General features: G+C 58.4%; 111 protein-coding genes, 1 tRNA gene and 3 pseudogenes (1 of these 115 running past the window's edge). 48 read left to right on the forward strand and 67 right to left on the reverse strand.

Translation table 11 applies throughout. The features are described from left to right. Positions 1-582: 582 nt before the first annotated feature. Both KGA96_RS15030 and ptrR read right to left on the reverse strand, forming a co-directional pair. Positions 583-2,787, reverse strand: coding sequence for an OsmC domain/YcaO domain-containing protein (locus KGA96_RS15030; RefSeq protein ID WP_223513425.1), 2,205 nt, complete (start codon positions 2,785-2,787; stop codon positions 583-585). Positions 2,788-2,864: 77 nt separating this feature from the next. Then, positions 2,865-3,743 (reverse strand): putrescine utilization regulator PtrR, encoded by an 879-nt coding sequence (ptrR, locus tag KGA96_RS15035; protein ID WP_046042975.1) that lies wholly within the window; start codon positions 3,741-3,743, stop codon positions 2,865-2,867. A gap of 100 nt (positions 3,744-3,843) precedes the next feature. On the opposite strand from ptrR, the gene KGA96_RS15040 reads away from it, so the two are divergent. Both KGA96_RS15040 and KGA96_RS15045 read left to right on the forward strand, forming a co-directional pair. Beyond that, a complete protein-coding gene (locus tag KGA96_RS15040) occupies positions 3,844-5,235 on the forward strand; it encodes an aldehyde dehydrogenase family protein (protein ID WP_223513426.1) in 1,392 nt (463 codons plus the stop codon). Positions 5,236-6,389: 1,154 nt separating this feature from the next. Further along, on the forward strand, positions 6,390-6,731 hold the full coding sequence (locus KGA96_RS15045) for a hypothetical protein (RefSeq protein ID WP_046042973.1): 342 nt from the start codon (positions 6,390-6,392) through the stop codon (positions 6,729-6,731). Here the strand turns inward: KGA96_RS15045 and KGA96_RS15050 are convergent. After that, positions 6,722-6,889, reverse strand: coding sequence for a hypothetical protein (locus tag KGA96_RS15050; RefSeq protein ID WP_185754845.1), 168 nt, complete (start codon positions 6,887-6,889; stop codon positions 6,722-6,724). The two genes, KGA96_RS15045 and KGA96_RS15050, sit on opposite strands and share 10 nt — an antisense overlap. Positions 6,890-7,308: 419 nt before the next feature. On the opposite strand from KGA96_RS15050, the gene KGA96_RS15055 reads away from it, so the two are divergent. From KGA96_RS15055 to KGA96_RS29905, 5 genes and pseudogenes are all read left to right on the forward strand, one after another. Continuing rightward, the gene (locus KGA96_RS15055) at positions 7,309-7,518 is read left to right on the forward strand and encodes a hypothetical protein (RefSeq protein ID WP_223464779.1); all 210 of its coding nucleotides are present in this window, start codon (positions 7,309-7,311) and stop codon (positions 7,516-7,518) included. A 466-nt stretch (positions 7,519-7,984) separates the two neighbouring features. Next, positions 7,985-9,325: an MFS transporter gene (locus tag KGA96_RS15060; protein ID WP_046042970.1), complete on the forward strand. Its 1,341-nt coding sequence runs from the start codon at positions 7,985-7,987 to the stop codon at positions 9,323-9,325. A 349-nt stretch (positions 9,326-9,674) separates the two neighbouring features. Further along, positions 9,675-10,940, forward strand: coding sequence for an OprD family porin (locus KGA96_RS15065; RefSeq protein ID WP_223513427.1), 1,266 nt, complete (start codon positions 9,675-9,677; stop codon positions 10,938-10,940). Positions 10,941-11,053: 113 nt separating this feature from the next. Beyond that, a pseudogene (locus tag KGA96_RS29900) lies at positions 11,054-12,085 on the forward strand (cache domain-containing protein); the annotation flags it as partial. Positions 12,086-12,178: 93 nt separating this feature from the next. After that, the gene (locus KGA96_RS29905) at positions 12,179-12,943 is read left to right on the forward strand and encodes a methyl-accepting chemotaxis protein (protein WP_411741589.1); all 765 of its coding nucleotides are present in this window, start codon (positions 12,179-12,181) and stop codon (positions 12,941-12,943) included. Between the two features lie 64 nt (positions 12,944-13,007). On the opposite strand, the gene KGA96_RS15075 is transcribed toward KGA96_RS29905, so the two are convergent. Next, positions 13,008-14,201 (reverse strand): XdhC family protein, encoded by a 1,194-nt coding sequence (locus KGA96_RS15075; protein ID WP_223513429.1) that lies wholly within the window; start codon positions 14,199-14,201, stop codon positions 13,008-13,010. 316 nt (positions 14,202-14,517) lie between these two features. On the opposite strand from KGA96_RS15075, the gene KGA96_RS15080 reads away from it, so the two are divergent. Continuing rightward, complete coding sequence (locus KGA96_RS15080; protein ID WP_223464786.1) at positions 14,518-15,168, forward strand: TetR/AcrR family transcriptional regulator; 651 nt, start codon at positions 14,518-14,520, stop codon at positions 15,166-15,168. Between the two features lie 8 nt (positions 15,169-15,176). On the opposite strand, the gene KGA96_RS15085 is transcribed toward KGA96_RS15080, so the two are convergent. The 4 genes from KGA96_RS15085 to KGA96_RS15100 all read right to left on the reverse strand — a co-directional run bounded on the left by KGA96_RS15085 (position 15,177) and on the right by KGA96_RS15100 (position 21,125). Beyond that, complete coding sequence (locus tag KGA96_RS15085) at positions 15,177-18,746, reverse strand: molybdopterin cofactor-binding domain-containing protein (protein WP_046043582.1); 3,570 nt, start codon at positions 18,744-18,746, stop codon at positions 15,177-15,179. Positions 18,747-18,760: 14 nt separating this feature from the next. Continuing rightward, positions 18,761-19,249, reverse strand: coding sequence for a (2Fe-2S)-binding protein (locus tag KGA96_RS15090; RefSeq protein WP_046043577.1), 489 nt, complete (start codon positions 19,247-19,249; stop codon positions 18,761-18,763). Between the two features lie 254 nt (positions 19,250-19,503). Further along, a complete protein-coding gene (locus KGA96_RS15095) occupies positions 19,504-19,968 on the reverse strand; it encodes a MarR family winged helix-turn-helix transcriptional regulator (RefSeq protein WP_046043576.1) in 465 nt (154 codons plus the stop codon). Positions 19,969-20,072: 104 nt separating this feature from the next. Then, positions 20,073-21,125 (reverse strand): 2,5-dihydroxypyridine 5,6-dioxygenase, encoded by a 1,053-nt coding sequence (locus tag KGA96_RS15100; protein WP_046043574.1) that lies wholly within the window; start codon positions 21,123-21,125, stop codon positions 20,073-20,075. A gap of 346 nt (positions 21,126-21,471) precedes the next feature. Here KGA96_RS15100 and KGA96_RS15105 point away from each other — a divergent pair, with 346 nt between their 5' ends. From KGA96_RS15105 to KGA96_RS15130, 6 genes are all read left to right on the forward strand, one after another. Next, the gene (locus KGA96_RS15105) at positions 21,472-22,620 is read left to right on the forward strand and encodes an FAD-dependent monooxygenase (RefSeq protein WP_046043572.1); all 1,149 of its coding nucleotides are present in this window, start codon (positions 21,472-21,474) and stop codon (positions 22,618-22,620) included. After that, the gene (locus KGA96_RS15110; protein ID WP_223513430.1) at positions 22,617-23,435 is read left to right on the forward strand and encodes an alpha/beta fold hydrolase; all 819 of its coding nucleotides are present in this window, start codon (positions 22,617-22,619) and stop codon (positions 23,433-23,435) included. The genes KGA96_RS15105 and KGA96_RS15110 overlap by 4 nt, the downstream gene beginning before the upstream one ends. 30 nt (positions 23,436-23,465) lie before the next feature. Beyond that, positions 23,466-24,221 carry an Asp/Glu racemase gene (locus tag KGA96_RS15115; RefSeq protein ID WP_046043570.1) on the forward strand — a complete coding sequence of 252 codons (756 nt, stop codon included), beginning with the start codon at positions 23,466-23,468 and terminating at the stop codon, positions 24,219-24,221. A 9-nt stretch (positions 24,222-24,230) separates the two neighbouring features. Then, positions 24,231-24,863, forward strand: coding sequence for an N-carbamoylsarcosine amidohydrolase (locus KGA96_RS15120; protein WP_046043569.1), 633 nt, complete (start codon positions 24,231-24,233; stop codon positions 24,861-24,863). Positions 24,864-25,140: 277 nt separating this feature from the next. After that, positions 25,141-26,457, forward strand: coding sequence for an MFS transporter (locus KGA96_RS15125; protein WP_046043567.1), 1,317 nt, complete (start codon positions 25,141-25,143; stop codon positions 26,455-26,457). A 206-nt stretch (positions 26,458-26,663) separates the two neighbouring features. Further along, the gene (locus KGA96_RS15130) at positions 26,664-27,956 is read left to right on the forward strand and encodes an OprD family porin (protein ID WP_185754866.1); all 1,293 of its coding nucleotides are present in this window, start codon (positions 26,664-26,666) and stop codon (positions 27,954-27,956) included. Positions 27,957-28,157: 201 nt separating this feature from the next. Here the strand turns inward: KGA96_RS15130 and KGA96_RS15135 are convergent, their stop codons facing one another. Genes KGA96_RS15135 through KGA96_RS15155 form a run of 5 tightly spaced genes read right to left on the reverse strand, consistent with a single transcriptional unit; the run spans position 28,158 to position 35,399 of the window. Beyond that, on the reverse strand, positions 28,158-29,351 hold the full coding sequence (locus KGA96_RS15135) for an XdhC family protein (RefSeq protein WP_223513431.1): 1,194 nt from the start codon (positions 29,349-29,351) through the stop codon (positions 28,158-28,160). 21 nt (positions 29,352-29,372) lie between these two features. Further along, positions 29,373-30,986, reverse strand: a complete 1,614-nt coding sequence (locus KGA96_RS15140) for an MFS transporter (protein WP_046037983.1) — start codon at positions 30,984-30,986, stop codon at positions 29,373-29,375. Continuing rightward, complete coding sequence (locus tag KGA96_RS15145) at positions 30,983-32,179, reverse strand: xanthine dehydrogenase family Fe-S subunit (RefSeq protein ID WP_046037984.1); 1,197 nt, start codon at positions 32,177-32,179, stop codon at positions 30,983-30,985. The genes KGA96_RS15140 and KGA96_RS15145 overlap by 4 nt, the downstream gene beginning before the upstream one ends. Further along, the gene (locus KGA96_RS15150) at positions 32,176-33,018 is read right to left on the reverse strand and encodes an FAD binding domain-containing protein (RefSeq protein ID WP_046037986.1); all 843 of its coding nucleotides are present in this window, start codon (positions 33,016-33,018) and stop codon (positions 32,176-32,178) included. The genes KGA96_RS15145 and KGA96_RS15150 overlap by 4 nt, the downstream gene beginning before the upstream one ends. Beyond that, a complete protein-coding gene (locus tag KGA96_RS15155) occupies positions 33,015-35,399 on the reverse strand; it encodes a xanthine dehydrogenase family protein molybdopterin-binding subunit (RefSeq protein ID WP_223464790.1) in 2,385 nt (794 codons plus the stop codon). Before KGA96_RS15155 ends, KGA96_RS15150 begins: the two co-directional genes overlap by 4 nt. Before the next feature lie 349 nt (positions 35,400-35,748). Here KGA96_RS15155 and KGA96_RS15160 point away from each other — a divergent pair, with 349 nt between their 5' ends. The 4 genes from KGA96_RS15160 to KGA96_RS15175 are packed head-to-tail and all read left to right on the forward strand — an operon-like array spanning position 35,749 to position 39,178. Further along, positions 35,749-36,057: a non-heme iron oxygenase ferredoxin subunit gene (locus tag KGA96_RS15160; RefSeq protein WP_223464791.1), complete on the forward strand. Its 309-nt coding sequence runs from the start codon at positions 35,749-35,751 to the stop codon at positions 36,055-36,057. A gap of 4 nt (positions 36,058-36,061) precedes the next feature. Then, on the forward strand, positions 36,062-37,354 hold the full coding sequence (locus KGA96_RS15165; RefSeq protein WP_046037993.1) for an NAD(P)/FAD-dependent oxidoreductase: 1,293 nt from the start codon (positions 36,062-36,064) through the stop codon (positions 37,352-37,354). Further along, positions 37,347-38,636, forward strand: coding sequence for an aromatic ring-hydroxylating dioxygenase subunit alpha (locus KGA96_RS15170; RefSeq protein ID WP_046037995.1), 1,290 nt, complete (start codon positions 37,347-37,349; stop codon positions 38,634-38,636). Before KGA96_RS15165 ends, KGA96_RS15170 begins: the two co-directional genes overlap by 8 nt. Further along, positions 38,636-39,178 carry an aromatic-ring-hydroxylating dioxygenase subunit beta gene (locus tag KGA96_RS15175; RefSeq protein ID WP_046037997.1) on the forward strand — a complete coding sequence of 181 codons (543 nt, stop codon included), beginning with the start codon at positions 38,636-38,638 and terminating at the stop codon, positions 39,176-39,178. Before KGA96_RS15170 ends, KGA96_RS15175 begins: the two co-directional genes overlap by 1 nt. A gap of 131 nt (positions 39,179-39,309) precedes the next feature. Here the strand turns inward: KGA96_RS15175 and KGA96_RS15180 are convergent, their stop codons facing one another. The 6 genes from KGA96_RS15180 to KGA96_RS15205 form a co-directional block, all read right to left on the reverse strand. Then, positions 39,310-39,813, reverse strand: coding sequence for a MarR family winged helix-turn-helix transcriptional regulator (locus tag KGA96_RS15180; RefSeq protein WP_046037999.1), 504 nt, complete (start codon positions 39,811-39,813; stop codon positions 39,310-39,312). 131 nt (positions 39,814-39,944) lie between these two features. Next, positions 39,945-40,562: an N-carbamoylsarcosine amidohydrolase gene (locus KGA96_RS15185; RefSeq protein ID WP_046038000.1), complete on the reverse strand. Its 618-nt coding sequence runs from the start codon at positions 40,560-40,562 to the stop codon at positions 39,945-39,947. Beyond that, positions 40,559-41,605, reverse strand: coding sequence for a 2,5-dihydroxypyridine 5,6-dioxygenase (locus tag KGA96_RS15190; protein ID WP_223464797.1), 1,047 nt, complete (start codon positions 41,603-41,605; stop codon positions 40,559-40,561). Before KGA96_RS15190 ends, KGA96_RS15185 begins: the two co-directional genes overlap by 4 nt. Before the next feature lie 2 nt (positions 41,606-41,607). Then, the gene (locus tag KGA96_RS15195) at positions 41,608-42,447 is read right to left on the reverse strand and encodes an alpha/beta fold hydrolase (protein ID WP_046038002.1); all 840 of its coding nucleotides are present in this window, start codon (positions 42,445-42,447) and stop codon (positions 41,608-41,610) included. Between the two features lie 9 nt (positions 42,448-42,456). Continuing rightward, positions 42,457-43,209, reverse strand: coding sequence for an Asp/Glu racemase (locus KGA96_RS15200; RefSeq protein ID WP_046038003.1), 753 nt, complete (start codon positions 43,207-43,209; stop codon positions 42,457-42,459). Positions 43,210-43,262: 53 nt separating this feature from the next. After that, a complete protein-coding gene (locus KGA96_RS15205; RefSeq protein ID WP_223464798.1) occupies positions 43,263-44,186 on the reverse strand; it encodes an amidohydrolase family protein in 924 nt (307 codons plus the stop codon). A 412-nt stretch (positions 44,187-44,598) separates the two neighbouring features. Here KGA96_RS15205 and KGA96_RS15210 point away from each other — a divergent pair. Next, positions 44,599-45,352, forward strand: a pseudogene (locus KGA96_RS15210) (tyrosine-type recombinase/integrase); the annotation flags it as partial. 172 nt (positions 45,353-45,524) lie between these two features. Here the strand turns inward: KGA96_RS15210 and KGA96_RS15215 are convergent. Further along, on the reverse strand, positions 45,525-45,677 hold the full coding sequence (locus tag KGA96_RS15215) for a hypothetical protein (RefSeq protein WP_311132821.1): 153 nt from the start codon (positions 45,675-45,677) through the stop codon (positions 45,525-45,527). A 40-nt stretch (positions 45,678-45,717) separates the two neighbouring features. Then, positions 45,718-46,416: a DNA-binding transcriptional regulator CsiR gene (gene csiR, locus KGA96_RS15220; RefSeq protein ID WP_046038007.1), complete on the reverse strand. Its 699-nt coding sequence runs from the start codon at positions 46,414-46,416 to the stop codon at positions 45,718-45,720. A gap of 192 nt (positions 46,417-46,608) precedes the next feature. Here csiR and glaH point away from each other — a divergent pair, with 192 nt between their 5' ends. From glaH to gabD, 3 genes are all read left to right on the forward strand, one after another. Next, positions 46,609-47,586, forward strand: a complete 978-nt coding sequence (gene glaH, locus KGA96_RS15225) for a glutarate dioxygenase GlaH (protein WP_046038008.1) — start codon at positions 46,609-46,611, stop codon at positions 47,584-47,586. An 89-nt stretch (positions 47,587-47,675) separates the two neighbouring features. Then, positions 47,676-48,947, forward strand: coding sequence for an L-2-hydroxyglutarate oxidase (lhgO, locus tag KGA96_RS15230; RefSeq protein ID WP_223513562.1), 1,272 nt, complete (start codon positions 47,676-47,678; stop codon positions 48,945-48,947). 27 nt (positions 48,948-48,974) lie between these two features. Next, on the forward strand, positions 48,975-50,423 hold the full coding sequence (gene gabD, locus KGA96_RS15235) for an NADP-dependent succinate-semialdehyde dehydrogenase (protein ID WP_223513434.1): 1,449 nt from the start codon (positions 48,975-48,977) through the stop codon (positions 50,421-50,423). Between the two features lie 67 nt (positions 50,424-50,490). Here the strand turns inward: gabD and KGA96_RS15240 are convergent, their stop codons facing one another. From KGA96_RS15240 to KGA96_RS15250, 3 genes are all read right to left on the reverse strand, one after another. Next, positions 50,491-51,159, reverse strand: a complete 669-nt coding sequence (locus KGA96_RS15240) for a TetR/AcrR family transcriptional regulator (protein WP_046038010.1) — start codon at positions 51,157-51,159, stop codon at positions 50,491-50,493. An 82-nt stretch (positions 51,160-51,241) separates the two neighbouring features. Continuing rightward, on the reverse strand, positions 51,242-51,679 hold the full coding sequence (locus KGA96_RS15245; RefSeq protein ID WP_046038011.1) for an acyl-CoA thioesterase: 438 nt from the start codon (positions 51,677-51,679) through the stop codon (positions 51,242-51,244). Then, positions 51,676-52,827 (reverse strand): iron-containing alcohol dehydrogenase, encoded by a 1,152-nt coding sequence (locus tag KGA96_RS15250; protein ID WP_223513438.1) that lies wholly within the window; start codon positions 52,825-52,827, stop codon positions 51,676-51,678. The genes KGA96_RS15245 and KGA96_RS15250 overlap by 4 nt, the downstream gene beginning before the upstream one ends. 368 nt (positions 52,828-53,195) lie before the next feature. Here KGA96_RS15250 and KGA96_RS15255 point away from each other — a divergent pair, with 368 nt between their 5' ends. Genes KGA96_RS15255 through KGA96_RS15265 form a run of 3 tightly spaced genes read left to right on the forward strand, consistent with a single transcriptional unit; the run spans position 53,196 to position 57,215 of the window. Next, a complete protein-coding gene (locus KGA96_RS15255; protein WP_046038013.1) occupies positions 53,196-54,635 on the forward strand; it encodes a hypothetical protein in 1,440 nt (479 codons plus the stop codon). A 4-nt stretch (positions 54,636-54,639) separates the two neighbouring features. After that, entirely contained in the window at positions 54,640-56,097 is a 1,458-nt protein-coding gene (locus tag KGA96_RS15260) for an acyl-CoA reductase (RefSeq protein WP_046038015.1), read from the forward strand. A 59-nt stretch (positions 56,098-56,156) separates the two neighbouring features. Further along, a complete protein-coding gene (locus KGA96_RS15265) occupies positions 56,157-57,215 on the forward strand; it encodes an NAD(P)-dependent alcohol dehydrogenase (protein ID WP_046038017.1) in 1,059 nt (352 codons plus the stop codon). 99 nt (positions 57,216-57,314) lie between these two features. Here the strand turns inward: KGA96_RS15265 and KGA96_RS15270 are convergent, their stop codons facing one another. The 9 genes from KGA96_RS15270 to KGA96_RS15310 all read right to left on the reverse strand — a co-directional run bounded on the left by KGA96_RS15270 (position 57,315) and on the right by KGA96_RS15310 (position 71,882). After that, a complete protein-coding gene (locus KGA96_RS15270) occupies positions 57,315-58,502 on the reverse strand; it encodes an acetyl-CoA C-acyltransferase (protein WP_046038019.1) in 1,188 nt (395 codons plus the stop codon). Between the two features lie 57 nt (positions 58,503-58,559). Further along, positions 58,560-60,671, reverse strand: coding sequence for a 3-hydroxyacyl-CoA dehydrogenase NAD-binding domain-containing protein (locus KGA96_RS15275; RefSeq protein ID WP_046038020.1), 2,112 nt, complete (start codon positions 60,669-60,671; stop codon positions 58,560-58,562). Between the two features lie 54 nt (positions 60,672-60,725). Further along, positions 60,726-62,369 (reverse strand): fatty acid--CoA ligase, encoded by a 1,644-nt coding sequence (locus tag KGA96_RS15280; protein WP_223513441.1) that lies wholly within the window; start codon positions 62,367-62,369, stop codon positions 60,726-60,728. A 17-nt stretch (positions 62,370-62,386) separates the two neighbouring features. After that, on the reverse strand, positions 62,387-64,165 hold the full coding sequence (locus tag KGA96_RS15285; protein WP_046038022.1) for an acyl-CoA dehydrogenase C-terminal domain-containing protein: 1,779 nt from the start codon (positions 64,163-64,165) through the stop codon (positions 62,387-62,389). Then, positions 64,158-66,722, reverse strand: coding sequence for an efflux RND transporter permease subunit (locus KGA96_RS15290; RefSeq protein ID WP_046038023.1), 2,565 nt, complete (start codon positions 66,720-66,722; stop codon positions 64,158-64,160). Before KGA96_RS15290 ends, KGA96_RS15285 begins: the two co-directional genes overlap by 8 nt. Before the next feature lie 16 nt (positions 66,723-66,738). Then, the gene (locus KGA96_RS15295; protein ID WP_223513444.1) at positions 66,739-67,839 is read right to left on the reverse strand and encodes a WD40/YVTN/BNR-like repeat-containing protein; all 1,101 of its coding nucleotides are present in this window, start codon (positions 67,837-67,839) and stop codon (positions 66,739-66,741) included. A gap of 111 nt (positions 67,840-67,950) precedes the next feature. Next, positions 67,951-69,306 (reverse strand): DUF1329 domain-containing protein, encoded by a 1,356-nt coding sequence (locus tag KGA96_RS15300; protein ID WP_046038025.1) that lies wholly within the window; start codon positions 69,304-69,306, stop codon positions 67,951-67,953. A 39-nt stretch (positions 69,307-69,345) separates the two neighbouring features. Then, the gene (locus KGA96_RS15305; protein WP_046038026.1) at positions 69,346-71,217 is read right to left on the reverse strand and encodes a DUF1302 domain-containing protein; all 1,872 of its coding nucleotides are present in this window, start codon (positions 71,215-71,217) and stop codon (positions 69,346-69,348) included. A 110-nt stretch (positions 71,218-71,327) separates the two neighbouring features. Beyond that, positions 71,328-71,882: an RBBP9/YdeN family alpha/beta hydrolase gene (locus tag KGA96_RS15310; RefSeq protein WP_223513446.1), complete on the reverse strand. Its 555-nt coding sequence runs from the start codon at positions 71,880-71,882 to the stop codon at positions 71,328-71,330. A gap of 258 nt (positions 71,883-72,140) precedes the next feature. Here KGA96_RS15310 and KGA96_RS15315 point away from each other — a divergent pair, with 258 nt between their 5' ends. Next, on the forward strand, positions 72,141-73,160 hold the full coding sequence (locus KGA96_RS15315) for an AraC family transcriptional regulator (protein ID WP_046038057.1): 1,020 nt from the start codon (positions 72,141-72,143) through the stop codon (positions 73,158-73,160). 129 nt (positions 73,161-73,289) lie between these two features. Here KGA96_RS15315 and KGA96_RS15320 read toward each other — a convergent pair whose 3' ends face one another. The 11 genes and pseudogenes from KGA96_RS15320 to KGA96_RS15370 form a co-directional block, all read right to left on the reverse strand. Continuing rightward, positions 73,290-74,300, reverse strand: a complete 1,011-nt coding sequence (locus KGA96_RS15320; protein WP_223464806.1) for a YeiH family protein — start codon at positions 74,298-74,300, stop codon at positions 73,290-73,292. Continuing rightward, positions 74,297-74,623, reverse strand: coding sequence for a Rieske (2Fe-2S) protein (locus KGA96_RS15325; RefSeq protein WP_046038033.1), 327 nt, complete (start codon positions 74,621-74,623; stop codon positions 74,297-74,299). Before KGA96_RS15325 ends, KGA96_RS15320 begins: the two co-directional genes overlap by 4 nt. Continuing rightward, positions 74,620-75,282 (reverse strand): DsbA family oxidoreductase, encoded by a 663-nt coding sequence (locus KGA96_RS15330; RefSeq protein WP_046038034.1) that lies wholly within the window; start codon positions 75,280-75,282, stop codon positions 74,620-74,622. The genes KGA96_RS15325 and KGA96_RS15330 overlap by 4 nt, the downstream gene beginning before the upstream one ends. Next, a complete protein-coding gene (locus KGA96_RS15335) occupies positions 75,279-76,610 on the reverse strand; it encodes an MFS transporter (protein WP_223513449.1) in 1,332 nt (443 codons plus the stop codon). Before KGA96_RS15335 ends, KGA96_RS15330 begins: the two co-directional genes overlap by 4 nt. Positions 76,611-76,718: 108 nt before the next feature. Beyond that, positions 76,719-77,771: a 3-keto-5-aminohexanoate cleavage protein gene (locus KGA96_RS15340; RefSeq protein WP_046038036.1), complete on the reverse strand. Its 1,053-nt coding sequence runs from the start codon at positions 77,769-77,771 to the stop codon at positions 76,719-76,721. A 78-nt stretch (positions 77,772-77,849) separates the two neighbouring features. Beyond that, positions 77,850-78,698, reverse strand: a complete 849-nt coding sequence (locus KGA96_RS15345; protein WP_223513451.1) for a TauD/TfdA dioxygenase family protein — start codon at positions 78,696-78,698, stop codon at positions 77,850-77,852. A gap of 14 nt (positions 78,699-78,712) precedes the next feature. Beyond that, positions 78,713-79,693: a quinone oxidoreductase family protein gene (locus tag KGA96_RS15350; RefSeq protein WP_046038039.1), complete on the reverse strand. Its 981-nt coding sequence runs from the start codon at positions 79,691-79,693 to the stop codon at positions 78,713-78,715. Between the two features lie 249 nt (positions 79,694-79,942). Continuing rightward, a complete protein-coding gene (gene dsdC, locus KGA96_RS15355) occupies positions 79,943-80,911 on the reverse strand; it encodes a DNA-binding transcriptional regulator DsdC (protein WP_223513454.1) in 969 nt (322 codons plus the stop codon). A 161-nt stretch (positions 80,912-81,072) separates the two neighbouring features. Continuing rightward, positions 81,073-82,425 carry a D-serine ammonia-lyase gene (dsdA, locus tag KGA96_RS15360; protein WP_223464807.1) on the reverse strand — a complete coding sequence of 451 codons (1,353 nt, stop codon included), beginning with the start codon at positions 82,423-82,425 and terminating at the stop codon, positions 81,073-81,075. A 43-nt stretch (positions 82,426-82,468) separates the two neighbouring features. Further along, complete coding sequence (locus KGA96_RS15365; RefSeq protein ID WP_223464813.1) at positions 82,469-83,809, reverse strand: gluconate:H+ symporter; 1,341 nt, start codon at positions 83,807-83,809, stop codon at positions 82,469-82,471. 204 nt (positions 83,810-84,013) lie between these two features. Continuing rightward, positions 84,014-84,334 (reverse strand): annotated as a pseudogene (locus KGA96_RS15370) (transposase); the annotation flags it as partial. A 574-nt stretch (positions 84,335-84,908) separates the two neighbouring features. Here KGA96_RS15370 and KGA96_RS15375 point away from each other — a divergent pair. From KGA96_RS15375 to KGA96_RS15420, 10 genes are all read left to right on the forward strand, one after another. Further along, entirely contained in the window at positions 84,909-85,520 is a 612-nt protein-coding gene (locus tag KGA96_RS15375; protein ID WP_046038046.1) for a hypothetical protein, read from the forward strand. A gap of 54 nt (positions 85,521-85,574) precedes the next feature. Next, on the forward strand, positions 85,575-86,042 hold the full coding sequence (locus tag KGA96_RS15380) for a hypothetical protein (protein WP_185754734.1): 468 nt from the start codon (positions 85,575-85,577) through the stop codon (positions 86,040-86,042). Positions 86,043-86,157: 115 nt separating this feature from the next. Next, positions 86,158-86,349, forward strand: coding sequence for a hypothetical protein (locus tag KGA96_RS15385; protein WP_223464815.1), 192 nt, complete (start codon positions 86,158-86,160; stop codon positions 86,347-86,349). Between the two features lie 47 nt (positions 86,350-86,396). Further along, complete coding sequence (locus KGA96_RS15390) at positions 86,397-86,801, forward strand: hypothetical protein (RefSeq protein WP_223513457.1); 405 nt, start codon at positions 86,397-86,399, stop codon at positions 86,799-86,801. Between the two features lie 240 nt (positions 86,802-87,041). Beyond that, positions 87,042-87,455 carry a hypothetical protein gene (locus KGA96_RS29750; protein ID WP_223464817.1) on the forward strand — a complete coding sequence of 138 codons (414 nt, stop codon included), beginning with the start codon at positions 87,042-87,044 and terminating at the stop codon, positions 87,453-87,455. Then, positions 87,386-88,504, forward strand: a complete 1,119-nt coding sequence (locus KGA96_RS15400; RefSeq protein WP_223513564.1) for a tyrosine-type recombinase/integrase — start codon at positions 87,386-87,388, stop codon at positions 88,502-88,504. Before KGA96_RS29750 ends, KGA96_RS15400 begins: the two co-directional genes overlap by 70 nt. A 248-nt stretch (positions 88,505-88,752) precedes the next feature. Next, the gene (locus tag KGA96_RS15405) at positions 88,753-88,941 is read left to right on the forward strand and encodes a hypothetical protein (RefSeq protein ID WP_046038048.1); all 189 of its coding nucleotides are present in this window, start codon (positions 88,753-88,755) and stop codon (positions 88,939-88,941) included. A 68-nt stretch (positions 88,942-89,009) separates the two neighbouring features. After that, the gene (locus KGA96_RS15410; RefSeq protein ID WP_046038049.1) at positions 89,010-89,243 is read left to right on the forward strand and encodes a hypothetical protein; all 234 of its coding nucleotides are present in this window, start codon (positions 89,010-89,012) and stop codon (positions 89,241-89,243) included. Positions 89,244-89,918: 675 nt separating this feature from the next. Beyond that, the gene (locus KGA96_RS15415; RefSeq protein ID WP_172435756.1) at positions 89,919-90,077 is read left to right on the forward strand and encodes a hypothetical protein; all 159 of its coding nucleotides are present in this window, start codon (positions 89,919-89,921) and stop codon (positions 90,075-90,077) included. A 353-nt stretch (positions 90,078-90,430) separates the two neighbouring features. Further along, positions 90,431-90,796 carry a hypothetical protein gene (locus KGA96_RS15420; protein ID WP_223513460.1) on the forward strand — a complete coding sequence of 122 codons (366 nt, stop codon included), beginning with the start codon at positions 90,431-90,433 and terminating at the stop codon, positions 90,794-90,796. A 30-nt stretch (positions 90,797-90,826) separates the two neighbouring features. Here the strand turns inward: KGA96_RS15420 and KGA96_RS15425 are convergent, their stop codons facing one another. After that, complete coding sequence (locus tag KGA96_RS15425) at positions 90,827-91,591, reverse strand: hypothetical protein (protein ID WP_223513463.1); 765 nt, start codon at positions 91,589-91,591, stop codon at positions 90,827-90,829. A 108-nt stretch (positions 91,592-91,699) separates the two neighbouring features. Between KGA96_RS15425 and KGA96_RS15430 the strand changes: the two genes are divergently transcribed. Beyond that, entirely contained in the window at positions 91,700-92,050 is a 351-nt protein-coding gene (locus KGA96_RS15430) for a hypothetical protein (RefSeq protein WP_223513466.1), read from the forward strand. 254 nt (positions 92,051-92,304) lie between these two features. Here the strand turns inward: KGA96_RS15430 and KGA96_RS15435 are convergent, their stop codons facing one another. Then, on the reverse strand, positions 92,305-92,544 hold the full coding sequence (locus tag KGA96_RS15435) for a hypothetical protein (protein WP_223513469.1): 240 nt from the start codon (positions 92,542-92,544) through the stop codon (positions 92,305-92,307). A gap of 93 nt (positions 92,545-92,637) precedes the next feature. Between KGA96_RS15435 and KGA96_RS15440 the strand changes: the two genes are divergently transcribed. Then, positions 92,638-93,198: a hypothetical protein gene (locus tag KGA96_RS15440; RefSeq protein ID WP_223513472.1), complete on the forward strand. Its 561-nt coding sequence runs from the start codon at positions 92,638-92,640 to the stop codon at positions 93,196-93,198. 25 nt (positions 93,199-93,223) lie between these two features. Here KGA96_RS15440 and KGA96_RS15445 read toward each other — a convergent pair whose 3' ends face one another. The 3 genes from KGA96_RS15445 to KGA96_RS15455 all read right to left on the reverse strand — a co-directional run bounded on the left by KGA96_RS15445 (position 93,224) and on the right by KGA96_RS15455 (position 95,157). After that, complete coding sequence (locus tag KGA96_RS15445; protein ID WP_223513475.1) at positions 93,224-93,490, reverse strand: hypothetical protein; 267 nt, start codon at positions 93,488-93,490, stop codon at positions 93,224-93,226. Between the two features lie 98 nt (positions 93,491-93,588). After that, entirely contained in the window at positions 93,589-94,278 is a 690-nt protein-coding gene (locus tag KGA96_RS15450; RefSeq protein WP_223513487.1) for a hypothetical protein, read from the reverse strand. Between the two features lie 237 nt (positions 94,279-94,515). Beyond that, positions 94,516-95,157 (reverse strand): hypothetical protein, encoded by a 642-nt coding sequence (locus KGA96_RS15455; RefSeq protein ID WP_223513490.1) that lies wholly within the window; start codon positions 95,155-95,157, stop codon positions 94,516-94,518. A gap of 37 nt (positions 95,158-95,194) precedes the next feature. On the opposite strand from KGA96_RS15455, the gene KGA96_RS15460 reads away from it, so the two are divergent. Further along, entirely contained in the window at positions 95,195-96,811 is a 1,617-nt protein-coding gene (locus tag KGA96_RS15460) for a DNA cytosine methyltransferase (RefSeq protein WP_223513493.1), read from the forward strand. On the opposite strand, the gene KGA96_RS15465 is transcribed toward KGA96_RS15460, so the two are convergent. Further along, complete coding sequence (locus tag KGA96_RS15465) at positions 96,791-97,069, reverse strand: hypothetical protein (RefSeq protein WP_223513497.1); 279 nt, start codon at positions 97,067-97,069, stop codon at positions 96,791-96,793. The genes KGA96_RS15460 and KGA96_RS15465 overlap by 21 nt on opposite strands. A gap of 220 nt (positions 97,070-97,289) precedes the next feature. Here KGA96_RS15465 and KGA96_RS15470 point away from each other — a divergent pair, with 220 nt between their 5' ends. From KGA96_RS15470 to KGA96_RS15495, 6 genes are all read left to right on the forward strand, one after another. After that, positions 97,290-97,637 (forward strand): hypothetical protein, encoded by a 348-nt coding sequence (locus KGA96_RS15470; protein WP_223513500.1) that lies wholly within the window; start codon positions 97,290-97,292, stop codon positions 97,635-97,637. 152 nt (positions 97,638-97,789) lie between these two features. Further along, positions 97,790-98,227 carry a hypothetical protein gene (locus KGA96_RS15475; RefSeq protein ID WP_223513502.1) on the forward strand — a complete coding sequence of 146 codons (438 nt, stop codon included), beginning with the start codon at positions 97,790-97,792 and terminating at the stop codon, positions 98,225-98,227. A 49-nt stretch (positions 98,228-98,276) separates the two neighbouring features. Beyond that, on the forward strand, positions 98,277-98,594 hold the full coding sequence (locus tag KGA96_RS15480) for a hypothetical protein (RefSeq protein WP_223513504.1): 318 nt from the start codon (positions 98,277-98,279) through the stop codon (positions 98,592-98,594). A gap of 49 nt (positions 98,595-98,643) precedes the next feature. After that, the gene (locus KGA96_RS15485) at positions 98,644-99,009 is read left to right on the forward strand and encodes a hypothetical protein (RefSeq protein ID WP_223513507.1); all 366 of its coding nucleotides are present in this window, start codon (positions 98,644-98,646) and stop codon (positions 99,007-99,009) included. A 42-nt stretch (positions 99,010-99,051) separates the two neighbouring features. Continuing rightward, positions 99,052-99,465: a hypothetical protein gene (locus KGA96_RS29755; RefSeq protein ID WP_223513510.1), complete on the forward strand. Its 414-nt coding sequence runs from the start codon at positions 99,052-99,054 to the stop codon at positions 99,463-99,465. Then, the gene (locus KGA96_RS15495; protein ID WP_223513567.1) at positions 99,396-100,514 is read left to right on the forward strand and encodes a tyrosine-type recombinase/integrase; all 1,119 of its coding nucleotides are present in this window, start codon (positions 99,396-99,398) and stop codon (positions 100,512-100,514) included. The genes KGA96_RS29755 and KGA96_RS15495 overlap by 70 nt, the downstream gene beginning before the upstream one ends. Before the next feature lie 69 nt (positions 100,515-100,583). Here the strand turns inward: KGA96_RS15495 and KGA96_RS15500 are convergent. From KGA96_RS15500 to thrS, 9 genes are all read right to left on the reverse strand, one after another. Beyond that, positions 100,584-100,660, reverse strand: a tRNA-Pro gene (locus KGA96_RS15500). A gap of 89 nt (positions 100,661-100,749) precedes the next feature. Next, on the reverse strand, positions 100,750-101,106 hold the full coding sequence (locus KGA96_RS15505; protein ID WP_003179985.1) for a MerR family transcriptional regulator: 357 nt from the start codon (positions 101,104-101,106) through the stop codon (positions 100,750-100,752). Continuing rightward, the gene (gene ihfA / locus KGA96_RS15510) at positions 101,087-101,389 is read right to left on the reverse strand and encodes an integration host factor subunit alpha (RefSeq protein WP_002553164.1); all 303 of its coding nucleotides are present in this window, start codon (positions 101,387-101,389) and stop codon (positions 101,087-101,089) included. The genes KGA96_RS15505 and ihfA overlap by 20 nt, the downstream gene beginning before the upstream one ends. Positions 101,390-101,392: 3 nt before the next feature. Then, a complete protein-coding gene (pheT, locus tag KGA96_RS15515; protein ID WP_046041581.1) occupies positions 101,393-103,771 on the reverse strand; it encodes a phenylalanine--tRNA ligase subunit beta in 2,379 nt (792 codons plus the stop codon). 26 nt (positions 103,772-103,797) lie between these two features. Continuing rightward, the gene (pheS, locus tag KGA96_RS15520) at positions 103,798-104,814 is read right to left on the reverse strand and encodes a phenylalanine--tRNA ligase subunit alpha (protein ID WP_007975711.1); all 1,017 of its coding nucleotides are present in this window, start codon (positions 104,812-104,814) and stop codon (positions 103,798-103,800) included. Positions 104,815-104,923: 109 nt separating this feature from the next. Then, positions 104,924-105,280: a 50S ribosomal protein L20 gene (gene rplT / locus KGA96_RS15525; protein WP_007905879.1), complete on the reverse strand. Its 357-nt coding sequence runs from the start codon at positions 105,278-105,280 to the stop codon at positions 104,924-104,926. 28 nt (positions 105,281-105,308) lie between these two features. Further along, positions 105,309-105,503, reverse strand: coding sequence for a 50S ribosomal protein L35 (rpmI, locus tag KGA96_RS15530; protein ID WP_002553160.1), 195 nt, complete (start codon positions 105,501-105,503; stop codon positions 105,309-105,311). 60 nt (positions 105,504-105,563) lie between these two features. Next, positions 105,564-106,115, reverse strand: coding sequence for a translation initiation factor IF-3 (gene infC, locus KGA96_RS15535; protein ID WP_172668659.1), 552 nt, complete (start codon positions 106,113-106,115; stop codon positions 105,564-105,566). Then, a complete protein-coding gene (thrS, locus tag KGA96_RS15540) occupies positions 106,115-108,037 on the reverse strand; it encodes a threonine--tRNA ligase (RefSeq protein WP_046041582.1) in 1,923 nt (640 codons plus the stop codon). Before thrS ends, infC begins: the two co-directional genes overlap by 1 nt. 383 nt (positions 108,038-108,420) lie before the next feature. On the opposite strand from thrS, the gene KGA96_RS15545 reads away from it, so the two are divergent. Next, entirely contained in the window at positions 108,421-108,720 is a 300-nt protein-coding gene (locus tag KGA96_RS15545) for a hypothetical protein (protein ID WP_046041583.1), read from the forward strand. Positions 108,721-109,012: 292 nt separating this feature from the next. Further along, complete coding sequence (locus tag KGA96_RS15550) at positions 109,013-109,225, forward strand: cold-shock protein (RefSeq protein WP_003179963.1); 213 nt, start codon at positions 109,013-109,015, stop codon at positions 109,223-109,225. A gap of 70 nt (positions 109,226-109,295) precedes the next feature. Here KGA96_RS15550 and KGA96_RS15555 read toward each other — a convergent pair whose 3' ends face one another. Together KGA96_RS15555 and KGA96_RS15560 are read right to left on the reverse strand one after the other, a co-directional pair. Next, on the reverse strand, positions 109,296-109,616 hold the full coding sequence (locus tag KGA96_RS15555; RefSeq protein WP_046041584.1) for an I78 family peptidase inhibitor: 321 nt from the start codon (positions 109,614-109,616) through the stop codon (positions 109,296-109,298). A gap of 433 nt (positions 109,617-110,049) precedes the next feature. Beyond that, entirely contained in the window at positions 110,050-110,355 is a 306-nt protein-coding gene (locus KGA96_RS15560) for a hypothetical protein (protein WP_007975706.1), read from the reverse strand. Between the two features lie 132 nt (positions 110,356-110,487). Between KGA96_RS15560 and KGA96_RS15565 the strand changes: the two genes are divergently transcribed. Next, a complete protein-coding gene (locus KGA96_RS15565; protein WP_046041585.1) occupies positions 110,488-110,679 on the forward strand; it encodes a hypothetical protein in 192 nt (63 codons plus the stop codon). 54 nt (positions 110,680-110,733) lie between these two features. On the opposite strand, the gene KGA96_RS15570 is transcribed toward KGA96_RS15565, so the two are convergent. The 6 genes from KGA96_RS15570 to KGA96_RS15595 all read right to left on the reverse strand — a co-directional run. Beyond that, a complete protein-coding gene (locus KGA96_RS15570; protein WP_046041586.1) occupies positions 110,734-111,762 on the reverse strand; it encodes a nucleoside hydrolase in 1,029 nt (342 codons plus the stop codon). A 43-nt stretch (positions 111,763-111,805) separates the two neighbouring features. Continuing rightward, entirely contained in the window at positions 111,806-112,210 is a 405-nt protein-coding gene (rbsD, locus tag KGA96_RS15575; protein WP_046041587.1) for a D-ribose pyranase, read from the reverse strand. Continuing rightward, the gene (gene rbsK / locus KGA96_RS15580) at positions 112,207-113,124 is read right to left on the reverse strand and encodes a ribokinase (protein WP_046041588.1); all 918 of its coding nucleotides are present in this window, start codon (positions 113,122-113,124) and stop codon (positions 112,207-112,209) included. Before rbsK ends, rbsD begins: the two co-directional genes overlap by 4 nt. Positions 113,125-113,216: 92 nt before the next feature. After that, positions 113,217-114,236 (reverse strand): LacI family DNA-binding transcriptional regulator, encoded by a 1,020-nt coding sequence (locus KGA96_RS15585; protein WP_046041589.1) that lies wholly within the window; start codon positions 114,234-114,236, stop codon positions 113,217-113,219. Positions 114,237-114,239: 3 nt separating this feature from the next. Further along, the gene (locus KGA96_RS15590) at positions 114,240-115,217 is read right to left on the reverse strand and encodes an ABC transporter permease (protein ID WP_046041590.1); all 978 of its coding nucleotides are present in this window, start codon (positions 115,215-115,217) and stop codon (positions 114,240-114,242) included. Next, on the reverse strand, positions 115,214-115,343 hold the final stretch of the coding sequence (locus tag KGA96_RS15595; RefSeq protein WP_223513512.1) for a sugar ABC transporter ATP-binding protein. 1,424 nt of this gene lie beyond the right edge of the window; the window shows 130 of its 1,554 coding nt (coding positions 1,425-1,554); the start codon falls outside the window, past its right edge — the gene reads right to left on this strand; it ends in the stop codon at positions 115,214-115,216. Before KGA96_RS15595 ends, KGA96_RS15590 begins: the two co-directional genes overlap by 4 nt.

The following is a 115,343-nucleotide window of genomic DNA, read 5'->3' on the forward strand; positions in this document are numbered from 1 at the left end:
TTCTCGCGGAGTAACTTGTGATGCTGATAATCTGTTGACTAGCAGTCTGACTCCACAAGCACCCACACGAATTGCTTGATTCAGTTGTTAAAGAGCGGTTGGTTAAGATCTTTCGTCTCAACCGAGGCGCGCATTCTACAGCAGCCTCATTTGCTGTCAAGTGATTATTTTCAGAAGTTTTCCAAGTTTCCTTTTCAACTTCAACCACTTGCGCTTCAGATCTCTCATCAGCGGGAGGCGAATTCTACAGCGTTACACGCTGCTGTCAACACCTCTTTTTCAACTCCCTTTCGGCTTCGATGAACTGAAGCAGCTTGCTGTCGAAAACTGCGTAACTCTTTGTTTACCAAGGAGTTTTCCGTTTCGACTGCGCCGGAAGAGGGGCGAATTATAGACATCTATAATCTGCCGTCAAGCACTGATTCAGGTTTTCTATCAATAACCTGAAAATCGCCCCAAAGGACGCCTACATAGAAGAACCAGAACGCCCCCTCTATATAGAAGAACCTCCTCATAGGCAGCCACACCCCATGTCATAGCCAAAAACAAAAAAGCACCCAAGGTGCTTTTTTGTTATCGCTATCAGCTGGACAAGGCCGCCACCCTCGCCCGCGCCGTGTGCAGCTTTTTATAGCTGTCGATCAGGCGAAGGTGTCTGTCGAGCCCTTCCAGTTTCATGCTCGTCGGCGTCAGACCATAGAAACGTACACTGCCATCCACGGACCCTATCGCCGCGTCCATCCGCTCGTTGCCGAACATCCGGCGGAAGTTGACCTCGTAGTCGCTCAGTTCCAGATCATCGTCGAGCTGCATTTCCAGCACGACGTTCACGGCCTGATAAAACAAGCCACGCTCGACGGTGTTGTCGTTGTATTGCAAGAAGGCTTCCACCAGATCCTTGGCCTGGTCAAACTTCTGCAAGGCGAGATAAATCAGCAGCCTCAGCTCCAGGATCGTCAACTTGCCCCACGGCGTGTTGTCGTCGAACTCGATGCCGATCAAGGTGGTGATGTCGGTGTAATCATCCAGCTCGCTGTTTTCCAGCCCCTTGGCCAGCGTTCTCAGGCCGACTTTGCTCAGGCTGTGCAGGTTCAGGATGTCAGCGCGGAACTGCAGCGCTTTGTTGGTGTTATCCCAGATCAAATCTTCTACCGGATAAATTTCCGAGTAATCCGGCACCAGAATGCGGCAGGCCTTGGCACCAATGTGCTCATAGACCGCCATATACACTTCTTTGCCCATGTCTTCGAGAATGCCGAACAAGGTCGCGGCCTCTTCGGCATTGGAGTTTTCACCTTGACCGGAGAAATCCCACTCAACGAATTCGAAATCAGGCTTGGCACTGAAGAAGCGCCACGAGACCACACCGCTGGAATCGATAAAGTGCTCGACGAAGTTGTTCGGCTCAGTCACCGCCTGACCTTCGAAGGTAGGCTGAGGCAGATCGTTCAGACCTTCGAAACTGCGGCCTTGCAGCAATTCCGTCAGGCTGCGCTCCAGTGCCACTTCCAGGCTTGGATGTGCGCCGAACGAGGCAAACACGCCACCGGTACGCGGGTTCATCAAGGTAACGCACATCACAGGGAACTCCCCGCCCAGCGATGCATCCTTGACCAGCACCGGGAAGCCCTGCTCTTCCAGGGCCTGGATACCGGCCAGGATGCCCGGGTATTTCGCCAGCACTTCCTGCGGCACATCCGGCAGAGCCATTTCACCTTCGAGGATTTCGCGCTTGACCGCGCGCTCGAAGATCTCCGACAGGCACTGCACCTGGGCTTCGGCCAGCGTGTTGCCGGCGCTCATGCCATTACTCAGGAACAGGTTTTCGATCAGGTTGGAGGGGAAATACACCACCTCATTGTCTGACTGGCGCACGAACGGCAGTGAACAAATGCCACGCTGGGTATTGCCGGAATTGGTGTCGTACAGATGTGAGCCACGCAACTCGCCGTCCCGGTCGTAAACCTTCAGGCAGTACTCGTCGAGGATCTCAGTCGGCAGTTCGTCCTTCGGGCCAGGCTTGAACCAGCGCTCGTCCGGGTAATGCACAAACGCCGCGTTGGCGATGTCCTCGCCCCAGAACTGATCGTTGTAGAAGAAGTTGCAGTTGAGTCGCTCGATAAACTCGCCCAATGCCGATGCCAGCGCACCTTCCTTGGTCGCGCCCTTGCCGTTGGTAAAACACATTGGCGAGTGCGCATCGCGGATGTGCAGCGACCACACATTGGGAACGATATTGCGCCACGAAGCGATTTCAATCTTCATGCCCAGGTCGGCCAGGATGCACGACATATTGGCGATGGTTTGCTCCAGCGGCAGGTCCTTGCCCACGATGTAGGTACCCGCTTCGCCAGTCGAGTGCGGCATCAGCAACGCCTGGGCATCGGCGTCGAGGTTTTCGACCTCCTCAATCACAAACTCAGGCCCGGTTTGCACCACCTTCTTTACCGTACAACGGTCGATGGAGCGCAAGATCCCCTGGCGGTCCTTGGCGGAGATGTCCGCCGGCAATTCGACCTGAATCTTGAAAATCTGGTTGTAGCGGTTTTCCGGATCAACAATGTTGTTCTGCGACAGGCGGATATTTTCGGTGGGGATATTGCGAGTCTCGCAATACAACTTCACGAAGTACGCCGCACACAACGCCGACGAAGCCAGGAAGTAATCGAACGGACCCGGTGCCGAGCCATCACCCTTGTAGCGAATGGGTTGATCGGCGATCACCGTGAAGTCGTCGAACTTGGCTTCAAGTCGAAGGTTGTCGAGAAAGTTGACCTTGATTTCCATGTGCGATTACCAGAATAACGAGCTAAACGATTTGGCCGCCATTATCCGGTTTTTCGGCACTGACCGTTAACTTTCCACTATTTATCGATCAACGCCACACCGCGCTCCTCAAGCAAACGCACAAACATCGTCAGGCTCCGCGACACCGTCCCCCTGCGCCACACCAGCCAGGTGCGCAGATAGCGGAACGACTCCGACAAAGGCCAGACGCTGACCGTCGTGCATCCAGGCATGCTTTCGAGCATGCTGCGGGGCATCAGCGCCAGGCCGGCACCGGCGCTGACGCAGGCCAGCATGCCGTGATAGGACTCCATTTCGAAAATCTTGCCGGGCACCGCCGCTCCATTGGCAAACCAGCTTTCGAAATGATGGCGATAGGAGCAGTTGGAGCGGAAGGCATAGATGTTTTCGCCATTCACATCCTTTGCCCGATGAATCGGCTCATGGTTGAGCGGTGCGATCAGGACCATTTCCTCTTCGAAAGCAGGCACGCCCTCCAGTGCCGGATGCAGTACCGGACCATCGACGAATGCAGCGGCCAGCCGCCCCGACAGCACCCCATCGATCATGGTCCCGGAGGGCCCGGTGGACAGGTCCAGTTCAACTTTGGCGTGCTTCTGGTTATAGGCGGCCAATAGCTCTGGAATACGTACCGCTGCAGTACTTTCCAGCGAGCCCAGGGCGAAGGCTCCCTGGGGTTCTTCACCCGCCACTGTCGCGCGCGCCTCCTGAACCAGGTCGAGAATACGCCGAGCGTAATCCAGAAAGCTCCAGCCGGCCGGCGACAGGCGCAGACGACTCTTCTCGCGGATAAACAGATCCACACCCAGATCCAGTTCAAGCTGCTTGATTCGGGTCGTGAGATTCGATGGCACCCGGTGGATATGTTGGGCAGCCACACTGATGCTGCCGTGCTCGGCGACAGCCTTGAAGATTTCGAGCTGAACCAGATCCAAGTCATTCTCCAAACGTGAACGTTATGCTCAGTATTATTCAGTTTCCAGAAAACATATAGCCCCATAACCTGAGCACATTCCTACCTCGCAGGACGGTGCCATGACCAAAGTATCCAGCCTTACCCATGCCATTTCGATCAACCCGACCACGGGCGAGCAAATCGGCCATTACCCTTTCGAATCCGATTCGGCACTGCAGGCCGCACTGACGCGGGCCGCTACCGGATTTCGCGCCTGGCGCGGCAAACCGGTTGAACAGCGCGCGCAGCTGTTGATCAACCTCGGCCAAGCCTTGCGCAACAATGCCGAGGCCATGGCGAACATGATCACCCAGGAAATGGGCAAGCCGATTGCTCAGGCCCGCGGCGAAATTGAAAAATGTGCACAGCTCTGCGAGTGGTACGCCGAACACGGCCCCGCCATGCTGAGCCCGGAGCCTACCTCGGTGGACGGCGGCAAGGCGCGCATCGAATATCGCCCCCTGGGCCCGATTCTCGCCGTGATGCCGTGGAACTTCCCCATCTGGCAAGTCCTGCGCGGCGCGGTCCCCACCCTGCTCGCCGGTAATACCTATGTGCTCAAGCACGCGCCCAACGTCATGGGCAGCGCCTACCTGCTGCTGGAGACCTTCAAGCAAGCGGACTTCCCCGAAGGTGTTTTCGAGGTCATCAACGTCACTCCGGAAGGTGTATCCAAAGCTATTGCCGATCCACGCATCGCGGCCGTCACTCTCACCGGTAGCGTACGTGCGGGCATGGCCATCGGTGCTCAAGCCGGAGCCGCACTGAAGAAATGCGTATTGGAACTGGGTGGCTCCGACCCATTTATCGTGCTCGACGACGCCGACCTCGATGAGGCGGTGAAAGCCGCCGTGATCGGGCGTTATCAAAACACCGGACAAGTCTGCGCCGCCGCCAAACGCCTGATTGTCGAGCAGGGCGTTGTCGAGGAATTTACGCGCAAGTTCGTCGAAGCCACCCAACAATTGGTTGTCGGTGTTCCACTGGCCACCACCACCTATATCGGCCCGATGGCTCGCTTCGATCTGCGTGACGAACTGGACCAACAGGTGCGCGACACACTGGAAGAAGGTGCGACGCTGCTGATGGGTGGAAAGAAGACGCAAGGCCCTGGCAACTACTATGAGCCCACCGTACTCGGCGACGTGACCGATCAGATGACATCATTCAAACAGGAATTGTTTGGTCCTGTGGCCTCAATCATCACGGCCCGAGACGCCGCCCATGCGCTGGAGTTGGCCAATGACAGCGAGTTCGGCCTCACCGCCACCCTCTACACGCGCAATGCCGAACTTGCCCGGCAGATGACCAACGAACTTGAAACCGGCGGCGTGTTCATCAACGGCTATAGCGCCAGCGATCCGCGCGTCAGTTTTGGTGGCGTGAAGAAGAGCGGCTTTGGCCGGGAGCTCTCGCACTTCGGAGTGCGCGAATTCTGTAATGCCCAAACGGTTTGGCTGGATCGGCGCTAAGAGGGCGTAGTGTTCCGAACTTGTTCAACTTGCCGACCGTTTCTCTGGAGTTCAGCCTGGCTGATCATTGCCTAGAGTGCACCGACCGCTCGCCTCAGCAATGCGATCCATTTCGGTAATTGATGGATATCGGCGGAACACTCGATAATCAGCTCAAGTGTCGCGACACGTTTTGCGGATCAACAAATCGTGTCGATCTCAATTAAGAACCCGGAACGGTGACCGGGTTCTGTTTTCATTCTTGAATGGGAAGGTCAGCTCGCAGCTCCTGCATGTTGAGCAATCCCTGTTTTCTGGGAAAAAAGCCCGACGCTTTTCTCGCTGGTTGACCAGCTTTCATAAGCGCTTTGCTTTAAAGGAACCCAACTGAAACCTGAAGTCAGTTACTGCGGCTGAGTTGAACGTTCTGGGATGTACATTCGGTGGTGCTAACAGTACCCATGAAAGCATTCATCTTCACGGAGCACTTCTCGATATTCAAGCCGTTACGTCCATCGCTTGAGATGTTGGTGACATATGGGCCCGCAGTTGTGCAGCCTGCCAAAACCGCGAGCAAGCCCAAGGCAACGATATTGAATTTCATATGAGTCCTTTCGAGCGGTGGCCTGAGCCAAATGGTTCGCCGAAAACGGCATTGAAACGTAGTCAAAAGCTTAGACCAACCCGAAAAAATCACCCACTCCTCTGTCTCATCCGGTTACGGTGAAGCCATGATTATCGCCATCGTAATGCCCCTCTACATGGCTTGGCTCATCTACAAGGGGTCGCGGCGATGACATCAGACTCGCTTCTTCCCCTTTGCCCAGCCAGCGACCATCAGGACCAACCCAGGAATCCAAAGGCCGGGCGCGGTGATCGCCAGACCGCAGACAACTAGCGGCAGTCCGGTTAAAAACAACGGATTTCGAAACGCCTTTTCCATAGCAACCACTCCATTAATAGTTCCTCTCATTAAACCATATGGCCTGCCGGCGAACTGCGAATAGTCAACGGCACCGGAAAAGGCTCTTCAACGGTCGTCCCCTGCTACTCAAGCGGCCAAGACACAGCGAGGCAGTCTTCTTGCGCCGTGACCTTGGGATGAGCTGAAGATTCCACCAGAAACGCGCCTACACTGAGATGCACAACGTTTGAGAGGACATGGAGCTCCACGCATGCGGACTAGCGCCCTTGTGATACTCCTTATCAGCTATGCCGTGCTGATGGTGGTTTTTTTCAAGCTAAATGCTCGAAACAATCGGCGCCGCAGAGAAGGTCTTTACGAAGCCTTTGAAACTACAATGCGACAGCATGGGATCAAGTCGTTCGAGATACTCAAGGAAAGTATTTATATCGGTAACAACTTTCGGCCATCAGAACTGTACCGAGTATTGTTGGACGATTCCGGGCACTACTTTCTTTACCAGCATGCCAGCAATAGGCAGCCAGTTTTCATGCCGCTGACCGAAGAGCGAGCGTTACAGGCTGCACAGGGTGACATAGGAATTCAGGCATAGATCATCGCAACTGTTGCCAAAATGTAGTGGATGCCGACCTGTGCCAGGGACACATGCAGCGTCTCGCTGGTGGCAGTAGGTGGCCGGATGAAGTGAACATTGCCCGCGAGCATCGCGTTACCGCCGATCGCGATTGAGGCATGGATGATCTTGCCCACCCATCGTGGACCTTTGCGCACAGCACGCGCCAGTTCGCCCACAAACCGTTCAGTCCGCAGGCGACTGCATTCCCCCCGAACCTCTTCACGCCATCAGTCACCTCTGGGGAGAGAGAGTGTGTAACGCAACTGGCGAGGCGAACCGCTAAATCATAGCTCACCTTCAAAGCGTCCCTACCACCTGTTGCTACTGATGCGAAATTGACCCAGTTGCCGACGCAACGCTGACTCAATACCAATGACAAAAATCCAGCACTGGTAACAGTTCACGAAGCATCAGCCTAGGTCAGTGAAATTTCGGCAACCAGGTCAATTTCGCATCAGCAGCAACAGGCAGCAGAGTGAATGCCGTCTGTGTGCACCCCGGCGGGATCAGTTCCAATATTGAGTAGGCCGGACGGCGGGTCAAGCAGGCGGGATTGGAGGAAGAACAGGTGTCGGCCAGCGCGGAAAAGATGCTACTCACCTCGCCGGAACATTGTGCTGCCGACATTCTAAAAGGTGTTCGACTCGGCGACCGCCGCATTCTCACAGGCAACAAATCAACCACTACGTTCTGGTTGGCAAGACTATTGCCAAACGCCTATCCAAAAGTATTGAGCTGGCTCAAATGCTTAGATCCGGACTGACCTGCGGTTAGCTTTCAGAGCCCTCCCCCTAGCAAATACTTTGACAATCCACACGGCATCTGCAACGATAATTTCGTCAGTGTACTGATCTAATTTGGCGCATTGGCACATGATTGATGGCACAGGCTGCATGTGCGACACGCTTCGTCTCCAGGGTCGATTGAAGGATCAGTTTGGTCAATGCACATAATCAGTATACTGACTAATATCATTGATCATCGAGCATGGGACGACAAAGCCGTGAGTTCTGAACCTTCCCAGAGGGCCTTACGATGGAAACGACACAAAACCGAAAAATAACCGTCGCAGAGCAAGCAGGCGCCCTGCTCTTGCTCACTACGAACCCGATGTTTGCCTTACCGGCATGAACCTCCCGGCCAGTGGAGGTGTTCCTGGTTGAGACCCGGCCAGTTGCTCCACGCCACAAGGATCAGGTTTCTAAAAACAACAACAAGAGTCAGATGCCATGCGAAAGATCGATATCAATCAATTGATAGACGGGGCACGTTTCAATCCCTTCCACTGGCGTGTGCTGTTCTGGTGCACGCTGATCCTTATATTTGACGGCTACGATTTGGTGATCTACGGCGTTGTACTGCCATCGCTGATGCAAGACTGGGGTTTGACACCCGTACAAGCTGGCACGCTAGGTAGTTTTGCGCTGTTCGGTATGATGTTTGGTGCGCTGATCTTGGGCCCACTTGCGGACAAGATCGGTCGTAAACCAATTATCGTAGGCGGAATCGCGCTATTCAGCACATTCACCGCGCTGACCGGTTTTTGCACGGACCCTACCCAGTTCGGTATCTGTCGTTTTATCGCAGGATTCGCCATCGGCGGCGTCATGCCCAATGCGGTAGCGCTAATGAGCGAGTACGCGCCGAAGAAACTTCGCAGCACTCTCGTGGCAATCATGTTCAGCGGCTACTCGGTGGGCGGGATGATCTCTGCCGGACTGGGCGTTGTGCTCTTGCCAAACTTCGGTTGGCAATCACTGTTCTACGTCGCTGCCATTCCATTGCTGTTGCTACCGATGATTTATCGATCATTGTCCGAATCCGTGGGATTCATGGTGCGTCAAGGTCGCACGACCGAGGCGAGCCGTGTCATACAACGGATTGAGCCAAGCTTTGTCCCACAGGCAAATGACGACTTCAGCACAGCAACGCCAAAAACTGCTGGAGCGCCAATGGTCCAACTGTTTCGCGAGGGCCGCGCGATTAGCACTCTGCTGCTCTGGACCTCGTGTTTCTGCTGTTTGTTGATGATTTACGCTCTGGGCTCCTGGCTGCCGAAACTGATGATTAATGCCGGTTATGGACTGGGATCAAGCATCATGTTTCTGTTGGTGCTCAATCTCGGCGCGATCGTTGGCGCAATCAGTGGCGGTTGGCTTGGAGACCGTTTCAACTTGCGAAATGTGGTGGTGGTGTTCTTCATCATTGCAGCGCTATCTATCAGTTCACTCGGCCTCCACCCGCCTACGGCCGTCCTCTACGCGCTGGTCGCGATAGCAGGTGCAAGCACCATTGGGACGCAGATTCTGGCGTGGGCCTTGGTTGCCCAGTTCTACCCGATGGGCATCCGTTCGACCGGCCTCGGCTGGGCGTCGGGCATCGGACGCACCGGAGCGATAGTGGGACCGATTTTGGGAGGCGTGCTGGTTGGTATTCAACTGCCACTGCAGTTTAACTTCATTGTCTTCGCCATCCCGGGAGCCGTTGCTGCATTAGCGATGTGCTTCGTTTACCAGCGCAAGTCCAAAGTTCAACCGCAGGCGTCAGCCCGTACTGCGCTGCAGGACTGAACCGCGACCTGGATGCCCTGTAGAAACTGCCGCCAGGTGGCTGTGCTCGACCACGTTTGCGGATCGATCACAGCCGTCTGACGGCAGTCAGTGGAGAGGACTGTTCTTGTAAAAGCTTGCACAAGAACGCCTCGCTAAAAGCCCCGGCAGTCGGCTTCATCACCCCAGTCGTCACTACGTAAAAACCCTTGCTGATTACTCTCTGCCGACAACGGTCGGCGGTCTACTGCATGGCGTGTGCCTGCAGACTTTGCATGATTTCCATAGACAGCGGGCGTGTTGAAGCGGACTTGGGCGCTACCCGAAAAACACCTGAACGCTAAAAAACATCTAATAAGAAGAAACCCCCATGAAAAAACGTGTCCAAAAAACATCCCCTCTGCTCCTGAGCATCGCCATTCTCCAGACGCCACTCTCGGCCCTGGCTGCCGGGGGTTTCATCGAGGGCTCCAGCGCGACCCTGCAGGCCCGTAACTATTACTTCAGCCGAGATTTCTCCGACATCGTTGGCCCCAACAAACAGTCCAAAGCCCAGGAGTGGGGTCAAGGCTTTATCCTCAACGTCAAATCCGGTTATACCCCGGGTGTCGTGGGTTTCGGCGTGGACGCCATTGGCCTGCTGGGCCTCAAGCTGGACAGTAGCCCGGATCGCGTCAAGAGCGGATTACTGCCAGTGCATGGTGACGGCAAGGCCGCCGACGAATACAGCCGTCTGGGCCTGGCATTGAAGGCCAGGTTGTCGAACAGCGAATTGAAGATCGGTGAACTGCAACCCAACCTTCCCGTGCTTACCTTCAGCGATACCCGCCTGCTCCCGCCCTCCTATCAAGGTGCCAGCCTGGTCTCCAATGAGATCAACGGACTGACGCTGCAGGCCGGTCAACTGCATTCCACCAGTTTGCGCGACGAGGCAGGCGACGAAAAAATGCAGGCCATGGTCGGTTCCGTAGTGAAACGCCAAGCCAGCGCTGACCACTTCAACTACGCAGGTGTCGATTATGCATTCAATGATAAGCGCAGCAGTGTTGGCGCCTGGTACGCCCAATTGGAAGACCTCTACAACCAGCGTTTCTTTAGCCTCAAGCACAGCCAGCCTTTGGGTGACTGGACGCTGGGCGCCACCGTCGGTTACTACGACTCCAGCGCTGATGGCAAGAAACTGATAGGCGAAGTGGACAACCAGGCACTCCACTCTCTTCTATCGGCCAAGTACGGTGGGCACACAATCTCGCTGGGTTATCAGGCAATGTTCGGTGATCAAGGCTTCGCCCGGGTATTCGCCAACGTCAGCCCTCTGAGCAACGAGGTGATGACCTACGCGTTCGACTCCGCCGACGAGCGCTCCATGCAGGCGCGCTACGATTACAACTTCGCCGCGCTGGGCATTCCGGGCCTGACCACCATGGTGCGTTACGTCAAAGGTGACAACGTAAAGACTGTTGGCGACTTTGAAGGCCAGGAGTGGGAGCGCGATCTGGACATTGGCTATGTCATCCAGAGTGGCCCGCTGAAAAACGTCGGCATCCTGGCTCGCAATGCCACCGCGCGCTCCAACTACCGCTCCGATGTCAACGAGAATCGCCTGATCCTCAATTACACCCTGAGCCTGTTCTAAGAAACGCTGACGCGCCTCGTCACAGATGAGGCGCGTTGCTGACAGCTGCCCCCGTGTTTTTCGCAGAGTCCAAAAGCGCCCGGGGCAACAAGACCTTAGCGGACCCCACAGCCATGAACAAAAATCTGAGCTTCAGCCATAAAATCCTGCTGGCCGCCGCCCTCATCGTCATTACCGCCCTTGCCTCGTTCACGCTGTATAACGACTACTTTCAGCGCAATGCGATTCGCCGGGACCTGGACAATTACCTGCATGAGACGGGCAACATTGCCGCCAACAACATTCAGATCTGGTTGAGCGGACGCATTCTGCTGATCGAAAACCTCGCGCAGAACATCGCCCTCAACCCCGAACAGTCTGAAATTGCCAAATTACTTGAACAAAAGGCCATGAGTTCAACCTTCTTGTCTGCTTTCGTGGGCGATGCCCGCGGCAGTTTCATTATCCGCCCTGACGCGAAAATGCCTGAGGACTTCGACCCGCGCGCTCGCCCCTGGTACAAGAGCGCTGAAAACAACGCCAGTAGCATCCTGACTGAACCTTATGTCGAAGCAGCGACACACCAGACGGTTATCACTATTGCCAGCGCGTCGAAAAAAGCCGGGCAAAGCGTTGGCGTGGTCGGCGGTGCCCTGAGCCTGCAAACCCTGATCGACAACCTCAAAGCGCTGAACTTCGGCGGCATGGGCTATGCCTTCCTGGTCAGCGCCGACGGCAAGATCCTGGTGCACCCGGACAAATCGTTGGTGATGAAGTCCCTGGGCGAGGCGTATCCGCAAAACACCCCGCGGATCAGCGGCGACTTCAGTGAAGTCGAAGTCGACGGCAAGACGCGCATCATGACCTTCGCCCACATCCAAGGGCTGCCATCGGTCAACTGGTACATCGGACTGTCCGTGGACAAGGACCAGGCGTTCTCGATGCTCAACGACTTCCGCGCCTCGGCGATCATTGCCACCACCATTGCGGTAGTGATCATCATCGCCTTGCTCGGCATGTTGATCCGCTTGCTGATCCAGCCATTGCACGCGATGACTCACGCGATGCAGGACATCGCCGATGGCGACGGTGACCTGACCCGTCGCCTGAACATCCAGAGCCAGGACGAGTTCGGCATTCTCGGCAATGCCTTCAACCGTTTCGTGGAGCGCATTCACCGCTCGATCCGCGAAGGGTCATCGGCCACCGAGCATGTCAATGAAGTCGCACAACGCGTTGTCAGTGCATCGAACGCGTCGATGTTCAACAGCGACGAGCAGTCTAGCCGGACCAGCAGCGTTGCGGCCGCGATCAATCAGCTGGGCGCGGCCACCCAGGAAATTGCCCGCAACGCAGCGCACGCCTCGCACCAGGCCAGCGCTGCCCGCCATCTTGCCGAGGACGGTCAGCAAGTGGTGGATCGCAGTATCGCGTCGATGAACCAACTCTCGAGTCTGCTCAGCGCCTCCAGTACCCACATCGAATCGCTCAACAGCAAGACCGTGAACATCGGGCAGATTCTCGAAGTGATCACCAGCATCTCCCAGCAGACCAACCTGCTGGCCCTGAACGCGGCCATCGAAGCGGCCCGCGCTGGTGAGGCCGGCAGAGGTTTCGCGGTGGTTGCCGATGAAGTGCGCAACCTGGCACACCGGACCCAGGAGTCGGCGCAACAAGTGCAGGTCATGATAGAAGAGCTGCAAGTGGGCGCCCGCGAATCAGTCAGCACCATGGATGAAAGCCAGCGTCACAGCCAGGACAGCGTAGAGATTGCCAACCTTGCCGGCAAGCGCCTGAGCAGCATGACCCTACGCATCGGCGAAATCGACGGCATGAACCAGTCGGTGGCCACCGCCACCGAGGAGCAAACCGCCGTGGTTGGTTCGATCAACATGGACATCACCGAGATCAACACACTGAATCGCGAAGGCGTGGAAAACCTTCAATCGACCTTACTGGCCTGCTCAGACCTTGAGCAGCAGGCCGCGCGTCTGAAGCAATTGGTTGGCAGTTTCCGGATCTAAGCCGCATGTGCCGGAAGAACCGGCGCGCAACAACCGCTGCGGCGCAAACAAGTCCCTGTAGCCGCTACGCTTCCATTTTCGCCTGCAGGCCGCCCACCGCTGGAGAGTGGGCTGGCTCACAAGCTTGGTGAATGGTGGTCTTGCGGTATTTCAGCATCCCGCCACTGCGTTCATTGAGGTAGGCCGTGATCTCGCCAACTATGGCCAAGGCCACGCTCGCCGGGGTATCGCCCCCCAGATCCAGGCCGATCGGATAGTGAAGCCTGGGCAGGCTTTCTGGCAAACGGGCCAAAGCGCCCATCTCATCGAGCAGTCGTTCTGTTCGCTCTCGAGGGCCCAACTGCCCGACATAGGCAGGTGAACATTGCAGAACGTTTTCCAGCCAATGCCGATCCTGTCGGAAGCTATGGGTCATGACCACCACCGCGGCTCCGTCGACAGCGCTGGATAAGTTAAAAGGCTCGTGGATAGGTGCAACAATGACCTGGCTTGCTCCAGGGAACCGTTCCGGGCGAGCAAAGTGCGCACGCCCGTCCACCACCGTTACATGCCAGTTCAAATCCCTGGCGAACCGCACCAAAGGCTGGGCGTCATGACCCGCGCCAAAGATCATCAGTCGGCGTTGTGGCGCGATGTATTCGAGAAAGACCTCGACTTCATCGGCACCGCTTCCGTAAATCATCAACTGAGACTTCCTGCGCGCAAGGGTACTGCGCAAATCACCCTGCAGGGCGTGTTGAAGCGCTTGGCAGCGGATGCCCTCACACGCGTTCATAAAGGCGTTCAGTCCCATTCGAGCACCGACTCGCACACGGGCTGTTCGGCCCGCGGCTATGACGGTCGCCAGTGCTGCCGGTTGACCGGTGGCCTTCACCCGTTGCAGCACATCGAGCAACAGACTCCGCTTGCCGGCATCATGCCGTTCCAGGAGTACATGCACGGTACCGTTGCAGCCCAGGCCAAACGTCAGCGCCGCGTCTTCATCATCGGCGTCCTCCTCTTCCTGGGCTGCCGTGCTGTAACGACGAACCACTGCCCCGCCGGACTCGGTCAACCACCAGGCCTTCCTGGCCAACTCCTGCTCCAGGCAACCGCCGCTTATAGTTCCGACTGTCTGGCCAAACAGTGGAATCAGCATCCTCGCACCCGGACGCCGATAGGCCGAGCCCTCGACCTTGACGACCGTGGCCAGTACAGCATCGATCTTTGCACTGCTGGCTTGATCCACTGCATCCAGCAAGGCGTACAAATCAGACATTGCCACTCTCCAAGGTCATGTTCAGTGGATGGCTGCGCCATCGTCTTCAAGTGATCGGCCCCTCGTTTGCAGGGAAAAACAGCGTTGCCAACAACCCGCCTAACGCATTGAACGGGAGTACTATTCATTCCCTTGCATTCGTCGAAGAACAATGCGACATCGATCTAATGCATACGGTGAACGAGAAACCCCGGGGCGCCCAAAGAATCCCTTTGGCCGGAGTGCCCAGTTCAGAGACCGGTGGCGCACTACCACGGAATGTCATGTCATTTCCTAGCCATAAACATCGCTACGCATAATCGTCAAGGGCAACAGTTTGAACAAAAAAACAGGTATCAGAGCCCAGCAGGCCGACCAGACCAAGGCTCGTATTCTCAAGGCCGCGGTCAAGGTCTTCACCCGTGATGGTTATGCGGGCGGGCGGATCGAACAGATTTCCAGTGAAGCCGAGTCCAATGACCGGATGATCTATTACTATTTCGGCAGCAAGGAAAACCTCTTTGTACGGGTGCTTGAACACACTTATGAAGCATTCAACCATGCCGAAAGCATGCTGCGCCTGGACCTTTCGAACCCTGTGCAGGCCCTGCGTGAACGAGTGGCGTTCGTCTGGCATTACTACGTAAAGCATCCGGAATTCGTCGCTATCCTCAATATCGAAAACCTGCACGAGGGCAAGCACGCCAGGCAGTCCAGTGAGCTTCGTCGCTTGTCCGGTGCCACGCTGGGCGTGATCACACCGCTCATCGAAGCGGGTCAGCGGCAGGGGGTGTTTCGCCAGGACGTCGACATCAATCACGTTTACCTGATGATCGCCTCGCTCTGCTACTTCTATAACTCCAACCGGCACACCCTCACCTCATTTCTTGGTCAAGACCTGGCGGATCAAGGCCAGCAGCAGGACTGGCTGGCGTTCATCAGCGATCTGGTGGTGCGCGGTGTGCTGACACTGCCTGCGTCTCAGTGACTCTCTGATCAATGAGTTCCGGGATTGGCCCGCAAGTGCGCGACCTTCTGCTCCAGCCCTTGCCACGCAGGTTCAGCTGAGGCGAAGCGATTGCGCAGGTATGCCGTCAGTTCGGCGATCTGCCTGTTGGACAGGCTGTCCTTGAAACCTGGCATATAACCAAGGTCCGGCGTCGCCGGGTTGGAGATGCCTTGCAAAATGACCTTCAGCAGGTTGTCTGGCAGCGTACTGTGAAGGTTGGTATTAGTCGCCAACGAGGGACTGACACCAAACAGTTTCGGCCCAAGACCATCGGCGTGACAGCCTTGGCAGGAACCTTCAAACACCCGCCGACCATTGTTCAACGACACCTCTGTGACGCTGGGTTGCGCTACGGTTTCCGAGCTTGAGCGGGTCTGTGCTTGCACCGTGCCATCGAGCGACGCGAGGTAAACCGCCATCGCCCGTATGTCTGCTTTGGGCAGCTTCGCCAATTCGCTAACCACCGGCCCCATGGGGCCCGCCGCGACACCGTGGGCATCGGAATAACCACTGCTCAGGTAGGTGAACAATTGATCTTCAGTCCACGGCGTAGGCGATTTGGATAAGCCATTGAGCGCAGGTGCTTCCCAGCCATCGACCATGCCGCCCGCCAGGAAATTTTTACCGCCCTTCTCCGCGCCCATCAAGTTGCGCGGTGAATGACAAGCCGCGCAGTGACCCAGCCCATTGACCAGGTAGGCGCCACGATTCCACTGCTCGCTGCGTTGCGGCTGCACCTGGATTTCACCCTTGCGCAGGAACAACGCGTTCCAACCCGCCATCAGCGGCCGCATGTTGAATGGGAACTGCATGTCGTTGACCTTGGCTGGCTGGCTCACCGGGGCCTGTGACATCAGGTACGCGTACAGCGCCTGCATATCGGCGTCGTTGATATTTCGGAAGGCAGTGTAAGGAAATGCCGGATACAGATTCTTGCCATCGCGACTGATGCCATCGCGCATGGCCCGCTCGAACGCGGGATAGGACCAACTGCCAATCCCGGTTTTCGGGTCAGGTGTGATGTTGCTGCTGTACAGCGTTCCGAAAGGCGTCTGCATTGCCAACCCGCCTGCATTGGTCGCGCCGCCTGACGCTGTGTGGCACACCGCGCAATCGCCGACTGCCGCCAGCAAACGCCCTCGCTCCAGCGTCGCCGCAGACCAGGTGCCCGCGCTGGGTGGCGTGATCGGTGCGATTTCCGCACGCCAGGGCAAAGCCGTGGCAGCAACGCCAAGTATCGCGCCGAACGCTGCGAACAATGAGCCAAACAACCATTTCGAGCGCTTGGCCTTTGGCGAATCAGGGGGATTGGCATTCGCTTCGTCCGCCGAGCCTTTGAGCGCGGCCAGCACACGCTCAGCGGTGATCGGTAGTTCACGAAAGCGAATCCCGGTGGCGTCGTAGATCGCATTGGCTATCGCTGCCGCGCTCGGCACTGCCGCCGACTCACCCGCCCCCATGGGTGCTTCGTTCTGGCGCGGCATCATCAGCACATCGATTTCCGGCACCTGGGGGAATGTCAGGATCGGGTAACCGCCCCATTCCTTGCTGGCAACGGCGGACTCTTCAAAGGTCACGCGCTCCTTGAGCACGCGACTGGTGGACTGAATCACATTGCCGTGAATCTGATGCTGCACTCCGTCCGGGTTGATCATCATCCCGGCGTCATGACCGATCACGACCCGGGTGACTGACACTTCGCCGCTGCGCTTGTCCACCGCCACGTCCGCGACCCACGCAGCCCATGCAGCGCCAAAACCTGGAAATTTGCTGTGAATGTAACGGGCATAGGCAAAACCACGGCCGCGCAGGATGTTGTCTTGTTCCGGGATTTGCATCGGCTGCGTACGCGGCGTCCATTCGGCGCGGGCAGCCGTGGCCTTGACCAGATCCGAGGCGCGCTCATCATTCAGATAACGCAAGCGGTATTCGACAGGGTCGACGCCCGCAGCAAAGGCCAATTCATCGATATACGACTCATGGGCGAAAGTATTGGGCAGCGCCGACACGCCCCGCATCCACGAAGCCCGGACAATGGGTGCCATATCATTTACGCTCACGCGCATGTGTTCAAAATCATACGGAGGGATCGAAGTGCGGTCGCCCATTTCGAACATCGCCGCTACCGGTTCGACACGCCCTGTCAGCAGCAGTGCCAGGGTCGGCGCACCGTTGGACGGGTAGCTGGTCTGGAAATCGTAACCGGCCACACCGCCATCGGCATTGATGCCTCCATCGACTTCCATCAGTTGCGCCGTGCCTTTGGGCTCCCAGACATGCTCCTGCTCGCGGGTCAGTTGCACCCGAACCGGCAGGCCGACGGCCCGGGACAGTAACACCGCATCGGCGCACACGTCGTCGGCGCAATTACGCCCGTAACAACCTGCCGCTTCCATGCGGATGATCTCGATCCGCTCTTCCGGATACTCCAGCAGCCATGCCAGGTCAGCGCGCAGTAAATGCGGGTTTTGCGTGCCGGACCAAACGCGAATGCCGTCCTCTTGATAGTCCGCCAGCCCGCAGGAAGGGCCGATGGAGGCGTGAAGTTGATACGGCCACAGGTAGGTGCGGGCCATGCGCTCGCTGGCCTGCTCCAGCGCTTGATCAACATTGCCCTTGTCCAGCACGACGCGCTGCACCCGGGGGTTGTCGCGAATGGCCTGCGCGATGTCATCCATGTTCGGCAATTTGTGGTTCCAGGCTTTCCAGGTGACTTTCAGTGCCTGGGCGGCCTTCGCGGCCTGCTCTTCACGCATGGCTACCACGCCGACAAAATCGCGAATCACCACCACCCGGACGATGCCGGGAATGTGCGCGATGGAGGACTCGTCCACCTCCAGCAGGCTGTTGCCGACAAAATCGCCGCTGTCGAGCCCGGCATAAGGCGGGCGAATCACCCGGCCATGCAGCATGTCTGGCAGCCGCATGTCATGCACGTAGGTCAGCTCACCGGTGGCTTTACCGGGAATGTCCACCCGCGCTGCGCCCTTGCCCACCAGCCGATAATCTTCCAGACGCTTGAGCGGCGCATCACCGGAAATCGTCAACTGGTCACGCTCGCCCTCCACCAGTTCGGCAAACGTGAGCTGGCGACCGTCTTCGCTGCTAACTACCCCGCTGTTTATCCGTATGGTGTCAGCTGCAACGGCAAAACGCTGGGCCGCCCGAGCCAGCAAAAATCGCCGGGCTTCAGCCGCGGCGTTACGCAAGGGGATGGCCGAAATCTGAATTGTCGCACTGGCGATGGTTGCGCCCTGGTTCGGCGCGCTATCGGTATCGCCAAGGACCATACAAACTTGATCCAGCGCCAGGTCCAGTTCTTCGGCGACGATTTGTGCCAGCGAAGTACGGATCCCGGTGCCCAGATCCACGTGGCCGTTGAACCCATAGACCTTGCCGTCGTCGTTGACCGCAATGAACAACGCCAGCTCCTGGGGTTTGATCACGGGTACGCCACCTTTGGCCACAGGACCGGACGGTGGCTGGATCTGATCGACGATCAACAAGACGCCGGACTTGGTCAACAGCTGAGCACGGGTGAGCGTTGCATGGGTCATGGTCATCAATCCGTTCAAGGCTTTTGACGGGCGGCACGCAGTACCGCACGAAGAATTTCGATATGGGTGCCGCAGCGGCAGAGATTGGCCGACAGTTCGTTGCGAATCTGTGCCTCGCTGGGGTGCGGGTTGCGATCGAGCAAGGCCTTGGCGGTCATGATCATGCCGTTCATGCAGTAGCCACACTGCGCCGCCTGCTCATCTATAAAGGCCTGCTGCACCGGGTGCGGATGCTCTCGGCTGCCAATGCCTTCGAGGGTGGTGATTTCCCGGCCCTCGGCGCCGGACAACGGAAACACACAAGCCCGCGCCGCAACGCCATCGATGATCACCGTGCAGGCGCCGCACTCGCCCAGGCCACAACCGTATTTCGGGCCGTTGAGCTGTAAATCATTGCGCAGCACCAGCAACAGCGGCGTGTCGGCCATGGCACAGACCGTAGTGGTCTGGCCATTGACGTGAAGCGTCACGGTCTTTTCCGGCGCCAGTGCTTGCTCACTCATGTCGCACTCTCCAGGTGTTACCGCTCGCTCTCTTGAGGTGCGGCTTTTTATTAAGTAATCACTACATGAAAAAGGCGTGACCGGTACCGCATGCGCAGGCTGCGCAGATCCTGCGCAGTGCCATGCGGGTTCTAGAGCTTGATGAGGGGGATGGCTACCCGACTCCTCACGTTACCCCTGACTACATTTTTTTCATGAAGCATCCACTTCATGAATCAGACGCAAGAAGAATGCCAGGGGCGGTTTCTTACTCGTCAATCGTCGGCGTCATCGATCATCTTGCGCAGCAGATACAGCATCGCGACACGCTCGGCCGGGTTGAGGTTACCCATGGTCAGTTCACTGACACGGGCAGCATGAGGCACGGTATCACGCACTAATTGATGGCCACTGTCGGACAGGCCAACGATGACTTTGCGCCGATCTTGAGGGTCTGGCTCCAGGGTGATCAGGTCACGCGCCTTGAGCCGCTCGACGATGCCTCGAATGGTTGCCTGATCCACCGCAGTGGCCTTGACCAGCTCGGTCAATGAGCTCGGCCCGCCATCACGCACGGCGCATAGCGTGATGAATTGCACGGCGGTCAGCTGCGAATCGTCGACGTTCTGCTGGAAGATCGCCATATTGCGTTGGTAAGCCTTCCGCAGCAAATGACCGACTTGCTCGGAAAAGGCATAGGGAGCGGTTGTCTGTGGGGTGTTGTCTGTCGTATCCGGCACGGCGGGCTCTATCAAAAAAAAATAAGTGGCGTTTACATTAACCTGCGAGGGGGATCAAGGTAACTCAATCGTGGTGGGTCACTGTCCCGCCCCCCTCTTTTATATCACCGCGCGATAGATGCCTGCGGCGCTACCACATCACCACCCAGGACCACCGCCTGATCATCGAGGTAGATATCGCAATGGCGTAGCGGGATGTCCAGGTGGCACGGGGTTTTTCGGGTACCGCCAACCTCGGTATTGGGCCCGGTGGAGAACAGGAAGTTGCCGTAGAACGCCCGGGCATCCATGCACATGCCGTCGTTTTTGTCATGCAAGCCCATGGCGGTCCACTGCGCACGCGGCTGCAAACCCCAGCCGATATGGGAGATGCCATACACCTCGGGGTCGTTGAAGTACTTCATGTAATCGCGCAGGTATTCGGCCTCGAAGCCACCATGAATCGAGGTAATGAAGCCCTTTTCGATTTCCAGGGTGATCTTCTCTCGCGAGTAATTCTTGAACGGCAACAGGATATCGCCGACGTCGATCACCAGTACGCCCTCGGCGGTTTCCTCGTTCGGCCAGGAGAATAGAAAACCGCTGGGCCAGTGATCCCAACGCCCCGGCTCATCGGCAAAACCGTACTCGGTGACCGCAGGGTATTGCCCGAGCAACGCCTTGAAATCACTGCCGGCCCTGGACTTCACGTGGATCGAGCGCGCCTGCTTCAGCAGCTTCTCGGCAGCCATCACCCGCTCTTTGTCCGCCAGCGTAGGCAGCATCCGCGCCAGCACTTCCGGTGGTTCGACTGCCAGCAGTATGCGCGTCCCGGTCTTGAGGATCTGCTCCTGCTCCGGCGAGTGCAGCAACATCATGGTGTCGACCACAAGGTCCGCTGCTTCCAGCGCCCGTTGCGCGGCGATATTGCCGGTCAGCGCGGTGTCGCCGCAGTAAGCGGTCATGTCATTGCCCATGGCCATAGGGTGATTGAATGACGGCAACTCGACCGCATAGACCTTGGCCCCAAGACGCTGCGCGGCGTCCATGGCCGCCCGCACGGTACGCGAGTCGGAGTAGTGGCTTTTCAGTACCGCGACGCTTTGAGTCGAGTCCACTTTCGACAGTTTCAACACGTGTTCAAACATCTGGGTCAGTTCGCAATCGCTTACCGGCATTTCTTGTCTTCCTCTTAACCTGTTGAGTTCGTTCGACGCCTCGCACCCTGTACACCAAAGCAAGGCGACGAGCCTGGCACCTGCGCGAATTTGAAGTGTATACGCTATTTATTGACGATAAAACATTAAATTGACGGACGTCTAAAGAGAAGAACAGAAACGTTACAAAGCAACACAACCCCACTAAATAATGGTTACTTAGCGTTACGCGCGCCGTTTATTGCTGATTTTATATTTTTCAAACGGGCTCTTCCAATTCAAAAACAATAGCGTATACACTTCAAATCGCGGCGAGACGACAACCCGATCTCACCAGCCACATATTCAAAACGAAGGAAAAGCCCCCATGCGAAACAAACAAAAAATCGCAATCGTCGGCGCCGGTCTAGGTGGCGCTGCTGCTGCCACGCTGTTACAGAAAGCCGGGTTCGAGGTCGATATCTATGAACAGGCCCCAGAGTTTTCCCGTATTGGTGCGGGCATTCACATGGGCCCGAACATCATGAAAATCTTCCGTCGCATGGGCATTGAACAGAAGCTGAGCGACATGGGTTCGCACCCCGACTTCTGGTTCAGCCGCGACGGTGCCAGCGGTGACTATCTGTCCCGCATCCCCTTGGGTGAATTCGCTCGCAAGGAATACGGCGCGGCTTACATCACCGTGCACCGCGGGGACCTGCATGCACTGCAAATGTCGACCATTGCGCCGGGCACTGTGCACTTCAACAAGCGCCTGACCGGGATCGAGGAAACCGATGAACTGGTGCGCCTGCACTTCGGCGACGGCAGCACCACAGAGGTCGATATTGTCATCGGCGCCGATGGCATCAACTCCAGAATTCGCGAAGAGTTGCTCGGTGCGGAAAGACCGCTGTACAGCGGCTGGGTTGCGCATCGCGCCTTGATTCGCGGCGAGGTGCTGGCCAAGTACAACATGGACTTTGAAAACTGCGTGAAGTGGTGGAGCGAAGATCGTCACATGATGGTCTACCACACCACCAGCAAGCGCGATGAGTACTACTACGTCACCGGCGTACCGCACCCGGCCTGGGACTTCCAGGGCAGCTTTGTCGATAGCAGCCGCGACGAAATGTACGACGCATTCCAGGGCTATCACCCCACCGTTCAAGCGTTGATCGAATCCAGTGAAAGCGTGACCAAATGGCCGCTGCTCAATCGCAACCCGCTGCCGCTCTGGAGCCGTGGACGGATGGTGTTGCTGGGTGATGCCTGCCACCCGATGAAACCGCACATGGCGCAAGGCGCGGGCATGGCCATCGAAGATGCCGCCATGTTGACCCGCTGCCTGCAGGAAACCGGGCTCACCGATTACCGCACCGCGTTCAAGCTATACGAAGCCAACCGCAAGGACCGCGCCTCGCGAGTACAGGCGGTGTCCAATGCCAACACCTGGCTGCGCACACAAGAAGATCCGGCCTGGGTCTACGGTTATGACCTCTACGGCCACCCACTGAAATCGGAAGTGGCCGCATGAGCACCTTCATTCAGGGCGGCAACGTTCAAGCCAATGGTATCCGCCAGCACTACCTGCGTTATGGCGATCAGGGCAGCACCGGCAAACCGATAGTGTTGCTGATTCCCGGCATCACCAGCCCGGCTATCACCTGGGGGTTTGTCGCCGAGCGCCTGGGTCAGCATTTCGATACCTACGTACTGGACGCTCGTGGCCGCGGCCTGTCCTCCACCGGACCGGAACTGGATTACGGCACCGACGCCTGCGCCGATGACATCGGCGCATTCGCCAAGGCCATGGGCATCAATGCCTATCACTTGGTGGGACACTCTATGGGCGCGCGCTTTGCCGTGCGCAGCGCAGTGCGCAATCCAGCGGGCCTGCAAAGCCTGGTACTGATCGATCCACCCGTCTCCGGTCCCGGCCGGCGCGAGTACCCGAGCAAGCTGTCGTGGTACGTGGACTCGATCCGCCAATCACTGAGCGGGATGGACGCCGACGCCATGCGCGCCTTCTGCCCGACCTGGACCGAGGAGCAACTGCAAGTACGCGCCGAGTGGCTGCACACCTGCTACACACCTGCCATCGTCCGCGCCTTCAACGATTTTCATGACGTGGACTTTCATCAAGATCTGCCGCACCTGCCTGTCCCTGCCCTGCTGATCGTTGCCGGTCGCGGCGGCGTAATCCAGGCCGGGGACGAAGCGGAAATTCGCGACCTGCAACCCGCGATCCAGATTGCTCACGTTGAAAACGCCGGGCACATGATTCCGTGGGATGACCTCGAAGGATTTTTCGCGGCGTTTGGCAATTTTCTCGGCCAGCCCCTGACCTGAATTCAACGCACGTTGCAAAGGAGACAGCTTGTGATCAAGCCTTATCGTATCGGCCAGATTGTGCCGAGTTCCAACACCACCATGGAAACCGAGATCCCGGCGATGCTGGCAGCACGCCAATTGATCCGCCCCGAACGCTTCACCTTTCACTCCAGCCGCATGCGCATGAAGCAAGTGCGCAAGGAGGAACTGGCGGCCATGGACGGCGAGTCCGACCGCTGTGCCATTGAGCTGTCGGACGCCAAGGTCGATGTACTGGGTTATGCCTGCCTGGTCGCAATCATGGCCATGGGCCTGGGCTACCATCGCCAGTCCGAGAAACGCCTGCGCCAGGCCACCGCCGACAACGACGGTAACGCACCGGTCATCACCAGCGCCGGCGCCTTGATCGATGGCCTGAAGGTCATGGGCGCCAAGCGCATCGCCATTGTCGCGCCCTACATGAAGCCGCTGACCGAGCTGGTGGTCAACTACATCCGCGAGGAAGGCTTCGAGGTGGTGGATTGGCGCGCCCTGGAAATCCCCGACAACCTGGAAGTCGCTCGCCACAACCCGGACAACCTGCCCGCCATTGTGCGCGACATGAACCTTGAAGGCGTGGATGTGATCGTCCTGTCGGCCTGCGTGCAGATGCAATCGCTGGGAGTGGTCTCACAAGTCGAGGCCCAAACCGGCAAACCGGTACTCACCGCCGCCATCGCCACCACCTACGCAATGCTCAAGGCACTGGACCTGGAGCCCATAGTTCCGGGGGCGGGCGCGCTGCTGTCTGGCGCTTATAAATAGGAGCGTGTCATGAGCCAAGAACAAAGTGCCGACGCCAACTATCAGGGCGTGTGGGGCCAGCGCATCGGCTTTGGCAATAAGCCTGCGCTGTTGATGATCGATTTCATGCAGGGCTATACCCAAGAAGGCGCACCGCTGTACGCGCCAGGCGTGGTCAGCGCTGTAGCCGAGAGCGTCGAACTGCTAGCCTGCGCCCGGCAACATGAAATCCTGGTCGTGCATACAAACATTCGCTACCACCCAGGGCATTTTGCCGACGGCGGCATGTGGGTCAAAAAAGCACCCGTCATGAAAGACATGGTCGAGGGCAACCCACTGGCTGCTTTCTGCGAGCCAGTGCTGCCCAACCCCGATGAAGTGGTAATCAGCAAGCAGTACGCCAGCTCGTTTTTCGGTACCAGCCTGGCGTCGATGTTGCGCGCCCAAGGCATCGACACCGTGGTACTGGCCGGCTGCTCGACCAGTGGCTGCATTCGTGCGACAGCGGTGGATGCCGTGCAGCATGGATTGCGGACCATCGTTGTTCGCGAATGCGTCGGCGACCGCCACTCCGCACCCCACGAAGCCAACCTGTTCGACATTGATAGCAAGTATGGCGATGTGGTGAGCAAGCAGGAGGCCATGGAACACTTCAGAAAGTGATTCGACCATTGGTTTTCCCGGCTGACACAGCGTCTTCGCGGGCAAGCCTGCAACCTTCACAGATTCATGGATTCACGGTTTTACCGAATAACCGGCAGAAATGGATATCTGCCGTAAGAACCAGGCCGTAGAGCACTGGTCGCCAAATACTGAGCAAGGGTCGACATCAAACCCTGCCCAGTCTTCTGACACTGCCTTTGGAAGCCGCCAACCGGTGCTACCAAAGCATTGATCCGCGGCTAAACAACAATCACAAAGTCACCGCCAGGAGACACCCATGCCCTCTGCAAATGTAGGTACATCCACTACGACCACCGTCGTAGACCCAGTCCAGGCGCTTTACCGCAAGATCACCTGGAAGCTTATTCCGTTCCTCTGCTTCTGCTATCTGGCCTCCTATCTGGACCGGATTAACGTCGGCTTCGCCAAACTGCAAATGCTCGAACAGCTGCAATTCAGCGAAACGGCTTTCGGCCTGGGCGCCGGTCTGTTTTTCGTCGGCTATATCATTTTCGAGGTCCCAAGTAATCTGGCCCTGGAAAAAGTCGGGGCGAAGATCTGGATCGCCCGGATCATGATCACCTGGGGGCTGCTCTCGGCCTGCACCATGCTGGTCACCTCTACCACGCAGTTCTACATCTTGCGCTTCCTGCTGGGCGCGGCGGAGGCCGGCTTCCTGCCTGGCGTGCTGTTCTACCTGACCACCTGGTTCCCGACCTACAGGCGTGGGCGCATCATTGCCCTGTTCATGATCGGTATGCCGCTGTCCAGCGTGATCGGCGGGCCCTTGTCCGGCTGGATCATGGGTCACTTCGACCACGCCGCCGGTCTTCGCGGCTGGCAATGGCTGTTCCTGATCGAGGCGGTACCTAGCGTGCTGCTGGGCATCCTGACGTTCTGGGCCCTGCCAAACAATCATCACTGCGCCAAATGGCTGAACGCCGATGAAAAAGCACTGCTGGAAAGCGAACTGCGCCTGGACGACGTCGAGGGCAAAGACAGCAAGCACAGTTTCCGTGACGGTTTCTTCAACCTGAAAGTGTGGATGCTCGGCGGTATCGACTTCTCGATCCTGCTCAGTGCCTACGCCATGGGCTTCTGGATGCCGACCTTCATTCGCAACGCGGGGGTGGCAGACAACTTCCATATCGGCCTGTTGACTGCCCTGCCCAGCGCTGCCGCCCTGATCGGCATGCTGCTGATCGGCGCCAGTTCGGACCGTCATCGCGAACGCCGCTGGCACATCATTGTCCCCTTCCTGATCGGCTCGGTGGCCATGGCCAGCAGCACCTTCTTCACCGATAACGTATTTGCCACGGTGGCGCTGTTTGCTATCGCGTCGGCGGCCATCATCGGTGCAGTACCGGTGTTCTTCAGCCTGCCAGCGACCTTTCTCAAAGGCCGTGCGGCCGCCACCGGCTTCGCCTTGGCCTGCTCGCTGGCGAACATCGCCGGCCTGGTCAGCAACTCCTTGATGGGTATCGCCATCGACCTGACCGGCAGCGGTGCCGGAGCACTGTGGTTCTTCGCCGGTTGCTTGATCCTCAGCAGCCTGCTGGTGATCGCCCTACCGGCCAAGCTGGTCAATCGCTAAGACACGTAAGCCAGGCGACTGCGTGTCCTGGCGTAAGTCGCAAGGGGGTCTCATACGGCCCCCTTGCGACTGATCCCACCGACGTGGTGCAGATCGAGCCCGGGCCGCGAGCCGCCGGCCAACCCCATGTTCAAGCCCTCCTTGCGGACAAGCCTTGGCTTCGTCTGACGGGAGACGCTATGCCCTGATTCCGGAGTATCAACAGCATGCACACTCCAGCACTGCGCAAAACCCATGCAATCAGCGGCGCCCTAGGCGGCTGCCTGACACTCGGCCTGGCTCCGCACCTGCTCGCCGAAGAAACAGGCTTCATCGAAGGCGCGACGGCCAACGTGCAACTGCGCAACTACTACTTCAGCCGCGACTTCTCGGACATCGTCGGCCCCAACAAGCAATCCAGGGTCGAGGAGTGGGCCCAGGGCTTTATCCTTGATGCCCGCTCAGGCTACACACAGGGCAGTATCGGTGTCGGCGTGGACGTGCTCGGCCTCTACGGTGTCAAGCTCGACAGCAGCCCGAGCCGGGCCAGGACCGGACTGCTGCCGACACACGACGACGGCAGATCCGCCGACGAGTACGGCCGCCTGGGTGCGGCGATGAAACTCAAGGTCTCCAGCACTGAGCTGAAGGTTGGTGAGCTGCGGCCCAACCTGCCGGTACTGGTCTACAGCGATCTGCGCCTGCTGCCGCCGACCTACCAGGGCGCTTCTCTGGTTTCCAACGAATTGTCCGGACTGACCGTAAACGCTGGCCAGCTGCACTCCACTAGCCTGCGCGACTCGAGTAACACCCAGGAGATGTATGCGCTGATCAATGACCCGATCAACCCGGCGCGTATCGCCAAATTCACCAGCGACCGCTTCAATTATCTGGGTGCCGACTACAGTTTCAACTCCAATCGCACCAGCGTCGGTCTCTGGCAGGCGCAACTGGAAGACATCTACCAGCAGCGTTACTACAGCTTCAAGCACGCCGAGCCAGTAGGTGACTGGACGCTAGGCATAAGTGTCGGCTACTTCGATGCCCGCGACGACGGCCGGAGCATCGCCGGCAAGCTCGATAACCATGCACTGTTCAACCTGTTGTCGGCGAAGCGCGGCGGCCATACCTTCTACCTGGGCTACCAGCAGATCGGCGGTGACGATGGTTTCATCCAGGTTGGCGCCAACACCAACCCGCTTGGCAATACCCTGCCTACCTACGAGTTCGCCGCACCGGATGAACGCTCCTGGCAAGTCCGGCACGACTACGACTTCGTCGCCCTCGGCATTCCCGGTCTGACCACCACTCTGCGCTACGTGACTGGAGACAACGTCACCACTGGGCGGGGGTTTGAAGGTCAGGACTGGGAGCGCGATCTGGATATTGGCTACGCTGTCCAGAGTGGAGTGCTGCGTGGAGTGGGTATCCGCATCCGCAACGTTACTGCGCGCTCCAACTACCGTAGCGATATTGATGAGAACCGGCTGATCCTCAGCTACAACATCAGCCTTTTCTGATAGCCGTACCCGCCGGAACTTTCAGGCAGAGTAAGCCAAGAACCTGGGCACCATCAGCGACGGTGCCCTGGAGCCGACGTGGCGAAGCAGAGCCTCAGCGAGCATCATCACCCACGGGAAGATCACCCCGTGGTGAACCGGCGGTTGAGGCGCCACTACGCAAGGACCCAACATAAATCAGTAGCACGCTTCGGGCAGACGCTACGCTTCCATTTTCGCCTGCAGGCCGCCCACCGCTGGAGAGTGGGCTGGCTCACAAGCTTGGTGAATGGTGGTCTTGCGGTATTTCAGCATCCCGCCACTGCGTTCATTGAGGTAGGCCGTGATCTCGCCAACTATGGCCAAGGCCACGCTCGCCGGGGTATCGCCCCCCAGATCCAGACCGATCGGATAGTGAAGCCTGGTCAGGCTTTCTGGCAAACGGGCCAAGGCGCCCATCTCATCGAGCAGTCGTTCTGTTCGCTCTCGAGGGCCCAACTGCCCGACATAGGCAGGTGAACATTGCAGAACGTTTTCCAGCCAATGCCGATCCTGTCGGAAGCTATGGGTCATGACCACCACCGCGGCTCCGTCGACAGCGCTGGATAAGTTAAAAGGCTCGTGGATAGGTGCAACAATGACCTGGCTTGCTCCAGGGAACCGTTCCGGGCGAGCAAAGTGCGCACGCCCGTCCACCACCGTTACATGCCAGTTCAAATCCCTGGCGAACCGCACCAAAGGCTGGGCGTCATGACCCGCGCCAAAGATCATCAGTCGGCGTTGTGGCGCGATGTATTCGAGAAAGACCTCGACTTCATCGGCACCGCTTCCGTAAATCATCAACTGAGACTTCCTGCGCGCAAGGGTACTGCGCAAATCACCCTGCAGGGCGTGTTGAAGCGCTTGGCAGCGGATGCCCTCACACGCGTTCATAAAGGCGTTCAGTCCCATTCGAGCACCGACTCGCACACGGGCTGTTCGGCCCGCGGCTATGACGGTCGCCAGTGCTGCCGGTTGACCGGTGGCCTTCACCCGTTGCAGCACATCGAGCAACAGACTCCGCTTGCCGGCATCATGCCGTTCCAGGAGTACATGCACGGTACCGTTGCAGCCCAGGCCAAACGTCAGCGCCGCGTCTTCATCATCGGCGTCCTCCTCTTCCTGGGCTGCCGTGCTGTAACGACGAACCACTGCCCCACCGGACTCGGTCAACCACCAGGCCTTCCTGGCCAACTCCTGTTCCAGACAACCGCCGCTTATAGTTCCGACTGTCTGGCCAAACAGTGGAATCAGCATCCTCGCACCCGGACGCCGATAGGCCGAGCCCTCGACCTTGACGACCGTGGCCAGTACAGCATCGATCTTTGCACTGCTGGCTTGATCCACTGCATCGAGCAAGGCGTACAAATCAGACATTGCCACTCTCCAAGGTCATGTTCAGTGGATGGCTGCGCCATCGTCTTCAAGGGATCGGCCCCGCGTTTCCGGTGCAAAAACCAACGTCACCCACAACCCGAATGCAATGATCGATACGGGAAACCACAGGCCAAAGTAAGGATCGCCATAGGCCACGTTCAGGGCCGAAACGATAAATGGCAACATGCCGCCAATCCAGCCCGCGCCCAGATGGAACGGCAGTGAGAGCGAGGTATAGCGGATGCGCGCGGGAAACAGCTCGACCATGAACGCCGCCATCGGCCCATAGATCATCGCCAGATAAACCACCAGCAAGAGCATCAACACGAACAGCATCGGCCTGTTGATCTGCGCCGGGTCCGCGGTCGCCGGCCAGCCAGCGCTCACCAATGCCCGATGCAGATCCTCAGCGCCAGGGTCTACCAGCCGTTGCTGGCCGATGGTCACGATGACCGTCCCGGTGACCTCGGCGGATTGAGCCCGATAACCTACCCCTTGATCGGTCAGGTAACTGCGGGTGCGATCGCAGGCGCTGACGGGTGCAGAGAACAAGCGAAACTCACAGCCATCGGCAGCAACACTGATGGGTGTTTCCAGAAAGGTCTCCAGGGCCGGATTGGCGTAATGGGTCAGGCCTTTGAAAATGGGATAAGTGGTCAGGGCTGCCAGCAGGCAAGCCGCCACCAGAATAGGCTTGCGCCCCCAGCGATCAGACAGCCAGCCAAAGAACAGGTAGAGCGGGGTCGCGCATAACAACACGCAGGCCAGAATCAAATGGACGGTCTCAAGTGGCAACTTGAGCGTGCGATTGAGAAAGAACATCGAGTAGAAATGCCCGGTGCCGAAAATCGCCCCCAGTGCGGCGGCCACACAAAACAGCATCAACACCAGGCGCAGGTTACTCCAGCGCAGGAAGCTCTCGCGGATCGGCGAGCGGGAAGTACGGCCAGTGGCTTTCATGCGCTGGAACGTAGGCGACTCCTCAAGTTTGCCACGCACATAGACCGAGATAGCCAACAGCACCAATGACAACACAAAGGGCAAGCGCCAGCCCCACGCGCGAAAATCCTCTTCATTGATAAACCCCTTGAGGCTGTAGACCACCGCCAGCGACAGCAACAACCCAACCCCTGCGGTAATTTGCAGACTGCTGGTGTACAACCCCCGACGAGCCATGGGCGAATGCTCGGCAACGTACGTCACCGCGCCGCCGACTTCTCCCCCCAAGGCCAGTCCTTGCAACAACCGCAACAGCACCAGGCAGATAGTCGCGGTGATACCGATGTGCTCAAAGCTCGGCAGCAAACCGATGCCGACGGTGGCCACCCCCATCAGTATGATGGTGACCATGAACGTACGTTTACGCCCCAGGCGGTCACCCATCTGCCCGAACAGCAAAGCCCCCAACGGGCGAACCAGAAAGCCCGCACCGAAGGTTGCCAGGCTGGCGAGAAACGCCGTCGTGGCGTTTCCGGGAGGAAAAAACAGCACGCTGAAGTAGCCGGCCAACGCCGCATAAATGTAGAAGTCATACCATTCAAGCAATGCCCCGAAGGAAGAGGCAAGAATGACCTTGCGCTCTTCACGGGTCATGCCGCGCGCCTGCGAAACCGTAGCATGGGTCGCATTGTTCATCGGCCGAACCAGCCTTTGATGCGATTCCAGATGATGCTCATCCCCAAGGCAAAGACATTCAATTTGGCCGGTTGCGTCGATGGCTTGGCATTGGGATCCATACGTCGTTCGACGTTGCGACCGAAGTCAAGAATCATCCGGGCCACGAAGTCCTTCACCAGGCCCGAGCGCGAAAATTGCGCCAAAGGCCCTTGCAACGAGTAGAGCATTTCGACTTCGACCAGCGTGGCCCAAGCGTTATCGGACAACACCCGGTAGGTAATCTCGCCATTGGCCCGCGATTGACTGATGGTGTCTTGGCCTCCTCCCTTGAGCATGCCCGAACGCTGTTCCTCGTTACGCGTCAAGCGTGCCGCCCCGGCGAATTTGGCAGCCATCGGGCCGAACTTGATGGCAATGAAGCCCTTGACCCGCTCGCCGTCGTTTTCTTCCAGGTTGGCACCGGGAAGACATCCGGCAACCGCTTCCAGGTCGGCCATGAAAGCCCAGACCTGTTCTGGCGGATAGCCGACACTGAAGCGTCCATCCATCCGGGTTCCGCCCTTGATTCCAGCAGGCGCACGCTCGCTCGAGGGTTCTGGCGCAGGGCTGGTGGAAGGCTCGACAGCAGGTGTCTGCGCGCTGTGCTCGGCGGTAAAAGAAGCGAAAGACCCGCCACTGGTTGGTATCGCAACGCCATGGCCCGCCAGGGCCTGTGCACGGGCGGACTCGATCACTGGATCGGGCTGTTCACGTAACTGCGCAAGGACGCTGCGAATGGCTTCGACGATGCCCATGTAGCCCGTACAACGACAGATGTTGCCGGACAGCTCGACACGAATCCGATGCTCATCGGCCTCGGGCAAGCGCAGCACAATGTCGCGGGCAGTGGTCAACATACCCGGCGTGCAGTAACCACACTGCAAGGCATGATGTTCGGAGAACGCCTCACGCAGGAGCGCCATCACCGGGTCTTGCTCAAAGCCCTCGACAGTTGTCACCTGCCGGCCTTCACAGGCCACCGCGAATGTCGTGCACGAACGTACCGGCTGGCCGTCGAGCAATACCGTGCAAGCACCACACACGCCATGTTCGCAACCCAGGTGAGTGCCGGTAAATCGACCCTCTTCGCGTACGAAGTCGCCCAGGTGCATTCTCGGCGCGACCTCACGCTCGAGCAGATTACCGTTGACGTTGATACGTACAGAAGTCATACCCGAGGTTCCTTGAATATTGAATCGAGACACCGGCGCAAGGCGGTGAGGCTTTGTTGTCGGTCTACTGCGTCTTTACCGGGTGTCACGCTTGCCACGGCTTTTGCCAACGCGGCAGGTTCAAGTGCTGCAGCTCCCTGTCGGGCGACCGCCACCGATAACTCCCCAAGCAGTGAAGGTGGGCCATCCAGCGCGCCGAGGACAATCCTGGCCAGGCCACGGTCCGGGTCAAACACCGCCGCGCAACTGGCTTCGGCGAACTCGCCGGTTTTTCGGCAAAGTTTGTGATAGGCCCAGGTGGCACGCGGCCCCAGACGCGGAATGCGCAGCCCGGTAATCAGCTCATCTTCAGCCAGCACCGTGGTATAGGCACCGAGCATGAACTCGGCCATGCTCAACCGACGTTTTGCGCGAACACTACGCAACTCCACTTCGGCGCCCAGGGTAAAAGCCACCAACACCCAGTCAGCCGCCGGGTCTGCATGGGCCAGGCTGCCGCCGAGGGTTCCGCGGTTGCGAATAGCCCTGTAGGCGATCTGAGGAGCCACTTCGGCAAGCAAGGTTCCACGCAGTGCGGCGAACACGCCATCTTCAATCTGCGAGTGAGTAATCGCTGCGCCGACCAGCAGCCACTCGCCGTCCTCGCTCACCTGTTGCATCTCGGTAAACCCGCTGACATCCACCACCTTGTTCGGACGTGCCAGACGCAGGTTGAGCATGGGGCCCAGCGACTGACTGCCGCCCATGACCTTGACGATACCCGCGGACTGATCGGCCAATGCCTGCAGCCCGGCCGACAGGGTTGCGGGGCGTAGATAATCGAACGCAACGGCTTTCATGCGGCCACCTCCTGCTTGTTGCTTGCTGCCCGGGCATTGGCCAGCGCCTGTAGCAGGCGGCGCGGCGTCAATGGGGTTTCGGCGACCTCAACACCAAGATCCGCGAGGGCATCATTGACCGCATTGAAGATGGCGGCAGGCGGGGCGATAGCACCACCCTCCCCCATGCCTTTGGCGCCAAATTCGGTATGAGGCGATGGCGTCTCCATGTGGTGAATCCGCAATCTGGGTACTTCGGTTGGACCTGGCAGGATGTAGTCCGCCAGCGTCGAAGCCAATGGCTGACCATTGACGTCATAAGGCGTTTCTTCGTACATGGCCGTGCCGATACCCTGGGCGATCCCGCCATAGGTCTGCCCCTCGACCAACATGGGGTTGATCATCGTGCCGCAATCCTCGACCACCACGTAGTCAAGGATTTCGACCTCACCGCTGTCGGTGTCGACGGCAACGAGTACCGCATGAGTGGCGTAAGTAAAGGCACCGGTATCGACGGCTGGCTTGAATCCCGTGGTGACTTCCAGCCCGGCAGGGTTAACGTCAGCCGGTAGCGTGTGGGGCCTGATGTACCAGGCCGCCCCTACGTCATCCAGCGACACCGAGCCTTGATCACACACCACCCTGCCGCCCTGCAGCTTGACCTGCGCATCGGGCACCCCCAGCAAAAAAGCGCCTATATGGGTCAGGCGCGGTAACAACTCACGACAGGCGCGCGCGATGGCGCCTCCCGCCATAACCATCGACCGCGACGCATAGGTACCGGTAGAGAACGGTGTCTGTCCCGTGTCGCCATGCAGCACTTTGATCCTTGCAATATCGATCCCCAGTACCTCGTGGGCCACCTGGGCGAAGCTTGTTTCCATGCCCTGACCGTGGGAATGCACGCCTACCCGCACTTCAAGACCGCCATCCGGCGTCATGCGCACAGTCGCCTGCTCGTGGCCGGGTATGACAGGCGTACCCCAGGTCGCGAACACCGAAGTACCGTGGGCCGACTGCTCGGTGTAGGTTGCGTAGCCAAGACCGATGCGGCGACCGTCCGCTTCGCCCAGACGCTGGCGCTCACGAATCGCCGACGCATCGATCAGCTCGGCAGCCTTGCGCAGGCTGGCCGGATAGTCACCACTGTCGAGATGCTTGTTGGCGACGTTGATGAAGGGCATTTGCTCAGGACGCACCAGGTTGTCCAGGCGCACGTCCAGGGGATCGCGCCCGACGGCTCGAGCCACCGCATCCATGGTCAGCTCCATGGCGAAGCAGACACCGGTACGAGCCACCCCGCGGTAAGGAACAAAGCCTGGTTTGTTGGTTGCCACGCATTCGGTGACGCAGCGGTAACCCTGAAAGGCATAGGGGCCTGGCAAATTGCCAACCGCCTGGCCCGGCTCCAGACCGATAGTGAACGGCCAGACCGAATACGCACCGCCATCGATGACGATCTTGGCATCGAGCGCCAACACCCGCCCCTTGGCATCCGCATGAGCGGTCATGACATATTCATGCTCGCGACTATTGGCCCCCGCCGTGAGGTGCTCCCGGCGATCTTCGATAAAACGGAACGGCTGCTTGAAGGTCATGGCCAGCCAGGCGATACATAGCTCTTCCTGCTGCAACACGCATTTGTAGCCAAAGGCACCGCCGACATCCGGCGAGATGACCCGCACCTGCCCCTGATCCAGCTTCAGGCACTGGGCCAGGATGGTGCGAATCATGTGCGGCACCTGGGTGGCAGTGACGACCACCAGTTGATCCAGGCTGTGATCCCAGTAAGCCAGAACCGCCTTGCCCTCCATCGGCACCATGCATTGACGTGCCAGCTTCATTCGGCGCGTGACCGTCACGCTCGCCGCCGCCGCACGCTCGGTAAATGCCTTGTCGGCATACAAGGTGACGAAGCGGTTGTCGTGCCAGTTGTCATGGATGAAGTCACCTGTAGCAGCGACGCTGCTGGCAGCGTCGGCGTACACGGGCAGGTCTTCGTAATCGACCATCACCTGTTCCACCAGGTCTTCGGCCTCGGCACGGGTCGCCGCGCAGGTCATTACCACGGGCTCGCCCACAAACCGCACCTTGCCACTGGCCAGCGGCGGCTGGACAGAGGGTTGATAAGTAGGGAGCGTCGAGTCGGCAACGATGTCGCTGGCACTGATCATGTCTGCGCGCACGAATGCCTGGCCCTTCAGGGCTGGCGGTACGTCTATCGAGGTGATCCGGGCATGGGCCAGAGGGCTGCGCAGAAAGGCCACTTCCCGAAGTCCTGGCATGTGGTAGTCGGCAACAAACTTCCCGCGACCGTGCAGGTGCCGTTCATCTTCCTTGCGCCTCACTCGGGCGCCCACACCCTGACCCGATTTGCCAGGGTACTCGTTCACTTCGCTCATACCTTACGGCCCCCTGAGTTTCCGATGTTCAACCGGTCGGCATGCGCCACGAAATGACGGGGGCACTGACACTCGGCACCCAGATTTTTCAGGAAACGGCGAAGCTGCATGATCAGTGTCCTTTAAGGCTGTTTTTATAATTTCGTCAGCTAACGTATGAATTTAATCAGTACACTTACATAATAATCATCCCCCCAGCCACGTCAACGACTAGCCGCTAAAAATTCACAGACGGGCGTTTCTTCCGTTCACGGGCTCAATGAGGATGTCGATCCGGGGCTCAAATCATTTGACATATTAGTCAGTACACTGAATATTATTTGTGGGCATACTGACAATGGACAACCTAATGAACTGGATAAAAATAACAACGGTGGACGTCCTTCAGGACGACCAGGTAATGGCCTTCAAACTACCCGAAGCACACCTGGCGCTGTATCGCTGCGATGGGGAGTTTTTTGCAACAGACAACATTTGCACCCACCAGCATGCCTTGCTCTCGGAGGGCTATCTGGAGGATGGCTGCATCGAATGCCCGCTGCATCAGGCGACATTCGATGTACGCACCGGCGCGGCCCAATGCGCGCCCGCCACCGAATCCCTGAAAACCTACGCCGTAAAGGTCGAAGGTGACGCTGTACTCGTGAACCTGGGTTAACGCCATGACCATTGAACGCATTCTTATCGTCGGTGCCGGTCAATGCGGCGCCATGGCCGCCGCCTCATTGCGCCAGCGTGGTTTCAGTGGACGGATTGTGCTGGTGGGCCGAGAGTCTCATCCGCCCTACGAGCGCCCCCCTTTGTCCAAATCGGTGCTGACAGAGTCCACGCAAACGGTCAGCGGCCTGCACAAAACCGACTTTTATCGCGAACATGAAATCGAGCTGCACTTGGGGACCGCGGTCCAGTCACTGGACCCACTCAAGCGTACGGCTTTGCTGGACGATGGTACCCTGATCGAGTGGGATCGCTGCCTGCTGGCGACCGGTGGACAGCCGCGCATTCTGGAAAAATTCCCGCGAACGATGGCCAATGTCCATTATCTGAGAACGGCCGACGACGCCTTCAAACTCCGCCAGACCCTCCAGGAGTCTCAAGGTCGACTGTTAATTGTCGGCGCCGGCTTCCTTGGCCTGGAGGTCGCCTCTACCGCTCGTTCTCTGGGTATGGAGGTGACTCAACTGGAAGCCGGGGAGCATTTGCTCAAACGGGCACTGCCCTGCGAAATCTCGATCTGGCTGGCGGCGCGTGCGCGTCACTACGGCGTGGATTTGCGCCTGGCAACCAGCATCGATCAGCAGCACCCTGGCGAGCCAGGCGTATACCGCTTGAGCGACGGTACCGACATTACACCCAGCACTATTCTGGTCGCCGCTGGCATGCAACCTGAGACAACACTGGCCAAAGCCATTGGCCTGGAGATGGCTAACGACGGTGGCATCGCCGTAGACCCCCAATGCGCCACCAGCATCGGCGGCATTTATGCCGCGGGCGACTGTGCCACCCAGAAGGTCGCTCACTGCGGTCAACCCATGCGCCTTGAGTCCTGGCAGTACGCCAACGAGCAGGCACGCATCGCTGCGGCCGCCATGCTGGGAGAGGACGACAGCCCCACCCCGCTGCCCTGGTTCTGGAGTGATCAATTCGATTGCAACCTGCAGATGCTCGGGCTTCCCGAACCAGACCTGACCTATGTCCAACGCACCCTGAGCACGACTCCCGAGGCACCGAAATGGGTGAGCTTTGGCCTGCGCAACGGTCAACTCAGGCATGTGGTGTGTGCCAACGCAGGCGGCGAGTTACGCCCGCTCAAGAGCCTCATGGAGGCTGGCATCGCGTGCTCTGCAGAGGCACTGGCAGACATCAACCAGCCGCTCAGGCAGCTGGAAAAACAATTCAAGACCTCGAACCAGTCCACCTATCCAGCCCCAGCTCAGGAGCCGCTCCATGTATAACTCGCAAGATGTCATTGCCCGCACCGGGGGCAACAAGGACCTGGCCCTGGCCGATTGTAAGTGGCCTAACGATGACCTTCACTATATCCCCGACTGGGTCTACACCAGCCATGCCGTCTATGATCGTGAAGTCGAACGCATCTTCCACGGCCGCACTTGGAACTTTGTCGCACTGGAAGCCGAGCTCCCCAACACCGGGGACTACAAGCGCTCCTTCGTTGGCCCGACCCCTGTGGTGGTGGCACGGGCAGAGGACGGCTCGGTCAATGTCTTCGAGAACCGTTGCGCGCACCGTGGTGCGGAGTTCTGCCGACACAGTCAAGGCAATGCCAAAGAGTTTGTCTGCCCGTACCATCAGTGGTCCTACGACCTCAAGGGCAACCTGCAGGGCGTGCCATTCAAGCGTGGCGTGAATCGACAGGGCGGCATGCCCAAGGATTTTCGCAACGAAGACCACGGCCTGAAAAAGCTCCACGTCACCACCTGGAACGGTGTCGTCTTTGCCTCCTACCACGCCGATGTCGAACCCATCGAAGAATACCTGACGCCGGAAATCATCGAAGATATGGGCAAGGTTTTCGATGGCCGCAAACTCAAAGTACTCGGTTACTACCGCAACGAGTTGCCCTGCAACTGGAAGATGTACCACGAAAACCTGAAAGACCCTTACCACGCCACCTTGTTGCATTCCTTTCTGGTGGTCTTCGGTCTGTTGGTGGCAGGCAACAAGTCCGCCATGATTGCCGACCCGGTTCACGGCCGTCACGGCACCATGGCCTCGGCCAAGAGTGAAGACAAATACGCAGCCGTCAGCGATGCCAACAAGGCCGAAATGCGCTCCTACCATGAGGGCATGCGCCTGCTCGACGAGCGCTTCCTGGATTACATCAAGGAATCCGACTCGCCATGGTCAGTGACCATGCAGACCATCTGGCCGAACCTGATCGTGCAGCGGGAAATGAACACCCTGGGCGTACGGCAGATCGTACCTAACGGCCCGAACAGCATGATCATGCAATGGACGATGTTCGGCTATGAAGACGACACCGAGGAGATGACGCGCCATCGATTGCGCCAAGGCAACCTGATGGGCCCTGCCGGATTCCTCGGCCTGGAAGATAATGAAGCGATGAAGTACGTCCAGGAAGGGCTGCGCCGCTCCAGCAGTGACGTCAACATCCTCAAACTTGACCACGGTCAGGTGGGTACCACCAACTCCCTTATTTCAGAAGCCGCGATCCGCGCCCTCTACCGCCACTACCGCGAAATCATGGAGCTGTAATGAACGCCTTCGCCAACGAACTGAACCGCCCCTACCCCCTTTATCGCCCCTGCCGGCTTGACCGGGCCACGGCCCTGCGCCTGCGACTGGAGATCGAGACCTTCAATGCCGACTACTGTGCCGTGCTGGACGACGGCCTGGTCGAGCAGTGGCCGAATTTCTTCACCAGCGATGCGTTGTATCGCGTGACGTCAAGGGAAAACGCCGAGATGGGCATGCCCGTCGGCCTGATCTACGCCGAGGGCCGTAACATGATGCATGACCGCGCGGTGGCCATCTCTCGCACGCAAATGTTCGCACCACGCTATCACCTGCACCTGCTGGGCAATACCCGCGTGATCGATGAATCAAGCAGCGGCATTATCACCGCCCAGGCCAACTTCATACTGCTGCAGACACTGGTGGAAGGCCCGACAACGACTCACATGGCCGGCACCTACCACGACCGTTTCCAGCGAGTCGACGGCGAGCTGCTACTGCTGGAGCGTCAGGTGATTTATGACAGCACTCTGATCGCCAACGACTTGGTGTACCCACTGTAATGTAGGAGCGAGCTTGCTCGCGAAAAACTCGAGGGCACCGCGTTCATCCCGGCAGCCCTCGTCATCGTTAACGTCCATCGTCGGAACGCCGCCCGGAGCAAGCTCGCTCCTACATGTTCCCGAGCCACCCATCAAAGCCCGCGCAATACCGTTCGACTGTACTGGTTGTTGGATTCCACCAGGATGGCCAGCAAACCCATGAACTGCTTCTTCTGCGCCGGACGCAATGGCTGGAGCATTCGCTCCTGAGCCCTTGCCATGCTTTCATGCATGACGGCCACAACCTCTCGACCCTGCGCAGTCAGAAAAACGTTGCGCGTACGCCGATCGTGGGGATCCGGCTGGCGATAAAGCAATTCGTTGGTTTCGAGACGCTTTACCACATCAGCGGTATTGGTCCGATCAAGACCGACCTCCTGGGCCAGCGCTGTCTGATCCAACCCGGGCATGACCGAAAGGGTCGTGAGAATGGCATATTGAACGGGGGTAATGTTCGTCCCTTTGCATTCTTCGAAGAACAATGCGACATGGATCTGATGCAGGCGGCGAACGAGAAAACCCGGACGCCCCCAAAGAAGCTCTTTGGCCGGATCGTCCAGCTCAGAGTCGGGTGTCGTACTACCAGGGGCTGTCATGAAATTTCCTTGTCATAAATGACGCAAGCATAACCGTACCATGGGGTTCTTGGCACGGTCACGTTGCTAGCAGGGTCTGTCATCAAGTCGTTTTGCACGTGGCAATGATAGATGACAGCCCCCTAGTTCGATCAGCCTACTGTCGCCAGCGCTTCCTCCAGCGTCATCACTGCCGCGTACTTTTGCGCCATGTCGAAGAGGTTGGCCTCATGGGGCTCCAGCGCCCGATCCCCGACGCAATCAGACACCACGAGCGGGCGAAAGCCATGGCTCATGGCGTCGACCACACTGGCGCGTACACAACCGCTGGTGACAGCCCCGGCCACCAGCAGCGTACGCACGCCATTAAAGTTGAGCCAGGCGGCCAGATCCGTACCGAAAAAGGCTGAAGGCAGGGTCTTGCGCACCACCAATTCGCCCTCGATCGGCGTCAACGACGGCACAATGGCACTTCGATGCGCGTGTTCGAGCAACGTCAGCATTGAAGGTACTTTCAGCGTAAATACATTGCGGTCGGCCCCATCATCGGCGAAGACAATGCGGCTGTGGGCTACCGGCCAGCCTTTATCGCGCGCGTAAGCCAATAGCGGCCGGGTACGCTCAATCGCCTCGGGAATATTGCCACCACCGAAGATCGCGGGGTCGGCAAAGCCTTCAACCAGATCAATGATCAACAGCCCATAGGGTCCTGGCAGTTCCATCTGCGTGCCAAACCCCTGGCGTTCGTAGGTGTGTAGTTTTTCGCTCATTGCATGTCCTCTCGGTCCATTACCCGGCCTTTGTCGACGACCACCCGATCATCCAGGTGCACTGTGCAATTACGCAGCGGTATATCGATGTGACAAGCCGTGGTGCGCTTGCCGCCTGCTTCGTTGTTCGGGCCCATGGAGAACAGGAAGTTGCCTTCATAAGCACGGGCATCCATCCCGATATGGGCCTCCCGATCGAGCAGGCCCAGGGTCGACCAGCGTGCACGGGGTTGAAGGCCCCAGCCGATATGAGACAGCGCATAAGCCTCAGGGTCGTTGAACACTTCCATGTAGTCGCGCAACAACGCAGCCTCCACGCCACCCTCAATGCTGGTCACGTAGCCATTTTTAACCTGCAGCTCAATCGGATCCTGCACATAGGACTTATGGGGCAGCAGGATATCGCCGCGATCGATCACAATCCGCCCATTGGCGCCTAGTTCGTTGGGCCAGGTCAGCACGAAACCGCTGGGCCAGTGATCCCAGCGGCCGGGGGCATCGACAAAGCCATATTCACTGATCGCCGGAAACTCACCCAATGGACAGGTCAGTGCAGTACCGGCCGCCGAGGTAACGTGCATCTGACTGGCGCGCTCTATCAGCGCCGCCGCCGCCAGTACCCGTTGTCGATCTGCAACGCTAGGCAACAGGCGCACGAGGATTTCCGGCGGCTCCACCGCCAAAAGTATCCGAGTACCGCTGGCAAGAATTTCGTGTTGCTCGGGTGAGAACAGCAACGTCATCAGATCCACCACCAGATCGCTGGCTTTCAATGCCGCCAGTGCTGGCGCATTTCCAGTCAACGGAGTGACCCCCAGGTACGCCAGGGAATCCCGGCTAAGCGCCTTCTCCCCGTTTACCGGTGGCAGATCCAGCCGATTGACGATCGCCCCCAGGGCCTGACACGCCACTTGAGCCGTGCGCAACGTTTGCGGATGAGTATCGGCCCCCGTCAGGATGGTTACACTCTGACCGCGCTGCAGATCGCTGAGGGTAAGCACGTGCTTCCAGGCTTCGATCAAATCATAATCGCTGACAGCCATGTTTATTCTCCACTGACTGAGGGCAGCGAAGCCCCCAGAAAATTGTCGAACGCCCGATAGAAATACTCTTCGTTGTCCCAAGGGATCATATGACCGGCATCGGCCACCCGGACGACCGCCAGGTTGCTCATCAACCCCTGGATTTCAGCGATATCCTCATCCAGTATCACCCCACCTCTCTCGGCAACCATCAGCAGTGCCGGGCAGTTGACGTGGCGTAGATCGGCATGGAAATCTTCGGTATGAAAAGCCTCGAAGCTGGCTTTGATCGCGCGCTCGTCACAGGTGTGCAGCCACTCGGCGCGCAGTGACAATTGCTCATCGGTCCAGGTCGGGCAGAAGCTGCGCATGTCATCTGCGCTCATCCCGGCTTGAGACAAGCGAATCGAGTCGACATACCACGGCAACTGCGACGGGTAGGCGCGTCGACCAGGGCCCGAGACAGGTGGGTCGACCAACACCATGCGCGCCAGGCTAGCGCCACCTTTGCGCGCCATCCGCGCGGCAATGCGCGCGCCCATGGAGTGCCCGATCAAACTGAAGCGGGAAAAACCCATGGCTTCGGCGAAAGCGCTGACATCAGCAGCCTGCGCCTCCACGCTATAGTCCAGATCCGCACCGGACTCGGAAAGGCCCCGCCCCCGCACATCCAGCACATAGGTGTCGAATGCCTGGCCGAAGCGCTCGGCGACAAAAGCCCAGGTCACCGCCGGGCTGGTAATACCGGGAATGATGATGACCGGGTCACGCGTGGACCGCTCACCGCTGGCGCCGCCAAAGCGCAAGTAATGTTGACGGATATCATTGGCGCGGATGTTGGCGCCATATAGAAATTGGCTCATGACACTTCCTCAGTAGGCACCGGACAATAGAGCACCGGCGCCTGGAACGATCGGTTCGAGGTTGAGCGCCTTGAGCATGGCGTAGGTCGTGGCGATGGCTGCGGTCAGCACCGGCTTTCCGGTTTGTGCCTCGACCGTAGCCACCGCGCTCAGCGAAGGCATTTGCACACAGGCCGACAGCACGATGGCATCCACACCCGTCAGATCCAGATCGGCAACGATGCCCGGAAGGTTGGCCGGATCATGGCGAGCGACCGCCAGGTTGTCCTGGATTTCCAGCGCGTGCCAGACTTTGACTTCGATGCCTTCATGCTCGATATAGTCGACCACCAGTTCCGTGAGTGGCCGCATGTAGGGCGCCACCAACGCGATGCGCTTGGCACCGAGCACTTTGATTGCGTCCACCAGGGCACCGGCACTGGTAATCACCGGTGCCGGCGCATCGTTATCCTGGGTCACTTTGCTCAAGCGTTGTTGAGACTCGCGATGGTAACCCTTGCCCATGGACATGATTGCCACCAGGCAGGCGTAGCCGAGGACATCGACACGGGCATCGGACAACTCAAGGGCGCAGCGGTCGGATTGAGCATCCATGGCCGCCAGCTCTTCCTTGCGCACATGCTTCATGCGCATACGACTGGAGTGAAAAGTGAAGCGCTCAGGCCGGATCAACTGGCGGGCGGCCAGCATCGCAGGGATTTCGGTTTCCATGGTGGTGTTGGAGCTGGGCACGATTTGCCCGATGCGCAGGAGCTTGGTCATGATTAAGGTCTCGGTATTGGCTGATTGACGTGGTCAGTGTGGCGTTGGCAGATTCAGAGCTTGAATAAGTGTTCGGCGTTGCCATGACAGATCTGGGCACGCACCTCTTCCTCAATATCAACCGAATCGATGAACTCGACGGCAACGGCCGTAGACTCATAGGGGTAATCGACGGAGAACATCACCGCTTCTGTGCCCAACTCCGCCAGTGCACATTTCAAGGCAGACGGGGAGCAAACCCCTGATGTCGTAATCAGGATATTGCTGCCGATGTATTCAGAGGGCGCTCGCTCCAGATGTACGCCATGGGGGTAAACCGCGAAGCGATTGTCGAGGCGCCACGGGATAAATGGCAGGCCTTCGCCCATATGGCCCAGAATGACCTTGAGGCCAGGAAAACGATCGAACACCCCACCGAACAGCAGGCGTAAGGCATGACTGGCCGTTTCAACACCCCAGCCCCACGCCGCTCCACGCATTTCCGGATGGCCGTCGAACACTTGGGGGAAAACAAAGGCGTCTGCAGGATGCAGGTAAAAAGGTACGCCAAGCGCCTGCATGCACGCCCAGAACTCGTCATAAGAACGATCGTCGTAATACATGCCTTGAGTATGACCATTTACCAATGCACCCTTGAACCCCAGGTCCTTGACGGCACGGGTGAGCTCGGCTGCTGCCAGTTTCGGGTCGTGCATGGGCAAACTGGCGAAACCGCCAAAACGCGTAGGATGACGTTGTACCTGTTGAGCCAGGTAATCGTTGCTGCGCTGGGCTTGTGCCAACGCCTGCTTGAAATCCTGCTCGCCTTGAACCCCGGGACCGGTCTGCGACAAGATGCTGAAATCGATGCCGTAACGATCCATTTCACTCAGTCGAAGCTCATCGAAATCGCTCAGCTGCGCGCTCAACCTGGCGAGCATTTCAGGTTTCATATGTTGGATGAAGCTTTTGGAGTACCCCTCGAAGCCTGGGGTCATGAAATGCTCTTCGAAAGTTATCTTTCGGGGTTTAGTGCTTGTCATCGTAAGGCCCTGTCAGAAGGTTCAGAACTCACTGTTGCTTCGCTTCGCCTCTCGGCAGCCATAAGATCAGTATACTGATCATTTAACCCGACCGGACTTATCCATCAATCGACTCTGGAGGCGGAGCGTGCCCAGCTACATCACGTGCTTTTCACGAAATGCCAATGCGTCAAATTCAATCAGTACACTGACGAAATTATCGTTACAGATGACAGGGTGATTGTCAAAGTATTTGGGATCTTAGGGTGCTGGAAGACCTGGCTCTCGGGGCTGTCTTTAGACTTGAACCAGATGACGCGTCGCGGCAGGAATACGGTGTGAATAAATGGTGCGCAGCAACGGGGGCGGGAAATGCATCAACATCTAGATCCGCACCGTGGTCAACCGAGGCGCTCACCGGCAAGCCATTAGTTTCCTCGCCGACCTCACCCAGATGTTCAACTGGGCCAGAAAACGCCAGCCTTGGCGGGCTTTATTGGTCGAGGGCGATCCAACGGAACTGGTCGATATCGCCCCCCTGATCCCTGCCGACTACGAAGCGAAAAGAAGCCGCATCCTTTCCCCGGCTGAGCTGTTGGAATTGCACAACCGCTTCCAGCAAATGACCACCGATTACAACGCCCTCCCCGCTGGTCAAAAGTACGAGGGTATTCGTCCATTAAAGAAGGAGACTCAACTCGCGCTCTGGATCAGTCTGGGCACCCTGTGCCGGATTGGCGAGTTGCTGCAGGCCGAATGGAAAAATGTCGATCTTGACCGGCAAACCTGGTTCCTCCCAAGTGAAAACGTCAAAGGCTCCCGGGGCAAGAAACAGGACCACCATGTCTTACTCTCCCCCTTCGCCCTGCATTTCTTTCAGGAACTCAAAATCCTGACGGGACATTCGCAGTGGTGCTTTCCGAACAAGCAGGATGATCGGCATGTGGACGTAAAGGTAGTCAGCAAACAGATCGGCGATCATCAGGCCCGATTCAAAAACCGCAAGGCCCTCTCCAGGCGGCGTCACGACGATACCCTGGTCCTTGCCGACGGCCAAAACGGCGACTGGACGGCATGACCTGCGCCGTACCGGTGCGACCATGATGCAGGCTTTGGGGGTCAGCCTGGACGTCATCGACCGGGGCGGTGTATCTGATCGAACAAGTAGTTCGCGACCATCTGTGATACGCGGTCAAAGAGGGTGTAAGCGCTGGAGTTGGTTTCCAGATAACCAACGCCAAAAAGCGTTTGGTGCTTCGGGTTGAAGGCAGTCAGATTCAACCTTGGCCGACCGCCTTGCCAATCAAAATATGACTAGGGAACGAACGGGGTACTCATGTTGTAACCCGTGGCGTATAGCACCAGATCGATTTCCTCACGCGATCCATCGGTGAACACGACGTCGTCGCCGTCAAAGCAACTGACGTCTCCCTTAGCCTTAATGTCGCCATGCTGCAGGTAGTGCAGAAGCTGGAAGCTTTTTTTCGTGGTATTGGTTTGCCCATTATCAGGAAAGCTTCGCCCACTCGTCGCGCTGCATTACCTCGACAATGATGGGTACTGGCGTCATCAGATGGGTGCGCATCATGGTTGTCGCTCGAACGGTGTCGCGGGCCAGAATGGCTTCGACCAGCGCGGCATGTTCCTTGCGTTTCAACGCCAGGGCCTCTTCGGAGAACACCGTTTGCGTCAACCACAAGTGACGATAGCGCTCGGCCTGGTCGAACAGGTAAGTACGCGCCTGAAGTAATTGCCTGGAACCGCAACCCGCCGCGATGGCACTGTGGAAGGCCTTGTGCCGCTCATCCCAAACGTCGAGCACCTTCTCGCGGGTTGTCACGTCCATGACCTTTGACAAGGTATGAGACTGCGCCAGGATCTGGGCTTCCCAGGCGTCATCACCTCGCTCGATGGCCAGGCCCACGATCATGGCTTCAAGATTGGCGCGAGCATCATAGATGTCCTGCATCTCTGACAGCGACATGGGGGCTACGCGGTAGCCTTTCTGACTGATGACCACCACCAGGTGTTCTGCCACCAACTGCGAAAGTGCTTCGCGCAGCGGGCCGACACCCAGGTCATAGCGCTCCTTGAGCCCGCTCATGAGGAGTTTTTCACCGGGCTTGAATGTGCCACGGATGATGTCCAGCTTGAGCCGTTCATACCCGCTGAATGCAGAGTTGAGCCTGGGGGTGACGCTATCCAAGGTGCTGCTCCAGAACTTGCCAAACCCCAATCATACCCAAACATCTATCAGACGAAAAACATTCGACAATTTCATGTTTTGTCGCTCAATTATAAAAATGTAGACATTTTAGTTTTATGGCGATATTTTTCTTCTGCCAGATCCAGACCACTGCTGGAAGGCGCCAATCACTACCTTCGCCCGGGAGTTGCCATGAACGCCTTTACTCAAATTCAGGACCTTGTGATGCCGCTGCCATCGCAGAGCAAGGGCTTCACCCTTACCCCTTCCAGCCAGTCGCCGCGCCTGCTTGAGCTGAAATTCGCCAAGGAAACCGTCGACGCGTTCGTCAAGGCAGTGGCCGAGTGGCCGGTCCAGGCACTGGAGTACAAGTCGTTCCTGCGTTTCCGGGTCGCCCAGATCCTTGACGAGCTGTGCGAAGGCACCCTGCGCCCGGTACTGGTCAACACCATCCTGGACCGCGCCACCGGTGGCATGTTGATCACGCCTGAAGGATTGAACGACGTGTCCCAGGCCGATGACATGGTCAAGTTCTCCTCTGCAGTCGCCCACCTGATCGGTCGCTCCAACTTCGATGCCATGAGCGGCCAGTTCTACGCTCGCTTTGTGGTACTCAACAGCGACAACTCCGACAGCTACCTGCGTCAGCCACACCGGGTCATGGAACTGCACAACGACGGCACCTTCGTCCAGGAGCGCACCGACTACGTGATGATGATGAAGATCGACGAGCAGAACATGGAAGGCGGCAACTCCCTGTTGCTGCACCTGGATGACTGGGAAGATCTGCACCACTACTACACTCACCCACTGGCTCGCCGTGAAATGCGCTTCACCGCACCACCGAGCAAGAACGTGCGCGAAGACGTGTTCCACGCAGTGTTCGACAACGACGCCGAAGGTCGCCCGACCATGCGCTACATCGACCAGTTCGTGCAGCCTAAAGACTTCGAGGAAGGAATCTGGCTGAACGCCCTGAGCGAATCGCTGGAAGGCAGCCCGCAGAAACTGTCGGTACCGGTGCCGGTCGGCAGCTTCGTGCTGGTCAACAACATGTTCTGGCTGCACGGCCGTGACCGCTTTATCGCCCACCAGGGCCTGCGTCGTGAACTGATGCGCCAGCGTGGCTACATCAGTTATCAGAAAACCCTGTACCAGCGCGGCCAATAAGGTTTGCCAAGGGTTGAACCGGTGAGGGCCGCCACGCGTGGTGGTGTTTCCAACAAGAACGTAATTCAGGTGGGTGCAGGCTAATGGCTGTGTACGACTTCATCATCATCGGTGCCGGCATCGTGGGCATGTCCACGGCCATGCAACTGGCCCAGGTTTACCCGGACGCCAAAATCCTCCTGCTGGAGAAAGAGTCCGGCCCGGCCAGGCACCAGACCGGCCACAACAGTGGCGTGATCCACGCCGGTGTCTACTACACCCCGGGCAGCCTGAAGGCGCGTTTCTGCCTGGAAGGCAATAAGGCCACCAAGGCCTTCTGCAACAAGCACAGCATCCCTTATGACGAGTGCGGCAAGCTGCTGGTGGCCACCAACGAGCTGGAAATGGAGCGCATGCGCGCGCTGTGGGAACGCACCGCAGCCAATGGCATCAAGCGTGACTGGCTGACGGCCGCCGAGCTGCGTGAGCGCGAGCCGAACATCGTCGGCCTGGGCGGGATCTTCGTGCCTTCAAGCGGCATCGTGAACTACGCCCAAGTCACTGCGGCCATGGGCGGCGAATTCGAAGCCGCCGGTGGCGAGATCCGCTACAACAGCGAAGTGGTCGCCATCGATGAGCGTCCCGATGAAGTGGTGGTGCGCTGCAGCGACCAGGAGCACCACGGGCGCTTCCTGATCACCTGCTCGGGCCTGATGGCCGACCGCGTTGTGCGCATGCTCGGGATAAAGCCGAACTTCATCATCTGCCCGTTCCGGGGCGAGTACTACCTGCTGCCCAAGCAGCACAACCAGATCGTCAACCACCTGATCTACCCGATCCCGGATCCGTCCATGCCGTTCCTCGGCGTACACCTGACCCGCATGATCGACGGCACCGTCACCGTCGGCCCCAACGCGGTGCTTGCGATGAAGCGCGAAGGTTATCGCAAGACCGATGTCTCGCTGTCCGATATGTTCGAAACCCTGACCACCCCGGGCATTCTCAAGGTGCTGAAGAAGAACCTGCGCCCCGGACTGATCGAGATGAAAAACTCGTTGTTCAAGGGCGGCTACCTCAAGCAAGTGCAGAAGTACTGCCCGAGCCTCACCAAGAGCGATCTCACCGCCTACCCGGCCGGTGTCCGCGCCCAGGCTGTCTCGCTGGACGGCAAGTTGATCGACGACTTCCTGTTCGTCAACACCGCTCGCAGCGTCAGCGTCTGCAACGCTCCGTCACCTGCCGCGACCTCCGCCATCCCGATCGGCGCGTACATCGTCGACAAGGTCCGCGAACAGCTTACCCACTCTGGCGCCAGTTTCGTCCAACCCGACAGCTCTGTCCGACCCGCCCCTATGGCGGCCTCCATCGCAGCCCCCCATTAACGATAACCAAGCAGCGAGGAATCACGCGTGCAACTCAACGATCCGAAACTGTTCCGCCAGCAAGCCTATATCGACGGTGTATGGGTAGATGCCGACAACGGCCAGACCCTCAAGGTCAACAACCCGGCCACCGGTGAAATCATCGGCAGCGTGCCGAAGATGGGCGCTACCGAGACCCGGCGCGCCATCGAGGCCGCCGACAAGGCATTACCGGCCTGGCGCGCCCTGACCGCCAAGGAACGCGCCAACAAACTGCGCAAGTGGTTCGACCTGATGATGGCCAACCAGGAGGACCTGGCCCGCTTGATGACCCTCGAACAAGGCAAGCCGCTGACCGAGTCCCGTGGCGAAATCGCTTATGCAGCCTCCTTCCTGGAGTGGTTCGGCGAAGAAGCCAAGCGCGTCTATGGCGACATGATCCCCGGTCACCAGGTCGACAAGCGCCTGATGGTGCTCAAGCAACCGATCGGTGTCACTGCCGCCATCACCCCGTGGAACTTCCCTTCGGCGATGATTACCCGCAAGGCCGGCCCGGCCCTGGCCGCCGGTTGCACCATGGTCCTCAAGCCGGCCTCGCAAACGCCCTACTCGGCCCTGGCCCTGGCGGAACTGGCCGAGCGCGCCGGTATTCCGAAGGGTGTGTTCAGCGTGGTCACCGGCAGTGCCGGCGAAGTCGGCGCCGAGCTGACCGGTAACCCGATCGTGCGCAAGCTGACCTTCACCGGCTCCACCGAAATCGGCCGCCAGCTGATGGTCGAGTGCGCCAAGGACATCAAGAAAGTCTCGCTGGAACTGGGCGGCAATGCACCCTTCATCGTGTTCGATGACGCCGACCTGGACGCCGCCGTCGAGGGCGCACTGATCTCCAAGTATCGCAACAACGGCCAGACCTGCGTCTGCGCCAACCGCCTGTACATCCAGGACGGTGTCTACGATGCCTTCGTCGAAAAACTCACCGCCGCCGTGGCCAGGTTGAACATCGGCAACGGCCTGGAAAACGGCATCACCACAGGTCCCCTGATCGACGCCAAGGCCATGGCCAAGGTCCAGGAGCACATTGACGATGCCGTGAGCAAAGGGGCTCGTGTGGTCGCCGGCGGCAAGCCGCACGCCCTGGGCGGGACCTTCTTCGAGCCGACTGTGCTGGTCGATGTGCCGCGCAATGCCGTCGTCGCCAAGGAAGAAACCTTCGGCCCGCTGGCACCGCTGTTCCGCTTCAAGGATGAAGCCGAGGTGATCGCCATGGCCAATGACACCGAATTCGGCCTGGCCTCGTACTTCTATGCTCGCGACTTGAGCCGTGTGTTCCGTGTGGGCGAAGCGCTGGAATACGGCATTGTCGGCGTCAACACCGGGATCATCTCCAACGAAGTGGCGCCGTTCGGCGGCATCAAGGCCTCGGGCCTGGGCCGCGAAGGCTCCAAGTACGGCATCGAGGACTACCTGGAAATCAAATACCTGTGCATCGGTATCTGAGCCGCCACGCCGCCTGCGCTGCGTAACACCTGACGCCCCGCTTGCGGGGCGTCGCTTTGTTCGCGGTTCAAGGGCTCGGGTCCGTCAACATTGCGTGCAGCATGCGCGCCATCAACTTGGGCGTGTCCTCGTCAGTGAGGTAGCCCGGTCTTTCCAACAGCATGGCCCGAGGTAGCACCGACCAGGTCTGGTAAACCAGAAACTCGGCCTTTTCCCGGTCCTTGACCCGGATTTCGCTGGCGAAGCGTTTCATCAAGGCCGAACTCGCAGTGGCGGTCCAAAGCTGCTTGGCCTTGACCACATCCAGTCGCACCAGCTCGTCATAATGAGTGGAGCGCACGCTGAACGCAGGATCGTAGAGGGTTTTCTTGTGATGGGCGGCCAGTACGGCCCGCAGGGCCAGCAAAATCCCGTCTAACAACGTGGTGCCAGACGGCAGCGCCATAATGTCGGCGTACAGTCCGATGCGGGCTTCAGTCCGGTAATCATCAAACACTGCAGCGATCAACGACTCCATCGTCGGGAAGTACTCGTAGATCGAACTGATCGCCACCCCGGAGTCTTCGGCCAGGCGCATGGCGTTCAAGGCTTCCCGCCCCTCGCTTTCGAGAATCTGCCGACCGGCCTGTTTCACGGCCGTGACCAGCGCGATCGAGCGTGCCTGCCGCGGTTCCTTGCGCGGCTGGGCAGGTATTTCGACCTGCACGCCCGGCTTGTCAGGGGTTGGTTTGATCATGGTGTCCTCTCCAGAATGCTGCTCATTGCCACCGTGGCAAAACCGACAAGCAGCAAACTGGAGTATGACCGAGCCGACTCGCTTAGTCAGCGAGTCTCGCGAGTACACAACGCACCGTTTCCGGGATGGGCACCGAGGTGTTGCTGGCGCGGTCGACGTACACATAGACGATATGGGCCGCTGCGGCCGCTTCATGCTCATCGTTGCGAAACAGTGCCAGCTCGTAGCGTGCGCTGCTGTTACCCAGACGGGATATTTTCATTGCGACATTGATCTGGTCGGGGAAGCCGATGGACGCAAAGTAGGTGCAACCGGAATTGACGATCAACCCGATCACCGGGCTGTTGGCAATGTCCAGGGTGCCCTGTTCGACCAGGAACGCCGTGATCGCCGACTCACAGTACGAGTAGTAGACCACGTTGTTCACATGCCCAAAGGAGTCATTGTCACCAAAGCGCGTCGGCACTTTGGTGAAATGGCGAAACTCGTCCCGGCACGGCCGTTTGAGTTTGTTGCTCATAGGATTTCCCTGTAGATCGAGCGCACATCTTCCAGGCACAGCTGCCGCGGATTGTTGCCGAGCAGGCGCTGCTGCTTCATCGCATCGATAGCCAGCGCCTCGATGTCGGACTCGACGATGCCCAGGTCACGCAAGCGGGTCGACAGGCCCAGTTCACCGGCCAGGGTGCCAAGGTAGTTGGCCAGCGTAGCGGCTTTTTCTGTATCGGTACCCAGGGTGCCAGGCAGGACGATATCGGCCAGTTGCGCATACAGCGGCGCCACCGCCTCGAGATTGAAGCGCATCACCGGCCCCAGCACCAGCGCATTGGAAAGTCCGTGCGGTATATGGAAACGTGCGCCGAGGGGATACGCCAGGGCATGCACCGCCGCCACTGGCGCGTTGGCGAACGCCATGCCCGCCAGGCAGGCACCCAGCAACATGTTCTCCCGCGCTTGCAGGTTGCTGCCATCCAGGCAGGCCTGGAACAGACTGCCGGACAACAGACGCAGCGCCTCTCGTGCCAGGCAATCGGAAATCGGATTCTTCAGGTTCCTGGTGGTGTAGGCCTCGATGGCATGGACCATGGCATCGATACCGGTCGCTGCAGTGACGTGGGGCGGCAGGCCAAGGGTCAGCTCCGCATCCAGCACCGCCAGGTCGGGCAACAGCATTGGCGAATAAACCACGTTCTTCTCACCGGCACCGGTGGTCACGACCGAGACCGAAGTCACCTCCGAACCGGTCCCTGCCGTGGTCGGCACCAGAATCAGCGGCAGGCGCGGGCCCTTGGTCTGGTTGATGCCATAGACTTGACTCAACGACTCGCCACTGCTCGCCAACAGCGCAGCCAGCTTGGCGGCATCCAGCGAACTGCCGCCGCCCAGCCCCACCACGCAATCGGCGCCACAGCTTTTCGCGGCATCCACCGCCGCCAGGATCACCGACTCCGGCGGGTCGGCCTGTACCTGGGAAAACACGCTGACGGCTATGTCCTGGCCCTCGAAACCGGCGAGCACCGCATCCAGAAGCCGAGCCGCAATAACCCCCGCATCGGTCACCAGCAAAACCGATTTGCAGCCCATGGCGCGAACATGATCGGCGAGCCGGGTCGACGCACCGCGTTCGATGATCATTGATGGAGTGGTTTGAAATACCATTTTCAACATGGAAGCCTCACGAATAGGTGTGTGTTGCGCTGAGTTTTCATGGCGATTGCAAAGCCCATACGCCAACCGGAAACCCCTCACGAATAGCCGTCTGAGTGGCAGCGCTCCCCTCATTGACAGGAGTGAGCGAGACAGAGTGTATGCCAGCCCACTTCCTGATCCCGCCTGAAATCCGGTCACCCACCCCGAATCCGGAACGGCCTGCACGGGCACCTCGATACGCTTATTTTTTTCCTTTTTTATCAGCTACTTGTGTCATATCGACCGGCACATGAATCCGGAACAAATTCCGAAGCGGCATCCCCATACTTGAGCCGCACCCTTCCCCGGCCTCGCCGGTTCCCACTAGTCGAGTAGCGAGCCAGAAAATGCCCACTGCACAACTGTCGATAGAACAAAAAACCCAGCAGCTGCTGAACAACCCGGCAGAATTGGTCAACTATTCCCAGCAAGCCTGGAACCATTTGCCCCGCGCCGAAATCGACGCGCTACAACTCAACGCCCTGAAGCAACGCTTCGAAGAACTCCGCGAGCGCATACCGGTACTGAAGAAACTCGCCGACGCCCAAGGCGTGGAAAAGATCGAGCAACTCGACGACGTAGTGCCGCTGCTGTTCGAACACACCGTTTACAAGTCCTACCCGCCATCGTTGCTGGAGAAGCGCAGCTTCGGCCAGATCAACAAATGGCTGGGCAAACTGGTGACGCCAGAGGTTGCCGAAGCCATCGCCGCGGTCAACGTCAGCGATTGCCAAGGCCTGGATGACTGGTTCGAGACCATGGACGAAGGCGTGCCGCAGCTGCGCATCAGTCACACCTCGGGCACTTCCGGCACCCTGTCGTTCCTGCCCCAGGGTGTTCATGAGTGGGAAAAATTCGCTCAACTGCGCAAGATGATGGTGTGGAACATGGAGGGTCCGGACACCCCGGAGCCCAACTTGCACACGATCTACCCTTACTACCGCAAGGGTTACCTGAGCCATGTGCGCGTCCATGCCGCCATGATTCCAGCACTGTTGCCGGACGAATCGCATTTCCATGCCGCTTACCCGACCACCCTCAGCACCGACGTGCTGCACCTGGGGGCCAAGCTGCGCGCGGCACAGTCCAAAGGCACCCTCGACCGCCTGGTGATCAGCCCGGAACTGCTGGAAAAGAAGAAGGCTTTCGACCAGTTGCAAGCCGACATGCCACAGCACCTGGCGACCTTCTTCGATCATATGTCCACCAAGCTCAATGGTCAGCGCGTGTACATCGGCGCGACCTGGAACCTGCTGCACAGCATGGCCAAGGCCGGCCTTGCGCGGGGCCTGGAAGGTGTCTTCCACCCTGACTCGTTCGTGCACACCGCCGGTGGCGGCAAGGGTGTCGTACAACCCGAGGGCTGGCGTGAAGACGTGCTGCGTTTCACCGGTGCCAAGACGCTCAACGAATCCTACGCAATGTCCGAAATCGTCGGCGGCGCCCACGCGCGGTGCGAAGCAGGCCACTTCCACTTCGCCCCCACCGTCGTCCCCTACCTGCTCGATCCAGAGACCAGCAAGCCACTGCCGCGCAAAGGCCGCGTGACCGGTCGTGCAGCCTTCTTCGACCTCGGCGCCGAGATCCGTTGGGGCGGTTTTATCACCGGCGATGAAATCACCGTCGAATGGGACAAGCCTTGCGCATGCGGCCGGCCGAGTTGCTACGTCGTCGGGCCGATCCAGCGCTACAGCGAACTCAATGGTGGCGACGACAAGATCACTTGTGCAGCAACAGAAGACTCCCATCGCCAGGCGATGGATTTCCTGAACACATTAGAGGGCTAACCCCATGAGCAAACCTATTGCGCCAATGATCATCCGCGGCAAAGTCATCACCGACAACCTGATCGACGTGGGTGGCCGCGGCGGTGACCTGGTGTTCCAGACCCCGGATGCGCACAAGTATATCGACCAGTTGCCGCTGGGTAATCCGGCCAGGCTGGCCGACCTGTACACCCTCAGTTTCAACGACATCCTCGACTACGCCGAAGCCCTCGGTGAACGTCTTGAATTCGACAAAAACCCCTACTTGCAGGAAGCCTGCGAGCTGTCGTACCTGACTGCGCCGGTCACTCCGAGCATGGTCAAGGGCAGCTACATGGGGCTGCGCCACATGCTCACCCGTGAGTCAGTCACCGAACAGGTGGAGAACTCAGTGGGCGTCAAGTACCTGGAAGGCTGGGTCAAGCAGCGCTTGATCGACGGCACCGAACTCGATGTGCGCTGCTTCGGCGCCCGCACCCTGCATATCGTCGCCGGCAACGCGACCGGGTTGTCCCTGCTGACCATCCTGCGCAACATGGTGCTGCGCAGCGACGCGATCATCAAGGCGCCGTCCAACGACCCGTTCACGGCCCTGGCCATCGCCCGCACCATGGTTGAGATGGCGCCGGACCACCCGCTGACCAAACACCTCAGCGTCGCCTACTGGAAAGGTGGCGACCAGGCCTTCGAAGAACGCCTGTACCAGCCGCAGAACCTGGAGAAGATCGTTGCCTGGGGCGGTTTCAATTCGATGAAGCATGTCACCCGCTACATCCAACCGGGCCTGGAGCTGATCTCCCTCGACCCGAAACGCAGCGCCAGCATCATCGGCAAGGGTGCCTTCGACAGTGAAGCGACCATGCGCGAGGCCGCCCTGCGCCTGGCCAGCGACATTGGCGCACTGAACCAGAAGGCCTGTGTGTGCGCCCGGGTGGTCTATGTGCAGAGCGGCACCGATGAGGCCGGCCTGGCGAATCTGAATACCTTCGGCCGTTATGTCTACGACGCCATGCAGACCCTGCCCAACACCCTCAGCACCGTGCCCAAACGCTACGACCAGGGCCTCAAGGCCGAAGTCGACGCGCTGCGCCTGGATGATGAGTGGTACCAGGTGATTGGCGGCCAGGACGGTGAAGGCGCCGTCATCTGCTCACAGATTCCGGAGTCGGTGTCGTTTGCCACCCGGCTCGACGACCGCACCGCCAACCTGGTGCCGGTCGATGACCTGACCGAGATGATGGATGCCGTGGATGCCTACACCCAGACCGTCGGTGTCTATCCGGAAAGCATCAAGGAAGATCTCAAGGACATTCTGCCCCTGTATGGCGCTCAGCGAATCGTCTCGCTGGGCTACGCGGCGGGGCTGAAATGGGCGGGTCCGCAAGACTCCATCGAGCCACTGCGGCGCATGGGCAAGTGGATCGTCAACCAGATCGCCTCGCCGGAAACGACCCCGGCGCCATGGTTGCGCCCGTCGATCTAACCCCTCCTGTACCCCTGGCCATTGCCGGGGGTACGCGTTGATTCCTACAGGACTTACCCATGACCACTTGCCTGGGATTTGCCGCCTTCGAGCCCCACTCCGCCCTCACGCCGTTTCGTTTCGAGCGTCGCGACTTGCGTGCCGATGACGTCGCTATCGATATCGCCTATTGCGGCGTCTGCCATTCCGATGCCCATCAGGTGCACAACGACTGGAACAACACGGTCTACCCCATCGTGCCAGGCCACGAGATCGTCGGGCATGTCACTGCCGTCGGCAGTAACGTCAGCCGCTTCAAAGTCGGCGACCGGGTTGCCGTCGGTTGCCAGGTCGATAGCTGCCTGCAGTGCGCACCTTGCCACGAGCATCAGGAACAACTCTGTGCCCATGGTCCGACGCCTACCTATAACGGCAAGGATCGTCACACCGGCGAGATCACCTATGGCGGTTACTCCGAGCATATTGTCGTGCGTGAACAGTTCGTACTGCGCATGCCCGAAAGCCTCGATCCGCGTTTCGCCGCACCATTGCTATGCGCCGGCATTACCGTGTGGAACCCGATGCGCCGCTACGGTGTGGGCAAGGACTCGAAAGTCGCGGTGGTCGGCCTCGGCGGGCTCGGGCACATGGCGGTGAAGCTGGCCGTGGCGCTCGGTGCCGAGGTGACCGTGATTACCACCTCACCGGGCAAGGCCGACGATGCCCGCGCCCTGGGTGCCAAACACGTACTGCTGTCCAACGATTCGCCGGCCATGACGGCGGCGGCCAATGCCTTCGAATTCATCATCGACACCATTCCCAGCCGGCACAACGTCAACCCCTACCTGATGCTGCTGGGTCGCGAAGGCGTACTGGTGCTGGTCGGTGCCATCGAACCACTGGAACCCATCCATGGCGGCTTGCTGATCCGCAACAACCGCACCATCGCCGGCTCGCTCATCGGTGGCATCCAGGCAATCCAGGAACTGCTGGATTTCTGCGCCGAACATCAGGTATTGCCCAGCTGCGAAATGATTGATATCAAGGACATCAATACGGCCTTTGACCGCCTGCAGCGCAACGACGTGAAGTACCGCTTTGTGATCGACATGACCAGCATGCGTGACGTAGCGCTTTAAACGAGTCCTACGCTGCGGTGCTAATCACCGCAGCGCCCTCTTGCTAGAACCGAACACCGCCCCGCCTCTGTGCAACCGCACACACAGTGCTCGACCCGTTCACTGGAACACCTCGAAGAGTCCGGCCGCGCCCATCCCGCCGCCGACGCACATGGTCACCACCACGTACTTCACACCGCGTCGACGGCCTTCCAGCAAAGCATGCCCGACCATCCGCGCACCACTCATTCCATAAGGGTGGCCGATGGCAATGGAGCCGCCATTGACGTTCAATCGGGCGTCGTCGATGCCCAAGGTGTCGCGGCAATAAAGCACCTGGCAGGCAAACGCTTCGTTGAGCTCCCACAGGCCGATATCGTCGACCTTCAGGCCGTGTTGCTTGAGCAACTTGGGAACCGCCAGCACCGGGCCGATGCCCATTTCTTCCGGAGCCAGGCCGGCTACCGCGATGCCGCGGTACAGGCCCAGCGGCTTGAGGTTGCGCTGCTCGGCCAGACGCGCATCCATCAGCACGCAGGCGCTGGCGCCGTCCGACAGTTGACTGGCGTTACCGGCAGTGATGCAGCCGCCCTCGATCACCGGCTTGAGGTTGATCAGGTCTTCCAGCCGGGTCTGCGGACGGTTGCCTTCATCCTGACGCAGGGTGACTTGCTCCAGGCGCGCCTCGCCTGTGGCTTTGTCGATTACCTGCCGAATGCTGCTGACCGGAACGATTTCGCCGTCGAACAGCCCGGCCTGCTGCGCCGCTGCGGTGCGTTGCTGCGATTGCAGGGCGTAGGCGTCCTGCGCCTCACGACTGATGCCATAGCGTTGAGCAACCAGCTCGGCGGTTTGCAGCATGGGCATGTAGGCGTGGATGGCGTTGCGCTCCACCTGCGGGTCGCGCTCGGCGTAGGCCCATTCCATGTTGCGATTCTGCACCGCGCTGATGTTTTCCTGACCAGCACCGATCGTCGCCGGCATGCCGTCGACGATAATCTGCTTGGCGGCCGTGGCGATGGCCATCAGGCCCGAGGCGCATTGGCGATCCAGGGTCTGCCCGCTGACCGACAACGGCAGGCCCGAGGCCAGTGCCGCCATGCGTGCGAGGTTCAAACCGGCAGTGCCGCTGGTCAGTGCGGTGCCCATGACCAGGTCTTCGATCTCCCCGGCTTCGATACCGGCACGTTCGACCGCCGCACGGATCGCGTGGCTGGCCATGGTCGGTGACTTGATGGTGTTGAACGCGCCCCGGAAAGCCTTGGCGATGGGGGTACGGGCGGTGGAGAGAATGACGGCTTCTTTCATGTTGCAATTCCTTGCGTGACGGGTCGGGGCGGCCAATGTGCAGTGGCCGCCGAAAAGTCAGATGCGTTCGATGCGGGTCTTGCCGCTGGCCACCAGGTGCTCAAGCAGTGCTGCCGGCTGGAACCACATCGCTCCGTATGCGCCGAGTGTCTGGCGGTAATGGCCGATACGTTCCAGCACTTGTGCCAGCCCCAGCCCTTCGGCGTAGTGCAGCGGACCGCCGCGCCAGGCCGGGAAGCCATAGCCGTTGATCCAGACCAGGTCGATGTCGCTGCTGCGCTGGGCGATGCCTTCGTCGAGCAACTGGATGCCTTCGTTGACCAGCATCAACAGACAACGGTCGTGAATTTCCTGATCGCTGATGACGCGGCGCTGGATGCCCAGTTCGCCTGCGATGCGCTCGGCCAAGGCGACCACTTCAGGGTCATCCTTGCGCTCACGGCCTTCGTAGCGGTAATAGCCGCGACTGCTCTTCTGGCCAAAACGGCCCAGGGCGTAAAGCGCATCGGCAAGCTTGCAGTAGCCGGGATCGTGGGCGATGACGTCACGGCGCGACTCGCGCACCAGGAAACTGACATCGATGCCCGCCAGATCGTGCATGGCCATGACCCCCATCGCCATGCCAAGGCCGGTGAGCACACTGTCAATCTGCGCCGGCGTGGCGCCTTCCAGCAGCAGACGGTGCGCTTCGCGGGAATAGGGTTCGAGCATACGGTTGCCGATGAAGCCGAAGCACACCCCGGACACCACCGGGATCTTGCCGATGCGCTTGGCGATTTTCAGCGTGGTGGCCAGGACATCGGCGGCCGTGGCCGTGCCGCGTACCACTTCGAGCAGGCGCATGACGTTGGCCGGACTGAAGAAATGCAGGCCGACGACGTCCTGCGGCCGGCGCGTGACGGCGGCAATGGCGTCGACATCCAGGGTGGAGGTATTGCTGGCGAGGATCGCCCCGACCTTGCACACCTCGTCCAGGGTGCGAAACACCTGCTGCTTGATCGACAAGTTCTCGAACACGGCTTCGATCACCAGGTCCGCGTCGGCGATATCGGCGTAGTCCAGGGTGCCGTGGATCAGCGCCAGACGCTCGTCCATCTGCCCGGCTGCGAGCTTGCCGCGCTGGACACTGGTTTCGTAATTTTTGCGAATCAGCTCAAGGCCACGTGCCAGGGCATCGGCCTTGAGCTCCAGTAGCGTCACCGCCATGCCCGCATTGGCGAAGTTCATGGCAATCCCGCCGCCCATGGTGCCGGCGCCGATCACCGCAACCTGAGTGACAGGACGGATCGGCGTGCCGGCATCCAGACCCGGCAATTTGCCGACTTCACGCTCGGCGAAAAATACATGGCGCAGGGCCTCGGACTCGCTGGAAGCCTCGGCCTCCTTGAACAGCTCGCCCTCCCTGGCAAGGCCCTCGGCCAACGGCAGGTTGCAGGCTGCTTCGATCGCCGTCACCACTCGCTGCGGCGCACTCTGGCCTTTCCAGCGAGCCTGATTGGCGGCGCGATAGTCGGCGAAATAATTCGCCGGCAGGGCTGCGCCCGGGTTCGCTTGTGGCCAGGTCGGGCGAGCCGGCGCCTGCCCGGCAATCAGTTCTGCGGCCAACGCCTTGGCCGTGTCGAGCAAGCTGTCAGCGCTTTGTGCCACGCGATCAAGCAGTCCTAGCGTCAGTGCTCGATTAGCGTTAATCGGCTGGCCGGAGGCAATCATCTCCAGCGCCGCCTCGGCACCGATCAGACGCGGCAAGCGCTGAGTACCACCGGCACCGGGTAGCAAGCCAAGCTTGATTTCCGGCAGGCCAAGCCGAGCCCCGGCTTCAGCCACGCGGTAGCCGCAGGCCAGGGCTAGCTCCAGTCCACCGCCGAACGCCAGACCACCGATGGCGGCGATCAGTGGTTTGTCCAGCTCGGTCAAACGGATCAGCAGGCCTGGCAGGTCTGGCCTGGCGAACGACGCCGGGCTGCCGAACTCGGAAATATCCGCGCCCGCGCTAAACGGCAAACCCTCGCCGTAGAGCACAATCGCTTTCACGCTGGCATCGGCGGCGGCGCGGTCACAGGCCTCCAGCAATTGTTCGCGCAAAGCCTGGCCCAGGGCGTTGACGGGGGCACGGGCGAGGCCGATCAGGGCCAGAGGACCTTCGTTTTGATAATGGATCAGGTCATTCATGGATGTTTTCTCGTTCGGAAAAAGGAGTGGGTGCCGTGGAATAGCTCGATTCCCTCAGCTCAACTCGCTTTCCCGAATCAGCTTCTTGTTGATCTTGCCGACGCTGGTCTTGGGAATTTCCGCGACGAACTTGAACTGCTTGGGGATTGCCCATTTGTTGATGCGGCCACTGGCCACGAACTGTTGCAGGTGGGCTTCGAGCATCTGTTTGTCGACGAACTGCCCCGGCTCACACACCACCAGAGCCATGGGCCGTTCGCCCCATTGCTCATCGGCAATGCCCACCACGGCAACAGAGGTGACCGACACGTGCTCGCTGATCAGGTTCTCCAGGTCCAGCGAACTGATCCACTCGCCACCCGTCTTGATCACGTCCTTGATGCGGTCCTTGATTTCCACCCTGCCTTGCGAATCGATGGAAGCCAGGTCGCCGGTGTGCAGCCAGCCGCCGTGCCACAGTTCTGCACCCTTTTCCGGGGCCTTCAGATAGCCTTGGGTCAGCCATGGCGCGCGGACGACGATTTCGCCCAGGGCTTCGCCGTCATGGGCGACCGCATGGCCGTTGGCATCAATGATGTTCAGGTCGACCATGGGTATTGGCATACCCGTCTTGATGCGAGTGGGTAACTGCGCCGGCATGGACTGTTCAAGTTCCTCGCCCCGCTGGAAGCTCAGGCAAAGCATCGGACAGGTCTCGGACATGCCGTAGCCACTGTGGACCTGAACGCCTTTGGCACTTGCCTGACTGGCGATGCCCAACGTCAACGCACTGCCGCCCAAGAGCATTTTCCAGCCGTCGAACCGGGTCGCCTTGCCTTCCTCACAGTTGAGGACCATTTGCAGGACGGTCGGTACGCAATGAGAAAAGGTGACCTTCTCTTCACGAAAAAGCCGGACCAGGCTATTGGGCTCGTAACGGCCGGGGTACACCTGCTTGATGCCCATCAGGGTCGCGACATAGGGCACGCCCCAGGCATGCACGTGGAACATCGGCGTGATCGGCATGTACACATCATTCGAACGCAGCAATGGCAGGCTTTGGTAAACGCCCAGGGTGCCCACGGCATTCAGGGTATGCAGCACCAGTTGGCGATGACTGAAGTACACCCCTTTCGGCTCGCCAGTAGTGCCGGTGGTATAGAACAGCGTCGCCACCGAGTTTTCATCAAAATCGGCAAAGTCGTAGTGGCTAGCTGCCTGGGACAACAGGCTTTCATACTCACCCAACACAGGAAGCCCGGTCTCGGTTGCGGCATCGTCAGTCAAGCGGATATAGCCTTTGACGGTGCTCAGGCCCTGATGAATCTGCTCGATCATCGGCACGAAATCATCATGCACCAGCACCAGGTCATCCTCGGCGTGGTTCATGGTGTAGAGCACCTGCTCCGGTGACAGGCGAATATTCACCGTGTGCAGCACCGCGCCGATCATTGGCACGGCGAAGAAACATTCCAGGTAGCGATGGCTGTCCCAGTCGAGCATGGCCACCGTGTCCCCGGCCTTGACCCCGGCCGCCGTCAGCGCATTGGCCAGCCGATGGATTCGTTCGATGAGGGTCCTGTAGCTGTATCGAAGCTTGTCGGCGTAGACGATCTCATTGGCAGGTTCGTATCGCACCCCTGACAGCAACAAGCTCTTGATCAACAGCGGGTAGGTGTATGCGCCTTGTGCCGGTGGAATTATTTTTGTCTTCAGCATGGTTGTACCTTCCTGATTCAGAACTGCGCCGCATCCAGCGAGTAGAGGCTGTGGCTACCGGCCTTGACCGAAGTGCTCAGTGAGTGGATACGCGGCAGCAGGCGGGCGAAGTAGAAGCGTGCGGTGCCCAGTTTGCTGGCGTAGAAATCGTCTTCACCTTGCTTGCCCAAAGCCGCTTTGGCCATCAGGGCCCACATGTAGGCATAGGTGGTGTAACCGAATACCTGCAGGTACTCGACCGAGGCCGCGCCGATTTCATTCGGGTTGCCCTGGGCCCGGTCGAGCAGCCACGCCGTCAGTTCGTCAAGGGTGTCCATGGCGGCGTTCAACGGTTGGGTGAACTCGCCAAGCTCTACGCTGGCGTTGGCCGTGAAGTGGCGAACTTCAGCGGCAAACAAACGGTAAAGCGCCCCGCCGCTGCCGACGATCTTGCGCCCGGCCAGGTCCAGGGACTGGATACCATTGGTGCCTTCGTAAATCTGGGTAATGCGCACATCGCGCACCAACTGCTCCTGACCCCACTCACGAATGTAGCCATGGCCGCCGAAAATCATCTGCCCGTGCAGGGTGGTTTCCAGGCCCATGTCGGTGAGAAACGCCTTGGCGATCGGGGTCAGCAAGGCCACCAACTCTTGGGCGCGGGTGCGCGCCGTCGGGTCTTCGCTGTACTTGGCGGTGTCCAGTTGCAGGGCCACGTAGCTGGAGAACGCCCGCCCGCCCTCGTTCAAGGCTTTCATGGTCAACAGCATGCGGCGCACGTCCGGATGCACGATGATCGGGTCGGCGGCCTGATCCTGGTGCTGCGCACCGGTTGGCGCACGGCTCTGCAGACGATCACGGGCATACTCGACGGCGCTCTGGTAGGAGCGTTCGCCCTGCGCCAGGCCCTGGATACCCACGCCCAGGCGTTCGTAGTTCATCATCGTGAACATAGCCGCCAGGCCCTTGTTCGGCGCGTCGACGATCCAGCCCGTCGCCCCGTCAAAGTTCATCACGCAGGTGGCGGATGCCTTGATGCCCATCTTGTGTTCGATGGACCCGCAGGACAGCGAATTTCGCTCGCCCAGCGAACCGTCGTCATTGACCATCACCTTGGGCACCAGGAACAGCGAAATGCCTTTGGGCCCTGCGGGTGCGTCCGGCAGTCGGGCCAGCACCAGGTGGATGATGTTCCCGGTCAGATCGTGTTCGCCACCGGTGATGAAAATCTTGCTGCCACTGACCTTGTAGCTACCGTCGGACTGGGGCTCGGCCCGGGTGCGAATCAGCCCCAGGTCAGTGCCGGCATGGGCCTCGGTCAGGCACATGGAGCCGCTCCAGACCCCGGCATACATATTGGGCAGGTACTTCTTTTTCAGGCCTTCGCAGGCATGCGCATCGAGCGACAGGCAGGCACCGGCGGTCAGCATCGGGTACTGGCCGAACGACAGGTTGGCCGAGGTGACCATTTCCTCGACCTGGGCGCAGATCACCTTGGGCATGCCCATGCCACCGAACTGCGAGTTGCCACCGACACCGACCCAACCGCCGTCGGCGAAGGCTTGATACGCCTCGGCAAAACCCTCCGGGACTTTCACCGCGCCATTGCTCCAGGAGCAACCTTGCTCGTCGCCACTGCGGCGCAGCGGTGCGATGCTGCCAGCACTGATCTTGCCGGCCTCTTCGAGGATGGCGGTAGCCGTTGCTTCGTCGACTGCCTCGGCCAGACCGGGCAGTTGTGCCCAAAGCCTGGACACCTCGAAGACTTCATTGAGTACGAAGCGCATGTCGCGCAAAGGGGCTTTGTAATCAGACATGGTGGGCTTGCTCGGTCAATGTGAGGGCATGAGGCATGCCTGTTTTTTGCGGATGGCCGGTCTCACTGACGGGCAGCAGCGACTCATGCACCACTGGCTCATCCGAGGCCGTACGACGGTTCAGCGAGGGCCCGCGCAACAGGAAGTACGACAGGGCCGGAATCAGGATCAGCGCCCCCAGCATGTTCCACAGGAACATGAAGGTCAGCAGGATGCCCATGTCGGCCTGGAACTTGATCGGCGACCAGACCCAGCACACCACCCCGGCAGCCAGGGTGATGCCCACCAGCCCGACCACCCGACCGGTGAACGACACCGCTTTTCGGTAGGCATCCGCCAGCGACAGACCCTGGCGCTGGTGGTACAGCTGAACGCTGAGCAAATACAGCGCGTAATCCACACCGATCCCGACGCCGAGGGCGATCACCGGCAGGGTCGCGACTTTCACACCGATGCCCATCACCACCATCAAGGCTTCGCAGAGGATCGAGGTCAGCACCAGCGGTAACAGGGCCACCAGCGTGGCGCGCCAGCTACGAAAGGTGATCAGACAGAACAGCGTCACCGCGGCATACACGTAAAACAGCATGGTGCGATTGGCTTCGCGCACCACGATGTTGGTCGCGGCTTCGATGCCGGCACTGCCGGCGGCGAGCAGGAACTGACGATCCTTGGTGCTGTTTTCCTTGGCGAACTTGTCGGCAATCTCCACCACGGCATTCAGCGTCTCAGCCTTGTGGTCAGTGAGAAAGGCAATCACCGGCATCAGCGAGCAGTCGTTGTTGAACAACTCAGGCGAGTTGACCGAGGCTTGTTGCGCGGCATAGTTCAGCACGTCCTGGTTGCGCTGGATGCTGTTGAGCTTTGGATTGCCTTCATAGGTGCCGGCCGTGATCTGGCGCACCGCGTTGACCAGCGAAGACGTGGCCTGCACGCCCGGATACTGTTGCAGCTCCCAGGCCAGACGGTCGGCGAGGACCAGGGTCTGGTAGTTCAGGCAGCCTTCCGGCGCGGTCTTGATCATCACCGCGAACATATCGCTGGACAGTGCGTAGTGGCTGGTGATGTAGGCGTTGTCGCGGTTATAGCGCGAATCGGCACGCAACTCCGGCGCTCCGCTGTCGAGGTCGCCGATTTTCAGTTGCAGGCTGATCATGAAGCCGCCGATGCCCATCAGCGTGGCCACCAATACCGCCCCCGTGGCCCACTTGCGCGTGGTGAAGCGATCGAGCGCGTCCCACAGTTTGCCGAAGCCTTTATGCTTTTCTGCACGAGTGTCGATTTTCAGCGCACGCTCGGCGGCCTTGGCGCCGACACCGATGTAAGACAGCGCCACCGGCATCAGCAGCAACGAGGTAAAAATCAGTACCGCGACACCGATACTGGCGGTGATCGCCAGATCCTGGATCACCGGGATATCGATCAGCATCAGCACGGCGAAACCCACGGCGTCGGCCAGCAGCGCGGTGACACCGGCAATGAACAGGCGGCGAAAGGTGTAGCGCGCGGCGATCAGTTTGTGGGTGCCACGGGCGATGTCCTGCATGATCCCGTTCATCTTCTGTGCGGCGTGGGACACGCCGATGGCGAAGATCAGGAACGGCACCAGCACCGAGTACGGATCGATGGCATAACCCAGCCAGGCGACGATGCCCAGTTGCCAGACCACCGCGATCAGCGAACAGCCAACCACCAGCAGGGTGCTGCGCACGCAACGGGTGTAGGCATAGATAATCACCAGTGAAGTGACGACCGCCAGACCGAAGAACATCATCACCTGGATCAGGCCGTCGATCAGGTCACCCATGAGTTTGGCGAAGCCGATCACCCGCACCTTGTACTGGCCCGTACCCTCTGCCCCGGCCTTGCGCGCGGCGCTGTCGCCAGAGAACTCGATCTTGTCGCGCAACTGCTCTTCGAGTAACCGCGAGAACTGGTGGTAGTTGATGCTCTGGCCAGTGGCCGAGGCCTTGTCCAGCAATGGCACGATCAGCATGCTCGACTTGTAGTCGCTGGCCACCAGGCTGCCGACGATGCCGGCGCGGGAAATGTTCTGGCGCAACTGCTCGATTTGCTCGGGCTTGCCCTGGTAGGCATCGGGCATCACCGGGCCGCCCTGGAAGCCTTCCTGAGTGACTTCAGTCCAGCGCACCCCAGGACTCCATAGCGACTTCATCCAGGAGCGGTCGACGCCTTCGGTGAGGAACAACTGGTCGTTGACCTGCTTGAGTACGTCCAGGTAACCGGGGTCGAAAATATCGCCCTGGGTGTTTTCGACCACCACCCGCACCGAGTTGCCCAGGCCGCGCAGTGACTGGCGGTTCTCCAGGAAATTCTGGATGTACGGCTGGCTCTGCGGAATCATCTTCTCGAAGCTGGGCCGCAGTTCCAGACGGGTCAGCGCCATGTAGCCCAGCACCACGGTGGCCAGTGCCATCAGCAGCATGAACAGCGGGCGGAAGTTGAACACCAGCCGCTCCAACCGGTTGCCAGAGCACCGATCGAAGTCACGCAGCTCGCGGATCACCGGCATGGCGTCTTGTTTGATATTGCCCATGTCTGGGTTCTCGCTCTTAGGGTTCGAGGGCTGGGTCGACGGACAACGTCCGCGCACCACGGCTGCCGGCCAGCACCAAGGCGCCAGCGGCGGACTGGGTGGCGCCGGCTATCGGCGTCGGCGTCGGCGTCGGCGCCGGTTGCTGCACCAGATGCAGTTGCGCGCCAGTGCCCTGGCTGACCAGCAACTGCCCGCCCTGGGTGAACAGGCGGTAATGGCCACGGGCATCGATCAGGCCGGCGGTGATGCTGACGTGCAGGCCGGTGTCCAGCGCGGTCCAGCTCTGGCCACCGTCGGTGCTGCGCAGCACATTGCCGCGCAAGCCGAAGACCAACACTTCCCCGGGCTTGCCGAGCACGCCGAAGAAGCTGCCCTGATAGGGCGTCGGAACGGCGGCGAAGCGTTGGCTGTTGTCATCCCATTTGAGCAACAGGCCTTGCTCGCCGGCGATGTACACACTGTCACCGGTGGAGGCGATGGCGTTGAGGTGGAAACCCTGGGGGTTGTCGGTGCGATCCTGAAACGGCATCCAGCTCTGGCCACCGTCGTCGGTGCGCAGGATCAGGTTGAACACCCCGACCACATAGCCGGTCTTGTCGTTGGCGAACCAGACGTCGAGCAGCGGTTTGTCCGCGCCCTGCTCGACCAGGCGCTGACCCTCGGCGACCAGCAGTGGCCACTGCTCGTTGGCCGGCTCGGCACTGGCCAGCGCTTCATAATGCTTGACCAGCAAGGCGCCGATCTGACGACCGTCGAGCTGCTTGCGCCAGGTGGTGCCGGCATCGCTGCTATGCAGCACGACACCGTCGTTACCGACCGCCCAGCCCTGTTTGGCAGAAGGAAAAAACACCGCGGTCAGATCGCTGCTGACCGGGACGCCAGCCTGCAGCCAGTGCTTGCCAGCGTCATCGGAATAAAGAATATGGCCACGCTGGCCAACGGTGACCAGGCGCTCACCGGCGCGAGCGATGCCGATCAAGGGGCTACGCACGGCCAAAGGACTCGGCTTGGCGGGCAGATCCAGCACATCAACATAACCGGCCGCCTGAGCAACACCCTGCAATAGCGCCAGCATCGAACACAGCAGTACCAGTACGAAATTTTTCAAGGAACCCATACCGCACCTTCCAGGAAAACGGCACCGCACAGCACACGAGGTGCAGTCCGGCGCCGGAGTCGGTAACCGGGGGAACTCTACCGATCACCCCGGACTTCTGTCGCCTGACGCTTAGCGGATGCCGGACGCTGCCAGCGCATCCGGAGCCCACTGCGCCTTTGAGAGAGACTCGATGTACTTGATGCCGCCGTACGCGCCCGTGATGCCGTTGATGTTGTAGGAGCCGCCCACCAGGTCGTAGATCATGAAAGGCGAGACATCGGGGATGTTTTTGTCGTAACTCTGGCTGAGGAAGGCGAAGGAGCCACGGTAGAGCTTGCCGCTGGAGTCATACTGGTCAGAAGCCAAAGCGATCCAGCTGTCTTCATCCAGGTACATGCGGCGCTTCTGGTAGATGTGCCGCGCGCCGGATTTGAGCGTGCCTTCCACCACCCAGACGCGGTGTTTCTCCCAGCGCACAAAGTCAGACGCGATGTGGTTGGGGGTCGTCAGTTGCTTGGCGTCCACAGCGTAAGTCAGCTTGTAGGTGTTGTAGGGCACGACCATTTCCTGCTTGCCCACCAGCTTCCAGTCGAAGCGGTCCAACGCACCGTTGAACACGAACACGTCGTCGTAAGTACCGGCACCGCCCGTACCAGGGTTAGGCGTGTCATAGGCCAGGTCCGGCGCCAGCTTCACTCGACGCTGGCCAGGCAGGTACTGCCAGCTGCGGCGTGGCTGCTCCAATGGGTTGGCCGTGTCCTTGAGCATGATTGCCTCTCCCGCGCGGCGCGCGGGACCGGTGTAATACAGCTTCATCTGAAAGAACACGTCAGTGCTCTTGAACGGCTTCGACATGTCGTCGTAGATCGGATAGTTCGAGAACGACAGCGCCGTGGTGGACAGTGTCGGTACACCCGCCGAGTCAACGTTCCAGGAGTCATATTTGACATTTCGATTGCCCCCTACGCGCAGCAGGTGGTTCCACATGGCTTCACTGCCCGAGGTCGGGATCGGGAACGGCACGCCGGGCAGCAGGTTATCGATGGACAGACCGCCATTGATGGACTGGGTACCGGTGGCATTTTTCACGCTGTTGTCCAGCACCGCCTGAGGCAGGGCGACAGTGCGATGGGTCGGATACACATTGATGTGGTAAGTGGGATAGCGCCTGGCAAGCTCTGCCGTGGTGGCCGTCAACTGACTCTTGTACTGTTCAACGTTCTTGCCATCGATGACCAACAGCGGCTTCTCGTCGGCAAACGGGTCCGGACGCATGCCGTCGCCCGCCTTGAAGCCGGCTGGCGGGGTGGTCAGACCGCCTTTGTAGGCTGGAATCGAACCATCGGCATTAGCTGCCATCTCGGCGCCCACATTGGTCAGGCTGGTGCCCAACCTGGCTGCTTCCTGAGCCGATACAGCCGCTTGGGCCTGACCGGCAATGACAGCCGCCAGGGAAGCTGCCAACACGCTATTTAGCAATTTCATCTGAATTCTCTCCACTTGTTTTTGTGATCTGAGCGTCAATCAGAAGGTGGTTTTGAACGAGGCCGTGAGCATCCCGCGATCCTTGAGCAGCGGCGCCAGGCCGGCCTGCGAAGTGATCTGGCCGGGAATGCAGCGGTACTGCCCACTACTGCCGGGGGTGTTGTTATCGAGCCCGGTTTCACAGGTATTGAAAGGACCAAAAGAATCCACGTACTTCAGGTCGAATTTGTACTTTTGATAGACGTCCGCGGCGATGCCTACGGAGTAGCTGCCGGCGTTCTCGCTGCCACCCAACTGGACAGCCGAGTTGCCCTTGAGGCCGACGTTGTAGGAAACGGGCATGGACATATCCACACCCGGGAACACCTGGAACCAGGTCGGGGTGAAGTTGGTCGCGATGGAGTAGGCATTGGTGTCGACTTTGTCGACGCCCTGGTAACTGGAGTTGCCCTTGAAGGACTGCTGGCCCTTGTCGACGCTGACCAGATGGGTCATGGCACCTTCTACCGCCAACGAAGACGAGTCCCACAACGGGGTATTGCCAAAGCTCACTAGACCGTTGAGTACCACGTGGAAAGTCTTGCCACGGGCCGTTCCGGTGTCACCTCTGCCCGGCACGGCACCGATAAGGTTGTCGCCGTTGACCAGACCCTGCGCAGCCTGTGCACTCAAGGTCGGGTTGATGGTAGTGAAATTGCTCAGCAGCGGCATGTTCTCGCGATAGTTCACATCAAGCCCGACGCTGACCGGACCCACATTTTTCGACAGGCTGATGCCGTAGATGTCGATGTCATCGGCATAAGCGGCCAGGTATTCGGCACCCGCGAGCCCCGGCAGACCTGGCTGTTGCAGGTTGGGCGCATTGACCAGCACCACTGGCATCGGGTCCGAGGTGTTGCGGTAGTAGAAGCCCAAGGTGCCGTCAAGCCACTCCGGACTCCACTTGGCCATCAGCCCGAAGTCGCCGGAGTTGTTTGGCTTGACGTCATGCCCGCGCGGCGTACCAAAAAAAGCACCGGCCCCGCCCAGCGCCGTCGGCACTGGCAGCCAGAACACCTCCCCGCCTTCGCCGAACATGTCATAGCCGCCCATGTAGGTCCCACCTTCAGGCAGACGGGTGTTGCGGAACTCCAGAAAGTACTGCGCGCCCAAGGTCAGCTCCGGATTGACCGTGAAAGACATGGAAAGCTGGTTGCGCGGGAGGAACAGTTCCTTGGTTTCGGTGCCCGGCACGTTGTACAACTTGGCCAGGTCCAGGGCCGACTGACCATAGTTGATACCGTTGGCCGCATTGAACAGGGTCTCGCCCCAGAACATGTTGTGCCTGCCGAGCTTGCTGCTGAACATCGACTCCTCGCCGACTTCGGTGCTGTAGAACACAAAGGCATCAAGGATCTCACCGGAGGGACCGTTGTAATAACGGTCGCTGTAGTTGCTCAGCCCATGCTTGCGTGCAACGTGGCCGTTCAGCGAGTCGCCAGGCTGAATAGAGCCGGACTGACGAGCCGCTACCAGGTTACCCGCATTGCCGGCCTGCCCTGGAAAAGGGTTGGAGTTGGAACCGACATCGTCATAGGCATGGTCATACCAGCTCGCGGCGCTGACACGAAAACCCATCTTGCGCTGGTAAACCACATCGAGCTCGGTCAGCAGATCGACCCGCTGGGTCACAGCACTGCCGACACTGAAGTTTTTGTCACCGTCGTTATAGTTGGCGGCGTTGGCAATCTTCGAATTCTGACCTTGCACCCGTTGACCGTAACTGGCCTTGAGGGTGTTATCGAAGCGCACGGTCCAATCTTCACTGGCATTGCTCAGTTCAAAGGCATGGGCAGCCGGCATGGAGGCGAGCAGCAGGGCGTTAGCCAGCAGACTGCGACGCAAAGGGCTATGCCCTGTCGTGGTGTGCATTACGTTGTCTCCGTTTTTTGTTGTTTTTGTTTTTTGGCTCTAACAACGGCTCACATCAGGTCCGGCAGTGATGCGAGCTTCTTCAGGCGGTTCTGTTCAGGCGTTTGCGTCTAGCGATCCAGCGTGCGAATAAAGTCTTCTGCCTGCGGCCACTCGCCGTAGCCGGAGGCTGGATTGAGGTGGCCTACGGCGCCGAGGTTGACCAGTTCGCTGCCCCACTGACGGGCCATTTGGGTCACCGACTCCAGGCTCGCAAGGTGATCGTTGGTACTGGCCGCGACAATCGTCGGGAACGGCAGCGGCCCTTTTGGCAGCGGGTCCCAGCCATTGGCCCGCAGGCTCTCAGCGGTCGGATAACCGATTGGCCATTTGGCCTCGAGGTCCGGTGGTGCGGCCAGCAAAGCGCCCTTGATCGGGCGGTCATGACAGGCGGCCCAGTGCACCACCATCAGCACACCGGCACTGTGGGCCACCAGGATCACCGGACCGGAAATCTGCTCCAGCTCGCGCTGGATCGCATCCACTCGTGCCGCCAGACTGAGCTTGTTGTCTTCCAGAGGTGGTACTGAGCGGACCTTGTCCAACCTGGCTTCCAGCAGCGTTTGCCAATGCGCTGGCACGTGATCGCGCAAGCCCGGAACTATCAAAATCGTGGTGTCATTCATCGCGCTATTCACCCTTGAACAATCCATCGAGCGGGTCCGCGAATGTTTCGAACCCTGCCAGCAGCACAGTAGGATTCGCCTTGTCGGAGCGGGTTACATTTAGCGTCAGCCACTTCCCTTTTGATGACAGCGTCCGTGAGTCGGCCCGGTTGGATTTACCGCACCCGGCGCTTTTCATTTCACGATCAAGTCTCTATAACTGGCAGGTAACTGCGACAGCGAGATCTCATTTGTCACAACGTGGAATGTATGCACGCCATGCCCGTACAAGCACGAACCGCCGTACTGACCAACTACCTGGATGTGGCTCACCATCTACGGCTGAACGCGATCACGCTGTTAGCCGAGGTGGGTTTGAGTCCCGCACTTCTGAGCGATCCGAGCCAACGCATCCCGGCCACCGCCAGCATCATCCTGCTGGAGAAGTCGGCGCGCCTGAGTGGTTGTGAAACCCTCGGCCTGCGTATGGCCGAGCTGCGTCAACTCGCGGACTTTGGTGAAGTGAGCCTGCTGCTCAGTCACCAGAACACGCTTCGCGATGCGCTGAATGTGATCGTGCATTACCGTCAGCAGATCAATGAGTCACTGGCGATTTTCGTAGAGGAAAGCGGCAGTACGGTGATCATTCGCGAAGAACTGGTTACCGACATGGGCACGAACAACCGCCAATCCATCGAACTGGCCATCGCCGTGATGCACCGCTTTTGCGCCGCCATGCTCGGCGCGCACTGGCACCCGATCAATGTCTGTTTCTCCCACGACGCTCCGGCAGATCTCTCCGTGCATCGACGGATCTTCGGTTGCAAGGTGGAGTTCGGCTGCGAGTTCAACGGCATCGTTTGTCCCGCCACCAACCTCGACACCGCCAATCCTCTGGCCAATGCGGCCATGGCCCGACATGCGCAGCGCTACATGGATTCGCTGCTGGGCAAAAACGACCATTCCGTGGCGTTTGAGGTGCGCAAATCCATTTACCTGTTGCTCCCCATGGGTCGCGCGACCATTGCGCAGATTGCTCAGAGCCAGGGCATGAACGTGCGCACCCTGCAGCGCCGCCTGGACGAAGAAGGGGCCAGTTTCAGCGAGTTGATCAATAGCGTGCGCCGCGACCTGGTGATTCGCTACCTGGAGAACCCCGGGTACTCGCTGGGGCGGATCGCCGACATGCTTGGCTACTCCATGCCCAACTCATTCACTCGCTGGTTCGTTTCCCAGTTCAACATGCCGCCAGCCGCCTGGCGCAGCGAACACAATATCGTGCCGCGCAAAGACAGTTGATACGCCCCGCAGCAAAAAAACGGTCATCTGCTGAAACAGACGACCGCAAAAGGAGCACATCCGGGGTACGACACTTGACTCACGCTCGCGCTGTCCAGTGAGTCGCGCAGTCCTCGATAGCGCGTCTGTTTACAAACCCCAGCGCATCAGTAACAGCACCAGAACAATCAGGAAGACTGTCTCCCCCACCATCAGCAGAATGGGCTTGATACCCACCGCGGCAAGCTCCTTGAGCTGGGTCTTCATGCCCAGGGCGCTGATGGCGATGACCAGGCACCAGCGCGATAGTTCGTTGGTGAACCCCTGCACTGCCGGGACGACCCAGCCAGTACTGTTGACGCACGCGAGAATCAGAAAGCCCACCGCGAACCAGGGTAACAACGGCGGTCGTTTACCCGTCGGGTCGACGCCCTGCGTGCGGGAAATCATCGCCGCGCAAACGATCACCGGCAAGAGCATGGCCACTCGCATCAACTTGACCACAGTGGCGGTATCGCCAGTCTCGGTAGACATGCTGTAGCCGGCACCCACCACCTGGGCAACATCGTGAATGGTGGCGCCGAGGAACACCCCGGCCAACTGGGGATTCAGCTCGAGCCAGTTGGCGATCATCGGGTAGACGATCATGGCCAGGGTCGACAGTGCCGACACGCCAATCACAGTGAACAGCGTGGCGCGCTCTTTCTGCGGATGGCTGGGAAAAGACGCCGCCAGCGCGAGCGCCGCGGAGGCACCGCAAATGGCCGTAGCGCCACCGGTGAGCATGCCGAACAGACGCTGGAACCCCATGGCCTTGGCCGCCACCATCGAGACGAGGATGGTCACCACGACCGAGATCACCACCAGGGCCGCCGGTTTCCAGCCCAGCGCGGCGATCTGTTCGAGGGTGATACGCATACCCAGCAACGCTACGCCGATGCGTAGCACGGTTCGTGAGGTGAACTCGATACCGGCCTTGCACTTGCCATCGCTGGCGAGAAAATTCAGTGCCATACCGAGCAGCAGCGCGAACAGCATGACCGGCGCACCATAGTGCTCGGATAGAAAACTCGCCGCTGCAGCAACAATCAGGCTGACGATAAAACCGGGAACCCGTTCTTGTACGCGGCCATGGACATAGGCCAGAGCAATGGCACTCATAACGCGGTCTCCCTGGAAGTGATGACAATGAACACCTGGCCGTCGACCACCTCGACCGGGTAGTTGCCGACCTTCACGCTGTTTGAATTGAGCAGGTAGCCGCTCGCCAGGTCGAAGCGCAGGCCATGGGCACAGCACTGGATCACCCGGCCCTCAAGTCGGCCACCACACAGTGAAGCCCCCTGATGCGGACAGCTGTCGTCGATGGCGTAGAGCTGGCCGGCGACATTGAACAATGCCAGGCTGCTGCCCGCCGGCTCGAACAGCGTGCGCATGCCAAGTGCCGGGACCTTCTCGGGCGGCACCGCAATGCGCCGGCTCATGCCGATTGACTCCCGGTCACGTCCTGCGCAAGGGCTTGGTGCATGGCCTGCAACAGCACCTCGGCCGGCTGCGCACCGGACACCACCTGGCGCCGGTTGAAGATGAAATAAGGCACCCCCCGGGCGCCCATCCCGTCATCATCGAAGGGGCAGTGAGCACCCAGCAGACAGTCGGCCAGGGCCGCGCGCGGATAGCCACAGGACTCGGCGATCGCCAACAGGGTGGCACTGTCTGCGAGATCCTTGCCACGATGAAAATAGGCGGCGAACAGCTGCTCCAGCAAGGCGTCGCGCTGCGCCACACTCCCCAGTTCAGTGGCGCACTCAAACAGCCGATGAGCATCGGCAGTATTGGGCATCGTCTTGATGCTACTGAAGTCGATGCTCAAGCCTACGGCGGCTGCGGCCTGCCGGACTTGCGCCTGGCGCGCTCGCACGGCCTCGGCGCTGCCCAGACGCTTTTGGTAGAACTCGACAAAAGGCACACCCTGCGCCGGCAGGTGTGGCAGCAACTGCACGCCATGCCAGACCAGCTCCAACTCGATCTCCGGGTGGCTGGCGCGCAACTTCGTGAGTGCGCGATTGAGCTGACGCTTGCCAATCAGGCACCAGGGGCAAATGAAGTCGAAGAACGCATCAACACGCAATACCCTCGTCACGGTGACACCTCCATCACCGCTTTAGCGGGCGCTTGATCGACCGCCTCACCCTGCACACGGGACATGTCATCGAGATAGTGACAGCGGATATAGAAGAACACCGCCGCTGCCGCAATGCTCATCAGCGGTACCAGCTGGAAGGCCCCGTGCAGGCCGATAAGATCGGACACCCTGCCGGTGACGAAAGGCCCCGGGGCCAGGCCGAGCATATTATTGACCAGGGTCAGGGTGGCAAAAGCGGTGCCGTGCACCTTGTAGTGGGTCAGGTTCGCAATCGTGGCAATGGTCGGGCCGTTGACGCCAGTCACCAATAGCATGGCCAGGCCGATCAGCCCCAACTGCACAGGACCGGTCGACTGAACCAACGCCAGCGACATCAGCAGGCAACTGCCCAGGCAGAACACCATGGACATCTCGATCTTGCGCAATGGAGATTGACGGCACAGGCGATCACTGAGCATGCCGCAGAGAATCGCCCCGGCGCCGCAGCACAGCACCATGACGCCTGCCACAACCCCGGCCTTGCCCTCGCCCATCCCGTAATAGCGGTTGAAAAAGCTCGGCATCCACACAATCATGCTACCGGCAACGAACGTCTGCAGGCCGCTGGCGACATAAGCGGCGATCACCGAACGCGTGCCGTACAAGGTGCGCAGCGGACGCTTGACCGCCGTTTTGGCATTGCTCCCGACCGTGGCTAGGCGCTGCGGGGCAATACGCGCCTCCTTGACGATGATCGGGTAAAGCGCCGCCAGCAGCAGGCCAAACAGCGCCATGCTGGCGAACGACCAACGCCAGCCCAGCTTGACCGCAATCGCCCCGCCGATGGAGATACCCAACACCGAGCCGAACATGGCGCCCGCCATGAAGGCACTGGCGAGGGTCGCACGCATGCTTTTGGGAAACACCGACACCACCACGGCGATGCCGACGCTACCGTAGGCCGCCTCGCCGACGCCCACCATGAAGCGCGCAAACAACATTTCCGGGTAGTTCTGTGCCAGGGCGCAGCCCAGGGTGGCCAGGCTCCACAGCATGGCCATCAGCGCCAGGCTCTTGACCCGGCCAAAGCGGTCGGCCAGCAGCGACAGGGGAATGGTCAGTAGGCCCACCATCAGCGCGACAATGCCGCTCAGCAGACCGAGTTGGCCGTCGCTCAGCGTCCACTCGTTCTTGAGAATCGGGAACACGGCATTGAGTACCTGCCGTGACATGTAATCGGAAATCAACAAGCCAAAGGTCAGCACAAACACAATCCAGGCGTACCGTCGCGGAATGCCAATCGAAGTATCCATTTCATCGGCCACAGTACTGTGATGAAACGCCATGCTGCCTCCTCGGTGTCTAGCACCCGTTTTGTTATTGTTTTTGGTCTTGCTCACGCGTTCAGGTGGGCAGGGGCAGAACGCCATTGGCTTCCTGCCCCGCCATCTGGATTACCCGCGCTGTGGTACGCCCTTCTGACTCGGCTTGCGGTTCGGTGCCATGCCGTTGGCCAACAGGGTTTCTTCAACAGTCTTGTACTGCACTCCGATACGGTAGATGTCGCGCGCCTCTTTACCGGTGGCGATTTCACGCCCCAGCTCGTGAGCGATACGCACCGTCTGCTTGACCTGCTCTACGGAAGAGAAGCGCTTGCCGTGTTGATCGATAATGGTGTCTTCATTACCGAGTCGTGGGTGCAAGCCCATGGCCAGGGCAATGGTGTTAAGTGGCAGGACGTTCTTGAGCAGCGACTCGGCAGTCAAGGTACAACGATCCGGTACGCGATTGATGAAGTTCATCAGGTTCATCGGGTTCGGGCCGTCGAATCCACCGCCAATGCCGATCCAGGTCAGGTTCAAAGGGCCCTTGTAGACGCCCTTGCGCACCAGGCGCTCGAGGGTTTCGTAGGCATGAATGCCGGTCAGCTGGAAGTGCGGCTGGATATTGCTGGCTTGCAGGCGCTTGAGGTGTTCGGCGACCCAGGCAGGGCCTGCCGGTACGGTCATTTCGCTATACGCGGCATTGGTCACCGGATCAAGCAGGGAGGTGCCTTCAATGCCTTGCGGGAACAGCAGCTCCGCGATATTCATCTGAATGGTGTTGATGGCGATGGTGACCTGATCCGGCTTCGGCGTCAGTTCCGCCAGCATGTGCCGGGTATCATCTGAGAGCCAAAGGGCTTCCGCGCCTTCGCCTTCAGGGGCAAAGGAAATCGAGCCGCCGACCTGGATGATCATGTCCGGTACGGCTTCACGCACACCGGCGATCAACTCGTTGAACTTGGACAGGCGCTTGGAGCCTTTACCGTCCAGTTCGCGCACATGCAAGTGCAGCACAGTGGCGCCTGCTTCATAGCAGTCAACAGCCGCCTGCACGTGCTCGTCCATGGTCATCGGAATGTCTTCAGGGAAGTCTCCCGGCATCCACTGTGGGGCGTAAGGGGCGACAGTAATCACCACTTTTTCCATGTTTTCCGGGTGCAGGGAATCGTCGAAAAACTGCATGCTTATCTCCTGTTTTTATTGTTGCCCGCCCGACGGGCTGTACAGAGCGGGCGCTGGCACGGGTGTCGGTGAGGTTGCTCAGTAGGTCTTTTCGCCAATGATCCCGGCACGCTCCATCTTGCGATGGCAGGGTGGGTAATCCATCACGGCGTAGTGCTGTGTGCTGCGGTTGTCCCAGATGGCGATGCTGTTAGGCTTCCAGCGCCAGCGCACCTGATACTCCGGAATGTGGGCCTGGCTGGTCAGGTGACGCAGTAGCTCGGACGAGCCCTGGGTGAAATCCTGGCCGACACGCACACGTTCGGCCGTGTGGAAGTTGGTGAAGTGAGTCGTGAAGGAATTGACGAACAGCACCTTCTCGCCAGTCTCTGGATGAGTGCGCACCACGGGGTGCTCAGCGTCCGGGTACTGGGCCTTGAGCGCCAGGCGCCGTTCGATCGGCATCGCCGCACCGAAGGTCGCCTCGATACTATGACGGGCACGAAGGCCTTCGATCTTCGCTTTTATCTCGTCTGGCAGATGCTTGTAAGCCTCCACCATGTTGGCCCACATGGTGTCACCACCGACTGGCGGGCACTCCAGGCAACGCAGCACGCTGCCCAGCGGCGGCGCCTCGCGCCAGGTGGCGTCGGTGTGCCAGGAGTTCTCGTAACGGTCGATCGGGCTGTCCGGATTCTTGTAGACCTGCACCAGGCCAGGATAATCCGGGTGGCTGCCGATGACCGGGTGATCCTCCAGTTCGCCGAAGCGTTGGGCAAAGGCCACATGCTCGGCGCGACTGATGTCCTGGTCGCGCAAAAACAGTACGCGATGCTCGAGCAACTGGACGCGGATCTCGGCGAACAGACCGTCGTCATGGACGGCATCGGCAAGGTTGACGCCCGTCAGCTCTGCGCCAATGCTGCAGGTTAGTTGTTCGACTTGCATGGCGGCAGACCTCCTCAGATGACGAAAATCGATGAGCCAGTGGTCTTGCGCGACTCCAGATCACGGTGAGCCTGCACGGCGTCCTGCAAGCAGTAATGCTGGTTGATCCCGATCTTGATCTTGCCGCTCCCGACCAGGCCGAACAGCTCACCGGCCAGGTCAGCCTTTTCTGCCGGGTCGGCGATGTAATCTGCCAGTGCCGGACGCGTCATGAACAGCGAGCCTTTCATCGCCAGTTGCGCTGGACTAAACGGCGGAATCGGACCGGATGCCGTGCCGACGCAGACCATCAGGCCACGACGTTTGAGAGAGTCCAGCGAGCCTTCGAACGTGCTTTTGCCAACACTATCGAACACCACATTGACGCCGACACCGCTGGTCAATTCACGCACGCGCTTGGCCACATCTTCGTGGCTGTAATTGATCACATGATCGCAACCATGAGCACGGGCGAGTTCAGCCTTGGCCTCGCTGGACACGGTGCCGATTACGTTCAGGCCCTGTAGCTTGGCCCATTGCGAGACAATCAGGCCGACACCACCGGCGGCAGCGTGCAGCAGGATGCTGTCGCCGGCCTTGAAGTCATAGATGCGACGCATCAGGTACGCCGAGGTAAGCCCCCGCATGGTCATGGCCGCTGCGGTCTCAAACGAAATATCTTCCGGCAGCTTTATCAACGGCGCGGCCGGGATCAGGCGCTCGGTGCTGTAGGCGCCGAGGGTGTTGGTAAAGCCGGTATAGGTGACCCGATCGCCGACCACCACATTGCTCACGCCCTCGCCCACTGCCTCCACCACACCGGCGGCTTCAACGCCGATGCCATTGGGCATCGGGATCGGGTAAGTGCCATTGCGAAAATAGGTGTCGGCATAGTTGAGGCCGACCGCTACGTGGCGAAGTCGAACCTCACCAGGACCTGGGTCGCCGACCTCTACCTCTTCAAAGCGAAGAACCTCGGGACCACCGGTTTCGTAAAATCGTACGACTTGGGCCATGCTTTTTTTCTCCAATCAGCGTTCTGGGTGCACTACGGCGATGACGTTGAGTGGAATGTAAGCTGCAGGCCTTTTGAGCGCGTCTCATCAGACGACACCGTCGGCACATTTCATGACAAACGGCGTCGTTGGGCACCTTCCTCCCCCGGTGACGTCCCTATCTGCATATTTGACTCAGGCGTGACGCTCGATAGCGGCGGCTTCACCGACTGGAGGCTGGCCCGACCACCCACATGTACGCATGCCGCATCAGAACAGGTCGTCGTTCTCATCCAGGGGTGATGATTGACGCGCGCATTCTCGTAGCCAGTTCATGAAAACCAGCAATCGCTTGGGGATAGTGCCGAGCGACGGGTGAACCAGATAGTAATCGTAGTGGCCTGAGCGGCTGAATTCAGCGAGCGGCAGAACGAGCTCGCCGCGATCAACTCGCTTCTGCACAAGCTGTTGGCGGCCAATTGCAATGCCGGCGTGGTTCATGGCTGCGGTCACACATAAATCAGAACGATCGAAGGTCAAGCTACGTTTGGGAAGTGCCGTGAGCAGGTTGTGTTGCTCTGCCCAAAGCGTCCACTCGGCATCATAGGCCGCATGATCCCAGGCCAGGGAGTCATGCAAGGTTGTGCAGTTCCTTAAGTTATCCGGATTCTCCTCCAGGCGATGGCGTCGCGCATACTCGGGACTGCACACCGGGGCCAGTCGCTCGCGCATCAACCGATGGCTCGTCAGCCCGGGAAACTCGCCATTGGCATAGTACAGGGCCAAGTCGATTTTACGGGTTCGAAAGTCGACATTGTCATTGCCTACCCGCAGGTCCAAAGACACCAAGGGATATCGCTCGATAAAGTCCGCCAGCCTTGGAACCAGCCAGCATTGGGCAATGGAAGGCCTGACATAGAGCGCGATCGAGCCGGCAATTTCCGCCTGTGACGATTGCTCGAGCGCCTCGGACAATTCTCCCATCGCATTCTGGAGTATATCGAAGATACGTTCGCCCTCGTCCGTCAGGCTGACCTGCCGGGTCAGGCGCTGGAACAGCTTCATGGATAAGGCGGTTTCCAGCCGACTTATACGGTGGCTCACGGCGCTTGCGGTCAAACACAGCTCCTCTGCTGCACGGGCGAAGCTCAGATGACGAGCGGCAACCAAAAAGGTGTGAAGGTTCGCGAACTGGCTGCTGTTGAGCCTGGAACTGATACGCGGAGGAAGGTTGAGCACGACAGTTTTCCCTCAAACCCAAAAGCCGCCTTGCGTTGTACGCATTTCCAGCGGGTAAACGTAAAGAATGTGGCAAGACGTTCATCTTGCCACATTCGGTTTACGCTTAAATCAGCGAGAACTCTGTCGAGTCCAGGCAATTCGGGTCCATCCAGGCCCGATTAACCTTTGGCGAGCAATTCACGGCCCTTGGCCAAATAAGCTTCCATCTCGTCGCAAGGCACCATATTGCCGCCCGTTGCCCACACCAGATGGGTGGCTTGCATCATGGCCTGGCTGTCCAGGCGCGCGCGCGCCAAGTAGCCCTGCTGGTCGGCCAGGACTCTGGCAATGCCGGGCACGCCGGCGAGCGCGGATGGCTCGAGGCGCACACCTTCGCTGCGCTCCATCAGTGCCAGCAAACTGTACATTTCCTCGTCGCTGACCGTGTAGAAACCATCAAGCAAGCGCTGCATGGCCTTGCCGACAAAACCTGAAGCGCGTCCGACGGCGAGGCCGTCAGCAGCCGTCACGTTGTCAATGCCGAAGTCTTGCACGCTCACTTCGTCGTGCAGGCCGGTGTAGACGCCCAGCATCATGCACGGCGAGTGTGTGGGCTCGGCGAAGATGCAATGGACAGCATCGCCGAAGGCTAGCTTCAGGCCGAAGGCCACGCCGCCAGGCGCGCCACCCACCCCACAGGGCAGATAAACAAACAATGGATGTTGCGCATCCACAGTGATGTCAGCCACTGCCAATTGCTTTTTCAGGCGCTCGGCAGCCACCGAGTAGCCGAGGAACAAGTTGACCGAGTTTTCATCGTCCACAAAATGGCAGGCTGGATCGGACTCCGCTTGTTGGCGGCCTTGCGCAACGGCCACGCTGTAATCGGAGGAATACTCAATAACGGTAACGCCGTGTGAGCGTAACTTGTCTTTCTTCCATTGCCGCGCATCCGCCGACATATGCACGGTCACCTGGAAACCCAATGCCGCCCCCATGATACCGATGGACATTCCAAGGTTGCCGGTCGAGCCGACCGCTATTTTGTATTGGCCGAAAAAGGCACGGGCCTTATCGCTGTCCAGCACTGCGTAGTCGTCGTCAACCGTCAACAGATTCGCGGCCAACGCCAGGTCTTCGGCATGCTTGAGTACTTCATAGATTCCACCGCGCGCCTTGATGGAACCCGAAATCGGCAGATGGCTGTCCCGTTTGAGCCACAGCGCCCCTTCCAACGCCTGACCGTATCGCTCGCCGAGCAATTGCTGCAGGTGTGGCACGGGCAGAATGTCCGATTCGATAATGCCGCCACTGCTTTCCGTTTCCGGAAATGCACGCCGCAGGTAAGAAGCAAAACGCGTCAGTCGCGCGCTGGCATCGGCGACGTCTGCGGCCGTCAACCCCACATCGCCAATCGATTCCGCGACCGGCGCCACGGCAGGGTTGAACCAAGTGGTTTCTTGCAGCGTGACCAGATCGCGAATCAAAGGATAACTGGAGTACCAGCTTTCAAGGGGTCTTCCCAAAATCATGACGTGGTCCCTTTAAATAATCAGGATGAAAATACGGGTGAGATCAAACAAATTGCGACAGCAGCAGGGTCAGCCCCAGCGCAATCAATGAAGCCAACACGGTGGCCGAGGTGAACTTCTTCAACGCCTCGGCGAGCGAGACACCCAGGTACTCCTTGACCACCCAGAAGGCAGAGTCCGTCACATGGGTCCAGCCAATGGCGCCGGCACCGATGGCAATACAGATAATTTCTTTACTTACGGTTGGATGAGCACTCAGCATCGGCATCACCATGCCGGCGGCGCTGATCATTGCCACCGTCGCTGAACCGACCGCGAAATGCATCAACCCGGCCACCAACCACGCCAGGACGATGGGATTCATGTTCAATTGCGTCAACGAACCGGACAGCGCGTTACCCACACCGCTGTCGACCAGGATGCCGTTGAATGCCCCACCGGCACCGATAATCAGCAGAATGCTGGCCAGCGGAGGAAAGCTCTTCTGAGTGTGCGCGAGCAAGTCAGGCATTGATAAACCGCGGCGCAAACCCAACGCCCAGTAAGCGAACACCACAGCAATGAACAGTGCTATCAGCGGCGTCCCCAGAAACGAAACGATGCTGAAGAGCACGGAGTCATGGGGCAGTCCGGCTGCAAGACTTTTGCCGACCATCAGCAGAAGTGGCAACAGGATGGTCATCAGCGTCAAGCCAAGGCCTGGCAAGTCCCGGGTCGCGCTGTCAACGCAATGTTCGTCCAGAAAAGCTTCTTGAGCGTCGGGCGCTTCACTCTTGCAGACCAGCTTGATCCACAGCGGCCCGGCAATGATGGCGGTAGGCAGCGCGATAATGAGGCCATACACAATCACCTTGCCGACATCGGCTCCCAGCAGCCCGGTGATGGCCATGGCGGCAGGATGCGGGGGCAACATGCAATGAACCGCCATTAGCGACACCGCCAAGGGCACGCCCAGGTATAGAAGGTTGATCCGGGTCTCTTTGGCGACCACATAGATCAGGGGAATCAGCAGAACGAATCCAACCTCGAAGAACACAGGTATGCCCGCGATAAACCCAACAAGCATCATGGCCCATGAGGCGCGCTCTTTACCCAAGGCGCTCAATAGCGTCTGGGCAATGCGCTCCGCGCCACCGGACTCTTCCAGCATCTTGCCGAGTATGCCGCCAAGGCCAATGATCGTTGCCAGGAACCCGAGTGTTCCACCGACACCTTTTTCATAGGAAGAGGCCATTTGCGCCAGTGGCATGCCTGAACCGATACCCACCACAAAGCTCGCTGCGGTCAAGGCCAGGAATGCATGGACACGCACTTTGACGATTAGAAAAACGATCAGAATGATGGCGCAAAACAACACCAGCAAAAGAGTGGGACCACTGTGCATACAATCTCCTGAAGAGCTTTTATTGTTGAAATGAGTGATCTGGGTCACTCAGCTTTTCGGCATTAGAGAGCGCTACACCTGGACCTGACAAAGGATGGATTTTCAAGGGATGGATGACATGAGGTCATCTATGGTGAGTGCATGGCGTGAAGTGATGAAAGTTCGAGCCTGCTGTCCCATCACACCTCAAGCCAGACCTTACGATTTACGAAAGTCGGCAATGGTTTTGAGAGCGGGAGCCAAACACCCCGTCAGCCACATCAACTCGATGTTTGCGCCCGACCTCATGCTTAAGCCGGCGGCTGGACTGAGTTCGATTGAGATAGCCGTAGATATAGAACTTCAGCAAGACTGCTGTGCGATAGACCGGATGACCTGTTGCGGCAGGTTCGACGCCCTCAAACCCAAGTCCCCCCCACGCCGAATTCATCGACAAAAATGTCGCCCCCCTCGCACTGGATTTTCCTCGGCTAAATGAGCGAGTGCTGAAGAACATCGGATAGTGGAATGCAAAGCGGCCGGCATGACTCGGTACAAGGCCAGCAAGCACCTCGGAATCCTTCAGCTGCAAGGATCATGGCGCCGATGCCGGAGCGATATCACCAACGCTACGAGCAATGAACCACTCGAACAGTCACGCCAACGCCGGCGGCCAGGTAGCCGTGTGCGTCACAGGCGAAGTCACCCACACTACAAGGCAATCGGGAACAGCAAGGCGGTCACCGTCGTTCGCTGGATCGGGATGCGGATTCTGCGACAGCTTTGATCCTACCTAACACCAGCCCATCGCACGGTTTTAAGGTCGATCTTGGGGCTTACACGTCCGACAACGTATTGCCCCTGAATCCACATCTGCGTCCTGTCTACATCGATTCGATAATGATTTTTCGCCGAAAGAGCCAAAACCTCACCGGTGATTTCGTAGCGACCACATTCCCGGCAAGCCACTGCTCGACCACCATCCTCAGTAGCACGGATATTAGCTTCGTCCCCACAAACTAAACACTTCATGTCCAGCCCTCCCAGTTCGTAAACATTCAACTGTAGCTGATCACAAACAACCTTCACCGCTCGGGCATGCCCCGGCCAAGGACGCCCCATGCCCACAGAAAACAAACCGGCCGAGCCGATTCCGAGCTTGGCGAGCGGCGCCGACCTCAATGCAGCGACCTGGACCGACTTCGTAGAACGCCTGCGCTACGACTGCAAAGGCCCGCGGGTCGACGACCATTGCACCAGCGGCGCAATCTTCATTGTTGAAGAACGCAAGATCATCTGCGGCCTGGATACCGACTACACCGACAAAAAGCTGGTGTATTTCAACAGTGGCGAATCGGTCTGCTACAGCCCTACCGAGTACTGGCAGAACTGTGACCGCGACCAGAAACGCAAGCTAAACCAGTTGATGCAGGACGAGTGCGGCGTGCAGTTCATGAAAGCTCGTGAATGGCAGCAATGGGACGTGTTGGACGGGCTGCCCGAGCACACTGTCACCGGTTGGGTCGACCACTGGGATTATGTCAACGCGCACTTCACCCATGCCGCTGCCGAAGCCTTTATCCAGCGCAAGAAATACGACTATCGCGACGGCCTGCGCATCTACGTCGACAGTCAGTACTGGTGCTGGGAATTCGAGGCGATCAAAGCGGCGATCCTCGACGGCACGCTGACATATGATGCGTCACCATCATATTGTCCACCCAAGGGGTGACAGTTAAAAAATTCAGGTCATCCTCTATGGCTTTTGGCCATTAAGGATTTTTTCGTGATCACGTTAGGAATGAATAAAGGATTGATGCTGAGTATCAGCATTGCAGCTTTGCTATCCGGTTGTGCTACTACGCCTAAACCAATCATGCCAAATTCCGTGTATGACGATTTTGCTAGGGGATATGCGGTTGTCCAGATTTGTGGCATCTCAGGTCAGATGTCACCTGATACAGCTTTATGGGCAAAGCGAATGCTCAATAGCAGGGCTGGATCATATAGCTTTGACCCCGCCTTTTTGGAGAGTAGATATCAGGCAATATATCATCCAGGCCTAACAACGCCACCAGCAGAGGTCTGTAATCAATACGCTATGGCGTCGGAGGAATATAAACAAGTGGTACAAGCGAACAACGCCCAAGTTGAGGCTAATACACGCGCTATTCAGACTCAGATACAAAACAATAGGCCTGTTAATACCTACTGCAACAAGATAGGGACGCAGACCTTATGCAACTCTTACTAAGCAAAGCAAATGCAAGGGCAGGCAACTAGATCGTCGCGGAAAGTCGTTGATGCGGCACAGGAAAGAATCAGTGAGCTGAGCGAGGCCTCCGTGACTGCAGCTCTACGATCTTCAGTTGCGTCTCGCAGTGCATGATCAGCGGATTGATGAGCTGACCGCGCAAGACCATGTCGGTGCTCCCAACGAAATGGTCGTGCAGCGCCAAGTCGAGCTGGTAGTACTGTCTGAGCGCAAGAGTGAATCGACGCGCGGAAACGGCTGGAAGGCCTGCATCGACGAAGTTTGCAAACTCAACACCCCTCTGTAACTCCCTCCCCCTTCAAAGTCAGCCGCTATAGCGGCAAGGACGAAGTCATGCCTGAAGAAAATGTTTTGCCCGCCGTCTCGGCCCGCATTGAATACGCCTATTCCAACAATGGTGAGGAATGGACTGCTGACTGGTGTTCGTTCCTCAGTCAAAACGAGGAGCTCGCACCTGGTGCTGAGTGCCAACGAGGCGAAGTCCACTATGCAGATCCTGCCGAGTTCGTCGATTCGGACGCTGTGATTGATGCCATGGCAAATAACGCAGCATCGAGCGACCTCGGCGAATGGGCCGATGACTTTCCGAACGTCAGCGCCGATGCCAAGCAAGAACTGGAAGACCTTCTCAACGCCTGGGCTCGCAAAAACTGCGACTGCACGTTCTACCGCGTCAAGAACATCGAGACGTTCACGATCAGCGCTGAAGACCTGGATCAGGAAACAGCGACGCCATGATCATTCCTATAGCTGCGCCACTTTACATGCTCTGGCTCATCTACAAGGGGCCGCATCGGTAAGGGTTCACCCCGCCAGCCACCTCAGGGGAGAAAGCGTGTACGCCGCTGGCGAGGCGAACCGCTAAATCTTAGTTCACCTTCTTAGCCTGCCTGACTTCCCTCATCTGATTTCACAATCCACCTACCGGCCTGCCGATGAACGGCGGGCGACGGTGGCATTCGCCTAAGGAATCCCACCATGGGTAACGCAACAGCAGTAAAGACTTCAAGCATCCCGCCGAGGTTCATCCGGTTCATGGATGCACCAGGCTATCTCGGCATGTGCCGGGACGAATTCAACAAAACAGTCAGGCCGAACGTACGTGAATTCCCTATCGGAAAACAGGGCGTGGCGTTTGATCGTATCGAGCTGGATGAGTGGGCAGACGCCTACATCGAGAGCAAGTCGATTGAAAAGACCGTGAATCAGGACAACAATCGCCCTCGCAGCGAGCGCCAGGGTGAAGCCAAAGGAGGTAAACCATGGCGAGAAAAGCGATCTCTGGCCTCTACCAGAAAAGTGGAGTCTGGCAAATCGACAAAGTGTTCCGAGGCGAGCGCCTTCGAGAGAGCACTGGAACAGGTGACCGGCAAGAAGCCGAGCAGTACCTGATTCATCGGCTGGAGCAGCTTCGACAGCAGAAGGTATACGGCGTACGCCGCACTCGAACCTGGGAGGAAGCGGCGACTCGGTTCCTGATAGAGAGCAAGGATCAGCCCTCTATCAAGCTGACGGCGCATCACCTGAAGCAGCTCCACCCATACCTCAAGGATCTGCCATTGACGCACATCGATGACCAGGCACTTGAGCCGTTCGTGAGAGATCGTTTGAAGGGAATGGTGTTGCCAGGCGGGAAGCAGTTGAAGCCGGTAGCGCCTCGCACGATCAACATCTCGATCGAGCGGGTAATACGGGTTCTTTCGCTTTGTGCAAGGAAGTGGCGGGATGAAGAGCGCAGGCCCTGGCTTGATTCGGTGCCAATGCTGGCCAAGCTGGATCTAAAGAAAAAGGTTCGTGAGCCCTACCCCATGACATGGGAAGAGCAATCGATCCTTTTCGGAGAATTGCCGGCGCACCTGCAGACGATGGCCCTGTTCAAGGTGAACACGGGTTGCCGCGAGCAGGAGGTTTGCAAATTGAGATGGGATTGGGAAATCTCGGTACCGGAACTGGGCACCAGCGTATTCCTGATACCGTCCGACTTTGGCGGCCGAAACGAGCGGTCAGGTGTGAAAAGTGGTGATGAGCGACTGGTCGTGCTGAATAGCGTGGCGAAATCGATCATCGACAGACAGCGCGGTCAGAGCAAGGACTGGGTGTTTCCTTTCAATGGCAACGCGATGCACCGCATGAATGATTCAGCCTGGAAGAAAGCGCGGGTGAGAGCGGCGAAACTCTGGCAGGAGGAAAACCTTCGCCCCGCTCACCCTGGAAACGCATCCATCAGGGTGCATGACTTGAAACATACGTTTGGCCGTCGCCTTCGGGCGGCAGGTGTCACACAGGTAGACCGAAAGGCCTTGCTAGGGCACAAGAACGGCAGCATCACAAGTCACTACTCGGGCGCTGCGCTCGGGCATCTGATTGAAGCTGCAAATATGGTATCAGCAACTGATTCGCGGGGGCCGGTGCTGACGATCTTGAAGAGGAAAGCTGGATGAAGTCCCGAAAAACTCCCCACCAATGAAAAAGCCCAACGGGCTAAAGTTTTGCTAAGTCATTGAAAAATATGGTCGGAACGGAGTGATTCGAACACTCGCCCCCTAGCACCCCATCTCCTTTTTCGTGCCTCTTGAAAGATTTAAAAATTTCACCCTGGACTCTACGAAGCTAGTATTTACTTGGCCTATGGCGTGCTGGGCCTCCTGGTGATGATTGCCCGGGTAGTGCTTCAGCCGAATTTGGCCAAATGAGCAGCGTCACCCGGCTACATCACGCATTGCCACTGAGCCGAGCCATCAACAAGGCCATCACTGATCTGGATAGCGCCATTGTCAATGCGATCGATGCCGCAAAGGCTGCTGGTCTGCCTCAGGGCCTGGTCGTATCTCTCTTGCACGGGCACGCCCAGGTACAGACCAACATCATGGTGAGCTGAACTGTTCAATGCTCTGGATTGATCTGTCAGTACCAGCTACTTTGAGATTTCACGCAAGGAGTTCGGACATGGCAGATAAATATGTTGGAAAAATAGTTGGGGTTGGCACGGATAACTTGCACTACGTGATTAACATCTATCAGGACGAGACCATTGAGCGCTCGCCAAACGGCATGGTTCGACATGAAGGCCTGAAGCATTTCGAAATGCAATCTGGTGGTGACGTGAAAAAGATTTCTGAGACTGAGTACGAGATTGTGGCTACGGGAGTGAGGGTGACCGTGCATGATGCTCAAAGCTAAGAAAGTCTGTCTGTCATGTGAGCACTTGAATGAGAGTGCCGCATGGTAGGTCGAAGCAATCTCCCGTTCGCCACCATATGAAAACAAGTGTGGCCAAGGGGGATCGGCTCTGAGGATTCGCCTAAACCTTTGCCTCAAACCGCTGTGTTAATTCTTAACCTGCGGGGAATGAGCGAGCTGGAATTCAGATTTTCTGCGGATAACTCCGTCGACCATGGTTATCATCTCTGCACCGTCAGCAGAGGTGAAGAAATGACATCTGAGATTGAAAGAACCGCCCAATACTCCATCGACTATTTAGAGTCTTTCCTTTCACCGGTAGGACGGGGCGTGGGTACGTCGGACAGTCTGCCATTTGAGATTGAATCGGAGAGTGGTCAAAGAGCTGCCTTCGAAACCATTCGCAAGCACTTTGAGATCCACCACCCTTGGCTGAGTTTAAGGCTCGCTGAAAAAGGTCGATTCGGATTTTCAGGCATAAGGCCTTAAACCTTTAACACTGAATGAAACCTCGCCATCGAGCGGTTTTTTTTGTATCTGCATGCAGGGCCTGCATCCTCGTCTCTGTGAGACAACGCTAAGCTGCTCCGTGAACGTGTCGTTGTTTCGTGATCGTTGACTGAGGGAAAGGATCTGCATATACAGTCCGTTCTTTCATTTTTGTTTCGGTAAGTCATGAGCGAAGAACGAGATATTCCCGAGCCTGAGCACGACCACCTGCTCGATCATGAATTCCATGATGACGAGTCATGGGTTGAAGAAGACGCTCAGGCAATTGTTGACGAAGAAGATGATGACGTTGATTTTCTTGATCAGATAGATCAAGACGACTGACACGGAAAAATTTAACACCCAAAAGGTCCGCCCCTTCGCACGGGCCTACATGCTTTGAATCAAGCCCTGGCAGCCGCCGGTTTTTTTTATGCCAACGATTTACACAGGCCTCGTCAATGACGGGGCTTTTTCATATCTGCAGGCAGGGCCTGCAAATAGTCTCTGGGAGACAACCAATGCTGAAGTTCCAACTGGACAGCCTGGACGGTGTCGATGAATCCGTGCGCGCTCTTTACGCCGTGGGTGTCTGGAATCAGCAGAGGGCAGCATGAGGCGCATCAACAACCAGGTGCGCCAGCGCCGACGACAGACATGGCTGGATCTACCGGCCCACGGAAATGAAGAGGCAGGCCATGGCTCAGGAACAGCAACCGACGGCGGAAGCCATCAAGCAACGCCGGAAGCGCGAGAAGGAAGCGGCCAAGAATGCCGCACTGGGCATCGAGAAGTTCACGGTTGAGGTGGCCGGGGTTTTCAAACCCGATCTCAAGCGCGTGATGAAAGAGCACGGCATCAACAACCAACAGGACATTCACCAGCGGCTGTTGATCAACCTGATCAACGCAGACTTCGATACCGCGGCGTGGATGCTTCGCAATGTCACGACACCCTACGAGCCAAGCGAAAATGTGTCGCGAGCGTTTCACGATCAGAGCTTTGCCGAGCTAGAACTGGAGCCGGGAGACGAGATTATCCCCCCAACCTTATCGATAATTTGAGAAACCAAGTCAACTGAAGCCTATCGTGCTTCATGATTGATGTTGCAAAAAAAATCTAATTAGGTACCAAATTGAAACTAGTGATAGGGCAATTGGGAGTGCAACCTCAATTAGTAAAACACGAGCATTCTGCGATTTCAAAAGCAATTCAAATCGCTTATCAAATCGTTCAAGTGAAAAAGGAATACGAGTATTGGCGATTACATCTTCAGTAGAAGCCAGGGAGTGCTTAATTTGCTGCAAAGAGCTACTCACTTCCTGTATTGATCGACTAACTGTACCTCCTACTGTCCCGTCAACTTTCTCCAAATGCTCAACATGGCCATTTAGCCCTTCAATACTTTTTTCGACTCTACGAAGCAAATCGCTATACGCAGTCATTGAGCGCGCTTCCTGAAGCCACCACGTATACAAAGTCGACTGCTTTGGGTCATCAGGGTAATCGGCTCCAGTAGCACCAAGCTTAGCACCGGTGACAAACGCAAGCTTAGTTCCTGTTACACGCACTGACCATTCGGAGTATAGTTCATAGCAATACCATAAGTAATGACAGAGGTTATAACAAAGCACCAAAGCTAACCCAACCATCAACTTGAAAGAAGTTACACCTTTAAGGGCAACTCCGAAAATCGAGACTTCGGAGCTTGGCTCAATTCCGCCAAGGATAAGAACCAGTACGACCATGCTTGCCAAGAGGAGATTTCGTCGAATTTTTGAGGCAACGTCGGAAATATCAAAGCCAACCGGCTCGCCTAAAGCCTTTTCAAGTTCATTTTGCGTCGGATGCTGCCTCAAGAGAACCACCTTCCTTGTTCGGACCAGAAGCTGTAATACCCCACAACAACTCAAATTGCCACTGTCGCATCCGGTCACGGAGGGCGGCGCCTGACAGGAGTATCGGCCTTGAAGATTCAGATCAAAGAGCTATACCGCTGCGGTGAGTGCCGCGAGATTCACGACGATGAGGATGGGGCCAGGGAGTGCTGCATGCCAGTGGTGACGACCCTTTATGTCTGCCCGGTCTGCGCGGCCCACCACGACGACGAGGATGCGGCGATCGTGTGTTGCGGCATCGAAGGCATCAACTGTCCACAGTGCCGCCGAGATTACAGCTCAACTTCGATTCATTATTCCGCCATCAAGATCACCGGGCACTGCAACACCTGCAACCCGTTATTCACCATTGACCAGCAGCAAGCCATTCAGGACCTGCACTACCAGCAGACTGGCAAGCGCGAACACTTGCACGACTGAGGCAAAAACATGACCCCCGCAATTCGAAAGCCCGAACGGGCTATGGCGGCGACTGGGCTATGCCATTGAGCGAGGCCCGCGCGGCGAACGCACAATTCGCCGGCCAGACGGTTCAACAGTAAGCATCGATACCGAGCATGGTCACCACACCGGCGAAGTGGTCGCAGCCAGGCAAGAGCTCGCGCGCTTGCCGCATGGTGAAAGCGAGTGCAAGGCCGCACAGATCGACATCTTCGCCTGACCCGACTTAATCGTTAATGCTTCAGCACTAACTCGCCATCTTCTGTAGCTTCCACCAACTCTTCATTAATGAATTTACTAGCGGCCTTGCGCGCATCTTCGAGCGATCTAAATGTCTGGTCATTCAGTACGCGATGCACAATTACTGGGGACTCTTCATCCCGAGTAAGCAGGCGCACCTCTGCATAAGCCAACCCACCATCCTCGGTTGCTTCAGCTAAAGCAATAAAGTGCTCGAGTGATTTACCAACCATTTCCCGCTCCAATTCAGTTTTTGAGCTGAACAAATACCCCACTTAAACGAATCACGCCAGCCAGAGAGGCAGGCGCCTGACTGGAGATAGCGCATGAGCAGCTACCACTACAAAACCACTTCACCTTCCGCCCTGGCTGCTGTCTCCGACTGGGAAGCCAAGAAAGCGGACTTCGACGCTAAACGGGAAAAACTCAATGACGTGTTCGGCGGCCCTGGCTCTCCGATGTACTCAGGCAGTGACAGCTATGTCGGAGGCGTGAAGATCAGCGAAAGCCGGGATCTGGACGTTCATTGGCGGCGCCCGGACGAATACGGCTACCGCGCCCTGCGACATGCAGACAAGCCTGAGAAAGGCGCCACGAAAGAAGCGCGAGCGGCGTACAAGGCTGAACACGAACACCTGGCTGCACTGTGGCAAGAGCACTGCCCTGATCGCATCAGCAAGGATGACGTATGGAAAGCGCTCGGCGTGGACTGGGGCAGTGTGTGGTTGAGCGGCGGCGTGTTCTTCAAGCACGAAGACGCCGTTTATCTCAACCTCGGGTTCCAGCTAAAGGAAGGCGGCGAGCACATCGAAGGCGCCGCCGAGATTGTGGCAAGCGAGTTTGAAGCTGCGCGGCAGCATGTGCTCGAGCTGCGCAAGGCCGCCTGACCCGCCCTCACATATTGTGCTGATGTCATGGGCTTAGCATGCTGGCAGCAATCTGCAACAAGACCGTAGCCGCCGCAGCAAATGCAGCCCAACTGTTCCATTTTGACTGTAATCGCAGCGTTCCAAAAAGCTCACCGCCATCGATCACGGCGCACTTCCAATAGTCGCCATCTGGCTTGCCTTTGAACTCGGGCGGTACAGGTGCTTTGACAACTGCGGCGACCACCCAAAACACCGCCGAAAGCAACCCAGCCACGAGTGATGCGACATTCGCCACTTGCGCGTAGTCCACAGAATCTCCTTGATCCGGCGCCATGCCGGGCCGAACACCAATACCCCACTTCAACGAATCACGCCAGCCGGACTATTTGTATTTGCTGTTGGCAGACATCAATCCTCTCGATGCAGCTTCACACCATCTACCGTCTCAATCACACCGCGCTTAAGTGTAATAGTTTGGGATGCATAGTGCTCAACGGGCACAATTGACGTGATATCACTTAAATCACCTAAATCGAGCTCCAACGCACCTTTGGAATTCAATATTTCAGAATCTGCGCCAAGACAGAACCTATATTCACGCTGCCATTGATACTCCAAATCCTTTCTGAACAGCCCCACAACACCATTGTGAGTGTTCATATCTACGTAGTCTACTTGCCCAAAACCACCTTCAAAAAAAGGCGAACTAAACAGGTGAGGATTAGAGGTAATTGCAGCACTCAATCTCCTTGAAAATTCTTTATTATTTTTTACAACCAGAACATGGTTTCCAAATTCAACGAAACGGTTGCTCAGCGTGACCGATCCTTGCTGCTCCCCGTACATAGTGCCGTCTAGACCATCAGCTAAAGCGGCCATGCAAAAAATAAAAATATTAGACGGCTTAGGTAAATCAACTCGCAACACGGCGTCGGGGCCAAGTGAAATTTGCTCCCCATTGATTTCTACAAAAAACTCACCAACCTGCTTGCCGCCTAGCTGACTATGAAATTTTAAATAATTTTTCTCTAAGACATCCCTTCTTAATGCAGTGGTCTCTTCACCTTTCATCCCTGAAAAAAACTCCACACTATTCATGTACATCTTCCCTTTCTGAAAGTCTTTCAGATGGGAAAGTGAATCAGCCCGAAAGAGTTGCCAACACTGACGGTTTGGGCTCCGATCTGGGAACGCGTCCGTACTAATAGAACCAGAAAACCCCATAACACCTCCCACGAAAACATTCGCAATCGTTTCACTTTTTAATCCGGCATCAGGCCGGGCTATCAATCAATAGCTCAACTCAACGAATCACGCCAGCCGGCGAGGATCTAATTACTTAAGAAGCCTCCCAAATATCTTTAAAAATAGAAATTTTCTATTTATACCCAAGTCTTCTTTTGTATGAGCCCAAGCCGTTTCTAGCTCCTCCCTAACCAAATTCTGAAACCTGGTCACATCATCCAGCACTTCTTGATGTTTTGGATCCCTAAAATCTATTACCAACACCTTACGAACGATTTTATTTCCTAGCGCTCTTATTTGATCCGAGTGTTCATCATCACGACTCAGAAGAAGCTCAACTCTAGATAACACCTGTAACATTCTTGAAGAATAATCGTAGTATTCGTCTGTGACCTTAAAGTCTTTCTTCTTCACTATCGCATTACTTAACACCCTCATTACCATAACTAATTCCGAGGCCGCCGCACGCAACTCAGACATCCAATGATTACGAAAATTACTTATATTCCCCTGAATTTGGTTTTGTTGCACCCGAACAGTCAACCATGCAACGAGTAAAGCTACTACTACACCCGCCCCACTAGGAATGATCGCTGGCCAATCTGTATCCGTATCAACATGAACAACGATTGGTGATTCGCTTGTGCCTAAATAGTTTTTTTCAACCTGATGTATCAGAACACCTTTTCCTTCGTATCGGATTTCTCCGACTCTCAGTTCAAATCCATCCATACGGCCGCCCATGCGTAAATATAGCGAGTGTAACCAAATGGCCATTACTTACGGAAGCGTTTGCAGCGGCATCGAGGCTGCGACCATGGCTTGGCACCCGCTGGGAATGCGCGCCACTTGGTTCGCAGAGATCGAAGCCTTCCCTAGCGCGGTGCTGGCTCACCGCTACCCGAACACACCGAACCTCGGCGACATGACCAAACTCGGCGCGCAGGTGCTGGCCGGCAAGATCGCCGCGCCGGACGTCCTCGTCGGCGGAACACCGTGCCAGGCTTTCAGCGTCGCTGGTATGCGCGAAGGCCTGGCCGACCCGCGCGGCGCCCTCACCATCAAATACGTGGAGCTTGCAGATGCAGTTGACTATGTTCGCGCCGGCCAGCGAAAGCCCGCCTGCGTTCTCACTAGGGAAAACGTCCCCGGCGTCTTCAGCGACAAAGGGAACGCCTTCGGATGCTTTCTTGGCGCGCTTGCTGGGGAAGACTGCGAACTGCAGCCTTCAGGGAAAAGGTGGCCGGACGCTGGTTGTGTGTATGGACCCAAAAGAACAATCGCGTGGCGGGTCCTGGACGCCCAATATTTCGGCTTGGCCCAACGACGCCGCCGTGTGTTCGTTGTCGCAAGTGCTCGAGACGGATTCGATCCCACCGAGGTACTTTTTGAGCGAGAAGGCGTGCGCCGGGATACTGCGCCGCGCCGAGGCGAGGGGCAAGACGTTACCGGAACAGCTCCTTTCGGCCCTGCGCTCCAGTGCGGATGCGGATGCGGATGCATCTTTGGCGAAGACCTCGGACCGTACGGCTGCGTAAACTGTGAGGGTGATGAAGGACCGGCGGTGAGTATGTTCGGCGGGATATCGGCGTTCGGCGGTCACGGACTCAGTGGCTCGATCGAGAAATCCGCAACGCTCACCGCAAAAGACAGCCGACTCGATATCGAAACCGAGACATTCTTTATCGCACCAACACTCGCTGGCGGCGGGCGTAAGTCCGGAGGGTACTCGCTCGACGACATCTCCATCACCGCCCCAGCACTTCGAGCCCAGGAGCAGAGCAGTCATCGCGCCGACTCCGAGGCCTTCATTGTGGCCGGCACACTCAATGCCAACGGCAAGGCGGCCGGCAGCGCAACTCAGCAAGATGCGGAATCTGGCCTATTGGTAGTGCACGGCACTCAAGACCCCGGCGTTAGCAACTCGACGGCCTTCGCGCTCGGTCGCAACAATGGCCAGGAAAACGCCGTTCTCGCCTTCAGTTGCAAGGACCACGGCGCCGACGCCGGGGCGATATCGCCAACGCTTCGAGCCATGAACCACTCCGGAAGTCACGCGAACGCCGGCGGCCAGGTTGCCGTGTGCATCACAGGCGAAGTAACCCACACCCTGAAGGCTGATGGCTTCGACGGCAGCGAGGACGGCATGGGTCGTGGCCAGCCCATAACACTTGGGGCTTCCGGAGTTCGGCGACTTCTCCCGCGCGAGTGCGAACGCCTCCAGGGCATGCCCGATGACTACACGCTGATCCTTGGCGCGGCAAACCTGCCAGTGAATGTCCGGACGGACCTCGCTACAAGGCGATCGGGAACAGCAAGGCGGTCACCGTCGTTCGCTGGATCGGGATGCGGATCCTTAAACAACTCAATTCGGAACGTTAAGTAACTCTTGATCATCGGAAGTAAGGGTTGGCTCTAAATCCTGAGGGCGGTTTGGATCCTGCGGTTCTCGCTTTTTCAGTTCGCGCAATTCTTCGAGGCGTTCTCTGGACCGGTCAATATTAAAGATCTTGCCTTCGGCCAAAGTATCGAGAGTGGAAGAAATCCGAAAAAAACCACCGCATGGCAGGCAATGGAAGCGAAGACCTCCTCCAAACGATTTATCTTCAGCCGCTTCTTCGTTTCCGCAAATTGTACAGGCCATAACACAACTCCTTTTTGTTGGTCGCTCAACTGTAGCTGATCCCTCACCACCCTCCACCGCCCGGGCATGCCCCGGCACAGGACGTCCCTGGCCTACAGAATAAATCTCCTTGAGGTGCCAGCGCGTCTATTAAAAAAGAGGTGATCCGTCCATCCAACATCAATAGCAAAATGCCATACCTCGGTTTAGCATTGGTCGATTAACCAAACGGACGTCGAAAATGAAAAAAATGCTGATCGGAGCACTTCTGGTAATAGCTCCACATTTGGCCTTCGCTGGATGTTTTGGCTCCCCGGGCTTTCAGACATGCACGGATAACAGTGGCAACACGTACAACGTTCAGCGCTTTGGAAACACCACCAACGTTCAGGGAACTAGTACATCAGGCACCACCTGGAATCAGACCAGCCAAAAAATAGGCAATACGGTTTTTCAGAATGGTACGTCGGCAGACGGTAATTCATGGAATGGAACCAGCCAAACCATTGGAAATACGACCTTTCACAACGGAACGGACTCCAATGGAAACTCCTACAACTACACCTGCAACCAATATGGCTGTAATTGACGCATTTGAAGAGACCTCCTTTCAGAGGTCTCTTCCTCAGCCCTAATAAGTCGATAATTCTCGCTGATCACGCTAGCGGCCAGCTCGCTAACAATCCCTCGCATTAACTCCCCTCCTTTAAAGTCAGCCGCTATAGCGGCAAGGACGAAGTCATGCCTGAAGAAAAGATAACGTTCGTGAACGGCGAGCCGTCGAAGTGCGGCTGCCAGATGAAATTCAGCTCTGGCGGTGGTGAGTACTCCGACGTGCTTTACGTGATGCCATGCGCCACACACAGCCCGAAGCCGTTCGGCCCTGTTGAAGTCCGGCGAGATGAAAGTGGTTGGTGGGATCACCCTGACATTCCTTCATTCGAAGGCGAAGATCCGGCGCCCTACGTCGCCTGGGCCGACGGGCAGAATCTAGAACGGAAGGGCTGGCGCATGCTCGACGAACTGGACGGCCACCCCTACGAGAACGGTGAAGCACATTGCAATGGCTGGGAACCAGAGTCGCCGGGGCCTGACTGGTTCCTGATGGGGATCTTCGACACTGAAGACGGCCCGTACGTGAACTGGGCACGGCGTATCACGCAGCAGGTGACCGCATGATCTTCGCCCAGCGCTACATGCTCTGGCACATCTACAAGGGGCCGCGGCGATGAACCGCATGTTCAGCGTCCGCACCGAGGAACTGGCCGGACCGGCACTGAGCTGGGCAATCGAAACCATCGAGGGCAGTCCGCAGCCAGTCGCCGGACAGTTGCAACTCTTCGCCGAGATCGACGCCGAGCAACTGATCGAGAAGTACGGCGTGTGGTGCGAGCGTGGTTACCACTACCCATGGCTCGCCGCTACAGACCGCGAACCCTGGCACCGCATGGACGGCGAAACCCGAACCATCGCCGTGTTCCGCGCCGTGGTCTGGGCCAAGCTCGGCAATACCGTCAGCGTCCCCGCCGAACTCATCCAGCTGTAACCCCCACAACTCAACCAGCCTGCCGGTCAACGGCGGGCGAGGAACTCTCATGCTTGAAAAATCATCCATCCAAGACTTGCACGGTGCCGACTTGGCTCTATGGGCTGCCCGCGCCCAAGGAATCGAAGATAGGAAGCAAATCAAGCTGTATGCCTCGGGGCCGTGCCTGTACCGAGACACAGGTCCAGGCGGTGAGCCATTTCCGTTCCGCCCCGACTCGCACTTGGGTGACGCAGCCATTCTCATTCATGAGATGGCAGAGGCCGGCATCTTGACCCTATTTGCGCATGGCGCTCAGTTCGAGGCCAAAGGCTTTGGGCACGTGGGTTTCTCGGGTGCCGCTCCGACAGCGCTGACCCGTTGCTACATAGCGTGGAAGCTCGGCCAGGACTTCACGGCGATACCGACCAACTAATTCACCACCTTCTGCCGCCACGCGCGGCATGGAGCATTTCCCATGGCAAACGCTACAGCGGCCAAGGCCAGCAGCATCCCGCCGAGGTTCATTCGGTTCATGGATGCACCAGGCTATCTCGGCATGTGCCGGGACGAATTCAACAAAACAGTCAGGCCGAACGTACGTGAATTCCCTATCGGAAAACAGGGCGTGGCGTTTGATCGTATCGAGCTGGATGAGTGGGCAGACGCCTACATCGAGAGCAAGTCGATTGAAAAGACCGTGAATCAGGACAACAATCGCCCTCGCAGCGAGCGCCAGGGTGAAGCCAAAGGAGGTAAACCATGGCGAGAAAAGCGATCTCTGGCCTCTACCAGAAAAGTGGAGTCTGGCAAATCGACAAAGTGTTCCGAGGCGAGCGCCTTCGAGAGAGCACTGGAACAGGTGACCGGCAAGAAGCCGAGCAGTACCTGATTCATCGGCTGGAGCAGCTTCGACAGCAGAAGGTATACGGCGTACGCCGCACTCGAACCTGGGAGGAAGCGGCGACTCGGTTCCTGATAGAGAGCAAGGATCAGCCCTCTATCAAGCTGACGGCGCATCACCTGAAGCAGCTCCACCCATACCTCAAGGATCTGCCATTGACGCACATCGATGACCAGGCACTTGAGCCGTTCGTGAGAGATCGTTTGAAGGGAATGGTGTTGCCAGGTGGGAAGCAGTTGAAGCCGGTAGCGCCTCGCACGAACAACATCTCGATCGAGCGGGTAATACGGGTTCTTTCGCTTTGTGCAAGGAAGTGGCGGGATGAAGAGCGCAGGCCCTGGCTTGATTCGGTGCCAATGCTGGCCAAGCTGGATCTAAAGAAAAAGGTTCGTGAGCCCTACCCCATGACATGGGAAGAGCAATCGATCCTTTTCGGAGAATTGCCGGCGCACCTGCAGACGATGGCCCTGTTCAAGGTGAACACGGGTTGCCGCGAGCAGGAGGTCTGCAAATTGAGATGGGATTGGGAAATCTCGGTGCCGGAACTCGGCACCAGCGTATTCCTGATACCGTCCGACTTTGGTGGCCGAAACGAGCGGTCAGGCGTGAAAAATGGCGATGAGCGACTGGTCGTGCTGAATAGCGTGGCGAAATCGATCATCGACAAGCAGCGCGGCCAGAGCAAGGACTGGGTTTTTCCGTACAACGACAACGCGATACACCGGATGAACGACTCAGCCTGGAAGAAAGCGCGGGTGAGAGCGGCGAAACTCTGGCAGGAGGAAAACCTTCGCCCCGCTCACCCAGGGTACGCATCCATCAGGGTGCATGACTTGAAACACACGTTTGGCCGTCGCCTTCGGGCGGCAGGTGTCACACAGGAAGATCGTAAGGCCTTGCTGGGACACAAGAACGGCAGCATCACCAGTCACTACTCGGGGGCTGAGCTCGGGCATCTGATTGAAGCTGCAAATATGGTATCAGCAACTGACTCTCGGGGGCCGGTGCTGACGATCTTGAAGAGGAAAACTGGATGAAGTCCCGAAAAACTCCCCACCAATGAAAAAGCCCAACTGGCTAGAGTTGGGCTAAGTCATTGAAAAATATGGTCGGGACGGAGTGATTCGAACACTCGACCCCTAGCACCCCATGCTAGTGCGCTACCGGACTGCGCTACGCCCCGACTAGGCGTGAAACTCATCCCTCATCTCGAGGAACGCTCAAGAATATATCGCAAGCTTTTGAAAACTGGAAGTATTTAAAAGCGAGATTTTATTTCTTGAGTACCACCAGAACATCTTCGAGCTCGGCGATCATCTGGCGGATCATTTGTTTGTATTGGGTGGTGTCGTCTTTGGCTTCATCACCGGACAAGCGCAGGCGCGCTCCGCCGATGGTGAACCCCTGATCGTAAAGAAGCGCGCGGATCTGCCGGATCATCAGCACGTCCTGGCGCTGATAATACCGGCGGTTTCCGCGGCGTTTGACAGGGTTGAGTTGAGGAAACTCCTGCTCCCAGTAGCGCAGCACGTGTGGTTTGACCGCACACAGCTCGCTGACTTCACCAATGGTGAAGTAGCGTTTGCCCGGGATGACGGGGAGCTCGTCGTTATGACTTGGTTCCAGCATAAGCCTCAACTCGGGCCTTCAACTTCTGCCCTGGACGAAAGGTGACCACACGGCGAGCCGTGATCGGGATTTCTTCCCCCGTTTTCGGATTGCGGCCAGGCCGCTGGCGTTTGTCCCGAAGGTCGAAATTGCCGAAACCGGACAATTTGACTTGTTCGTTGTCTTCAAGAGCGTGCCTGATTTCTTCAAAAAACAGTTCGACCAATTCCTTGGCCTCCCGTTTATTCAGGCCCAGCTCTTCATACAGACGTTCCGCCATCTCAGCTTTCGTCAGAGCCCCCATACGTCACTTCCTTAACGTGGCGTTCAACCTTTGTTCGAGCGAGGTGAGGATGTTTTGCGTTGCGGTATTCACCTCATCGTCATTAAGAGTGCGCGATGGATGCTGCCAGGTCAAGCCGACTGCAAGGCTTTTTCTATCAGGATCAATGCCTTTACCCTGATACACGTCAAATAGCCTGAGGTCTGTCAGCCATTCGCCTGCATTTTCACGGATTACGTCCAGTACAGCCGTGGCTGCAACGTCTTTGTGAGCAATCAGTGCAAGGTCACGACGCACTTCAGGAAAGCGCGATAACTCGTGGAATTTTGGCATTTTGCCCGACGCTACTTCCGCCAGAACCAACTCGAAGACGAAGACCGAACGGTCGAGGCCGAGGGTTTTCGACAATTCAGGGTGGATCGCGCCAATGAAGCCGACCAGACGACCGTCACGTTCGATGCGCGCGGTTTGACCCGGGTGCAGCGCTGGGTGCTTGCCCGGCACGAAAGTGAACGCATCCAGGGCACCGGCGAAGCCCAGCACCGCTTCCACGTCAGCCTTGACGTCGAAGAAGTCGACGGTATCGCGCCCCTGCGCCCAGCCTTCCGGCAGGCGACTGCCGCAAACAACACCCGCCAACATCGGCTCTTGCTTAAGACCTTCGAGCTGACCAACGAAACGAAGGCCGCTTTCGAACAGACGCACGCGGTCCTGCTGACGATTCAGGTTGTGCTGAAGCGCCTTGACCAGACCCGGCCACAGCGACGAACGCATGGCAGCCATGTCATTGGAGATCGGATTGGCCAGCAGCAACGGCTCGACACCCGGATTAAACAGTTCGAACTGTTTCGGATCGATGAAGCTGTAGGTAATTGCTTCCTGATAACCACGGGCAACCAGCAGGCGGCGCAGTTCAGGCAGATCGCTACGGGCTTCTGCCTTGGCTTGCGGCGCCAGACGCGCTTGCGGGTAACGAACCGGCAAACGGTTGTAGCCGTACAGGCGTGCCAGTTCTTCGATCAGGTCGACTTCCAGGCTGATATCGAAGCGATGGCTTGGCACTTCTACACGCCACTGCCCTGCCCCGTCGGCAGTAATGGTCAGGCCCAAGGCATTGAGCAGACGCTCCACTTCGGCCGAATCCATCTCCATACCCAGCATCTGGGTAATGCGCTGGGCACGCAGGGTGATAGGAGCAATTTTCGGCAGGTGCTGTTCGCTGACGGTCTCGATGATCGGACCCGCTTCACCACCCGTGATGTCCAGCAGCAAGCCAGTCGCGCGCTCCATGGCCTCGCGGGCCAGTTGCCAGTCCACACCGCGCTCATAGCGATGGGATGCATCGGTGTGCAGGCCATAGGAACGGGCCTTGCCCGCTACGGCGATCTGGTCGAAGAAAGCGCTTTCCAGGAACACATCGCGCGTGGTCGCGGAAACACCGCTGTGCTCGCCACCCATGACGCCGGCGATTGCCAGAGCGCGGGAGTGGTCGGCAATCACCAGCGTATCGCTACGCAGGCTGACTTCCTGGCCGTCGAGAAGCACCAGCTTCTCGCCGTCTTCAGCCATGCGCACACGGATGCCACCGTTGATTTCAGCGAGATCGAAGGCATGCAGCGGCTGACCCAGTTCCAGCATCACGTAGTTGGTGATGTCGACGGCAGCGTCGATGCTGCGCACGTCTGCACGACGCAGGCGCTCAACCATCCACAGTGGCGTAGGCCTGGACAGGTCGACGTTACGAATCACACGACCGAGGTAGCGCGGGCACGCGGCGGGCGCCAGCACTTCTACCGAACGCACTTCGTCGTGCGCGGCAGTAACCGAAGCCACTACCGGACGGACCACCGCAGCGGCGTACAGGGCACCGACTTCACGGGCCAGACCGGCCAGGGACAGGCAGTCACCACGGTTCGGGGTCAGATCGACCTCGATGCTGGCGTCTTCCAGGTCCAGATAAACGCGGAAATCCTCGCCCACCGGCGCATCGGCCGGCAGTTCCATCAGGCCGTCATTGCCTTCACCGACCTGCAGCTCGGATTGCGAGCACAGCATGCCGTTGGACTCAACGCCACGCAGCTTGGCCTTCTTGATCTTGAAATCGCCTGGCAGCTCGGCACCGATCATGGCGAAAGGAATCTTCAGGCCCGGGCGCACGTTTGGCGCACCGCAAACTACCTGGAAGGTTTCCGAACCGTTGCTGACCTGGCACACGCGCAGTTTGTCGGCGTCCGGGTGCTGCTCGGTGCTCAGCACCTCACCAACGACCACGCCACTGAAAACACCGGCGGCCGGCGTAACGCTATCGACCTCAAGACCGGCCATCGACAGACGAGCAACCAGCTCGTCGCGACTTACCTGCGGGCTAACCCAGCCACGCAGCCATTGTTCACTGAATTTCATCCTGCTCTCCTAAGAATTCGTTACGACTAGCGAAATTGCGCAAGGAACCGCAAGTCGTTGTCGAAGAACAGACGCAAGTCGTTCACGCCGTAACGCAGCATGGCCAGACGCTCTACGCCCATGCCGAAGGCAAAGCCCGAGAACTCTTCCGGGTCGATACCGGACATGCGCAGCACGTTCGGGTGAACCATGCCGCAGCCCATCACTTCCAGCCAGCCGGTCTGCTTGCAGACGCGGCAGCCTTTACCGCTGCACATCACGCATTCCATGTCGACTTCAGCGGATGGCTCGGTGAACGGGAAGTACGAAGGACGGAAACGCACCGCCAGTTCCTTTTCGAAGAACACCCGCAGGAACTCTTCGATGGTGCCTTTGAGGTCGGCGAAATTGATGTCGCGATCGATCAGCAGGCCTTCGACCTGGTGGAACATCGGCGAGTGGGTGATATCGGAGTCGCTGCGGTATACACGGCCTGGGCAGACGATGCGGATCGGCGGTTGTTTCGACTCCATGGTGCGGACCTGTACCGGCGAGGTATGGGTGCGCAACAGCATGTTCGCATTGAAATAGAAGGTGTCGTGCATCGACCGGGCCGGGTGGTGGCCTGGGATGTTGAGCGCTTCGAAGTTGTGATAATCGTCTTCGACCTCAGGGCCTTCGGCGATGCCGTAGCCAATACGGGTGAAGAACTGTTCGACGCGTTCCAGAGTGCGGGTGACCGGATGCAGTCCACCGGAGGTCTGACCACGGCCAGGCAGGGTCACGTCAATGGACTCGGCAGAGAGTTTGGCAGCCAGATCGGCTTCTTCAAACAATGCCTTGCGCGCATTAAGGACCTCTGTGACACGTTCCTTGGCAACGTTGATCAGCGCACCGACCTGCGGGCGCTCTTCTGCCGGCAAATTCCCCAGGGTCTTCATCACCTGAGTCAATTCACCCTTCTTGCCAAGGTAGTGAACCCGGATTTGCTCCAGGGCATTGATATCTTCAGCGCTTTGCACAGCCTCTAGAGCTTGAGAGACGAGCGCATCCAGGTTTTCCATGTACAGACTCCAGATACAAAATAGGGGAAGAGCTTGAAGGCTCTTCCCCTATTTATGACGTTTAACACCTGGCCCCACAGATGCGAGGCCGGGTAACTGTCGGGGGTACTTAAGCCAAGGTGGCTTTAGCTTTCTCGACAATCGCAGCAAACGCCGCTTTTTCGTTCACTGCCAGATCAGCCAGAACCTTACGGTCGATCTCGATGGACGCTTTTTTCAGGCCGGCGATGAAACGGCTGTAGGACAGACCGTTGATACGAGCACCAGCGTTGATACGAGCGATCCACAGAGCGCGGAACTGACGTTTTTTCTGACGACGGTCACGGTAGGCGTATTGGCCTGCCTTGATTACCGCTTGCTTGGCAACACGGAATACGCGGGAGCGTGCGCCGTAGTAGCCTTTAGCAAGTTTCAGAATTTTTTTGTGACGCTTACGGGCAATGACGCCACGCTTTACACGAGCCATGAGTTACTTCCTCTATTCTTGACTAAAATTAACGAAGGCGCAGCATGCGCTCGACTTTTGCCACGTCAGACGGATGCAGCAAGCTGCTACCGCGCAGTTGACGCTTACGCTTGGTCGACATTTTGGTCAGGATGTGGCTCTTGAAAGCGTGCTTGTGCTTGATACCGTTAGCAGTTTTCAGAAACCGCTTAGCAGCACCACTTTTGGTCTTCATTTTTGGCATGTTCGGATACTCCGCATTCAGTTGATAAACATAATCAGAAGGCCTGCCGTGCCCTGTTGATTACTTCTTCTTTTTCGGGGCGATGACCATGATCAGCTGGCGTCCTTCCATCTTAGGATGCTGTTCGACCGAACCGTACTCGAGCAAGTCACCTTCAACTCGCTTGAGGAGTTCCATCCCCAGCTCCTGGTGGGCCATCTCACGGCCGCGGAATCGCAAGGATACCTTGGCCCTGTCCCCATCACTCAGGAAACGTACCAGGTTGCGCAGTTTTACCTGGTAATCCCCTTCCTCCGTCCCTGGACGAAACTTGATTTCTTTAACCTGAATCTGTTTCTGGTTTTTCTTGGCCGCAGCAACCTGCTTCTTCTTTTCGAAGATCGACTTGCCGTAGTCCATCAGTTTGCAAACAGGGGGTACTGCATCGGCGGAAATCTCCACCAGATCCAGCTTGGCCTCTTCAGCCTTAAGAAGCGCGTCTTCAATTGACACAATCCCAAGCTGTTCACCTTCAGCCCCAATTAACCGAACCTCGCGTGCCGAGATATTCTCGTTGATCGGGGCTTTCGGTGCAGCTCGTTTATCTTGTCTCATTTCACGCTTAATAATAATTACTCCGAATCTGGGCGACCACGCCGGGAAACCGCTTGCGCGAGAAACTCAGCGAACTGGGCGACGGGCATCGAGCCCAGGTCAGCACCTTCACGAGTACGCACAGCGACAGTCTGCATCTCGACTTCCCGATCTCCGATAACCAAGAGATAAGGAACCTTGAGCAAAGTATGCTCGCGGATTTTAAAGCCGATCTTTTCATTTCTCAAGTCAGACTTGGCACGAAATCCGCTTTCGTTGAGGGTTTTTTCAACTTCAGCGGCAAAATCGGCCTGTTTATCAGTGATATTCATCACCACTGCCTGGGTCGGCGCCAGCCACGCAGGGAATGCACCCTCGTAGTGCTCGATCAGAATTCCGACGAAACGTTCGAAGGACCCCAGGATCGCCCGGTGCAACATGACCGGGTGCTTGCGGCTGTTGTCTTCGGAGACGTATTCGGCTCCCAGACGGACAGGCAGGTTAAAATCGAGCTGCAGGGTACCACATTGCCAGACGCGACCGAGGCAATCTTTCAGCGAGAACTCGATCTTCGGACCGTAGAACGCACCCTCGCCCGGCTGCAGATCGTACGGCAGGCCCGCGCTATCAAGGGCTGCGGCCAGCGCAGCTTCGGCGCGATCCCAAAGCTCGTCGGAACCGACGCGTTTTTCCGGACGAGTGGACAGCTTCATTTCGACATCTTTAAAGCCGAAATCGGCGTAGACGTCCATGGTCAGCTTGATAAACGCGGCGGACTCGGCCTGCATCTGCTCTTCGGTGCAGAAGATGTGGGCGTCGTCCTGAGTGAACGCGCGCACGCGCATGATGCCGTGCAAGGCACCCGATGGCTCGTTACGGTGGCATGCACCGAACTCGGCCAGGCGCATCGGCAGCTCGCGGTAGCTTTTCAGGCCCTGGTTGAACACCTGCACGTGGCACGGGCAGTTCATTGGCTTGATCGCGTAGTCGCGGTTTTCCGACTGGGTGGTGAACATGTTGTCGGCGTAGTTGGCCCAGTGCCCGGATTTCTCCCACAGGCTGCGGTCAACGACTTGCGGCGTCTTGATCTCCAGGTAGCCGTTGTCGCGCTGAACCTTGCGCATGTACTGCTCGAGCACCTGGTACAAAGTCCAGCCGTTCGGGTGCCAGAACACCATGCCCGGCGACTCTTCCTGGGTGTGGAACAGGCCCAGGCGCTTGCCGATCTTGCGGTGGTCGCGCTTTTCGGCTTCTTCAATGCGCTGGATGTAAGCCGCCAGTTGCTTCTTGTCCGCCCATGCGGTGCCGTAGACGCGCTGCAATTGCTCGTTCTTGGCATCGCCGCGCCAGTAGGCGCCGGACAGCTTGGTCAGTTTGAAGGATTTCAGGAAGCGGGTGTTCGGCACGTGCGGACCGCGGCACATGTCGACGTATTCTTCGTGATAGTACAGACCCATGGCCTGCTCGTTCGGCATGTCTTCGACCAGGCGCAACTTGTAGTCTTCGCCACGGGCCTTGAACACTTCAATCACTTCGGCGCGCGGAGTGACTTTCTTGATCACGTCGTAATCTTTCTCGATCAGCTGCTGCATGCGCTGTTCGATGGCCGCCAGGTCGTCCGGAGTGAAAGGACGCTCGAAGGCGATGTCGTAATAGAAACCTTCATCGATGACCGGACCGATGACCATCTTGGCAGTCGGGTACAGCTGCTTGACCGCGTGGCCAACCAGGTGGGCGCAAGAGTGGCGAATGATCTCCAGCCCCTCTTCATCCTTTGGCGTGATGATTTGCAGCGACGCGTCGCTGTCGATGATGTCGCTGGCGTCGACCAGCTTGCCATCGACCTTGCCGGCAACGGTGGCCTTGGCCAGGCCTGCACCGATGGATGCGGCGACCTCGGCTACGGAAACCGGGTGATCGAATGAACGTTGACTGCCGTCGGGAAGAGTAATAGTTGGCATGGCGCCTCCTCTCCTAGTGGTGACCCCTACCAAAGGTCACGTGGGTTGGGATGAGCCAGTACAAGATCCGGTCCAGGCCATTCAATGACGAACGCCTGCCTTACAGCGGCAGGAGCCTTGCGGCCAACCGGAAAACCGAACCAGAGTGACTGGGATTCAAATCAGGGTTAATCGTGCATCTGCCGCCACCGGGACTGAAGGTCCGTCGGAGCCTGCAAACGCCCGAGCGGGGCATGCTAGCACAGATGAACGGTTGTCGACTTGCACGCATTCAGGCCGTGAAGATTTCCTCACTTTTCAGGCGCCGAGTGAACTTGAGATATACGAGCCGCCTCAAATTGACTGAGAATCGCCACAGATATCGACCCCAAGGAGTTCCTGTCATGCGCCTTACCCGTCTTTTTGCCATTGCCGCCCCGCTTGCCCTGCTGCTGCCACTGAGCGCCCACGCTGCCTGGCCAGCGGGCCTGAAAGCCAAATACATGACAGATTGCTCGGCGGCTGCCAGCAAAAGCATCAACCCGTCCGAAGCACAAAAGCACTGCGCGTGCGGCGCCGACGTCCTGGACAAGAAATTCACCACGCAAGAGATCGCGCAACTGATGGACCCGAAAACACCGCCATCAAACGAATTGGCGCAGCGTGCACTGACCGAAATCTCCGTGTGCAAAGCCAAGAAATAACGCGTTCAAGTAGAGGTTTTGAAGGTTTCGAAGGCCAAAATCAGCCCAAAAACCGCTGATTCACATAATTTATGCAGCTTTTATGGCTTTTTTTAATCGCCCCTTTTCAGGCGCAAAGCCGCTTAAACCGGGGCCTTCAGCCATTCAGCGCAACGAAAAGTGTGCGATAGCAGAGCAAACAGCTCGCCCGGGGGGCTCCCAAAGCGAACATTTCGACTATGATACCCGGGTGTGCCCAGTTGGCCTGAGCAGCACAGTACTACTGAAAATATATGTTTCTTGGAGATACACCATGTCTAATCGCCAAACCGGCACCGTTAAATGGTTCAACGATGAAAAAGGCTTCGGCTTCATCACTCCTCAAGGTGGCGGTGACGACCTGTTCGTACACTTCAAAGCTATCGAAAGCGACGGTTTCAAAAGCCTGAAAGAAGGCCAGACTGTTTCCTTCGTGGCTGAGAAAGGCCAAAAGGGTATGCAAGCTGCTCAAGTTCGCCCAGAGTAATTTCCAGGCGCACTAAAAAAACCCCGTCCATGTGACGGGGTTTTTTATGGGTGAAACAAAAGCCGAACGATCAGCCGCAGTTGACGCGGGTCACTACCCGGCTGGCATCGGTGTTCAGGTTCAGGCGATCGGAACGGTACTCCAGCGTCACCATATCGGTTGGCAGCAGGAACCGTGCACTTTGCGCCCCTGCCCGGGTACGCGCCTGCTCAAGCAGTTGCGGCGATGCCTGTTTGCCGATGGTGAACTCGGCAGCCTTTGCCTCACAACGACTGTGACCCGTGTCAGTCGTAGCAACATCCGGTGTTGCCGACTCCGTAGAGGGAGTGCTGCAACCGGCCAGTGTGGCAACGGCCAACAAAGTACCCAATGACGCGAGCTTCCAAGGCATGAAGCCTCCTTATTCAATGATTAAGCTGAGATCGTGCGACAACCAGACTCGCGTTTGGTTTCACAGGGAGCACTAGGGGGCGTTCTCAATTAGTTTCCCTACCGCGCCGGGTCTGCTGTTGTGCAGGGCAAGGCGTGAGAAGTGCAGTTTGGTCATTCCAAATCAGCTTCGAGCAACACAGCCCTGCACAACAGCAGGCCCGGCCCTTCGGGCTGTGCCTTAAAGCTGGCCATGCTGCGTTGCAGGCCTTGGAAAGGGAACAACCATTCCCAGCGGCCTACGCCTTGCCTGGCCAGCTTTAAGGCGACAACGCGGTGGGGAAACTAATTGAGAACGCCCCCTAGCACCCTGCCCATGATCCGGACGAGCCGCGATTCTGCCTGAGCGTCGCCCTGCCCTTAACCACTGAATCGTGACTGAATATGAACGACGCTCAATAGACGTCGATGTAGTCGTAAGGAGGATTGGGCCAGTTCTCTTTCAAGGCATTGAAGATTTGCATGACCCAGACTTCATCGCTGGCCGCGACCCGCCCGACATAACCGGAGCCCTTGGCCCAGGTTTCGAGCCGGAACAACAACCCGTCGATATCGGTGCCACCCACGACACCCGAGGAAATGTAGGCAATGCCGCCTTTGGTGACTCGCAACTGGGTGTGCTCATCGTCACTGGCGCCGGCCAGCAACTGACGCACCGCCTCAAGAGTCAGGCCATCCGGGGAGTTCAAATCGATCTGCACAGCGTGTTCCTTGAATATTCGTCAGAGACCAAGTGTCGCACAGCCCTCCTTTACTGCCTAAGTCGACGTGTCAAAAGCCCCGCAAAATGGTTAACTCGGCACTCAGACTTCCCCGACCTCACGAGCGCCATCATGACCACCGTAAGCATCGACGCTGACATCAAGGCCAAGTGGCAAGACGGCCACAGCTCCTACAGCCCCAGCAGCACGGAAGAGCTCGCCATTATCGGTATCGACCTTCTGGTCAGGGACCTTGGAACCGAAGCCGCCCAATCGTTCATCGAGCAGATTTTCGAGAAACATCTATCGGACCAGAAGACCTAAGCGGTTAGCGCGAGGGAGTGAAGCCCGCAGGCAAGCACCTGCGGGAGGTGATGCTTACTTCAGACGGGCCAGGCGCTCGGTCAGCAGATCGAAGAAGCCCTGGGCGTCGCCGCTTTCTACCCAAAAGGCGTTCTTTGGCGCATTCAAGCCGTCGTACCAGTCGACGATGGTTTGTCCAAAGGTCGGTCCTTCGCGGCTGTCGACCACCACGTTGACCGAACGGCCGCTGAACAATTGCGGCTTGAGCAGGTAAGCGACAACCGTGGCGTCATGCACCGGACCGCCTGGAATGCCGTAGTGCTCCATGTCGCCCTTGATGTACTCATTGAGAATGTCGCTCACCAATCGGCTGGCATTGTTATTCAGCGCGGCAATCTGTTGTAGGCGCGCTTCGCTGGTAAGGATCTTGTGGGTCACATCCAGCGGCAGGTAGGTCAGCTTCACACCGCTCTTGAGCACCACTTCGGCCGCTTGCGGGTCGGCGAACAGGTTGAACTCGGCCACTGGCGTGATGTTGCCGCCGTTGAAGTGCGCACCGCCCATGACCACCACTTCCTTGATGCCCTGAACGATACCCGGCTCCTGGATCAGCGCCAGGGCCAGGTTGGTCTGCGGGCCAAGCATGGCGATGGTAATGCTGTGGGGCTCGGCAGATTTCAGGGTATCGATCAGATAGGTGATAGCGCTGCCCTTGGCCAGACCCTTCTTGGGCTCATGCACGGCAATGCCCGACAACCCTTCCTTGCCATGAATGTCCTCGGCGTAGATGGGTGTGCGCATCAGGGGCCTGGGCGCCCCCGCATAGACCGGAACCTCTTCGCGCCCCGCCCACTCCCGTGCCAGTCGCGCATTACGCGAGGTCTTGTCCAGGCGAACGTTGCCGGCAACGGTGGTCAATGCCCGAACATTCAGTTCGTCTGGCGATGCCAGGGCGAACAACAGGGCAACAACGTCGTCAGCCCCCGGATCGGTGTCGATGATCAGGTTGATCTTTGGTGCCGCGTGGGCGCTGGTTGCGGTCATCAGGGTCAAAAGCAGCAGGCTCCGGAGCAGTGGGTGCAGTTTCTGAGCATAGCGATACATGGCGCACTCCTTGTGCATGGGACATCAAAACGCGGACAGCCAGTCAAAACGTAACGCCGGCGACCAGCACAATGTTGCAGTACGGCTGGCATTCGCCTGTACGAACAATCGCCTTCGCTTGTCGGCTCAAGACCTTGAATTGTTCATGGGTGAGCAACTCACGACGACCCAACACGCCTTCGCCGTTCAGCTCTTCCAGCGCGACCAGGGCTGACGGCTTTTTATCGAAAATTTCCTGAGCCAGCACGTGGCTTTCGACCTGCATCTCACTGAGCACGACCTTCAAGGTGCTGACAAAGTCCGGAATGCCATGGGTCAAGGCCAGGTCGATCAATTCAACGCCCGTTGGAACCGGCAGGCCCGCATCCCCGATGACGACCAAGTCGCCATGCCCCAATGAAGCGATCAGCCGCGACAGCGCAATGTTGAGCAGAGGTGTCTTTTTCATGGAGTTTTAAACGCCTGTACATCGCTCAAGGCGGGAATCGAAGGTTGCGCGCCGGCACGGGTGACCGACAGTGCCGCAGCCACTTGCCCGAAGCGGATCGCCTGTGCCTCATCGTTACCCGCCGCCAGTGCCGCAGCGAAACCGCCGACGAATGTATCGCCAGCCGCCGTGGTATCGACAGCCTTTACCACGGGCGCGGGAAAATGCTCGAAGCGTTGGCCATCGGTAAACAGCGAACCTTGCGCACCGAGGGTGATGATCACCTTGCCGGCGCCCAAGGCAATCAGTCGGGTCGCCGCGGCTTGCGCGGTGTCCAGGGAGTCCACCGACAGACCGCTCAGGGCCGATGCCTCGCTCTCGTTGGGAATCAGGTAATCAATAGACGCGTACCAGTCCGGTGGCAGCGGGCGGCTGACCGGTGCCGGATTGAGGATGACCGTCTTGCCCAGTTCGCGGCCGCGCTTGAGCGCATGACCAACAGAAGCATCGGGTACTTCCAGCTGGCAGATGAGCACGTCCGCCGCGCGTATCACCGAATCAAAACGGTCAATGGCTTCAGCGGTCAACGCCCCGTTGGCACCGGGGACGATCACGATGGTGTTCTGACTGCTGTCGTCGACCACAATCAACGCCACGCCGCTGGAGCCGTCAATGGTGCTCACCGCCTGGCAATCGATCTGTTCGGCCAACAGCGCCCCGCGCAACGCCTCACCATAAGCGTCATTGCCCACGCAGCCGATCATCGACACCTGGGCCCCCAGCCGCGCCGCAGCCACGGCCTGGTTGGCACCCTTGCCGCCGGAGACGGTGGTAAACGACTGACCGATCAGCGTTTCACCGCCCTTGGGCAAGCGTGGTGCCCGGGTCACCAGGTCCATGTTCAAACTGCCTATTACCACTACTTTTGCTGGCATACATTGCTACTCATCGATTCTGTTTCGGCGGCGCTGTTGATTCAGCGGCTTTCTGTTTTCAACGGCTCTCTGCTTTCAACGGCTTTCTGTTTTCAACGGAAGTAGGCAAACACGCCGGCCAGCGGCGCCGTCGATTCACGTATGACAATACTCGGCGTCACGATCCGCTGATCGGTCGCCAGGCCCGGCGTGGCGATTCGCCGCAAAAGCACTTCGGCGGCCATTTCGCCGAGCTGCAGGATCGATTGCCCGACCGTGGTCAACGACGGGTAGACATAGCGACTCATCTGGATATCGTCGAAGCCGATCACCGACAACTCGCTCGGCACGCGAATGTTGCGCTCGGCGGCGGCCCGTAGCACGCCGATGCCGATCATGTCGTTGGCCGCAAAAATGGCGGTAGGCGGATTGCTTGCCAGCAGAATCGCGGCGGCGCTGTAACCGCCGGTGCTGGTGAAATCGCTTTCCAGCGTGCGCTCGGGAGAGACTTCGACACCCGCCTCCTTCAAGGCCCGGCGATAACCCGCCAGACGCATCTGCGCCACACTGGTGTTTTCCGGCCCGCTGATGGTGGCGATATCCCGGTGCCCCAACTCCAGCAGGTGCCGGGTCGCCAGGTACGCGCCGTATTCATGGTCGATGCGCACCAGGTCCGCATCGACACCGTCCAGTCCTCGGTCGACGATCACCATGGGCGTACGGACGCCTTTCAGACCTTGTACCAGGCCACGGTCGCCACCGGCCGAGGCGACGATCAGGCCGTCGATGCGTTTTTCCAGCAGCACACGCAGGTAACTGCGCTGTTTGTCCGGATTGTCGTCGGAGTTGCACAGGATGACGCAGTAACCGTTTCGCTCGCAGTAATCCTCGATACCCCGGGCCAATTCGGCGAAATACGGGTTGAGGCTATTGGGCACCAACAGGCCGATGGTCGCCGTGGTCTTGGCCTTGAGCGAACGGGCCACGGCACTGGGGACGTAGTCGAGGGTCTGGATTGCCGCCTCGACCTTGATCCGGACTTCTTCACTGACCGGGCGGGTCTTGTTCACCACATGGGAAACCGTGGTGTAGGAAATGCCGGCAAGGGCTGCCACATCTTTGATGGTCGCCATGACTCAGGTCCGCCGGCTTGCGCGTTGACTGCGATAAGTGTCCAGCACCACCGCCACCACGATCACCGCGCCGGTAATGATGCGTTTGGTCGGCTCGGTTGCCCCGATCTGCGCCAGCCCCGCGGCCAGCACGGAAATGATCAGGACGCCAAAAAACGTGCTGATCACCGAACCGCGCCCGCCCATCAGGCTGGTCCCGCCGATCACAACGGCGGCGATCACTTGCAACTCAAGACCGGAGCCAGCATTCGGGTCGGCGGCTTCCAGGCGAGAAATCTGGAACAACGCGGCAATACCGGCCAGCAACCCCATCAGGCTGAAGACCAGGATCTTGTATGGCTTCGGATTGATCCCCGCCAATCGCACGGCCTCTTCGTTGGTGCCGATACCGATCAGGTAGCGACCGAACACCGTGCGGGTCAACACGGCCTGGGCGACGAAAATGATCAGCAAGGCGATGATGAACGACGGCGAAATGCCAAAGGCAATCGGATTGGACAACCAGGCGAACGCATCGCCGATGTAAGCCGTACGCGAACCGGTCATCTGGTACGCCACCCCACGGGCCATTTCCAGCACGCCCAGGGACACGATAAACGACGGAATCCGCCAGGCCACAGTGATCGAACCGGTGATGGTACCGGCGAGCGCCGCGACGGCCATGCCCAGCAGCGCCGCCGGCAGCACGCCCCAGCCCCAGCCAAGAATCGCCACGCTCACGGTCGAGGCCGCCAAAGCCAGCACCGAACCTACCGACAGGTCGATACCACCGATGATCAGCACAAAGGTCATGCCGACCGCCAGTACCATCAGGTCCGGAATCTGGTTGGCCAGGGTGCTGAACGTATCGTAGGACAGGAAATGACTGCTCAGCACCGAGAACAGCACGATCATCGCCAACAAGGCCCCCGCCAGGCCCAGATAGGTGCCCAGACCGTAGAAGTTGCCACTGCGTTTGCCGGCGAAAGAAGCGGTATTCATGGAAGATCCCTAGGCGCGGCTTCAAAGAGCTGCGCATCACGTTTTTGGTAGCCGGCGAAAGCAGCGGCGAGCAACTCATCCTGGGTCCAGTTGTCGCGATCGAATGTATCGATCAGCCTCCCCGCC

Source organism: Pseudomonas sp. GL-R-26 (assembly GCF_019947365.1).
GTDB lineage: Bacteria > Pseudomonadota > Gammaproteobacteria > Pseudomonadales > Pseudomonadaceae > Aquipseudomonas.

Coding starts and splice junctions, on each gene's coding strand:
- KGA96_RS15030 (WP_223513425.1), bottom strand. CDS start 2,787: ATGGAAATCAAGGTCAACTTTCTCGACAACCTTCGACTTGAAGCCAAG.
- KGA96_RS15040 (WP_223513426.1), top strand. CDS start 3,844: ATGACCAAAGTATCCAGCCTTACCCATGCCATTTCGATCAACCCGACC.
- KGA96_RS15045 (WP_046042973.1), top strand. CDS start 6,390: ATGCGGACTAGCGCCCTTGTGATACTCCTTATCAGCTATGCCGTGCTG.
- KGA96_RS15060 (WP_046042970.1), top strand. CDS start 7,985: ATGCGAAAGATCGATATCAATCAATTGATAGACGGGGCACGTTTCAAT.
- KGA96_RS15065 (WP_223513427.1), top strand. CDS start 9,675: ATGAAAAAACGTGTCCAAAAAACATCCCCTCTGCTCCTGAGCATCGCC.
- KGA96_RS29905 (WP_411741589.1), top strand. CDS start 12,179: ATGTTCAACAGCGACGAGCAGTCTAGCCGGACCAGCAGCGTTGCGGCC.
- KGA96_RS15075 (WP_223513429.1), bottom strand. CDS start 14,201: ATGTCTGATTTGTACGCCTTGCTGGATGCAGTGGATCAAGCCAGCAGT.
- KGA96_RS15085 (WP_046043582.1), bottom strand. CDS start 18,746: ATGACCCATGCAACGCTCACCCGTGCTCAGCTGTTGACCAAGTCCGGC.
- KGA96_RS15090 (WP_046043577.1), bottom strand. CDS start 19,249: ATGAGTGAGCAAGCACTGGCGCCGGAAAAGACCGTGACGCTTCACGTC.
- KGA96_RS15100 (WP_046043574.1), bottom strand. CDS start 21,125: ATGCCGGTAAGCGATTGCGAACTGACCCAGATGTTTGAACACGTGTTG.
- KGA96_RS15105 (WP_046043572.1), top strand. CDS start 21,472: ATGCGAAACAAACAAAAAATCGCAATCGTCGGCGCCGGTCTAGGTGGC.
- KGA96_RS15110 (WP_223513430.1), top strand. CDS start 22,617: ATGAGCACCTTCATTCAGGGCGGCAACGTTCAAGCCAATGGTATCCGC.
- KGA96_RS15120 (WP_046043569.1), top strand. CDS start 24,231: ATGAGCCAAGAACAAAGTGCCGACGCCAACTATCAGGGCGTGTGGGGC.
- KGA96_RS15125 (WP_046043567.1), top strand. CDS start 25,141: ATGCCCTCTGCAAATGTAGGTACATCCACTACGACCACCGTCGTAGAC.
- KGA96_RS15130 (WP_185754866.1), top strand. CDS start 26,664: ATGCACACTCCAGCACTGCGCAAAACCCATGCAATCAGCGGCGCCCTA.
- KGA96_RS15135 (WP_223513431.1), bottom strand. CDS start 29,351: ATGTCTGATTTGTACGCCTTGCTCGATGCAGTGGATCAAGCCAGCAGT.
- KGA96_RS15140 (WP_046037983.1), bottom strand. CDS start 30,986: ATGAACAATGCGACCCATGCTACGGTTTCGCAGGCGCGCGGCATGACC.
- KGA96_RS15145 (WP_046037984.1), bottom strand. CDS start 32,179: ATGACTTCTGTACGTATCAACGTCAACGGTAATCTGCTCGAGCGTGAG.
- KGA96_RS15150 (WP_046037986.1), bottom strand. CDS start 33,018: ATGAAAGCCGTTGCGTTCGATTATCTACGCCCCGCAACCCTGTCGGCC.
- KGA96_RS15155 (WP_223464790.1), bottom strand. CDS start 35,399: ATGAGCGAAGTGAACGAGTACCCTGGCAAATCGGGTCAGGGTGTGGGC.
- KGA96_RS15160 (WP_223464791.1), top strand. CDS start 35,749: ATGAACTGGATAAAAATAACAACGGTGGACGTCCTTCAGGACGACCAG.
- KGA96_RS15165 (WP_046037993.1), top strand. CDS start 36,062: ATGACCATTGAACGCATTCTTATCGTCGGTGCCGGTCAATGCGGCGCC.
- KGA96_RS15170 (WP_046037995.1), top strand. CDS start 37,347: ATGTATAACTCGCAAGATGTCATTGCCCGCACCGGGGGCAACAAGGAC.
- KGA96_RS15175 (WP_046037997.1), top strand. CDS start 38,636: ATGAACGCCTTCGCCAACGAACTGAACCGCCCCTACCCCCTTTATCGC.
- KGA96_RS15180 (WP_046037999.1), bottom strand. CDS start 39,813: ATGACAGCCCCTGGTAGTACGACACCCGACTCTGAGCTGGACGATCCG.
- KGA96_RS15185 (WP_046038000.1), bottom strand. CDS start 40,562: ATGAGCGAAAAACTACACACCTACGAACGCCAGGGGTTTGGCACGCAG.
- KGA96_RS15190 (WP_223464797.1), bottom strand. CDS start 41,605: ATGGCTGTCAGCGATTATGATTTGATCGAAGCCTGGAAGCACGTGCTT.
- KGA96_RS15195 (WP_046038002.1), bottom strand. CDS start 42,447: ATGAGCCAATTTCTATATGGCGCCAACATCCGCGCCAATGATATCCGT.
- KGA96_RS15200 (WP_046038003.1), bottom strand. CDS start 43,209: ATGACCAAGCTCCTGCGCATCGGGCAAATCGTGCCCAGCTCCAACACC.
- KGA96_RS15205 (WP_223464798.1), bottom strand. CDS start 44,186: ATGACCCCAGGCTTCGAGGGGTACTCCAAAAGCTTCATCCAACATATG.
- glaH (WP_046038008.1), top strand. CDS start 46,609: ATGAACGCCTTTACTCAAATTCAGGACCTTGTGATGCCGCTGCCATCG.
- KGA96_RS15240 (WP_046038010.1), bottom strand. CDS start 51,159: ATGATCAAACCAACCCCTGACAAGCCGGGCGTGCAGGTCGAAATACCT.
- KGA96_RS15245 (WP_046038011.1), bottom strand. CDS start 51,679: ATGAGCAACAAACTCAAACGGCCGTGCCGGGACGAGTTTCGCCATTTC.
- KGA96_RS15250 (WP_223513438.1), bottom strand. CDS start 52,827: ATGTTGAAAATGGTATTTCAAACCACTCCATCAATGATCATCGAACGC.
- KGA96_RS15255 (WP_046038013.1), top strand. CDS start 53,196: ATGCCCACTGCACAACTGTCGATAGAACAAAAAACCCAGCAGCTGCTG.
- KGA96_RS15260 (WP_046038015.1), top strand. CDS start 54,640: ATGAGCAAACCTATTGCGCCAATGATCATCCGCGGCAAAGTCATCACC.
- KGA96_RS15265 (WP_046038017.1), top strand. CDS start 56,157: ATGACCACTTGCCTGGGATTTGCCGCCTTCGAGCCCCACTCCGCCCTC.
- KGA96_RS15270 (WP_046038019.1), bottom strand. CDS start 58,502: ATGAAAGAAGCCGTCATTCTCTCCACCGCCCGTACCCCCATCGCCAAG.
- KGA96_RS15275 (WP_046038020.1), bottom strand. CDS start 60,671: ATGAATGACCTGATCCATTATCAAAACGAAGGTCCTCTGGCCCTGATC.
- KGA96_RS15280 (WP_223513441.1), bottom strand. CDS start 62,369: ATGCTGAAGACAAAAATAATTCCACCGGCACAAGGCGCATACACCTAC.
- KGA96_RS15285 (WP_046038022.1), bottom strand. CDS start 64,165: ATGTCTGATTACAAAGCCCCTTTGCGCGACATGCGCTTCGTACTCAAT.
- KGA96_RS15290 (WP_046038023.1), bottom strand. CDS start 66,722: ATGGGCAATATCAAACAAGACGCCATGCCGGTGATCCGCGAGCTGCGT.
- KGA96_RS15295 (WP_223513444.1), bottom strand. CDS start 67,839: ATGGGTTCCTTGAAAAATTTCGTACTGGTACTGCTGTGTTCGATGCTG.
- KGA96_RS15300 (WP_046038025.1), bottom strand. CDS start 69,306: ATGAAATTGCTAAATAGCGTGTTGGCAGCTTCCCTGGCGGCTGTCATT.
- KGA96_RS15305 (WP_046038026.1), bottom strand. CDS start 71,217: ATGCACACCACGACAGGGCATAGCCCTTTGCGTCGCAGTCTGCTGGCT.
- KGA96_RS15310 (WP_223513446.1), bottom strand. CDS start 71,882: ATGAATGACACCACGATTTTGATAGTTCCGGGCTTGCGCGATCACGTG.
- KGA96_RS15315 (WP_046038057.1), top strand. CDS start 72,141: ATGCCCGTACAAGCACGAACCGCCGTACTGACCAACTACCTGGATGTG.
- KGA96_RS15320 (WP_223464806.1), bottom strand. CDS start 74,300: ATGAGTGCCATTGCTCTGGCCTATGTCCATGGCCGCGTACAAGAACGG.
- KGA96_RS15325 (WP_046038033.1), bottom strand. CDS start 74,623: ATGAGCCGGCGCATTGCGGTGCCGCCCGAGAAGGTCCCGGCACTTGGC.
- KGA96_RS15335 (WP_223513449.1), bottom strand. CDS start 76,610: ATGGCGTTTCATCACAGTACTGTGGCCGATGAAATGGATACTTCGATT.
- KGA96_RS15340 (WP_046038036.1), bottom strand. CDS start 77,771: ATGCAGTTTTTCGACGATTCCCTGCACCCGGAAAACATGGAAAAAGTG.
- KGA96_RS15345 (WP_223513451.1), bottom strand. CDS start 78,698: ATGCAAGTCGAACAACTAACCTGCAGCATTGGCGCAGAGCTGACGGGC.
- KGA96_RS15350 (WP_046038039.1), bottom strand. CDS start 79,693: ATGGCCCAAGTCGTACGATTTTACGAAACCGGTGGTCCCGAGGTTCTT.
- dsdA (WP_223464807.1), bottom strand. CDS start 82,425: ATGATTTTGGGAAGACCCCTTGAAAGCTGGTACTCCAGTTATCCTTTG.
- KGA96_RS15365 (WP_223464813.1), bottom strand. CDS start 83,809: ATGCACAGTGGTCCCACTCTTTTGCTGGTGTTGTTTTGCGCCATCATT.
- KGA96_RS15375 (WP_046038046.1), top strand. CDS start 84,909: ATGCCCACAGAAAACAAACCGGCCGAGCCGATTCCGAGCTTGGCGAGC.
- KGA96_RS15390 (WP_223513457.1), top strand. CDS start 86,397: ATGCCTGAAGAAAATGTTTTGCCCGCCGTCTCGGCCCGCATTGAATAC.
- KGA96_RS29750 (WP_223464817.1), top strand. CDS start 87,042: ATGGGTAACGCAACAGCAGTAAAGACTTCAAGCATCCCGCCGAGGTTC.
- KGA96_RS15405 (WP_046038048.1), top strand. CDS start 88,753: ATGAGCAGCGTCACCCGGCTACATCACGCATTGCCACTGAGCCGAGCC.
- KGA96_RS15410 (WP_046038049.1), top strand. CDS start 89,010: ATGGCAGATAAATATGTTGGAAAAATAGTTGGGGTTGGCACGGATAAC.
- KGA96_RS15415 (WP_172435756.1), top strand. CDS start 89,919: ATGAGCGAAGAACGAGATATTCCCGAGCCTGAGCACGACCACCTGCTC.
- KGA96_RS15420 (WP_223513460.1), top strand. CDS start 90,431: ATGGCTCAGGAACAGCAACCGACGGCGGAAGCCATCAAGCAACGCCGG.
- KGA96_RS15435 (WP_223513469.1), bottom strand. CDS start 92,544: ATGGTTGGTAAATCACTCGAGCACTTTATTGCTTTAGCTGAAGCAACC.
- KGA96_RS15440 (WP_223513472.1), top strand. CDS start 92,638: ATGAGCAGCTACCACTACAAAACCACTTCACCTTCCGCCCTGGCTGCT.
- KGA96_RS15450 (WP_223513487.1), bottom strand. CDS start 94,278: ATGAATAGTGTGGAGTTTTTTTCAGGGATGAAAGGTGAAGAGACCACT.
- KGA96_RS15455 (WP_223513490.1), bottom strand. CDS start 95,157: ATGGATGGATTTGAACTGAGAGTCGGAGAAATCCGATACGAAGGAAAA.
- KGA96_RS15460 (WP_223513493.1), top strand. CDS start 95,195: ATGGCCATTACTTACGGAAGCGTTTGCAGCGGCATCGAGGCTGCGACC.
- KGA96_RS15465 (WP_223513497.1), bottom strand. CDS start 97,069: ATGGCCTGTACAATTTGCGGAAACGAAGAAGCGGCTGAAGATAAATCG.
- KGA96_RS15470 (WP_223513500.1), top strand. CDS start 97,290: ATGAAAAAAATGCTGATCGGAGCACTTCTGGTAATAGCTCCACATTTG.
- KGA96_RS15475 (WP_223513502.1), top strand. CDS start 97,790: ATGCCTGAAGAAAAGATAACGTTCGTGAACGGCGAGCCGTCGAAGTGC.
- KGA96_RS15480 (WP_223513504.1), top strand. CDS start 98,277: ATGAACCGCATGTTCAGCGTCCGCACCGAGGAACTGGCCGGACCGGCA.
- KGA96_RS15485 (WP_223513507.1), top strand. CDS start 98,644: ATGCTTGAAAAATCATCCATCCAAGACTTGCACGGTGCCGACTTGGCT.
- KGA96_RS29755 (WP_223513510.1), top strand. CDS start 99,052: ATGGCAAACGCTACAGCGGCCAAGGCCAGCAGCATCCCGCCGAGGTTC.
- KGA96_RS15505 (WP_003179985.1), bottom strand. CDS start 101,106: ATGCTGGAACCAAGTCATAACGACGAGCTCCCCGTCATCCCGGGCAAA.
- ihfA (WP_002553164.1), bottom strand. CDS start 101,389: ATGGGGGCTCTGACGAAAGCTGAGATGGCGGAACGTCTGTATGAAGAG.
- pheT (WP_046041581.1), bottom strand. CDS start 103,771: ATGAAATTCAGTGAACAATGGCTGCGTGGCTGGGTTAGCCCGCAGGTA.
- pheS (WP_007975711.1), bottom strand. CDS start 104,814: ATGGAAAACCTGGATGCGCTCGTCTCTCAAGCTCTAGAGGCTGTGCAA.
- rplT (WP_007905879.1), bottom strand. CDS start 105,280: ATGGCTCGTGTAAAGCGTGGCGTCATTGCCCGTAAGCGTCACAAAAAA.
- rpmI (WP_002553160.1), bottom strand. CDS start 105,503: ATGCCAAAAATGAAGACCAAAAGTGGTGCTGCTAAGCGGTTTCTGAAA.
- thrS (WP_046041582.1), bottom strand. CDS start 108,037: ATGCCAACTATTACTCTTCCCGACGGCAGTCAACGTTCATTCGATCAC.
- KGA96_RS15545 (WP_046041583.1), top strand. CDS start 108,421: ATGCGCCTTACCCGTCTTTTTGCCATTGCCGCCCCGCTTGCCCTGCTG.
- KGA96_RS15550 (WP_003179963.1), top strand. CDS start 109,013: ATGTCTAATCGCCAAACCGGCACCGTTAAATGGTTCAACGATGAAAAA.
- KGA96_RS15555 (WP_046041584.1), bottom strand. CDS start 109,616: ATGCCTTGGAAGCTCGCGTCATTGGGTACTTTGTTGGCCGTTGCCACA.
- KGA96_RS15565 (WP_046041585.1), top strand. CDS start 110,488: ATGACCACCGTAAGCATCGACGCTGACATCAAGGCCAAGTGGCAAGAC.
- KGA96_RS15570 (WP_046041586.1), bottom strand. CDS start 111,762: ATGTATCGCTATGCTCAGAAACTGCACCCACTGCTCCGGAGCCTGCTG.
- rbsD (WP_046041587.1), bottom strand. CDS start 112,210: ATGAAAAAGACACCTCTGCTCAACATTGCGCTGTCGCGGCTGATCGCT.
- rbsK (WP_046041588.1), bottom strand. CDS start 113,124: ATGCCAGCAAAAGTAGTGGTAATAGGCAGTTTGAACATGGACCTGGTG.
- KGA96_RS15585 (WP_046041589.1), bottom strand. CDS start 114,236: ATGGCGACCATCAAAGATGTGGCAGCCCTTGCCGGCATTTCCTACACC.
- KGA96_RS15590 (WP_046041590.1), bottom strand. CDS start 115,217: ATGAATACCGCTTCTTTCGCCGGCAAACGCAGTGGCAACTTCTACGGT.